General features: G+C 40.0%; 101 protein-coding genes, 2 pseudogenes and 1 other annotated feature. Of the genes and pseudogenes, 17 read left to right on the forward strand and 86 right to left on the reverse strand.

Annotated elements, in window-relative coordinates; all coding sequences use genetic code 11:
• Window positions 1-52: 52 nt before the first annotated feature.
• The 15 genes from RWN13_RS04800 to RWN13_RS04870 all read right to left on the reverse strand — a co-directional run bounded on the left by RWN13_RS04800 (window position 53) and on the right by RWN13_RS04870 (window position 13421).
• Window positions 53-283, reverse strand: a complete 231-nt coding sequence (locus RWN13_RS04800; RefSeq protein WP_314061017.1) for a hypothetical protein — start codon at window positions 281-283, stop codon at window positions 53-55.
• A gap of 528 nt (window positions 284-811) precedes the next feature.
• Entirely contained in the window at window positions 812-1552 is a 741-nt protein-coding gene (locus tag RWN13_RS04805) for a LytTR family DNA-binding domain-containing protein (protein ID WP_314061018.1), read from the reverse strand.
• Window positions 1553-1565: 13 nt separating this feature from the next.
• The gene (locus RWN13_RS04810; RefSeq protein ID WP_314061021.1) at window positions 1566-2810 is read right to left on the reverse strand and encodes a GHKL domain-containing protein; all 1245 of its coding nucleotides are present in this window, start codon (window positions 2808-2810) and stop codon (window positions 1566-1568) included.
• A 337-nt stretch (window positions 2811-3147) separates the two neighbouring features.
• Entirely contained in the window at window positions 3148-3948 is an 801-nt protein-coding gene (locus RWN13_RS04815) for an acetyl-CoA carboxylase carboxyl transferase subunit alpha (protein ID WP_314061023.1), read from the reverse strand.
• Complete coding sequence (accD, locus tag RWN13_RS04820) at window positions 3935-4819, reverse strand: acetyl-CoA carboxylase, carboxyltransferase subunit beta (protein WP_314061026.1); 885 nt, start codon at window positions 4817-4819, stop codon at window positions 3935-3937. The genes RWN13_RS04815 and accD overlap by 14 nt, the downstream gene beginning before the upstream one ends.
• Window positions 4820-5041: 222 nt before the next feature.
• Window positions 5042-6412, reverse strand: a complete 1371-nt coding sequence (locus tag RWN13_RS04825) for an acetyl-CoA carboxylase biotin carboxylase subunit (RefSeq protein ID WP_314061029.1) — start codon at window positions 6410-6412, stop codon at window positions 5042-5044.
• 3 nt (window positions 6413-6415) lie between these two features.
• Window positions 6416-6844 (reverse strand): 3-hydroxyacyl-ACP dehydratase FabZ, encoded by a 429-nt coding sequence (fabZ, locus tag RWN13_RS04830; RefSeq protein ID WP_314061032.1) that lies wholly within the window; start codon window positions 6842-6844, stop codon window positions 6416-6418.
• Window positions 6845-6964: 120 nt separating this feature from the next.
• The gene (gene accB / locus RWN13_RS04835) at window positions 6965-7414 is read right to left on the reverse strand and encodes an acetyl-CoA carboxylase biotin carboxyl carrier protein (RefSeq protein ID WP_314061033.1); all 450 of its coding nucleotides are present in this window, start codon (window positions 7412-7414) and stop codon (window positions 6965-6967) included.
• 3 nt (window positions 7415-7417) lie between these two features.
• Window positions 7418-8656 carry a beta-ketoacyl-ACP synthase II gene (gene fabF, locus RWN13_RS04840; protein WP_314061035.1) on the reverse strand — a complete coding sequence of 413 codons (1239 nt, stop codon included), beginning with the start codon at window positions 8654-8656 and terminating at the stop codon, window positions 7418-7420.
• Between the two features lie 30 nt (window positions 8657-8686).
• A complete protein-coding gene (gene fabG / locus RWN13_RS04845) occupies window positions 8687-9421 on the reverse strand; it encodes a 3-oxoacyl-[acyl-carrier-protein] reductase (RefSeq protein WP_314061037.1) in 735 nt (244 codons plus the stop codon).
• 29 nt (window positions 9422-9450) lie between these two features.
• Window positions 9451-10383 (reverse strand): ACP S-malonyltransferase, encoded by a 933-nt coding sequence (gene fabD / locus RWN13_RS04850; RefSeq protein WP_314061038.1) that lies wholly within the window; start codon window positions 10381-10383, stop codon window positions 9451-9453.
• 43 nt (window positions 10384-10426) lie between these two features.
• The gene (fabK, locus tag RWN13_RS04855) at window positions 10427-11392 is read right to left on the reverse strand and encodes an enoyl-[acyl-carrier-protein] reductase FabK (protein WP_314061041.1); all 966 of its coding nucleotides are present in this window, start codon (window positions 11390-11392) and stop codon (window positions 10427-10429) included.
• A gap of 292 nt (window positions 11393-11684) precedes the next feature.
• Window positions 11685-11918, reverse strand: coding sequence for an acyl carrier protein (locus tag RWN13_RS04860; protein WP_209528639.1), 234 nt, complete (start codon window positions 11916-11918; stop codon window positions 11685-11687).
• Between the two features lie 54 nt (window positions 11919-11972).
• Window positions 11973-12953, reverse strand: a complete 981-nt coding sequence (locus RWN13_RS04865; RefSeq protein ID WP_314061043.1) for a beta-ketoacyl-ACP synthase III — start codon at window positions 12951-12953, stop codon at window positions 11973-11975.
• A 27-nt stretch (window positions 12954-12980) separates the two neighbouring features.
• Window positions 12981-13421 carry a MarR family winged helix-turn-helix transcriptional regulator gene (locus RWN13_RS04870; protein ID WP_209528643.1) on the reverse strand — a complete coding sequence of 147 codons (441 nt, stop codon included), beginning with the start codon at window positions 13419-13421 and terminating at the stop codon, window positions 12981-12983.
• 276 nt (window positions 13422-13697) lie between these two features.
• Here RWN13_RS04870 and RWN13_RS04875 point away from each other — a divergent pair, with 276 nt between their 5' ends.
• The 5 genes from RWN13_RS04875 to RWN13_RS04895 all read left to right on the forward strand — a co-directional run bounded on the left by RWN13_RS04875 (window position 13698) and on the right by RWN13_RS04895 (window position 18753).
• On the forward strand, window positions 13698-14450 hold the full coding sequence (locus tag RWN13_RS04875; protein ID WP_314061046.1) for a DeoR/GlpR family DNA-binding transcription regulator: 753 nt from the start codon (window positions 13698-13700) through the stop codon (window positions 14448-14450).
• The gene (gene pfkB / locus RWN13_RS04880; protein ID WP_314061047.1) at window positions 14447-15361 is read left to right on the forward strand and encodes a 1-phosphofructokinase; all 915 of its coding nucleotides are present in this window, start codon (window positions 14447-14449) and stop codon (window positions 15359-15361) included. Before RWN13_RS04875 ends, pfkB begins: the two co-directional genes overlap by 4 nt.
• Window positions 15362-15374: 13 nt before the next feature.
• Window positions 15375-17276 carry a fructose-specific PTS transporter subunit EIIC gene (locus RWN13_RS04885; RefSeq protein WP_314061049.1) on the forward strand — a complete coding sequence of 634 codons (1902 nt, stop codon included), beginning with the start codon at window positions 15375-15377 and terminating at the stop codon, window positions 17274-17276.
• Window positions 17277-17392: 116 nt separating this feature from the next.
• A complete protein-coding gene (locus tag RWN13_RS04890) occupies window positions 17393-17728 on the forward strand; it encodes a PadR family transcriptional regulator (protein WP_314061050.1) in 336 nt (111 codons plus the stop codon).
• A gap of 2 nt (window positions 17729-17730) precedes the next feature.
• Window positions 17731-18753: a hypothetical protein gene (locus RWN13_RS04895; protein WP_314061052.1), complete on the forward strand. Its 1023-nt coding sequence runs from the start codon at window positions 17731-17733 to the stop codon at window positions 18751-18753.
• A gap of 36 nt (window positions 18754-18789) precedes the next feature.
• Here RWN13_RS04895 and RWN13_RS04900 read toward each other — a convergent pair whose 3' ends face one another.
• The 6 genes from RWN13_RS04900 to argC form a co-directional block, all read right to left on the reverse strand.
• Window positions 18790-19431: a restriction endonuclease gene (locus RWN13_RS04900; protein ID WP_314061053.1), complete on the reverse strand. Its 642-nt coding sequence runs from the start codon at window positions 19429-19431 to the stop codon at window positions 18790-18792.
• Window positions 19432-19532: 101 nt separating this feature from the next.
• A complete protein-coding gene (gene argF, locus RWN13_RS04905; protein ID WP_399553637.1) occupies window positions 19533-20465 on the reverse strand; it encodes an ornithine carbamoyltransferase in 933 nt (310 codons plus the stop codon).
• Between the two features lie 33 nt (window positions 20466-20498).
• The gene (locus tag RWN13_RS04910) at window positions 20499-21632 is read right to left on the reverse strand and encodes an acetylornithine transaminase (RefSeq protein WP_314061059.1); all 1134 of its coding nucleotides are present in this window, start codon (window positions 21630-21632) and stop codon (window positions 20499-20501) included.
• Entirely contained in the window at window positions 21629-22384 is a 756-nt protein-coding gene (gene argB / locus RWN13_RS04915) for an acetylglutamate kinase (RefSeq protein WP_314061061.1), read from the reverse strand. The genes RWN13_RS04910 and argB overlap by 4 nt, the downstream gene beginning before the upstream one ends.
• A 20-nt stretch (window positions 22385-22404) precedes the next feature.
• Complete coding sequence (gene argJ / locus RWN13_RS04920; protein WP_314061063.1) at window positions 22405-23601, reverse strand: bifunctional ornithine acetyltransferase/N-acetylglutamate synthase; 1197 nt, start codon at window positions 23599-23601, stop codon at window positions 22405-22407.
• 53 nt (window positions 23602-23654) lie between these two features.
• On the reverse strand, window positions 23655-24686 hold the full coding sequence (argC, locus tag RWN13_RS04925; protein WP_314061065.1) for an N-acetyl-gamma-glutamyl-phosphate reductase: 1032 nt from the start codon (window positions 24684-24686) through the stop codon (window positions 23655-23657).
• Between the two features lie 378 nt (window positions 24687-25064).
• Between argC and RWN13_RS04930 the strand changes: the two genes are divergently transcribed.
• Complete coding sequence (locus RWN13_RS04930) at window positions 25065-26174, forward strand: FAD-dependent oxidoreductase (protein WP_314061068.1); 1110 nt, start codon at window positions 25065-25067, stop codon at window positions 26172-26174.
• A gap of 99 nt (window positions 26175-26273) precedes the next feature.
• Here the strand turns inward: RWN13_RS04930 and RWN13_RS04935 are convergent, their stop codons facing one another.
• The gene (locus RWN13_RS04935) at window positions 26274-27665 is read right to left on the reverse strand and encodes a hypothetical protein (protein ID WP_314061070.1); all 1392 of its coding nucleotides are present in this window, start codon (window positions 27663-27665) and stop codon (window positions 26274-26276) included.
• A gap of 184 nt (window positions 27666-27849) precedes the next feature.
• Between RWN13_RS04935 and RWN13_RS04940 the strand changes: the two genes are divergently transcribed.
• Window positions 27850-28020 (forward strand): SPJ_0845 family protein, encoded by a 171-nt coding sequence (locus tag RWN13_RS04940; RefSeq protein WP_314061073.1) that lies wholly within the window; start codon window positions 27850-27852, stop codon window positions 28018-28020.
• 41 nt (window positions 28021-28061) lie between these two features.
• On the opposite strand, the gene RWN13_RS04945 is transcribed toward RWN13_RS04940, so the two are convergent.
• From RWN13_RS04945 to RWN13_RS04970, 6 genes are all read right to left on the reverse strand, one after another.
• The gene (locus RWN13_RS04945) at window positions 28062-28502 is read right to left on the reverse strand and encodes a threonine/serine exporter family protein (protein ID WP_314061074.1); all 441 of its coding nucleotides are present in this window, start codon (window positions 28500-28502) and stop codon (window positions 28062-28064) included.
• 53 nt (window positions 28503-28555) lie between these two features.
• The gene (locus RWN13_RS04950) at window positions 28556-29302 is read right to left on the reverse strand and encodes a threonine/serine exporter family protein (RefSeq protein WP_314061075.1); all 747 of its coding nucleotides are present in this window, start codon (window positions 29300-29302) and stop codon (window positions 28556-28558) included.
• A gap of 216 nt (window positions 29303-29518) precedes the next feature.
• Window positions 29519-30844, reverse strand: a complete 1326-nt coding sequence (locus RWN13_RS04955) for a 6-phospho-alpha-glucosidase (protein ID WP_314061077.1) — start codon at window positions 30842-30844, stop codon at window positions 29519-29521.
• Window positions 30845-30867: 23 nt separating this feature from the next.
• Window positions 30868-32448: a PTS transporter subunit EIIC gene (locus tag RWN13_RS04960; RefSeq protein ID WP_314061079.1), complete on the reverse strand. Its 1581-nt coding sequence runs from the start codon at window positions 32446-32448 to the stop codon at window positions 30868-30870.
• A gap of 91 nt (window positions 32449-32539) precedes the next feature.
• Window positions 32540-33319 carry a MurR/RpiR family transcriptional regulator gene (locus tag RWN13_RS04965; protein WP_314061081.1) on the reverse strand — a complete coding sequence of 260 codons (780 nt, stop codon included), beginning with the start codon at window positions 33317-33319 and terminating at the stop codon, window positions 32540-32542.
• Between the two features lie 23 nt (window positions 33320-33342).
• Entirely contained in the window at window positions 33343-34200 is an 858-nt protein-coding gene (locus RWN13_RS04970; protein ID WP_314061083.1) for a MurR/RpiR family transcriptional regulator, read from the reverse strand.
• A 170-nt stretch (window positions 34201-34370) separates the two neighbouring features.
• Here RWN13_RS04970 and gnd point away from each other — a divergent pair, with 170 nt between their 5' ends.
• The 3 genes from gnd to RWN13_RS04985 are packed head-to-tail and all read left to right on the forward strand — an operon-like array spanning window position 34371 to window position 37338.
• Entirely contained in the window at window positions 34371-35273 is a 903-nt protein-coding gene (gene gnd, locus RWN13_RS04975) for a phosphogluconate dehydrogenase (NAD(+)-dependent, decarboxylating) (RefSeq protein ID WP_314061085.1), read from the forward strand.
• A gap of 13 nt (window positions 35274-35286) precedes the next feature.
• Window positions 35287-36786 carry a gluconokinase gene (locus RWN13_RS04980; RefSeq protein ID WP_314061087.1) on the forward strand — a complete coding sequence of 500 codons (1500 nt, stop codon included), beginning with the start codon at window positions 35287-35289 and terminating at the stop codon, window positions 36784-36786.
• 18 nt (window positions 36787-36804) lie between these two features.
• Window positions 36805-37338, forward strand: coding sequence for a GNAT family N-acetyltransferase (locus RWN13_RS04985; protein ID WP_314061089.1), 534 nt, complete (start codon window positions 36805-36807; stop codon window positions 37336-37338).
• Window positions 37339-37385: 47 nt separating this feature from the next.
• On the opposite strand, the gene RWN13_RS04990 is transcribed toward RWN13_RS04985, so the two are convergent.
• Together RWN13_RS04990 and RWN13_RS04995 are read right to left on the reverse strand one after the other, a co-directional pair.
• Window positions 37386-39782 carry a hypothetical protein gene (locus RWN13_RS04990; RefSeq protein WP_314061091.1) on the reverse strand — a complete coding sequence of 799 codons (2397 nt, stop codon included), beginning with the start codon at window positions 39780-39782 and terminating at the stop codon, window positions 37386-37388.
• A 422-nt stretch (window positions 39783-40204) separates the two neighbouring features.
• Window positions 40205-42211, reverse strand: a complete 2007-nt coding sequence (locus RWN13_RS04995) for a beta-galactosidase (RefSeq protein ID WP_314061094.1) — start codon at window positions 42209-42211, stop codon at window positions 40205-40207.
• A gap of 136 nt (window positions 42212-42347) precedes the next feature.
• On the opposite strand from RWN13_RS04995, the gene RWN13_RS05000 reads away from it, so the two are divergent.
• On the forward strand, window positions 42348-43160 hold the full coding sequence (locus RWN13_RS05000; protein WP_314061096.1) for an AraC family transcriptional regulator: 813 nt from the start codon (window positions 42348-42350) through the stop codon (window positions 43158-43160).
• A 68-nt stretch (window positions 43161-43228) separates the two neighbouring features.
• Here the strand turns inward: RWN13_RS05000 and nifJ are convergent, their stop codons facing one another.
• The 24 genes and pseudogenes from nifJ to ssnA all read right to left on the reverse strand — a co-directional run bounded on the left by nifJ (window position 43229) and on the right by ssnA (window position 73410).
• Window positions 43229-46762: a pyruvate:ferredoxin (flavodoxin) oxidoreductase gene (nifJ, locus tag RWN13_RS05005; RefSeq protein WP_314061098.1), complete on the reverse strand. Its 3534-nt coding sequence runs from the start codon at window positions 46760-46762 to the stop codon at window positions 43229-43231.
• A gap of 122 nt (window positions 46763-46884) precedes the next feature.
• On the reverse strand, window positions 46885-48300 hold the full coding sequence (gltA, locus tag RWN13_RS05010; protein WP_314061100.1) for an NADPH-dependent glutamate synthase: 1416 nt from the start codon (window positions 48298-48300) through the stop codon (window positions 46885-46887).
• Window positions 48284-49129, reverse strand: a complete 846-nt coding sequence (locus RWN13_RS05015) for a sulfide/dihydroorotate dehydrogenase-like FAD/NAD-binding protein (RefSeq protein WP_314061102.1) — start codon at window positions 49127-49129, stop codon at window positions 48284-48286. Before RWN13_RS05015 ends, gltA begins: the two co-directional genes overlap by 17 nt.
• An 89-nt stretch (window positions 49130-49218) precedes the next feature.
• Entirely contained in the window at window positions 49219-49662 is a 444-nt protein-coding gene (locus tag RWN13_RS05020; RefSeq protein WP_314061104.1) for a flavodoxin, read from the reverse strand.
• Window positions 49663-50089: 427 nt separating this feature from the next.
• Complete coding sequence (gene yqeB, locus RWN13_RS05025) at window positions 50090-50911, reverse strand: selenium-dependent molybdenum cofactor biosynthesis protein YqeB (protein ID WP_314061105.1); 822 nt, start codon at window positions 50909-50911, stop codon at window positions 50090-50092.
• Window positions 50896-51624, reverse strand: a complete 729-nt coding sequence (gene yqeC, locus RWN13_RS05030) for a selenium cofactor biosynthesis protein YqeC (RefSeq protein ID WP_314061106.1) — start codon at window positions 51622-51624, stop codon at window positions 50896-50898. Before yqeC ends, yqeB begins: the two co-directional genes overlap by 16 nt.
• Before the next feature lie 37 nt (window positions 51625-51661).
• Window positions 51662-52249 carry a nucleotidyltransferase family protein gene (locus RWN13_RS05035; RefSeq protein ID WP_314061109.1) on the reverse strand — a complete coding sequence of 196 codons (588 nt, stop codon included), beginning with the start codon at window positions 52247-52249 and terminating at the stop codon, window positions 51662-51664.
• 13 nt (window positions 52250-52262) lie between these two features.
• Complete coding sequence (gene xdh / locus RWN13_RS05040) at window positions 52263-54839, reverse strand: selenium-dependent xanthine dehydrogenase (protein ID WP_314061111.1); 2577 nt, start codon at window positions 54837-54839, stop codon at window positions 52263-52265.
• Between the two features lie 245 nt (window positions 54840-55084).
• Window positions 55085-56188, reverse strand: a complete 1104-nt coding sequence (locus RWN13_RS05045) for an ABC transporter substrate-binding protein (protein ID WP_314061113.1) — start codon at window positions 56186-56188, stop codon at window positions 55085-55087.
• Window positions 56189-56192: 4 nt separating this feature from the next.
• On the reverse strand, window positions 56193-56921 hold the full coding sequence (locus RWN13_RS05050) for a Rossmann-like domain-containing protein (RefSeq protein WP_314061116.1): 729 nt from the start codon (window positions 56919-56921) through the stop codon (window positions 56193-56195).
• Window positions 56897-57700, reverse strand: a complete 804-nt coding sequence (locus RWN13_RS05055; protein WP_314061118.1) for an ABC transporter ATP-binding protein — start codon at window positions 57698-57700, stop codon at window positions 56897-56899. Before RWN13_RS05055 ends, RWN13_RS05050 begins: the two co-directional genes overlap by 25 nt.
• 14 nt (window positions 57701-57714) lie before the next feature.
• Window positions 57715-58686 (reverse strand): iron ABC transporter permease, encoded by a 972-nt coding sequence (locus RWN13_RS05060; RefSeq protein ID WP_314061120.1) that lies wholly within the window; start codon window positions 58684-58686, stop codon window positions 57715-57717.
• A gap of 86 nt (window positions 58687-58772) precedes the next feature.
• On the reverse strand, window positions 58773-59768 hold the full coding sequence (locus RWN13_RS05065; protein ID WP_314061123.1) for an XdhC family protein: 996 nt from the start codon (window positions 59766-59768) through the stop codon (window positions 58773-58775).
• A 1-nt stretch (window position 59769) separates the two neighbouring features.
• Window positions 59770-60132 carry a LysR family transcriptional regulator gene (locus tag RWN13_RS05070; protein WP_314061126.1) on the reverse strand — a complete coding sequence of 121 codons (363 nt, stop codon included), beginning with the start codon at window positions 60130-60132 and terminating at the stop codon, window positions 59770-59772.
• A 46-nt stretch (window positions 60133-60178) separates the two neighbouring features.
• Window positions 60179-60763: a nucleoside-triphosphatase gene (locus RWN13_RS05075; protein ID WP_314061128.1), complete on the reverse strand. Its 585-nt coding sequence runs from the start codon at window positions 60761-60763 to the stop codon at window positions 60179-60181.
• A 127-nt stretch (window positions 60764-60890) separates the two neighbouring features.
• Entirely contained in the window at window positions 60891-62204 is a 1314-nt protein-coding gene (locus RWN13_RS05080) for a nucleobase:cation symporter-2 family protein (RefSeq protein ID WP_314061130.1), read from the reverse strand.
• 76 nt (window positions 62205-62280) lie between these two features.
• Window positions 62281-62658 (reverse strand): annotated as a pseudogene (locus RWN13_RS05085) (Rid family detoxifying hydrolase).
• 52 nt (window positions 62659-62710) lie between these two features.
• Entirely contained in the window at window positions 62711-63661 is a 951-nt protein-coding gene (gene arcC, locus RWN13_RS05090) for a carbamate kinase (RefSeq protein WP_314061132.1), read from the reverse strand.
• A gap of 122 nt (window positions 63662-63783) precedes the next feature.
• Window positions 63784-64980 carry a knotted carbamoyltransferase YgeW gene (gene ygeW, locus RWN13_RS05095; protein WP_314061134.1) on the reverse strand — a complete coding sequence of 399 codons (1197 nt, stop codon included), beginning with the start codon at window positions 64978-64980 and terminating at the stop codon, window positions 63784-63786.
• A gap of 80 nt (window positions 64981-65060) precedes the next feature.
• Window positions 65061-66377: a YgeY family selenium metabolism-linked hydrolase gene (locus tag RWN13_RS05100; protein ID WP_314061136.1), complete on the reverse strand. Its 1317-nt coding sequence runs from the start codon at window positions 66375-66377 to the stop codon at window positions 65061-65063.
• A 4-nt stretch (window positions 66378-66381) separates the two neighbouring features.
• Entirely contained in the window at window positions 66382-67575 is a 1194-nt protein-coding gene (gene dpaL / locus RWN13_RS05105) for a diaminopropionate ammonia-lyase (protein ID WP_314061137.1), read from the reverse strand.
• Between the two features lie 62 nt (window positions 67576-67637).
• Window positions 67638-69020 (reverse strand): dihydropyrimidinase, encoded by a 1383-nt coding sequence (hydA, locus tag RWN13_RS05110; RefSeq protein WP_314061140.1) that lies wholly within the window; start codon window positions 69018-69020, stop codon window positions 67638-67640.
• Between the two features lie 34 nt (window positions 69021-69054).
• Window positions 69055-72039 carry a putative selenate reductase subunit YgfK gene (gene ygfK, locus RWN13_RS05115; protein ID WP_314061142.1) on the reverse strand — a complete coding sequence of 995 codons (2985 nt, stop codon included), beginning with the start codon at window positions 72037-72039 and terminating at the stop codon, window positions 69055-69057.
• 36 nt (window positions 72040-72075) lie between these two features.
• Window positions 72076-73410, reverse strand: a pseudogene (gene ssnA, locus RWN13_RS05120) (putative aminohydrolase SsnA).
• Window positions 73411-73738: 328 nt separating this feature from the next.
• On the opposite strand from ssnA, the gene RWN13_RS05125 reads away from it, so the two are divergent.
• Window positions 73739-74377 carry a helix-turn-helix transcriptional regulator gene (locus RWN13_RS05125; RefSeq protein ID WP_314061567.1) on the forward strand — a complete coding sequence of 213 codons (639 nt, stop codon included), beginning with the start codon at window positions 73739-73741 and terminating at the stop codon, window positions 74375-74377.
• 102 nt (window positions 74378-74479) lie between these two features.
• On the opposite strand, the gene RWN13_RS05130 is transcribed toward RWN13_RS05125, so the two are convergent.
• The 7 genes from RWN13_RS05130 to RWN13_RS05160 all read right to left on the reverse strand — a co-directional run bounded on the left by RWN13_RS05130 (window position 74480) and on the right by RWN13_RS05160 (window position 80841).
• The gene (locus RWN13_RS05130; protein WP_314061145.1) at window positions 74480-74737 is read right to left on the reverse strand and encodes a hypothetical protein; all 258 of its coding nucleotides are present in this window, start codon (window positions 74735-74737) and stop codon (window positions 74480-74482) included.
• Window positions 74731-75096, reverse strand: a complete 366-nt coding sequence (locus RWN13_RS05135) for a hypothetical protein (protein WP_314061147.1) — start codon at window positions 75094-75096, stop codon at window positions 74731-74733. The genes RWN13_RS05130 and RWN13_RS05135 overlap by 7 nt, the downstream gene beginning before the upstream one ends.
• A complete protein-coding gene (locus RWN13_RS05140; protein WP_314061150.1) occupies window positions 75093-76319 on the reverse strand; it encodes a hypothetical protein in 1227 nt (408 codons plus the stop codon). Before RWN13_RS05140 ends, RWN13_RS05135 begins: the two co-directional genes overlap by 4 nt.
• On the reverse strand, window positions 76319-76639 hold the full coding sequence (locus RWN13_RS05145; protein WP_314061152.1) for a DUF1310 family protein: 321 nt from the start codon (window positions 76637-76639) through the stop codon (window positions 76319-76321). Before RWN13_RS05145 ends, RWN13_RS05140 begins: the two co-directional genes overlap by 1 nt.
• Window positions 76640-77153: 514 nt before the next feature.
• Entirely contained in the window at window positions 77154-78500 is a 1347-nt protein-coding gene (locus tag RWN13_RS05150; RefSeq protein ID WP_314061153.1) for an NlpC/P60 family protein, read from the reverse strand.
• Between the two features lie 303 nt (window positions 78501-78803).
• On the reverse strand, window positions 78804-79907 hold the full coding sequence (locus tag RWN13_RS05155) for an NADH-dependent flavin oxidoreductase (RefSeq protein ID WP_399553638.1): 1104 nt from the start codon (window positions 79905-79907) through the stop codon (window positions 78804-78806).
• A 172-nt stretch (window positions 79908-80079) separates the two neighbouring features.
• Window positions 80080-80841 (reverse strand): tryptophan-rich sensory protein, encoded by a 762-nt coding sequence (locus RWN13_RS05160; RefSeq protein WP_314061157.1) that lies wholly within the window; start codon window positions 80839-80841, stop codon window positions 80080-80082.
• Window positions 80842-81002: 161 nt separating this feature from the next.
• On the opposite strand from RWN13_RS05160, the gene RWN13_RS05165 reads away from it, so the two are divergent.
• Complete coding sequence (locus tag RWN13_RS05165; protein WP_314061159.1) at window positions 81003-82094, forward strand: DNA alkylation repair protein; 1092 nt, start codon at window positions 81003-81005, stop codon at window positions 82092-82094.
• Window positions 82095-82214: 120 nt separating this feature from the next.
• Here RWN13_RS05165 and RWN13_RS05170 read toward each other — a convergent pair whose 3' ends face one another.
• Entirely contained in the window at window positions 82215-83996 is a 1782-nt protein-coding gene (locus RWN13_RS05170) for an ABC transporter ATP-binding protein (RefSeq protein WP_314061160.1), read from the reverse strand.
• Between the two features lie 35 nt (window positions 83997-84031).
• Window positions 84032-85759 carry an ABC transporter ATP-binding protein gene (locus RWN13_RS05175; RefSeq protein WP_314061162.1) on the reverse strand — a complete coding sequence of 576 codons (1728 nt, stop codon included), beginning with the start codon at window positions 85757-85759 and terminating at the stop codon, window positions 84032-84034.
• Between the two features lie 672 nt (window positions 85760-86431).
• On the opposite strand from RWN13_RS05175, the gene RWN13_RS05180 reads away from it, so the two are divergent.
• Entirely contained in the window at window positions 86432-87268 is an 837-nt protein-coding gene (locus tag RWN13_RS05180) for an AraC family transcriptional regulator (RefSeq protein ID WP_314061163.1), read from the forward strand.
• A gap of 673 nt (window positions 87269-87941) precedes the next feature.
• Window positions 87942-88985, forward strand: coding sequence for a glycosyltransferase family 4 protein (locus RWN13_RS05185; RefSeq protein ID WP_314061165.1), 1044 nt, complete (start codon window positions 87942-87944; stop codon window positions 88983-88985).
• A 21-nt stretch (window positions 88986-89006) separates the two neighbouring features.
• Here the strand turns inward: RWN13_RS05185 and RWN13_RS05190 are convergent, their stop codons facing one another.
• The 7 genes from RWN13_RS05190 to RWN13_RS05220 form a co-directional block, all read right to left on the reverse strand.
• The gene (locus tag RWN13_RS05190; RefSeq protein ID WP_314061167.1) at window positions 89007-89474 is read right to left on the reverse strand and encodes a GNAT family N-acetyltransferase; all 468 of its coding nucleotides are present in this window, start codon (window positions 89472-89474) and stop codon (window positions 89007-89009) included.
• A 347-nt stretch (window positions 89475-89821) separates the two neighbouring features.
• The gene (locus RWN13_RS05195) at window positions 89822-90643 is read right to left on the reverse strand and encodes a C39 family peptidase (protein ID WP_314061168.1); all 822 of its coding nucleotides are present in this window, start codon (window positions 90641-90643) and stop codon (window positions 89822-89824) included.
• A gap of 46 nt (window positions 90644-90689) precedes the next feature.
• Window positions 90690-91052, reverse strand: a complete 363-nt coding sequence (fliS, locus tag RWN13_RS05200) for a flagellar export chaperone FliS (RefSeq protein ID WP_314061171.1) — start codon at window positions 91050-91052, stop codon at window positions 90690-90692.
• A gap of 35 nt (window positions 91053-91087) precedes the next feature.
• The gene (locus RWN13_RS05205; protein WP_314061173.1) at window positions 91088-91414 is read right to left on the reverse strand and encodes a hypothetical protein; all 327 of its coding nucleotides are present in this window, start codon (window positions 91412-91414) and stop codon (window positions 91088-91090) included.
• A gap of 18 nt (window positions 91415-91432) precedes the next feature.
• Window positions 91433-92887, reverse strand: coding sequence for a flagellar filament capping protein FliD (fliD, locus tag RWN13_RS05210; protein ID WP_314061176.1), 1455 nt, complete (start codon window positions 92885-92887; stop codon window positions 91433-91435).
• A gap of 4 nt (window positions 92888-92891) precedes the next feature.
• Entirely contained in the window at window positions 92892-93275 is a 384-nt protein-coding gene (locus RWN13_RS05215) for a flagellar protein FlaG (protein WP_314061177.1), read from the reverse strand.
• Between the two features lie 62 nt (window positions 93276-93337).
• The gene (locus tag RWN13_RS05220) at window positions 93338-94477 is read right to left on the reverse strand and encodes a flagellin (RefSeq protein ID WP_314061178.1); all 1140 of its coding nucleotides are present in this window, start codon (window positions 94475-94477) and stop codon (window positions 93338-93340) included.
• A 190-nt stretch (window positions 94478-94667) separates the two neighbouring features.
• On the opposite strand from RWN13_RS05220, the gene RWN13_RS05225 reads away from it, so the two are divergent.
• Window positions 94668-95243, forward strand: coding sequence for a YrrS family protein (locus RWN13_RS05225; RefSeq protein ID WP_314061180.1), 576 nt, complete (start codon window positions 94668-94670; stop codon window positions 95241-95243).
• Between the two features lie 41 nt (window positions 95244-95284).
• On the opposite strand, the gene RWN13_RS05230 is transcribed toward RWN13_RS05225, so the two are convergent.
• The 4 genes from RWN13_RS05230 to tyrP all read right to left on the reverse strand — a co-directional run bounded on the left by RWN13_RS05230 (window position 95285) and on the right by tyrP (window position 100593).
• Window positions 95285-95623 carry a YerC/YecD family TrpR-related protein gene (locus RWN13_RS05230; protein ID WP_314061183.1) on the reverse strand — a complete coding sequence of 113 codons (339 nt, stop codon included), beginning with the start codon at window positions 95621-95623 and terminating at the stop codon, window positions 95285-95287.
• Window positions 95624-95777: 154 nt separating this feature from the next.
• Window positions 95778-97181: a Na+/H+ antiporter NhaC family protein gene (locus RWN13_RS05235; RefSeq protein ID WP_314061186.1), complete on the reverse strand. Its 1404-nt coding sequence runs from the start codon at window positions 97179-97181 to the stop codon at window positions 95778-95780.
• Between the two features lie 121 nt (window positions 97182-97302).
• Window positions 97303-99162, reverse strand: coding sequence for a tyrosine decarboxylase (gene tdc / locus RWN13_RS05240; RefSeq protein ID WP_314061188.1), 1860 nt, complete (start codon window positions 99160-99162; stop codon window positions 97303-97305).
• 27 nt (window positions 99163-99189) lie between these two features.
• On the reverse strand, window positions 99190-100593 hold the full coding sequence (gene tyrP, locus RWN13_RS05245; RefSeq protein ID WP_314061191.1) for a tyrosine-tyramine antiporter: 1404 nt from the start codon (window positions 100591-100593) through the stop codon (window positions 99190-99192).
• Window positions 100594-101278: 685 nt separating this feature from the next.
• Window positions 101279-101484, forward strand: a binding site (T-box leader).
• A 58-nt stretch (window positions 101485-101542) separates the two neighbouring features.
• On the opposite strand from tyrP, the gene tyrS reads away from it, so the two are divergent.
• Entirely contained in the window at window positions 101543-102802 is a 1260-nt protein-coding gene (gene tyrS, locus RWN13_RS05250) for a tyrosine--tRNA ligase (RefSeq protein ID WP_314061192.1), read from the forward strand.
• A 1397-nt stretch (window positions 102803-104199) separates the two neighbouring features.
• On the opposite strand, the gene RWN13_RS05255 is transcribed toward tyrS, so the two are convergent.
• The 12 genes from RWN13_RS05255 to RWN13_RS05310 all read right to left on the reverse strand — a co-directional run bounded on the left by RWN13_RS05255 (window position 104200) and on the right by RWN13_RS05310 (window position 115337).
• Complete coding sequence (locus RWN13_RS05255) at window positions 104200-105159, reverse strand: flagellin (RefSeq protein WP_314061195.1); 960 nt, start codon at window positions 105157-105159, stop codon at window positions 104200-104202.
• Between the two features lie 2 nt (window positions 105160-105161).
• Window positions 105162-106676: a flagellar hook-associated protein FlgK gene (gene flgK / locus RWN13_RS05260; RefSeq protein WP_314061197.1), complete on the reverse strand. Its 1515-nt coding sequence runs from the start codon at window positions 106674-106676 to the stop codon at window positions 105162-105164.
• A gap of 65 nt (window positions 106677-106741) precedes the next feature.
• Entirely contained in the window at window positions 106742-107104 is a 363-nt protein-coding gene (locus RWN13_RS05265; protein WP_314061199.1) for a flagellar protein FlgN, read from the reverse strand.
• A gap of 4 nt (window positions 107105-107108) precedes the next feature.
• Window positions 107109-107381 carry a flagellar biosynthesis anti-sigma factor FlgM gene (gene flgM / locus RWN13_RS05270; RefSeq protein WP_314061202.1) on the reverse strand — a complete coding sequence of 91 codons (273 nt, stop codon included), beginning with the start codon at window positions 107379-107381 and terminating at the stop codon, window positions 107109-107111.
• A 710-nt stretch (window positions 107382-108091) separates the two neighbouring features.
• Window positions 108092-109135, reverse strand: coding sequence for a flagellar motor switch phosphatase FliY (fliY, locus tag RWN13_RS05275; protein ID WP_314061204.1), 1044 nt, complete (start codon window positions 109133-109135; stop codon window positions 108092-108094).
• Window positions 109135-110133 (reverse strand): flagellar motor switch protein FliM, encoded by a 999-nt coding sequence (gene fliM / locus RWN13_RS05280; RefSeq protein ID WP_314061206.1) that lies wholly within the window; start codon window positions 110131-110133, stop codon window positions 109135-109137. Before fliM ends, fliY begins: the two co-directional genes overlap by 1 nt.
• Complete coding sequence (locus RWN13_RS05285) at window positions 110130-110540, reverse strand: chemotaxis protein CheW (RefSeq protein WP_314061208.1); 411 nt, start codon at window positions 110538-110540, stop codon at window positions 110130-110132. Before RWN13_RS05285 ends, fliM begins: the two co-directional genes overlap by 4 nt.
• A gap of 38 nt (window positions 110541-110578) precedes the next feature.
• Window positions 110579-110941 (reverse strand): response regulator, encoded by a 363-nt coding sequence (locus RWN13_RS05290; RefSeq protein ID WP_314061211.1) that lies wholly within the window; start codon window positions 110939-110941, stop codon window positions 110579-110581.
• An 11-nt stretch (window positions 110942-110952) separates the two neighbouring features.
• Entirely contained in the window at window positions 110953-111549 is a 597-nt protein-coding gene (locus RWN13_RS05295; protein ID WP_314061213.1) for a chemotaxis protein CheC, read from the reverse strand.
• Window positions 111542-113539, reverse strand: a complete 1998-nt coding sequence (locus RWN13_RS05300; RefSeq protein WP_314061216.1) for a chemotaxis protein CheA — start codon at window positions 113537-113539, stop codon at window positions 111542-111544. Before RWN13_RS05300 ends, RWN13_RS05295 begins: the two co-directional genes overlap by 8 nt.
• Window positions 113540-113559: 20 nt before the next feature.
• Window positions 113560-114330, reverse strand: a complete 771-nt coding sequence (locus RWN13_RS05305) for a protein-glutamate O-methyltransferase CheR (protein WP_314061218.1) — start codon at window positions 114328-114330, stop codon at window positions 113560-113562.
• Window positions 114321-115337 carry a chemotaxis response regulator protein-glutamate methylesterase gene (locus RWN13_RS05310; protein ID WP_314061221.1) on the reverse strand — a complete coding sequence of 339 codons (1017 nt, stop codon included), beginning with the start codon at window positions 115335-115337 and terminating at the stop codon, window positions 114321-114323. Before RWN13_RS05310 ends, RWN13_RS05305 begins: the two co-directional genes overlap by 10 nt.
• Between the last annotated feature and the right edge of the window lie 6 nt (window positions 115338-115343).

The following is a 115343-nucleotide window of genomic DNA, read 5'->3' on the forward strand; positions in this document are numbered from 1 at the left end:
GTTTTGGTGGCTCAAGCTATCCGAATTGATGGCTCAAATCAACCCGAAATAATCAAGTATTACTGAATGATCGTACCCATAGATTGAAACCAGATGTATTCTTAATATAATGATACGAATCATCTTCTTTATTTTCTAAGTATTTATCCGCAGCTTGACTAAATTCAAAACCAATTTTTTTTGATGGTAAAGGCTTATCGACATGATTATTAGCATACACAGGTGAACCCACAACACTCGACAGCCCCAGTATCAACAATAAAGCAACTAACTTTTTCTTCATACTAAATCTCTCCTTTTATGTTGTTATTTAAGTAAAAAACAGTTCTCACACCTTTCAATGACATATTTATCCTCTTACTAGTATCATGTGCGCATCATCATCTAGTAACAGAGATAGTTCCAATTATTGGTAATAACCTATGTACACTTTATCCGATATTTTTTCATAACTAACTAATTTCTTGTTGCGAAAATTCTCTGGTGGTACCTTGTCAAATGTGAATGCATAAAGTCTTCTGTCATAATTTACTTGATTTACTTCACTTACTTCACTTACTTCACTTACTTCACTTATTAAATCATGATTTTTCTCAGTTCGATATGTCAAGCATGCTTCAAAGTTCAATCCAACGAGACAAAGTAAAGCAACTATTGTTCTCATAAATAACCACAACCTTATTTTGATAAACTAAGTATACTCTAAGATGGAGCAATCTAGTTAAATCCTTCTTATTTCCTAAAAGAAGCCTCTTTTCCTTCAAAAAAATTAGAAGTGCTAACAAATAAGATATCTTATTTGTTAGCACTTCTATAGATTTTTTAATTGCCTCATTCCTCGATATGAGGCAAAACAGTAATCACCATTCGAAAAATATATTCTTCTTTCCCTTTTATCTACGTAAGCAATATTATTGTGGTTCACTAAATACGACTGATGAACCTTTACAAACAGAGAAGTGCTCTCATTTACTTTAGACATTATCTCCTTAATAGTACCATAAAATTCAAATTGCCTATTTGATAAATGGACAACTAATTTATGTGGTGCCGTGGCAGTCTCAAAATAATTAATATCACTCAAATTTAATGTCTTTATTTGATGACCAATAGTAATGTTAATATAACTGTCTCTTTTCTTCCCTTGTTTTCCATGTCGTATGTTAGCTATTCTCATGCAATCATGTATTCGTTCGCCTATCTCTTCTGGCGTGTCTTTCAAAATAAAATCCAAAGCTTCAACCTTATAACTAAATGTTGTTAGCACTAATTCACTATGGGTAGTCACAAATACAATGCTCCCCAATGGATCAATTAATCTTATTTTCGCCGCTAACTGAATACCATTTAAGTCACTATTAAAATGGATATCTAAAAAGTACAAGCCAGTAAGGTGAGGGACCTGAAGAACATGCTCTAACACCTCTTCTGGTCTATCAGTTACAAGCTCCAAACTCATATCATAGTCCTCAATCATCAAGAAGCGTTCAACAAAATTTTTAATAAAATCTTGTTCTTTGAGATTATCTTCACAAATAAAGATAGATAACATTGGTTTCTCCTTCCTAAGAAATGATTATTTGTTGAATAAATGTTAAATTTTCAATTCTTGTTTCTAGAAATAAATTATCATATTTCGCTACTAGCTCTGCCAAATTAGTTAGACCTTGTCCTCTTCCATTCCCCTTTGTACTGACTCCGTTCTTAGTCAGTTCATGAATACTTACTACTTCCTTTTCACATGTATTTTCAAAAATAAAAAAGAGATCCTGATTAATATAAAATATTGCTACACGGATAATGCCATTTCCTTGGATTTCCGTCGCTTCAATTGCATTATCCATAATAATCCCAATAATTCGAACTAGTCCCACCGTTTCCAAATTTATCTCACTAACTTTTTCAACCGCCTCAAACGTAACATCGATTCCCTTCTCCTGAGCATAAATCAGCTTATTAGCTAGAATACTTTTAATTGCGATGACTTCTATTTTATTTAGATCACTAATTTTTTGAATTTGATTATTTAATAAGATCGACTCTCTTTTTATACTCAATTGAAAGTATTCTTTTAATCCAACCATATCGTCTTCCATTATAAATATTTCTAAGCTCGTCAAAATATTCTGATAATCGTGCCTAAATTTTCTTACTTCTGTGTTGTACTTCTCCATTTCAAAGATATAGGTTTGTAAATGTGCTGCTTCCTGACTTTCTTCCCTTTTTATTTCTTTTTCACTCATTAATTTTGTATATATTAAAAGAATAGCTATAAATATCAATATAATTATAATGAAAATAACTGATATAACCAAACTTAATGTGACGTTAGTTGGAAAATAAAAAGAGTGAGCTTGATTCAAATAATACATTCCCCATAAAATAATATAAATTACGGTAAAAATATATTTTGTTGTTTTCTTATAAATATACTTTCTTGATATTTTTTTAGCTAAAAATGAAAATGGAATTGTTATAAGGAGGGAAACTAGGATAAAGAATATATAATTAGACTCCCACTGAAGCAATTGAACTATTTCAGCAGCTATTTTATCAAAAATCATGCTAAGAAATAGTGACAATGAACTAATATATATGGCCATTTCATACTTCGCGTTATTAAAATGACTAATTAAGGTTAATCCAATTAAAGTTAACAACAAGGCCCCTAAAAACGAATAAAAATCGATGGCACCGCAAAATAATACCAGTAATAGTAGTAATAAATAACTTGTCTTACGCATTTTTTGTTCCAAAATAACATAAATAATTGCCACATGTAACGTATTAATATACATTAACCAGACCATCGTTGGCTCCTCCCTACTACTTCCTATTTCATTCTTTTTGATTATCTTATCATAGACAATCCACTAAATATATGCTGATTGGCATAATAATTTATCGAATAACACATTATAATCGGGTTTAACAATGTAAATCTAAACATTTATTTGTTACATATTTAACAATTATTTTAATTTCATAGATTAACCCTTTTCAGTTACTAATATAATTATTCCTTTATAAAATTATGTTAGTCAATAATTTTATAAAAATTTCTCAAAACCCTTCAATTTATGAGAAAAAAAACACATCTGATATTTGTCAGATAAACTGACTTATATCAAACGTGTTTAACAATTCTTAATATTTTCTAAATCGTTGGTACCGTTTCTCCAATAATTCCGCTAATGGCAAAGCTTGAAGCTCACGTATTTTCTTGATAAGAGATTTTTCCAAGTCACGATTAATCACGGTTTGATCTAGTAATTGACCGTCCTTTGTTTCTGGAATAATCCGTTCACAGATAGCCAACTCCTTTAAGTCATAAGCAGTGATCTTCATGATTTCGGCAGCTTCTGACGCACGACTGCTGTCTTTCCATAAAATTGACGCGAAACCTTCAGGTGATAAAATAGAATAAATGCTGTGTTCTAACATCCAGACTTCATCGGCAACACCCAAAGCAATGGCGCCACCACTACCACCTTCGCCTGTGAAGACAGAGATAATCGGTACTTTTAAATCACTCATCTCCATTAAGTTGCGGGCAATGGCTTCACCTTCACCACGTTCTTCTGCCTCCGGACCACAAAAGGCACCTGGCGTATTGACAAAGGTAATGACTGGTCGCTTAAATTTCTCCGCTTGTTTCATCAGGCGAAGTGCTTTTCGATAACCTTCCGGATTGGGAGAACCAAAATTACGGTCGATGTTTTCCTTTAAATCTCGGCCTTTTTGAATCCCAATAATAGTAACAGCCAGACCGTCAAGATAAGCAATTCCACCAATGACAGCTTGATCATCTGCAAAATACCGATCGCCATGAAACTCAATAAACTGATCAAAAACCGTCTCCATATACTCCAATGGCGTATAGCGTTTCGGATTTCGGGCAAGTGCTAGAATCTCATTAGCTGATCGCCTTGAATTAGTTTCCGACATTTGCATCACCGCCTTTAGGTTGATGGATATCTAACAAGAACGAGAGTGTTGTAGCCAATTCCTCTCGGGGCACTATTTTATCAATAAAGCCGTGAGCCAATAAAAATTCTGCTTTTTGAAATTCATCTGGTAATTTTTGTTTAATGGTTTGTTCAATCACTCGCCGACCAGCGAAACCGATTTGTGCTTGTGGTTCCGCTAAAATAATATCGCCTTCCATGGCGAAACTAGCGGTAACGCCTCCTGTCGTGGGATCGGTTAAAACAGCGATATACAGGAGTCCAGCATTGCTATGGCGTTTAACTGCTGCAGATATTTTAGCCATTTGCATCAAGGACATAATCCCCTCCTGCATGCGCGCTCCTCCAGAAGCTGTTAGCATGATGACTGGTAAGCCTCGCTCAGTGGCTTTTTCAAAAGCTCGAGTGACTTTTTCCCCCACAACAGTTCCCATACTCCCCATAATAAATTGACTGTCCATTATTCCAATCACCACATCGTGGCCACCCATTTGTCCGAAACCAGTTTTTACCGCTTCATGCAAATCAGTTTTTGCTTGAGTGGTTTTAATCTTATCCAGATAGTTAGGAAAATCAATTGGATCTTTGGTTTCAACATCCGTGTCCCATTCCACAAAAGTTCCCTCATCAACTAAGGCATCGATTCTTTCTTTAGAACCAATCCGAAAACCATATCCACAGTTAGGACAAACTTTATTAATGCCTAAATTTTTAGCATAGATGGATTTTTTACAACTTGGACATTTCTGCCACATATCGTCTGGAACAACGGGCTTTTTAATGTCCGCCTCTTTAACCGTTTCCCGATTAGGGTTGATGCGAATGTATTTTTTCTTTTTAAATAAGCCCATACGAACCTCCTGATTGAAAAGCTTTTGGCTGAGGCTGTTTAATAAAGATAACGACAGATCAACACGAAAAAGTGTCCCGTTCTTTTACCTTCATCACATTCCCAACAGGATGTATCCTGACCTTCTTACCTCAATCGGCACATCCATGTCTATCAGCACTAAAATTTTAATGAAAAGCTCCCTAAGTTTTTGACAACTTAAACAAGCTTTTCCTTTTATACGTTATTTCTCAAGGGTTGGTAACCATTCTGGTAAAAACGTTTCTTGTAAAAAACTTGTGTCATATTCGCCAACCACTACACGCGGATGAGAAATCAAGTCAATTTGAAAATCCTGATTGGTTACAACGCCGTCTGTGACAAGCTCTGCCAACGCACGTTGCATTTTAACGAGAGCTTCCACTCGATTTTCACCATGAACAATGATTTTAGCAATCATTGAATCGTAAAAAGGTGGAATGGTATAGCCGTTGTACATAGCGCTGTCTACTCTTAAGCCCATCCCCCCTGCCGGTAACAGCAAGTTGGTAATCGTGCCAGGTGATGGCGCGAAATTAAAAGCGGGATTCTCGGCATTAATTCGACATTCAATCGCATGTCCTGTCATCTTAACGTCCTCTTGCTTGATTTCCAAGGGTTGACCTGCCGCAATTTTTAGCTGTGCTTTGACGATATCAATGCCCGTGACCATTTCTGTCACCGGATGTTCTACTTGAATCCGCGTGTTCATTTCCATAAAATAAAAATCACCACTTAAATCCATTAAAAATTCAATCGTTCCAGCATTTTCATAATTAACGGCTTTAGCGGCTTTGATCCCCGCTTCACCAATCGCTTGACGCTTGTCAGCCGATAAAGCCACTGAAGGTGATTCTTCCATGACTTTTTGATTATTACGCTGTAGCGAGCAATCACGCTCCCCTAAATGTATTACATGGCCAAAACTATCACCAAGGATTTGCACTTCGATGTGACGAGCTGGGTAAACAATTTTTTCAATGTACATTTGACCATCGCCAAAAGCAGCTAACGCCTCTTGTTGAGCGGCTTTAAACTGACTCGGCAACGCTTTGGCATCGGTAATCTTACGAATCCCTTTGCCGCCACCGCCAGCTGATGCTTTTAGCATGATGGGAAAGCCAATTTTTTCAGCAATCACTATGGCTTCATCAACCGTACTGACTTCACCATCACTGCCAGGAATCACTGGGACACCAGCTTCAATCATCAAGGCTCGGGCATTAACTTTGTTGCCCATTTCATCAATGGTTTTAGCTTGAGGCCCGATAAACTTAATCTGACACTCCTCACACATGGTGGCAAAGGTGCTGTTTTCAGCTAGAAAACCAAAGCCAGGATGAATGGCTTCGGCTCCCGTCACGATGGCGGCACTTAAAATTTGTTGCATGTTTAAATAAGAGTCTGTCGCTTTAGCAGGCCCGATACAAATGGCTTCATCAGCTAGTTCCGCATGCAAGGCGTTGCGGTCTGCTTCCGAATAGACAGCCACTGTTCGAATCCCTAATTCACGACAGGCGCGGATAATCCGCACGGCGATTTCGCCTCGATTGGCGATTAAGACTTTCGTAAACATAGGCTACGCTCCGATGATAAATGTCATCAAAGCCTCGCAGACTTTTTTATCTTCAACATAAGCGACAGCTTTACCCACGCCAATATTGCCTTTTTGTTTGATAATATCCATTTCCATGCGCAAAACATCGCCAGGTACTACTTTTTGGCGGAACTTCACTTTGTCGATGCCGCCTAAGTAACCTGTTTTACCTTCAAAATCAGGGCTCTTCAACAATGGAATCGAACCTGTTTGAGCAAGTGCTTCTAAAATTAAAACCCCTGGCATAACTGGTTCCCCTGGGAAATGACCTGGGAAAAAGTGTTCATTGTACGTCACGTTTTTAATGGCAACAACGCGTTTTCCTGGTTCTAATTCGATGACTTTGTCTACCATCATGATTGGGTAACGGTTTGGGATAATTTCCATAATTTCTTGTACATTAAGTTGCATTGATATTCCTCCTAATTTTAAAAGCGTGGGACTTATTTTTCTTACTTAATAGGAAAGTCCTTAACTTTCTCTATACCGTAGTTTGGATCCAGCGGAACACCTCGTTCAGCTTTTCTTAGTCTAGACAATGCGGAATAAAGCTTGGCCGTATTCCACCACGTCTTCGTTTTGAATTAATATGTCAGTGACTGTTCCAGCTACGTCGCTGTTGATTTCATTCATAATTTTCATAGCTTCCACGATACACAGGGTATCGCCAACCGCCACCGTGTCACCAACTTGTTTAAACGCGGGCTCTCCAGGTGCGCCACTTAAATAAGCGACGCCAACTAGAGGTGAATCAACTGTTTGACCAGCTTCAACTGCCACTTCTGCTGGTTGAACAGGTGCTGGAATAGCTTCAGCTGTTTCCACTGCAGGGGGTTGAGCGACTGGCACAGGAAGGGGTTGAGTAACCCGTTGCTCATTTTTACTTAAATATAAGTGGAAATCCCCATTATTTAAATCAAATTCACGAATGGTACTATCATCAAATTGAGCTAATAATTCTTTTAGTTCAGCAAACTCCATTGATTATTGCCCCTCCCATTTCTTGAAGGCACAAACGGCATTATGTCCGCCAAAACCAAGTGAGTTACTTAAGGCATATTTAACTTCGTGATCACGACCAACTTGTGGCACATAATCTAAATCACAGCCTTCTTCAGGTGTTACTAGACCGACAGTTGGCGGTACAAAGTTATCTCTTAAAGCCCCTAAGCAGACCATCGCTTCAATTGCACCAGCAGCCCCTAATAAATGGCCCGTCATGCTCTTAGAACTTGAAATCGGCACATTGTAAGCCGCTTCCCCTAACGCATATTTAATCGCCGTTGTTTCCGCGCCATCATTTGGCGGAGTACTTGTCCCATGGGCGTTGATATAATCAACATCAGCCGGTGTAATTCCCGCTTCTTCCATGGCCATTTCCATACAAATACCGGCGCCTGAGCCATCAGGGTTAGGACTAGTAATATGGTACGAGTCACTATTAGAACCGTATCCAACTACTTCACCGTAAATTTTAGCACCGCGTGCCAAGGCATGTTCCAGCTCTTCCAGCATTAAGACGCCGCCACCTTCACCCATCACAAAACCACTGCGGTCTTTATCAAAGGGAATTGACGCTTTAGTTGGATCTGTAGCTGGTGATAAAGCAGTTAAAGCCGCAAAACCAGCAATACCGATTTCACAGACCGTTGCTTCAGCCCCACCAGCTAAAATCACATCAGAATAGCCGTGTTTGATGTTACGGAAGGCTTCACCAATAGCATTTGTTCCTGAAGCACAGGCTGTAACGATTGAGGTACAAATCCCTTTAGCGCCAACTTTAATCGAAATATTCCCAGCAGCCATATTGCCAATTGCCATTGGGACGAAAAATGGTGCTACCCGTTTTGGCCCTTTATCATGCATTTTAATGACTTGATCTTGAATAGTATTCATGCCGCCAATTCCTGAACTGACAATCACACCAAAACGATTGCGATTGATAGTCTCTATATCCAGCTGACTATCTTCCATTGCTTGAACCGCTGCTGCAACGCCATAAACAGAATATAAATCCATCCGCTTCGTCGCTTTTTTATCCATATAAAGAGTCGGATCAAAATCTTTTACTTCAGCAGCAACGGTAATTCCCGTTTCACTTGCATCAAATCTGGTAATTGGCGCAATGCCGCTTTTTCCAGCTTTGATACTTTGCCAGAAGTCTTCAGCTGTGTTCCCAACAGGTGTAACAGCTCCTAAACCAGTAATAACTACTCGATTCATCTTAATTTCCTCCGTTCAAATTCTTGTTTTTTACCCGTTCATTACCATGCCGCCATCAACATTGAGGACTTGGCCAGTTATATAGCGATTCGTTGCTAGAAAAACAGCGGCCTCAGCTACATCTTCAACGGAACCAAAGCGTTTCAAAGGAATCTGACCTTTGGCTGCCTCTTTAACCTTGTCACTTAAAACATCGGTCATTTCTGTATCGATATACCCTGGAGCAATGGCATTACATGTAATGCCGCGGGAAGCAAGTTCTCGGGCCACCGATTTAGTTAAACCAATAACCCCTGCTTTACTTGCTGCATAGTTAGCTTGTCCGGCATTACCTGTTAAACCAACAACGCTTGACAAGTTAATGATTGTGCCACTTTTTTGTTTCAACATGATGCTAGAGACCGTTTGAATAGTATTAAAACTACCAGTTAAATTAACATTTAAAACATTGCTAAAATCGTCCTGACTCATTCGCATCAATAATTTATCGTTGGTGATGCCGGCATTATTAATTAGAACATCGACACTCCCAAAGACTTCTTTTGCTTCAGTAATTAGTTTTTGTGCCTCTTCATAATATTGAACATCTGCTGCCACAAAATGGGCTTTAACCCCAAATCCTTCGATTTCAGCAACTAATGCCTGATCAGGTTCTTTCCGCCCATTTAAAACGATATTTGCCCCTGCAGCAGCAAACCGTAAAGCGATGGCGCGGCCAATACCGCGTGAACTTCCTGTTACAACAACTGTTTTATCTTTAAGCAAGGTCTTACCTCCTATTTAAACTGTCTCTCTTAGTCAGCACTTAAAATTGCGGCGACTTTTTCTAAGGTTTTTACATTTTCAACATTTTGAACGGTCACCGTTTTATCAATCTTTTTAATAAAACCAGTCAACGCTTTGCCAGGTCCTACTTCAATAAAGGTATCAACCCCTTCAGCAATCAAGGTTTCCACACAATCCTGCCAATAAACAGGTGACATAACTTGTTTGACTAAGGTTGGGATAATGGCTTCTTCTGAACCGATGACTTGTCCAGTAACATTGGTTACCACGGGAATTCTCATCGGATTAACTCTGACTTTTTTTAGTTCTTCCGCCAATTTCTTAGCTGCTGGTTCTAAAAGTTTCGTATGAAACGGGCCGCTGACATTTAAACGAATGACGCGTCTAGCGCCCATCTCTGTTAATAATTCCTCGGCATAAGCCACTGCGTCAACTTCGCCAGCAATGGCGATTTGCGTGGGCATATTGTAATTAGCCGCAACGACCAAGCCTTTGCTGCTGGCTTTTTCACAGGCTACTTCAACTTCTTGACGGCTTAAGCCCATCACTGCTGACATAGCACCAACACCTTCGGGAACCGCTTCTGTCATAAATTTCCCACGTTTTTTTACCAAGGTCACAGCTTCTTTGAAACTCAAGGCACCACTCTCAACTAAGGCACTGTATTCGCCTAAGCTAAGCCCCGCCACCATATCGGGTTTATAGCCCAGTTCTTTCAGAACGGCTGATAATGCCACACTCATAGTTAAAATAGCCGGCTGTGTATATTCCGTCTCATTTAATGCCGTGTCTTCATTAAAGCATAATGCTGCCATATCGAAGCCTAATACCTCACTGGCTTCATCAAAGACTTGGCGATAGGTCGGATAGTTATCGTATAATTCCTGGCCCATGCCCACATACTGAGCACCTTGACCACTATAGACAAACGCTACTTTCATCGGTTGCCCTCCTGTTTTATCCGTTAGACTAACATAAGTTGTTTTATTTAGCCCAACGTTGTTGATTTTTATTAATAACGTCATGGCACTCACTAACTAATTCTTCAATGATTTCCTGACAGGTTTGATCTTTTTTAGTGACGAGTCCGGCAATTTGCCCTGACATCATCGAGCTATTTTTAACATCACCATCGACGACAGCTCGTTTCAATGCACCGCGTCCTAATTCTTCCAAACGCTCCCAGTTAGGTGTTTCCTGGCCAGCTTCATAGCGTTCTACTTTTTCATACTCACGAGTTAATTTATTGCGTAACCCACGAACTGGATGCCCTGTTGCTAAACCAGTAATCGTCGTATCAATATCTTTGGCTTTTAGGACGGCTCCTTTAAAGTTCTCATGAATGGTTGACTCTTGAGAAACGAGGAAGCGCGTGCCTAACTGAACGGCTTCAACACCTAGCATTAATGCAGCCGCCATACCTCTGCCGTCACCGATTCCTCCAGCCGCAATCACGGGTATGCTGACCGCATCTACCACTTGGGGAACTAAGGCCATGGTCGTCGACTTGCCAATATGACCGCCGCCTTCCATTCCTTCCACCACAATGGCGTCAGCCCCATCGTTTTCCATGCGGCGAGCCAGAGCGACTGACGCCACAACGGGAATCACAATAATGCCTGCTTCTTTAAATTTTTTCATGTATTTTCCAGGAGAACCTGCGCCTGTGGTAATCACTTTGACACCCTCTTGGCAAACTAAGTCAACAATGTCTTCTACATGAGGAGACATCAACATAATATTGACACCAAAGGGACGATCCGTCTGACTTTTAGCGCGGTCAATTTGTTCTTTGACCACTTCTTTCGGCGCATGTCCTGAAGCAATAATGCCTAAACCACCTGCATTGGAAACAGCGCTGGCTAAGTTTGCCTCAGCGACCCAAGCCATCGCACCTTGAAAAATTGGATATTCGATGCCAAGCATCTCACATATTTTTGATTGATTCATTGGTTTCTCCTAAATGGAAAAGCTTTAAGCCTTGGCTAAAGCTAAACACAGAATACGATATGCCACAACTCCATATCTAGAAAAAAGTAGCCGTCAAAGCACAGGCTTTTTGAGCTACTTTTTTATTGTTATCGTCTTTACTCTTTGGCGAGCATAATGCTAGCCCTTCACACCTATTTATGGGTTTGGTCTGGCTGGGGCTCGGCAATTTCTGCAAAGTCGCTTCATCGACACTTCCGATGTCGCTTATTCGCCTGAGATTGCTCGCCCCAAAACGCCTGCCCTCACACCTTTATTTCTCAGCTAGTTGTTTTTCTACGAAGTCAACTAGGTCTTTAACTGTGTTAAGGCCTTCGTCTGTTTCGATTTTTACGTCGAATTCGTCTTCGATATCGTTGATGATTTGGAATAAGTCCAAGCTGTCTGCTTCTAGTTCTTCACGGAAGTTCGTTGTTAATTGCACTTCTTCTTCTTCTTTACCTAATTGATCTACGATGATTTCTTGAATTTTCTCAAATGCTGCCATGTTTATATTCCTCCAATAAGTTACTATTTTTTTATTTTTATTATCAACGATTTTTTACAGAGATAACAGGATACTGCCCCATGTTAATCCGCCGCCAAAACCGGTTAATACTACTTTTTTACGACTGCCTAGGGCAATCGTGCCGTTCTCAATTGAATCGTGCAATAACAAAGCAACAGATGCTGCTGAGGTATTGCCGTAATACTGGATGTTGCTTAAGAATTTGTCACGGGGGATTTTCGTCCGTTTGGCTATGGCGTCAATGATTTTAATGTTTGCCTGATGTGGCAGGAAAAAATCAATGTCGGCTAAGTCAAGGTCATGACGAGCCACCGTGTCCGTGATATTTTTTGACACATTTCGCAAGGAAAAGTCAAATATTTTACGACCATCCATTGTGAGGAAACGTTGGACCTGATGTTCTTCAGTGAAGAACTGACTGTCATTGGCCATCTCGCCACCAGTTAGGGACATCCCTCGTTCGCCGTCTGCCTGTAAGTATTCCCCAATGTATTGAGGCTCATCACTGGCTTCTAGTAATACGCCGGCTGCGCCATCTCCGAAGAGAACAGCTGTCCGTCGGTCCGACCAATCAAGCATTTTTGACATGGCTTCTCCGCCAATCACCAATCCTTTTTGATAGGTCCCACTTTTAATAAATTTTTCTGCGGTTGCCAAGGCATAAACAAACCCCGAGCAAGCAGCACTTACATCAAAACACAAGGCATTCGTTGCCCCTATTTTCGCTTGAACCAAGCAAGCCGTTGAAGGCGTTGAATAGTCAGGCGTCATCGTTGCCACAATAATAAAATCAAGGTCTGTGGCAGAATAATTGCTTTTTTTCAGTAACTCAAGTGCCACATTGCCACATAGATCTGAGGTGTTCTCAGTTGTGACGACGTAACGTTGTTTAATGCCTGTGCGTGAATAAATCCACTCATCGCTAGTTTCCATAAATTCAACCAAGTCATCGTTAGTGACGACTCTATCTGGCAGATACTTAGCAGTCTGCGTAATCCGAGCGTTATGTTTCATTTAGACCCTCGCTTCTTTATTCAACAATTAGTACTGTTGTTTTAAAAATCCATGTAAATTTCTCAAACCTCTGATTAACGCTTTTTTCTCATCTTCGTTCATATCACCTAAGGCTGCCTCAACCATCTTCTTATGAAACAATTGATGAACCCGATAAAAAAGTCGGCCACGGTTAGTCAATTTCAACCTGACTACTCGGCGATCTGCATCACTGCGGACACGTTCAACATACCCTTTTTTTTCAAGGTTGTTAATCGCCACCGTCAATGTCCCTACCGTTACCGATAATGATTTTGCTACTTCACTTGATGTTCGTTCTTTGTGTAAGCCAATTGCTTCAATCGTGTGCATCTCTTTAATTGAAATATCGTCAAATTGACTTTTTCTAAGTTCGGACTCTTCGATCGTTAGAATATCATTAAAGACAGTTACAAGATAAGCATTAACTTTTTCTAAATTGGAATCCATGGATATCTCCTCAATCGAAATTAGTTTGATTATCAAATCATTTGATGTTCAAAGTATATTACGTACACTGAAAAATTGCAACTTTTTTTTATGAAAAAAGTGTGAACTTTCTAAGACCTTCTTTTTTCTTCTATATATAAACGGCATAATTGGCCTCCCTTATTTCCTAATTATTTTCTCATCATATTTCTTTTGAATGTTTTTTAATGATTATGACCGTTTTTAGTTGTTTTTATAAAAGAATGATGGTATTATCATGGTGAGGAGCTGATGATAATGCTTACAGAAGAACGGCGAAAGCTAATAATGGATTTGTTAAACAGCCATGAAATCGTAAAATCTCAAGAACTAATGAAACTGTCAGACTCATCCGAGTCCACCATCAGACGCGATTTACAGGAGATGGAAGCCGATGGTTTACTGAAGCGAATTCACGGTGGTGCCCAGCGAATTGTCAAACTTGACTATGAACCTGACATGTTGGAAAAATCGTCAAAAAACATTCACGAAAAACAATTAATCGCTGAATACGCCGCCACCTTTATTCATGATGGTGATTTCGTTTATTTAGATGCAGGCACATCCACTTACGAAATGATTCCCTTTTTAGAGCATAAGAACATTAACGTGATTACCAATTCAGTGTACCATGCCACTGCTCTAACGGATTTAAAAATTCCCACGATGATTATCGGCGGCAACATTAAATTGACGACGAAAGCCGTCGTTAGCGCGTTCAGTTTAAAGCAACTTGCCTTATTCCGCTTTGACAAAGCCTTTATGGGGATTAATGGCATTCATCCTAAACACGGTTTTACCACACCTGACTCTGAGGAAGCTACTATGAAAGCTGTAGCTCTTGGACAAGCTGAACAAGTCTACATCTTAGCTGATGATTCTAAGTTTAACAAAGTATCATTTTCAAAAGTAGCGGCATTAAATGAGGCGACCCTCATCACCAATCATTTGACCAAAGAAGTTCGTCAGCAATTTGATTCACTTACTACTATAAAGGAGGTCATTCAATGATTTACACCGTTACACTTAACCCATCCATTGATTATATTGTTCAATTGGAGACGCTTGAATTAGGAAAACTAAACCGAATTGCAAAAGATTACAAATTTCCTGGAGGCAAAGGTATTAACGTCTCGCGAATTTTACAACGGCTTGGTAAAAAAAATGCGGCTCTCGGATTTTTAGGCGGCTTTACTGGTGACTTCATTCGCAGCTCCCTTGAACAGGAGGGAATCTTAACGGATTTCACGACCATTTCCGATGACACACGGATCAACATCAAATTAAAAGCTCAGGAAGAAACTGAGGTCAATGGCCAGGGGCCTGCCTTAACACTTACTGAAATCGCTGACTTAAAAAATCGCTTAGCTGCTGTTAGCTCCCAAGATATCGTTATTTTATCTGGCAGCATTCCCCCTTCTTTACCAAGTGATTTTTACTCACAATTGATTGAATTAATCACCGCTAAGGGAGCTCGTTTTGTGATTGACACGACGGGATCAAGTTTGCTTGAAACCTTAGAGGCTCAGCCCCTGCTAGTGAAACCCAATCATCACGAGCTGGCGGAACTATTTTCCACCTCTTTTTCTTCCATAGAAGATATCTTGCCATATGGCCAACTGCTTTTGGAAAAGGGGGCCCAACATGCGATTGTCTCACTTGGTGGTGACGGTGCCTTGTTGTTCTCAGGTGAGGCTGTTTATCAGGCCGAACCTTTAAAAGGGACTTTGATTAATTCTGTTGGGGCTGGCGACTCAATGATTGCCGGATTTGTTAGTCAGCTTTCAGCGACACCGAATCTTGAATTAGCTTTTCGCTACGGCGTTGCTTGTGGCAGTGCGACTGCTTTCTCCACCGATTTAGCCACAGATGCTGCTATAACTGATTTACTGGACCAAATAAGCATCAAACAACTCAAATAGGAGGAACACCATCATGAATATTAACGATTTATTATTAAAAAAAGTCATGATTTTAGACTTACAAGCCACTGATAAAGAATCAGCCATTACGGAAATGGTGGACAAATTATTTGCTGAAGGACGAATTTCCGATAAGGAGGTCTTTAAAGCTGGTATTTTGGCTCGCGAAGCCCAAACAACGACTGGGTTAGGCGATGGCATTGCCATGCCTCATGCAAAAAATGAAGCGGTCAAAGAAGCAACTGTTTTATTTGCTAAAAGTAAAGCTGGTTTGGATTATCAATCATTAGACGGCCAGCCTACCCATCTCTTCTTTATGATTGCCGCTCCTGAAGGCGCCAATGACACTCATTTACAAGCTTTAGCTGCTCTCTCTCGATTACTGATTAAGCCAGAATTTGTGGCTCAGTTAAAAGAAGCCAATACTCCTGATGAGGTTCAACAGTTAGTGGAAAGTGCCGAAAAAGAAAGAGAAGCAGCCGAAATGGCGGAAACACAAACGGTGGCACCTGCTAACCAACCGCTGATTGTAGCCGTAACAGCCTGTCCAACTGGAATTGCTCATACTTACATGGCGGAAGATGCCTTGAAGGCTAAAGCGGCGGAAATGGGCGTTAGAATTCGTGTGGAGACGAATGGCTCTGATGGAGTCAAACATCGCTTAACCCCTAGTGAAATTGCCGAGGCTAAAGGTGTTATCGTAGCGGCTGATAAAAATGTTGAAATGGCCCGCTTCAATGGTAAACCTCTCCTTAATCGCCCAGTTAGTGACGGCATTAAGAAAACCGAGGAGTTAATCAATTTAGTCTTAACTGATCAGGCGCCTACCTTCCGCACAAACAAAGAAGAGGACACAGAAGAAACCAGTAGCGGTTCAATTGGGGCACAAATTTACAAACACTTGATGAATGGTGTCAGTAATATGCTGCCTTTTGTAATTGGTGGTGGGATAGTGATCGCCTTAGCCTTTATGATTGATCAGGCCATGGGTGTTCCCCAAGATAAACTGGAATTACTAGGAAGTTATCATCAATTTCCTGCTTACTTAAAAACAATCGGTGGTGCGGCTTTTGGTTTCATGTTACCGATCTTAGCTGGGTACATCGCCTCTAGTATTGCTGATCGCCCTGGTTTAGTGGCTGGTTTCGTTGCTGGTGCTTTGGCGGCTTCAGGCGGTGCTGGCTTCCTTGGCGCTTTACTTGGTGGTTTCTTGGCTGGTTATGTGATGATTTTCTTGAAGAAACTATTTGCTAACTTACCTAAATCGTTAGCGGGGATTCGCACGATTTTATTTTACCCATTCTTAGGAGTGCTGATTACGGGGCTCTTAATGCTGGTAGTGAATATTCCGATGGAAGCTATTAACACTGGTTTGAATAATTTCTTAAACAACTTGTCAGGCGTCAACGCCGCATTGTTAGGGGCGCTTTTGGGTGGCATGATGGCCGTTGACTTAGGTGGTCCGATTAATAAAGCTGCTTATGTCTTTGGTACTGGTACGTTAGCGGCAACTGTCGCAACGGGTGGTAGCACTGTGATGGCTGCTGTCATGGCTGGTGGGATGGTCCCTCCTCTTGCGATTTTTATTGCCACATTATTATTCAAAACAAAATTTTCGAAAAAAGATCAAGAAGCTGGCTTAACTAACCTAGTCATGGGTGCTTCTTTCATTACCGAAGGGGCAATTCCTTTTGCAGCAGCTGACCCTCTTAGAACACTGCCTGGCTTTATCGTCGGCTCAGCTCTGGCTGGTGGTCTCGTCAGTAGTTTAGCCATTAAAGTCATGGCGCCTCATGGTGGGATCTTCGTTATTTTATTAGTTAATAAACCACTCTTGTATATTACCTTCATTATACTTGGCTCATTTGTTAGTGCCTTTATCTTAGGTGCCATGCGTAAACCGGTTACTCAATAAGCTGACTTTAACAACGACTGCGGTCGTTGTTTTTTTTGTTAATATTAATAATTACATTATTATAAAATTGACTATATTGTGTGTCATACAGTATAATGAAAGAAAGAGGTGATCCTATGTCAGAAAAAGATATCATCCAAAGTTATCTGACTGAATTAAGACGAGGTAGTCTTGTCTTAGCTGTCCTCGGTTGCTTAAGCAAGCCTTTCTACGGTTACGGTTTACTCCAGGAACTACAAGATAAAGATATCCCAATCGAAGCTAATACTCTCTATCCTCTGTTAAGGCGCCTAGAGAAACAGGGACTGTTAACCAGTGACTGGGATACGACCGAAAGCCGACCGAGAAAATATTATTTGATTAATGATACTGGCAAACAAGTAACAGAGGCACTGCGAAACGAATGGCTAGTCATGCAAAGAAGTATCTCGACGATATTTGAGGAGGATTAAAAATGAATGATTGGATTGCACGTTATGTTCAAGCTGTCATTGCCCGTTTACCAGAAAACGAACGGACAGATGTTAAACAGGAATTAACCAGTAATATTTACGATATGTTGCCAGACGACCCCAGTGAAGAAGAAATTAAGTCTGTTTTATTGAAAATGGGACCTCCTGCTGCCTTAGCTGAAGAATACCGGCAAGAGCCTAAGTACTTAATCTCTCCTAGAGTCTATAACGACTATATTCAAGTTCTCAAGTACTTAGTTCCGACTGTTGGTGGGATTGTTGCCATTATTGGCGGCGTTATCGGCGGAATCGAAGGAGCCAACAGCGACGTTGCGACAATGACCCAGAAAATAATTCAGCAAGGTCTTTCCTTGGGCCTATCTGCTGCCTTCCAAGCAACCTTGTGGACGACCATCGGCTTTGTGATTGCTGAGAGGCAACATGCTTTTAGTCCTAAAACAAATGAAATGAAATGGCAGCTTGAGGATTTACCACAGCTGAGCCCCGGAAGAAAAATTCCTGTCTCAGACTCAATCGCTGAGATGGCTATGACATTATTCTTTTCAGTGATGGTTCTTCTTGTAGCCTTTAATCAACTTCCCTTCGTTATTATCAGAGGAAAGAACGGCCTTGATGACCTCCCTCTCTTCGGCCAAAGCTTTATTTGGAAACTGGTGCCTGTCCTTGTATTAGGTATGCTAATGTCTGTCTTGGTCAATTCAATTAAACTAAAGGATCGTCGCTGGACCAAACGAGTCCTTCAATGGACCCTTTTTGAAAACGTCATTTCTTCCCTTTTATGGATTATCTTATTGATTCAACCTGACTTTTTTAGTCAAACCTTTATCAATTTCCTCCAAAAGCAAGAGTGGGCTAAATTGAATGTCCTCCATTCCATTTCTGGAGAAACCTCGGGAATCATCGTGACGCTTTGTCTGATTATTGGCGCAATCGCCCTAGCTGAATGCGGAAATGCCCTGTATCAGTATTATAGAAAAGAAAATCTCCCTAATACTCTTAAATAAAAAAGCAATCAAACACAAGAGTGTTTGATTGCTTTTTTATTTTCGGTAAAACATGATCAGTTTAGATAAGGTATCACGATTCCATAGCTTGACGTTTGTTTCTGCTGCAAATTCAATGGCTTCATCAGAAAAATAATCATTGGTGATGGCCACTAATTGACTAGACTCAAAGTCACGACTGTTGGCAATTAACTCATGAACCACTGCAACTGGCACAGTTTGATCGCTTCTTTGGCAACGAAATAGATAAGTGTCTTGATTTTTGACACCAACAATTGACCCATCCTTGGTCAACTGGACTTGATCATAACCATTCTCTCTTAAAAAATCCGTCATGTGACTGATGAATTCACGATCGCTTAATTGATCCCATCGCTCTAAATCTGGTGAGCTCACCCGTTGTTTTTGAATCGTAACAGGCTCTTCTACCTCGACTGGGCTTTCTGCAACTGGCTCTTTTTGAGTTTTCTCTTTGGGCCGATACCCTTTAAACACCCGACTTTTCATTATTTCCTTTAAATCCCCTGGTAAAAAAGCATAGGCAACGCCAAAACTAATGAGCACCGCTAACACCATGACCAAAATCGATGAGTCTTCTTCTGAAAAAGCCCCGAAAACACCGACAACAACAAAAAATATGGCTAAACCAATTCGACTATTTCTGACTAATTTTCCCACAACAATCCCCCATAATCACTAAATTTAAATAAATCCTACTATTTTAAATTGTAGCTCAATTCGGAACAATTGTCTAGGAAGTGTTGCATCTTGTCCACTGTCTATTGCATCACTTGAAACATCAACGCTTTTTGAGCGTGAAGACGGTTTTCAGCTTCTTGATACACAACGGAATGGCTACCGTCAATGATCGCCCCCGTGACTTCCTCTCCACGATGTGCTGGCAAACAATGTAAAAATTTGAAATTCTCTTGGGCTGCTGACACTAACTGATCATTGACTTGGTATGCCTCACCAAAAGCCGCTAATCGCTTGTTATTTTCCTCTTCCCAGCCCATACTGGTCCAGACATCGGTGTAGACAAAATCAGCCTGTTTAACTGCTATTTTCGGATCAATCAGACTTTCAATTTTAGCCCCACTTTTCTGAGCTAATTGTTGCGCAATTGTAACGTACTCGGCTTTCGGCTGAAAGCCAACTGGGCTAGCGACTGACACATCCATGCCAACAATTGCCCCACCGATCATCAGAGAATGAGCCATATTATTGCCATCTCCAATATAGGCTAACTTGATTCCTTCAAATTTACCGTGATGCTCATAAATAGTCATTAAATCAGCTAAGACCTGACAGGGGTGGTGATCGTCTGTCAGACCGTTAATCACTGGAATGCTAGCTTCAGCGGCTAACTCCTTTACTTTGCTGTCCTCAAAGGTCCGAATCATGATGCCATCTACGTAACCAGACATGACATTGGCCGTGTCTTTAATCGGTTCACCGCGACCAATTTGCGAGTCCGCCGCATTCATGACAATGGCATGTCCACCTAATTGAACGATTCCGGCTTCAAAGGACATTCGCGTTCGCGTTGAGGCTTTTTCAAATATCATGGCTAGAATTTTCCCTGAGAGGCTCTCCTGATACTTTTTAGGGTTCTTCTTCATATCAATGGCTAATGCCACTAACTCAATAATCTGACTTTTGGTCAGCTCTTCTAAGGTTAAAATACTTTTTCCTACTAAGCTATTTCCCATCATTTTCACCGTCTTTTCTTAGTTAAGCCCCTCTTAAAGGAGACTTTCTTTTAAAATGGCAACACCTGTTTTTAATTGTTCCACAGTCAAGGTCAAGGGTGGCAATAGACGAACCACATTGTGTCCAGCTGTTAAGACGACCACCCCAGCTTGAGCCATGGCTTCCACCACTTCACTTGGCGGAATCGTCACTTCAATCCCAATCATCAATCCGATCCCACGGATATCGACCACTTTCTCTAATGGTAATAATTCTTCTTCCAACAACGCTTTTAAAACATGACCTTTCCGTTTAACATCTGCTAAAAAATCAGGAGCAGCTAATGCCGTTAATACTGCGGAAGCTGCTGACATTGCCACTAAATTTCCGCCAAATGTCGAACCGTGAGTTCCTGGTCCAAAAGCCCCTGCAAGTTCTTTAGTTGCTAGCATAGCCCCAACGGGTAAGCCATTTCCCAAGCCTTTTGCCAAGGTAATAATATCTGGAGTTATCCCATATTGTTCTGACAAATAGAGAGTACCTGTGCGGCCTATCCCTGTTTGCACCTCATCAATCGCCAGCAGGATTCCTCTTTCCTGACAACTTTTTTGAACCGCAGTCACCCATTCTTGTTTTGCCGGTAAAACGCCACCTTCTCCTTGGATTAATTCCATCAGCACACCCCCGACCTCGTCATCAAGGGCCGCTTCAAAAGTGGCTAGATCATTGTAAGGTAGATAGACAAAACCAGGCACAATTGCGCCAAAATCCCCGTGAATTTTCGCTTGTCCCGTTGCAGACATGCTGCCAAATGTCCGACCATGAAAAGAGTCAATAAAGGTGATAATTTTAGCTTTGCCGCTGGCTTTACGAATTAATTTTAAAGCAGCCTCATTGGCTTCGGTTCCACTATTACAAAAGAAGGCCTGATAGTTTTTTTCACCGATTAACTGTTCAGCCACTTGCTCTTGTAGACTGTTTTGATAAAGGTTTGGTGTATGCCAGAGTTTTTCTAATTGTTTGGCTACTGCCTCTTTAACAGTCGGATGATCATACCCTAGATTAGCGACGCCAATCCCACTGGAAAAATCCAAATACTGTTGGCCTTCGCCATCGACTAAATACCCGCCACTGCCACTGACAAATTCTCGATTTGCCCGCTGATAATTTGGTAATAAATAACTCATGAGACCAACACCTCCCTATGATGAATAACCGTTCCTGCCTGATTGATTTGATTGGTAATGTGAACTTGCTTGACACCTGCCATAACAGCAGCTACAGCGCTGTTCAATTTTGGCAGCATGCCTCCTTTGATAACCCCAGTTGCTTTGAGATCAGCCACCTCTGCTAATTTAACAGTTTCCAATAAGCCTGCTGGTGTTTTGATACCTGGCACATCCGTTAATAAGTACAACTGGTCGGCTTGAAGTGATTGGGCCACGGCACAGGCCGTTTGGTCGGCGTTGACGTTTAACCACTGACTGTCGTTTGTAATGCCTAAAGGGGCAATCACTGGAATTTGCTGATTGTTTAATAATTGACTTAAAAAGTCGGTATTGACTGAAACAACCTCGCCTACGTAACCTAAGGCTTTTTCCTGTAGTAAATTAGCGGTCAACAGGCGGTCATCCATGGCATTTAAGCCCACTGCGGCAAAACCAGCTTCCTGAAAGATACTGGTAATCGTTGGTTGTACCTGACCAATTAAGACCATTTTGACGATGTCTAAGGTTTCTTTTGTCGTCACACGCATGCCGTTGTGGAAAGTGCTGTTGACGTCCAAACGCTCCAGCATCGAATTGATATAATGCCCGCCACCATGAACAATCACCACCCGTTTGCCAGCTAGTTGCCACGCTCTAATTTTATCAAAAAAAGCCGGCTTTAAATTATCACTGGCAACTCCGCCTAATTTCACTACAATTATTTCTGTCATTAACCTTCTCCTACTTTCTCTTACGTATGATAACAGGCGTTAATTTCTACGTATTTGTACGTTAGGTCACAGCCCCATGCAATGCCTTGAGCCTCACCTTGTTTCAAATCCACAACGATTAAAATTGACTCTTTTTTCAAAACCTCTTGAACCTTAGCCGCCTCATATAACTGAGGTTCGCCGTTTTTTAAGACTTGCTCGCTTCCTAAAAAAATGTCAACATTGCCTGCATCTAATTGAGGGCCAGCATAACCAGCCGCACAGATGATTCTCCCCCAATTTGGGTCTTCACCAAACATCGCTGATTTAACTAGCGAGGAGCCCACGATTTTTTTGGCAATTAATCTGGCGGCCTCTTTTGTTTCACCATGAAGAACTTGCACTTCAATTAACTTAGTGGCCCCCTCTCCGTCTTTAGCCACTTTTTTCGCCAGCGTTTCTGCTACAAAATGGAACATTTCTTTAAATAAATAGTAGTCCTCTGTCCGAGCCGTAATCTCTTGATTGCCGGCACAGCCATTGGCCATCACTAAAACCATATCATTCGTTGAAGTGTCTCCGTCAACAGTGATTTGATTGTAGGTATTGTCGACTGTTTCCTTAAGTAACTCTGACAACAAACTGGCGTCAATTTGGGCATCGGTTGTCATAAAGGATAACATAGTCGCCATATTGGGATGAATCATGCCTGATCCTTTTGCCACACCTGCCATGGTCACTAACTGTCCGCCTATTTCAGCAGTCACTACCACCTCTTTCGTACCAGTGTCAGTCGTAAGAATCGCTTCATGAAAAGACCCTGGTCGTTGATTTTCTTGACTCAACTGGGCAATCCCTTGTTTAATCTCAGGCATCGATAATTGCTTGCCTATGACACCTGTGGATGCCACAGCCACTTGATTGCCCTCAACGCCTAATTTATCTGCAACTAAGCTCTGTGTTTCATACGCAGCTGCCAAACCTTGTTTGCCGGTACAAGCATTGGCAATTCCTGAATTAACAATAACCGCCTGTAACTCCGAATTAGCTAATAAGGCTTCTTTTGTGATTAAAATCGGTGCGGCTTTTACATGATTTAGAGTATAGACAGCGGCTGATTGAGCGGGGACTATTGACACAATCCAACCTAAATCCTTTTTTTCTTTGCGAATCCCACAATGTAGCCCGTCTGCATAGTAGCCTTTCGGGCTGGCGATTGTTCCATTAATAATGTTCATCCTATCGTCTCCTTCGTCTGTTTCAGGACAGTCCGTTCTTTTTGTCGATGGTTCTAAGGAAATACCGGGCTATTCAGTAACCCCATTTCCTCAGGAAAGCCCCACATGATATTTAAATTTTGAATGGCTTGGCCAGCTGCCCCTTTGACCAGATTATCCAAGGTACACACGATGGTAATTAAACGGGTTCCTGGGTTATAAGCCAGTCCAATATCGCAATAATTGGAACCTTGAACTTGCTTCAAATCTGGATACATTCCAATCGGCTGAATACGAACAAATGGTTTTTCTTGGTAATATGTTTCAAAAAGATCGAATAACTCTGTTTCGCTTACTTCTTTTTTTGCTTTGGCGTAAATCGTCAACAAGATTCCTCGAGTTACTGGAATTAGTGAGGTCGTGAATTGGATTGCCTCAATCTCAGAATTCCATTGTTGTAGTTGTTGTAAAATTTCTGGTGTATGTTGGTGTTGATTCATTTTATAGACTGTCATATTTTCCATAACTGAAACAGCGTGACTGCTAGGCGAAGGGACTTTACCAGCTCCCGAAAGGCCAGATTTACCATCAATAATTAGAGAATCTTCCTGAACTAGCCCTTCTTTAACCAAGGGGGCTAATGACAACAGTGCCCCAGTTGCATAACAACCTGGGTTGGCAATTAATTTGACTTGAGGTTGTTGTCGTTCCTCTGCCAAGCCATATTCAGCTTGGTGAATGCTTTCCAGTGGGGCGGACGCTTTACCATACCACTTCTCATAAGCTCCTTCGGTTTTCAGGCGAAAATCCCCTGATAAATCGATTAAGGGAAAGTTCGCTTCGATAAAGGGTTGTCCTAGGGTAGCTGAGACCCCCGAGGGTGTTCCTAAAAAAACTAAATCAGTTTCATTCATGATCACCTCTGAATCAATTTCCTTTATCATTAATTCACAACTGTTTTTTAAGTGCGGGTATATATCTGAAATTTTATGATTAATCATAGATTGGCTGTGGAGAGACTGAATCTCCACTTCAGGGTGTTGACTTAGTAAACGGATCAGCTCCAACCCGCTATAGCCTGTCACACCAATTATTGCGACTTTCATTCGGCACCTCCAACGATGTATTAAAATGATTATAAAGTTAATTATTATGCATGTCAAGCGAATAAATTGAATACTTTTAACTTATAAGGCGATTTTAATGTATAATTATTAATAAATATATCCAATAACTCTCTTCTGGCGCCATGCTTTTAACTACTGACTGACGTAGGCGTGATCTTCCGACAAATTCATTCACGTCCGAGCCCCCCCTCTATCAACCCTTCTTTTCGTAAAAAATAACAAATTAGGTTATAATAGCAATTGAGATAACGGTTCTTTTTCGTGACTTAACCTTATTTAACAATTACTCCCTATTTTTTGTTAAATAAATTCCCATCAGAGTTAACAGATGTAACAGCAACAGGAAGGAGCTCCTTGATGAAAATTGCAGTAATCGGCGGTGGTATTGTTGGCGCCACTACCAGTTTTTATCTGGCACAAGCCGGTGATGAAGTCACCCTTTTTGATTACAAAATTGGTCAGGCCACAAGTGCAGCAGCAGGTATTATTTCACCTTGGCTATCGCAACGACGCAATCAAGACTGGTATCAATTGGCTCGGGCGGGTGCCAAATTTTATCCCGCATTAATGAAGGATTTAGCGGTACCTTCAGAATCTAGTATTTACCAACAAGTTGGTACCATCCTATTTAAAAATAATGAGAAATTATTAAACAAACTTTATGAAATTGCTCTTAAGCGCCGGGAAGAAGCGCCAGAAATTGGTGATATCAGCATTTTAACCCCCACTGAACTCCAAGCTAAAATCCCAATTCTGACTCCGGAAATGAACGGTTTATTTGTCTCTGGTGGTGCTCGAGTTGACGGCCGACAGCTAATTAATCAATTAGTGACTTCCTTTAGAGCATTGGGAGGCCAGTATTGCGAAACTCAAGTCAGTGATTTACGACCGCTACAATCCGGTTGGTTGGTCAAAGCTAATGACCTCACAGAAGAATACGATAAAGTGGTGCTTGGAACTGGCGCTTGGTTGCCTAATTTGATTCATCCTTTGGGATATAACGTAGACGTTCGTGGTCAAAAAGGCCAGTTAGTCGAAGTCAGAATAGATTCCGACACCTCCAATTGGCCCGTTGTGATGCCTCAAGGTGAAAGTGATATTATCCCTTTCAGCAATGGCCAGATTCTGATTGGTGCGACTCACGAAAATGAGCAATTTTATGACTTAACCGTCGATGATCAAGTTGTTTCGGATATGGTGAACAGTATTAAAGAATTAGCGCCTGACTTAATAAAAGCCGAACAGGTTGAAGTTCGGGTTGGTACTCGAGCGTACACCTCTGATTTTCTGCCTTTTTTTGGTGAAGTAGCTGACTTGCCTGGGCTTTTCGTAGCAAGTGGCCTAGGTTCCTCTGGTTTAACCACCGGTCCCGTCATTGGTCATACGCTGGCCTCATGGCTCCATGGAAACGAAACAGAACTTAAAGCTAGCAGATACTCACCTGCTAATTACATACGCAAAACGTAAAAATTCCCCTTAGCCTAGTTGGTTAAGGGGAGTTTTTTTATTATAGACAGTTAGCCTATCTTTCGATGATTCTTACCACCCATTGCTTAAAGTAATGGGTTAGTTCAATCGACCCAGACGTTCTTTAAACCAGCTCCGCGCTGATTCAAGAGGTTGGCTCTTTATCACCTCTTCTGGGGACTCCAATTGTTTCACGTCAACAAATTCCACATGTAAATCCACATCAGCGGTTTCAATTTGTAAAAGGTGCTTTTTAGCATTACGTTTTTTCACATTGATGTGATGAGTATCCAAATACTGAACGAGGTTATCAATTGACAGGGAGGTTATAGCCTCTTCCGGCATATAGAAACGCAAGACGGCCCGATAATTTTTAGTTTCTTCATCACTGACAGCAGCTTTAATGTATTGCTTAATATAGAACTCAAAGGCATGAATCCCCTCATCCAGCATATAACTTGGATTTAATATCCAATAAGCTAGCATGATTTTTTTCGTCGCATCCCGCCAAGGAAAATAGGCCCGATTGTTTAAGGTGCCAAAACGTCGTCCCTCCAGATAGTGATGGTTATCATAGTTAAAGACCCTTGTCGTAAAATGGCGCGCCGTACTTTTCGTTGTTGGCTGCAAAGACTCGTTTTGATATTGAATCATTTGGGTATTGGCCCCAATTTTTATAAATTCGGTACAGGGTTCACGTAAAACCCCGACACCATTGCTCCACTCCAATTGGTCAAAGCCCAGTTGATCACGGTAAGCAAATTGGAACTTTAAATTACTTGGATGCTCCCAGGCCAGAGGATCTTCATACAAAGTCACTTGAATCACGTCATGACTGGTCACGACTGCTTCAACTTGCTGAACGTCCAAAAACGCTTGCTTCGGAATCACATAATAATAATCCGGTGCGTACCACATTTTCCAACATGCCGTAAAACAAAGTCCTTTAAAATAGCTGTCATAACCAGGCAATTGACTGCAGTCTACAATGATCTTCTGTTGATCGTCATACATCTTAGGTAAATCATCTGGGCTACTAATCTCTTCCTCTAAGCGATCTGACATTGATTGGGTATTATGCGCTAAAAATTCGTCAATACTGCGAATATAAGCATAAAGGCCATTTTTTTCCATGCGGGTGTTAATATAATCATCAATCACAGGTTTAAAATTTTGATAAAGTTCCTCATTAATCAGTAATCGTTCCCGAACGTGGCCTTGATAAATATGTATGGAAAATTCACCTTCAGTGGCTTTAAGTGAAAATAAGGTATCCCCTTGCTGATTTATTTCCAAAGCATTAATTCGTTCTTTTATCAGTCCTCGATCAAAGTCTAATAGCTCCGTATCGTCATCAATATAGTATTTTTGTGGCCTTACTAAAATTTGACAAAGTGTTAACCAGTCACTAACAGTCTCGCGAATTGCGTCATTACTAGCAAAGGAGCGTAATTGGGTAACAATATATAATTGTTGTGGTTCATTGCTCACGGTCAACACCTCCTACATTAATTATAACTGATAACCTTAAGATAGTATATTTTTCACGTTCTTTTCTGCTAAGTTTTTGTTTGTAACCTTTAGTAACCTGAATTTCACATGACTTTTCATTCAAAAAGGCATATACTACTATTTATAAGGACATTATCTACTAATACTTAAATGGAGGTACAACATGGCACTTGAACATAAAAAGAATGACAAACTGGAAAAATTATTTGAAGAATTCACCTTTGACCCTTATCAAGAAGAGCAAGCAGCTCGTGATAAACAAGTTCAAGAAGAGGCTGAAAAGTTCTTAAAAAAAGAACAAGAACAATTAGCTAAAAAGAATAAAGAAAAATAAAAGAATGATCAGCCCTTATTTCGAGGAGCTGATCATTCTTTTTAGCGAACTATTTTATTGCGTAGATTTCTGCGAGCTAAATCGAATACAATCAAGCCGCCAGCAATCGCACCGGCAATTGCCACGACTCTGATACCATAGCCGACTGCTTTACTATACTCACCAATAATCAAATGGTAGGTCATTTGATAGGAAGTGCCTCCTGGCACCAGCGCAACAATTCCTGGAATGTTATACAAGGTTGCTGGTGTGTGGCGGTGACGAGCAAAATAATAACTAAGGGTGGCAATGGATAAGGCGCCTAAAAAAGTCGAGACGGTAACACTTAAGCCCATAAAACCCCCTAACCAATAAATCACCCAGCCTCCAGTCCCGCTTAAGCCACTGTATAATAACGCATCTTTTGGTACTCGCATAATAATAGCAAAACCAACTGATGTAATAAAACTCAACACGACTTGCTCGATAATTGTTAGTAACATGACTCTTCCTCCTCATTGACATACGTTAGCATCTTTATCTTAGGGAAAACCACTTAACTCATGACGTTAAAAGCCACTGCAATACCGGCCCCAATCATCATGGCAATAATCAATGCCTCTACCCCTCGGGAAATCCCTGACAGCATGTGCCCTTCTTGTAAATCACGAACGGTATTAGTAATCGCTACACCTGGTACTAAGGGCATAATACTGCCAATAATCATACTATCAATCGATGAACCAAGTTTAAACTGAATCATCCAAAAAGCCAGGACGCCAATAGCAAAAGAGGCCAAAAATTCATCAACATATTTTAATTTCAAATAAGTCGCACTCAGCATGTAAACGGAATACCCTCCGGCACCGACTAACAACGTAGCTAAAAAATCCCGCCACTGTCCACCGAGTAAAATCATTAATGCCGCACTTAAAATCGCCGCACAAACGATTTTTACCGCTGTCTTCTTTGGCGGTTCTTCCTTCAAAACAATTTTAAGAGACGCGTATAATTCCTGAAGATTAATTTGCTTCGATGAAAACTGCCAGGACAAATCATTTACTTTTGATACTTTTCCCAAATTAGTCGTTCGTTCACTAATTCGTTTCATTTGTATACTCTTTGTGCTCTCCAATCCCATTAAAACAATGGTTTGAGTCACAAAACTGATGCCTTCCTCTTGATGGTAGTTATCGGCAATTCTATTCATTGTATCTTCCACTCGGTACATCTCCGCGCCGTTTTCAACCATAATTTTACCCGCCAGTACGCAGGTTTCCAACAATAAATCCTTTTCACCCATGAGATGCCCTCCTTCTTGACAGATAATCCAAGCTAAACTGGATTAAACTCAAACATAATCAATCAGCTTCAACTGTTCCCTTACGTTTGCGACGTCGTTTGTTCTGACCCTACCTATCATAACAAGCAATGAGGAGAAAAGACAACTGTTTTATCAAAGAGTTTCGCGCAAAAAAGAAGTTGGTTAATCGCCAACTTCTTTTTATTCATGATTAAACTAATTTAATTCCGGCCAAAATTCGCGATTAACTTCAATCAGCTCATCCAGTAATTCTTTTGCTACCTTTGCACTTGGAACTGTTTTAGATAAGGTTAAGGCCTGCCACATCTTTTGGTATGAACCTTCCACCCATGCTTCAACAATTAATTTTTCAACGGCTACCTGTTGTTCCATCATCCCTCGGTGAAAAGTCGGAATAGAACCTTGACACAATGGCTCTGGACCATCAGAACCAACGATACAAGGGACCTCAACCATGGCATCGTCCCGGAAATTGGCAATGGCACCATTGTTCTCAACGATTAACAACATTCTTTCACCTGTGTTAAAAGCAATCGCTCGAGCCAAGTCAACGATAAACAATGCGTGATTATCAATATGAAAATCGCCATCTTTAAACGTACCTGTCGCAACAATTTTCCGTGCAGCATCAAAGACTTGTTTTTCACGACCGGCCATCACTTCATTGGCTCGTGTATAGTCAGGATTTGATTGTTCCACCACATAATCAGGATACAAATAATACTTCAAATAAGTATTAGGCAAGTATTCAGGTGCTACTGCCAATAGGTCTTTTGCTTTTTTGTGAGTTGCCTGCCAAGATTGATCCATGTGTTGTGTGTCCACTTCAATTTGAGTCAAATAGCCATTTTCGGCAACATAATCTCTAATTTCTGGTAAATACTCGTAACCCTCTCGATCTTTAACGCTGGTCCACCAGCCAAAGTGGTTTAACCCAAAATATTTAACTGTCAGCTCTTTAGGTTGCTTTTGAATGATTTGCGACATCCGACGCAAGGTTCCAACAGGCATGTCACACATGTTAATGACTTTCGCTTGGGGGCGTAAAACGCGGCAAGCTTCCGCCACAATAGCTGCTGGGTTGGAATAGTTTAACATCCAGGCATCTGGTGAATAGTTTTCCATATAATCAATTAATTCCATCATATCTCCTATACTACGCATGCCGTAAGCAATGCCCCCAGGGCCACAAGTCTCTTGTCCTAAAACACCGTGTTTCAACGGAATTTTTTCGTCTAGCTCCCGCATACGGTATTTCCCTGTTCGAATATGAGCCATACAAAAATCGATATTTTCAAATGCTTCTTGTGGATCTGTTGTATAAGAAAAGGCTATATCTGGCGCTTTTTCCTTTAAGACGAGTGCCAGTGCTTCTGCCAAAACGGCTTGCCGTTCAGCATCATTGTCGTATAATTTTAAAGTGTCTATTGGAAACTTATCTAAATTGTCTAAGAGCATCATCACAATTCCCGGTGTATAGGTGCTGCCGCCTCCTGCAATAACGATTGATTGTTTTTTCATTCTTAACGCCTTCTTTCTGATGATTATTGTGTGGTTCCCATGGCTGCGTCGACGATTTTACGGACTTTCGTCACTTGCAGACCATATACCACTTGAACATTTTCGTTTTTAATGATGACACCACTGGCACCTGTCTCATTCTTCAAACTAGTTTCATCCACTAACTCTGTATTTTCAACGGTCAGACGCAATCGGGTATAACAATTGTCAACGGTTTTGATATTTTCTTCTCCACCTAATGCCGAAATAATTTGGGCGCCAAGCAACTGATCTTCATCCACTGGAGAACCTGCTGCAACCTTATTCTGATAGTCCTTTTTACTGTGAAGTTTCACCTCGTTATTGTCTTCACGCCCAACGGTTTTAAAATTAAATTTAGTAATCAAGAATCTAAAAATCACGTAATAAACAACAAAGAATACGAGCCCCACTAAAATGTACATTGGCCATTTTGTTTTGCCAATTCCCAAGGGTAAGTTATATAACAAGAAATCAATAAAACCATTAGGACCAATCGCTCTGACACTTAGGACGTTTAGGACAACCATACTCAACCCACTTAAAACTGAGTGAACTATAAATAAGAGTGGTGCAACAAACATAAAGGAAAACTCAATTGGCTCTGTCACACCGGCGATAAAGGAGGTCACTGCGGCTGGAATCAAGATGGCTTTCACTTTTGTTTTGTTTTCCGGTTTAGCCGTTTGATACATCGCCAAGCAGGCACCAATCAAACCAAACATCTTAGAAATACCACGGGCATCCCAAATAACACTTTGAGAGAGGACTTTGACAGCTGGATCAGCAATTTCAGCGTAATAAATGTTGCGAGCGCCTTCGAATACTTGACCACCAACATCGGCCACTCCTCCTAATGAAGTATATAAAAAGGGAGTGTAGATCAAGTGATGCAAGCCAGTTGGAATTAATAAACGTTCCAACATACCGTAAATAAAAATTCCAAAGTTACCGCTTTGATTAATGACAGTTCCTAAGCTTGTGATGCCTCCCTGAACAATCGGCCAAAGATAAGTTAAACCAACAGCCAATAAAACCACGGCTGGAATCAGCACAATGAACACAAAGCGAGATCCACCATAAATTTGAAAAGCGTTACCAAACTCGGTTTCACAAAACTTATTATGGACATAGGCGGTCAAGATCCCTAAAATAATTCCCAAGAAAACCCCCATATCCAAAATTTGCACCCCTAAGACCATGGTTTGACCTGTGCCACTTAAACTATCAGCCTCCACCAAAATCTCACGCAGGCCCATAAACTTGTTCATGGCATTAATAAAAACTAAAAATCCAAGAACTGCCGTAAAACCAGCCTCTGCTTTTTTCGTATTGGCTAACCCAACAGCCAAGCCAACACAGAATATAAGTCCTAAATTACTTAAAATAGCTACCAGAGAACCTGATAAAATAGTGCCAAACCCTTTCGTTACCGGATTGTCTAAAAAGGGCAATTTTTCCATTAGCAATGGATTGGTAAACAAATTGCCAACTGCTATCAAAATTCCGGCAATCGGTAAAATTAATACTGGAATGAACATTGCCTTGGAAAATCGCTGCAAGCCATTCATGATTCGCTCTTTCATATTCGTCCCTCCAACTGTTGATGGTCTTATCTTACAATGATTCCTCTTCTAATGTAACCCCATTCAAAAAAGAAGAAACAGGTTACTCGATTCAGTAACTTGTTTCTTCTTTTAATTGGTCACCGATAATTTGATTGTACTCCCAAACAATGACTTCCATTGCCAGTAACACATGGGAGAAAAAACTATTGGCACTCGCGTTGTAGTCATCGTATTTGTTTAAGTCCTTGATTTTAATCGTTGGCTTGCCATAAGAACTTAAAGTATTCTCAATTTCATTGGTAAAGGCAATCACAGGAATGTCATTTTCCACTGCGGTTCGCACCTTTTCGATGACCTTGAGGGTTTCCCCAGATTTAGAAATAGTAATAAACACGCCGATATCGTCTAAATTATTCTCGAATACACCAACTGAATCATTTCCCGTTGAAAACATAACACGTTTTCCCAATACTAATAATCTTTTATGCAAATAATCAGCTATAATCCCTGAAAAACCATTGGCATAAACAAAAACAAATTGCTTATCTACATCGATTAAAGCTTGGGCTACCGCTTCAAAAACAGCATTTGAATTTAACTCAAATAAACTATTATAGGAAAATAAATCCGCATAGGAACCGGCCTGTTTGTGGCTTTTATCTTGAAGCAAAGGCATCAACTTGTAATTCATGTCCACAAACCCATTAAAGCCCAGTTTCTTCGCTAGACGCATAATAGTCGATGTAGACGTTAAGGTATTTGTCGCAACTTGGCGAATCCCCATCGTTAAAATATCGTCATGGTGACTGACAATATATGCTAAGACGTCCTCTTCCAGTGAACTTAATTTTTTATTTGCCGCTAACTTTTGAACAATTGTATTTCCCATAATCCTCCTCCATCTATCTAGAGCTACTCTTCCTTCGTGGACGCAATCACTTCGCGAATTAAATCTAAACTTTGCTCAGATGCGACTCGGTTGTCATACATCACATTGACAAATAGGGCATCCATAATACTCAATTGAGTGATCCGTGTGGCAAGAGCTTCTGGGCGAAATGCCACTTCCTTAGAGGTCGATAATAAACACAAGTCCGCCAGTTCGGCTAAAGGTGACAATAAAAAACTGGTTATTGCGATTAACTTCGCACCACTCTTTTTAACCTGACCAGCAATTTGCAGAATATCATGGCTTTGGCCTGAGTGAGAAATCAAAACGGCGCAATCGTCTTCAGTCATTCTCGCGGCGCGCATTAATTGGATGTGACTGTCTGTTTCACAGGACACATTTAAAGGAGAACGCAGAAATTTATGATAGGCATCCATGGCAATAACATTGGAGCCGCCCACACCAAAAAAAATAATTTGCTGACTGTGTGTTAATAAGGTGATTGCTGCCTCTAAAATAACATCATCTAGTAATTCTACGGTATCACTTAAGGCTTGCCGATTTGCTTCAAAAACCTTTTTAGCCATCCCTTTAGCTGAATCAGCTTCTGTAATACCTTCATATATTTCGTGTTCCAATGGATTTTCTTGTTTCTTAAAGGTAGCTAAATCTATTTTAAATTCCTTATAACCTCTATAGCCCAACCGCTGACAAAAACGAAAAACCGTTGATTCTGCCATTCCTAATTGGCGTGATAAGTCCCCGATGGATTGATGAATAATCCGTTCTGGATAATGGAGAATATAATCAGCGATTTGCTGCTCTTTGCGGCTGATGTCCCGATAAATTGATTTGATTTTTAACTCAATTGGATTTTGCATCTCGTAACTCCTCAAGCTTCATTTATTAAATTATAGCATGAAATAAGAAATTCCTCCTAATTATCATGAAGAACATCTACGGAAAAATTTAAATCTTTTTGAACTTGAATAAAATAAAATTTTATTCTATAATGATTATAATAAAATATAAATACTTGGAGAGTGACAACATGAAATTAGGAATTATTGGATTAGGTAAAATGGGATTAAATTTGGCGGTAAATTGTCAACGCCAAGGTCACGAGATTATTGGAACTGATATTAGCTCAAGCTGTTTAAAAGCGGCCGAAGTCGAAGAGATAAAAACTGTCACAACAATTGATCAGTTAGTAGCGTCCCTTCCCGACCGTAAAATAATCTGGGTGATGGTTCCTAATGGCGACCCTTTAACGGCGGTTTTAGATCAGCTAGACCAACTACTTAAGGTTGACGACATCGTCATTGACGGAGGTAATTCTAACTTTAAAGAATCTCAAGTTCGAAGCGCTCACTTTTCGTCAAAGGGCATCCACTTCTTTGATATCGGAACAAGCGGTGGCACGAGCGGCGCTAATCAAGGGGCTTGCTTAATGATTGGTGGCAACCAAGAGGTCTTTAAGGAAATCGAGCCATTAATTAATGACATTTCCATTGATGATGGTTACTTATATACTGGAGAAACTGGTAGTGGTCATTTCTTAAAAATGGTTCATAACGGGATCGAATATGGCATGATGCAAGCTATTGCTGAAGGGTTCGACGTATTAGAGGGTGGACCTTTTGACTACAATCTAGAGGAAGTGGCTCGAGTCTGGAATCACGGCTCGGTGGTTCGTTCTTGGTTGATGGAGCTGGCAGAAGACGCTTTTAAAGAAGACCCTAAACTGACGGCAATCAAAGGCGTTATGAATTCCTCAGGCGAAGCCAAGTGGACTCTAGAAACTGCACTAGATTATCAAATTCCAACACCAGTTATTGCATTATCCCTCATAATGCGTTATCGTTCTTTATATGACGACACATTTACCGGTAAAGTTGTGGCTGCACTGCGCAACGGCTTTGGTGGCCATGCTGTCGAAAAACATAACGACTAACTTGGAGGTAGGAATGACTTCATTAATTATTAGCATTGATATCGGTACGACTAGCACAAAATCAACTGTTTTCACAACAACAGGACAGGCCTTAAGTTCCTTTTATCAAGGCTACCCTATGACAAAAAAAGCAGATGGCACAGCGACTCAAGATCCTGAAACAATCTTTCAAGCCGTTTTGACAACGTTAAAAGAGGCTCTGGACTTTAATAATAGCCGACAGCATGCTATTGCGGTTACTTTCTCCAGTGCCATGCACAGCTTAATTGGCTTAGATAAAAATAATCAGTTACTGACTCCCGTCATTACCTGGGCGGATTCTCGTTCAAATACTTATGCCGAATCCCTAAAAATGAGTCCTCAAGGTTTAGCCTTTTACAAAAAAACTGGGACACCTCTGCACCCGATGACACCTTTAAGTAAAATCATGTGGCTAAAGCAGGAACAAACTGAGCTATATCAACAGATTTCCCTTTTCACAAGTATTAAGGAGTATGTCTTTTATCGTTTATTCGACGAGCATTTAGTTGATTATTCCATTGCATCCGGAACTGGTTTATTTAATATTCATACCTTAAAGTGGGATCAAGAGATTTTGGCGTTTCTTGAGTTAACTGAGGACCGTTTACCACAAGCAGTTCCTCCTACGACTCAACTGTCTCAAGTGAATAAAAGATACCAAGAAAGCCTTGATTTACCTGATATTCCCTTTATTTTAGGCGCAAGTGATGGTGCCTTAGCTAATTTAGGGACGAATTGCATCTCACCTGAAAAAGCTAATCTATCCATTGGCACCAGTGCTGCTCTCCGTTATACGGTGAGAGCGCCTCTTTTACACGCGGCTGGTGAGACCTTTTGTTATTTATTGGATGAAGGTTACTGGGTCATTGGCGGTGCTGCCAATAACGGTGGCATGGTTATTGACTGGGCTCGGCAATTAGCTGAAACTGATATGAGCTATGAGACTTTTATGGCCAAAGTCGAATTGATCCCTGCCGGTTCTGATAATTTGTTTTTTCACCCCTATCTAAGTGGTGAACGTGCCCCTATTTGGAGTGGAGATATTCGAGGCTCTTTTACTGGCTTAGCTCTTAGCCACACTCACGCTCATTTAATGCGAGCTGTTTTAGAAGGTATTTGTTTTAATATTGCCGATATTTTTCAAGCGTTAAATTCACTGACAGCTTCACCTGAAAAAGTCTGTGCCTCAGGTGGGTTTTCTCATTCATCTACGTGGAAACAATTGATGGCTGATGTACTTGGGCAGCCCATCACCTTTCCTCAAACCCACGAAAGTTCTGGTTTAGGAGCTATGATTTTAGCTTTAAAGAGTTTAAACTTAATTTCTGATTACGAAGAAAGCAGTCTTTTAGCTATTTTCCAACAAGATAGTAGTGAAGACATCGTCATCCCTATTGAGGCTAATAAGCAAGTTTACAGTAAACAATTATGGAAGTTCCAACAGTTGAAAGAACTAACAAAACAACAAACAATCATATTAACCACTCAGTAACGGAAAGGAAGGATCCCCTTGAACACAAAGATTGTTGAAACAGAACGCCTCTTACTAGTTCCTATTGATGAAACACATAGCCCAACCCTTCATCGCTTTTGGTCCGATGAAGCCGTCACCCGCTACATGAACATTGAGCCTTTTGAAACGGTCGAACAAACAACAGAGATGATTGCCTTTTTAGTCAAGAGAATGGCTGAAGGTAGTGCCTCACGCTACAGTATTTTATTAAAAGATTCCCAAGTTGTTATTGGAACCTGTGGCTTAAACTACCTTGATTACGAAAATAGCCGTACCGAAGTGGCTTATGATCTAGGGTCAGCCTATTGGGGGAAAGGCTACGGCTTTGAATTAATGACCGCCTTTGTTGAATGGGTCTTTCAATCTCAGGATTTCCACCGGGTGGAAGCTAAAATTGATCCGGATAATCTACCTTCTATTAAATTGATTGAAAGACTAGGCTTTCAAAAAGAAGGACTTTTACGAGATTATGAAAAAATAGGGCAGAATTACTGCGATGTGCTGATGTACTCAAAACTAACACCTAACTAAAAAACCAAGAGAATGCCATTTGACTGGCAATTCTCTTGGTTTTTTTGTTACAATGATACACTATCAGGCCTAGGCAGTGACTGCTTTTTATCCGCCTGTTCTGCTAAGTGTTTTAATTCTGCTGCTGAGTAATCGTCATACGAAATTTCAATCACTTCATCAACACGTCCATAAGGATCTAAAAGTAACACTAAGGAAAGCTCATCTTGACTGTCGTTCACCAACAAGGCCGGCTGTCCGTCAAGAGTCTCACTCACTTGATAGGTGCCCTTTTCAAAGTCCAACCCATCAACGATACTATTATCCCACTCAAGGCGATTGTAAGCCTCGTCTGTGATATAGTCCATGATATAATAAAACTCTTCTTCACGTGCATCTACGGGCAATAGGAAATAACCTACAACGACATTCTCTACTATGTCCTTCCCTGTGAACCTAATTTTATCAACAAGTTCACCAAAAGTTTTTGACTCGACTTCTTGCCAACCTTTGCCGACCACAGCCGTTACAAGTTCCCAATTGGTCAATTCGACGATGAGATAAGGTTCCTCATCTTGTGTTATCAAATAATGAGCCCTATTATCGTCAATTTCTTTGTAAACAATCTCATAAGTATAGCTGGCATCTGGATCACTATCAGCCAAGTGTTCCTCAAAAATACCTGTTAAATCAGAACTCACCCAAGTTTCAATATAGGTTTCTCTTTGAGTTTCAATGTCATCACGGTGGTCAGTCGCCTCAACGAAGTAAGTTAAAAAAGCGTAACCTGGATCTTCCGGATCCATCCATTCTTCGTCAGATTCTGACTCTTCATCGTAGTAATCTGTATCATCCGAATACTCATAGTCATCGTTATTGGAAAAAACATTTCCTAATAAAGATAAGCCAATTACACCGATGACCACAACCCGCAAAATCATTCGCCAATCTGCTTTATGCTTTGTACCCTGTCCCACATAAGCTGATGTAGCTCTACCCTTAAAGCCTGCTGAATTTTTCAGCCCCTTAACTAACCCTTGATAATCATTTGTCAGATTATTAAAATGTTTGGTCGCCTTTATCTGATCATTGGTTCGATAAAAGACTAAGCCAACAAGCAATTCACGCAAATTATCTTCCAAATAATTATTTTGAGGGTCTTCAATAAACAGACTGCCTTCTAAAGAAATGTTCTTCTCTTTTAAACTGTTAAAAATAATACGCAAAAACTTGGCTGTTTGATTGTCTACCTTATTCAATGGTATATTAGGCGGCAACAAATGATTAGCAATAGCGGGGGGCTCGTTGCTATGTACTAGCTTTTCGATTCCTCGTTTAATTTGATAGATTGCTGCCAAGTTTTCAACATCCTGATCCACAATTTGATACTCTGCTTGCCAGTCTTCTTCACTGTAGAAATACGCCAACAAACCATCAATCTCAAACGTTCTGCTATGCCAATCCTCTTGCCTAATCACACAATATAAATGCAAGCGGCGGTCAAAATAATCTGCCGCTTCTTCCTCTGGCAAATACAAGGCTTGTTCAAATGAAAAATCGGGTAAGTCGTCGATAGCCAGAAACCAGCTGAACTGACTGGTTAGCTCATAAGTGACTAAATCAAGTTCTTCATAGAGATACCATAAAATGGCTTTTGGCAAATAAACTAATTGATCGTTTAATAATGGTAAAAAATTTTCCCGTAACTCCACAAACTCGTCCTTGGACCACTGACGTCGATAGCGAAAACACGTTTCCCATTCTTTAAGAATAATCTTCCGTGGCCAATCTGCCAGCAATTCACGAATATCAGCTAATGTGCGACTTGGAACTGCTGCTTTTTCAGTGACTTTTCCTAATGCTTGAGTTATTTCAGCACTCTTCTCTTTGACATCCTTTGGTTTCATCTTAGGAGCGTTTGGCTCTTTAGATTTCGGTTGAGTTGCTCGCTGTTTTAGTGTTGCTTGTCGCCCTTGATTGCGTTTCCTAATTTCATTTACTTCACTGCCACTTCTTTGACCATTATCGATAGGGTTAACCGGGGTCATTTCAGGGCTTGTGTTTTTCACTTTTTTTATTGTTTCTTTCAGAACAACGACTGGTTTGGCTTCAGCAGGTTTCTCATTAATCGCCTCTGCAGGTTGTTCTATCTGGAAATCAGCTGTGTCCGCTGTGTTTACTAACTCTTGATTGATAGTAAGTTCTTGCTTTTTTTCTTCCAATAATCGTTCTGACTGGTCTCCATAACCCGATCGATAATCGGCGGTTGGCCGTTGATTATGTTGATCTTCAATAAAAAGAATCGCTGCTTTTTCGGCCTCTGCTAATTTATCATAATCAGCTTGAGAGACTTCTTCTTTTGTTTCTTTGTTCTTTAACCGACGCACCTCATTGACATACGCTTTTTTTATTTCAGCAACCTTTGTTGTTGATTCTATACCGAGTGTTTCCCAAAACCATTCCATCTTCCTCACCTCATCTTTTACACCTTATGTCCCATACATCCATTATACAGTGTTTTATCGATTTAAACTCGTTATTTATAAAAAAGTCCGAATCCAATTCGCAATTTACTGGTACAATCATAAATGATACACAAAACGTCTCTGATTGTCATTAAAGCTTGTAGCAGTTACATCCTTTGTCACCGCAATTCCCAAAGCTTTCCAAAACCATGTCAGACTCATATCTGCCTTTTCGCTTTATGTACTGACGTACTCTATTATATCGCCCTCGAATTTAATAAGGAATGTTTTTTGAATTTACGTACAAACGTTACCTTCGAATGCTCAATCTGTTAACTCACTTAAAAAGTAGCTACGATTTTCATCGTAGCTACTTCTTGGAAGTAAAGCTGATATATTTTCATTTCCCTCCGCTAAGCTTTTTAAATCAATATGATCACATCAAAACTTGCCAAACGGGTTTCCTTTGTCATCTCTTTACCGGATAATATGTCGATTTTCCCAACAAAATCAAGTGGTAATTCCTGTGCCTCTCCTTGGAAATTTATAATAAAGGTGTAAACCTGTCCTGCTTTTTCACGAGTGGTTATTTCCAAGGAACTATCGCCTGTTACTAAGGCTTCAATCTGACTAGTAGCGATGACTTGGTCCACGATATGGGCAATTCCCGCTGGTTCAAGTTGGCTTCCAACATACCATGTCTTTCCTTGGCCAAAGTTATTTTTCGTCACAACTGGTGAGCCTGCATAAAAATCTGATTGATAGGAAGCCAATGCTTCTGCACCTTCCAGATGAATAATGTCGCAAAGCAACTGACATTTATAGCTAGTATCATCAACAAACAAGCTGTGATTGTATTGTTCCGGGGCTAATGCGTCTATTTCTTCTACCCAAATCCCTAACAGGTTACGTAAAGGTCCAGGATAGCCACCAAGGTAGACATTATCTGATTCGTTCACAATTCCGCTCATAAAAGTCGTTAGGAATTGTCCCCCCTCTTTGACAAAGGTTGCTAAACGCTCAGCCAGGCCTTCTTTCACCATGTATAAAACAGGCCCCACTACAACATCATATTGACTAAAATCACTATCTACAGAAATCATGTCGACTTGAATCTGTTTATCGTAAAAGGCTTGATAGTACTGATGAATCTGATCCACATAAGCTAAATCTTTATTAGGACCGCTAGTATACTCCAATGCCCAATAATTATCCCAATCAAAGATAATTCCGACACGACTCTTAGTTCGTGAATCCAACAACTTGTTCCCTAACTTTTCCAGTTCGTGACCAAGCTCTGCCACTTCCTTAAATACGCGGGTATTCTCATGACCAGCATGAGAAATGACCGCTCCATGGAACTTTTCACAGGCCCCAACAGATCTTTTTAGTTGGAAAAACTGAACAGTATCTGAGCCATGAGCCACTGCCTGAAAACTCTGTGCCCGCATTTTACCCGGTCGTTTCAACGAGTTATAAGGTTGCCAGTTCTGCTGGCTTGGTGTTTGCTCCATTAACATAAAAGGTTGACCCTCTTTTAAGCCACGCATCAAATCATGGCACATAGCGGAATAACTTGGAGGGGTATCATAACTTGGGTAATTATCCCAGGAGACAATATCCATCTCTTTAGCCCATTTGAAATAATCCAAATTTTTATAGGTGCCCATTAAATTGGTCGTAATCAACGTGTTCTGATCAAACTCCCGGATCCCATCTCGTTCCATTTTATAATTTTCCAATAGACTATCAGAGTTAAACCGACGGTAATCCAAAGAGATTCCAGCAAAAGCGGTATCCTCATAGCCAATCCCTTCGCTCAATGCATTCGGCAACACAATCTCATCCCATTCGTAAACACGATGACCCCAAAAATCCATATTCCAAGCTTTGTTTAGGGCTTCAATTGTGCCATATTTTGTCCGTAACCAGACACGAAAAGCTTTTTCGCAATTATCACAGAAACACTCACCGCCGTATTCATTATTGACGTGCCAACAAGTGATATTTGGATTATCACCATAACGTTCAGCCAGTTTACTTGCTATTTTTCTGGCAAACTTTTGGTATACTAAACTGTTCGGACACGCATTGTGACGCTGACCAAATTTGTGCTGGCGCCCTTCGTAGTCTGTGCGGCCAACTTCCGGGTACTTCTTAAACATCCAGGCAGGCAATGCCGCAGTGGCTGTAGCCAAAATGATGTCATAGTGGTCCTTTGTTAACATGTCAATTATTTTATCTAATTCACTAAAGTCATAAACTTCTTCTGAGGGCTGGATTTTTGCCCATGAAAAGATGTTGACGCTTGCCGAATTAATGGCAGCTTGTTTAAAAATTCGCATATCCTCCGACCAAGTCTCCACGGGCCATTGATTGGGATTATAGTCGCCACCATATAGCATTCTTTGAAACTTACGTTGTGTCATAGATTTTACCTCCCTAAATTTGTTATACTCTTATTATAAAACCTTTTGAATGCTTTTGTATAACTGACTTCTACACTTTATGCAAGAATCCGAAACTATAAAAAGCTTACAACAAACTGAAAGGAGTTTTTACACGATGGCAATACTTTTTAATATTATGGACACCGCTCTTCCTTTAGCTATTGAAACCATTGGCCATGATTGGGAACAGGAACCAGTGGAACGCTTATCTGGTTATCACTATTATCATTGGCTACAAACCAGTCAGGGCTGTGGCAAAGTCGTTATTCAAGGTCAGGAATTTTCTTTAACTCCTGGCATGGGCATCTTAATTTTCCCCTTTATCACCCATCATTATTATCAAACATCAGCGGAGCCTTGGCGTACCAATTTTATTACTCTAGGAGGGACAATTGCCTCCTCCATCCCGACAATTTTAACCGTCGATCACTTTTGCTTGGCCAGTGATTCTCAAAATTTTTCTTTTGCTGACTGGAATGCACAATTATATGAAGAATTGACCCACTCTCAGCCCCTTTCACCTTTGGATTATTCCATTGAGGCTTATCGCTTTTTAGCTAAAATTAAAGAACATCACAATCAAGAACACGTGGTAACTGACGAGCGCTACTTAAAATTCGTTCAGCCTGTCATTCAATGGATGGATGAACACTACATGTTGGATTGTTCGACTCAGGAAATGGCTCAGCTGGTTTTTATTAGTCCCCAATATCTGTCTCGTTTGTTTCAACGCTTTGTTAAATTATCACCTTATGATTACTTGACAGCCCTTCGCATAAAAAAAGCCAAGGAACGATTGCTAACATTGCCTACTGAAAAAATAAAAGACGTGGCCAGTCAAGTTGGCTTTAACGATGCCAGCCACTTTATTGCCACCTTTAAAAAGGCCACTGATTACACACCAGTGACCTTTCGTAAACTCTATTAAAACAGCGAAAGTTATGATAGTTTCAAACCGTTTTCCTACAGGACTGCGATAGTTTAAGTTAATCGATTTTATTTACCTGATAAACTCTGATACTCAGCCGCCCGTAATTTGGCATCTATGACGGTTTTGGCTAATAACTCCTCTGCCAAACCCGATTCTTTATGTAGATTATGCAGAGCAGAAAAACGAGCTTGTTTTGCAAGGAATCCTGGTAATTTATCAAAATCCGTTTTGCGATAATCTATTACCATTGGCTCTTTACCTTTTTCTTCCAACAATGGGTTGTAGCGGTACAAAGTCCAGTAGCCAGATTCTACGGCTTCTTTTGCTTCATTTAAACTTTGCCTCATGCCACCTTTTAACCCATGATTAATACACGGCGTATAGCCAATGATCAAGGATGGACCAGGGTATTTCTCAGCCTCATCGATTGCTTTTAAGGTTTGCATGGAATTAGCGCCTAAAGCGATTTGTGCCACGTAGACATTATCGTATGTCATGGCAATTAGTCCTAGATCTTTTTTGGAAGTTCGTTTACCCCCTGCCGAAAATTTAGCTATGGCAGCCGCTGGCGTGGCCTTAGAGGTTTGCCCGCCAGTATTGGAATAAACTTCATTATCCATGACAAAGATATTGACATCTTCTCCACTAGCTAAGACATGATCGATCCCACCGAAGCCAATATCGTAAGCCCAGCCATCGCCACCAAAAATCCATTGACTTGGTTTTACTAATAAATCCCGTTGCTTGTATAGCTCTTCAAGCACCTTGCTCCCTGACATTTCCTCGGCTAAAGCTGCGGTCAGTTTCATGGCACGTTGCTGCGACCCTTCGCCTTGATCCATGTGAGCCAACCAGTCTTTCATTAACAATTGTAATTCTTCCGATCCTGCATTGGCTATTAGGCCACGCTCGACTTGACTAGCAAGATGCTGCCGCTTAGTCTTATTGGCTAAGTGCATGCCGAAGCCATATTCGGCATTATCTTCAAAGAGTGAATTACTCCAAGCAGGACCTTGTCCACAACTGTTGGTCGTGTATGGTGTTGCTGGAGATGACGCTCCCCAAATTGAGGAACAACCCGTAGCGTTCGCAATCATCATGCGGTCGCCATATAACTGTGTTAACAACTTAATATAAGGAGTTTCACCACAACCTTCGCAGGCTCCCGAGAATTCCATAAGTGGCTGCTCAAACTGTGATCCTTTAACCGATAACTTTTTAACTGGATTGGCTTTTTGTTTCAAGGTCATCGCAAATGCCCAATTCATTGCTTGTTCTTTTTGTTCTTCGTAAGGCTTCAAAATCAAGGCTTTTTCACGAGCCGGACAGGCTTCCACACAGAGTCCGCAACCAGTACAATCTTCCAAAGACACTTGAATGCGATACATCATCCCATCCGCTCCACGCAGTTCTCGACTGGTAAACCCAGCTGGTGCTTCCACCAATTCCTCTTTATCTACTAAGAATGGACGAATTGCTGCGTGAGGGCAGACAAAGGCACACTCGTTACACATGGTACAGGCGTCCATCTGCCATTCGGGTACTTCCAAGGCAATGCCTCGTTTTTCATAGGCGGCTGAGCCCATTGGCATAGTACCGTCGGTCATACCGTTATCAATTAAATCTTTCACTGTTAATGAATTACCTTCTTGACGATTAATCGGTTCAAGTATATTGCGAATATAACTTGGTTTCGTCATATCAACTGGTTCTTCTGCTATTTCCAAGTCGACCCATTCCGATAGAACTTGAATTTTTTTCAAAGCGCTGAAGGTTTCATCAATTGCCTGATAGTTGCGTTCCACAATTTCAGCTGATTTTTTTCCGTAAGCATTGTTCACTTCTGCTTTCAGTAATGGTAAATAAGCATCACGACTCATAATGCCTGTCAGTTCAAAGAACGCTGTTGACATGACCATATTAATTCGTCGACCTAGGCCGACTTTCCGAGCAATTTCACCACCATTTACCACATAAAAATTAATGCGATGTTCTGCCATGTATTTTTTCAGTCGTCCAGGCAATAACTGGTGAATTTTCTCTTCATCCCAAATGGTATTGAGTAGGAAGGTTCCACCATCTTTCAATCCATTTAATAGATCATATTTGTGGATATAGGATGCATTGTGGCAGCCAATAAAATCAGCTTGTTCAATTAAATAGGTGGAGGTCACTGGTTCTTCACCAAATCGTAAGTGAGAGACTGTTAAACCACCTGATTTTTTGGAGTCATAACTAAAGTAAGCTTGGGCATACAAGTCAGTATTGTCGCCAATAATTTTGATGGCTTGCTTGTTAGCACCAACCGTCCCATCAGAACCAAATCCCCAGAACTTTGCTTGATAGGTCTTAGCTGGTGTTAAATCCAAGGCGGCTCCCGCAGGTATGGATAAGTAAGTCATATCATCGGTAATGCCGATTGTAAAGCGTTGTTTCATTTCCGCTACTGGCAATAACAGGTGATCGTAAACGGCTTTAATCTGATTCGGTGTTACATCTTTTGATCCTAGCCCATAGCGACCACCAATGACGACAGGCCGATTTTCATGGGCATATAAGACACTTTGAATTTCTAGTAGCAATGGCTCGCCATCGGCTCCTGGCTCTTTGGTCCGATCCAGGACAGCGATAGTCTCAACCGTACTTGGCAAGTTAGCTAAGATGTTCTCCGTTGGAAATGGGCGGTACAAGTGAATATTTAGATGACCCACTTTACGTCCCTGATTATTTAAATACGCAACGGTTTGTTGAATCACTGGCGAAACAGAGCCCATGGAAATAATCACTTCTGTGGCTTCAGGGTCCCCATAATAGTTGGTTAGGTCATAATTGGTCCCCCGTACGGCATTAATTTTATCCATGTAATGCTTCACTATATCTGGTACTTTTTCGTAGTGGGAGTTGACAGTTTCCCGTTGTTGAAAATGAATATCCGGATTTTGAGCTGTTCCCGAGACAGTCGGTCGATTAGGATTCATGCCTCGTTGACGAAAAGCTTCCACAGCTTCCTCATTCAACATCTCCCGTAAATCATCGTAATCCAACACTTCAATTTTTTGTAGTTCATGACTGGTTCTAAAGCCGTCAAAAAAGCTGGTAAATGGCAAACTAGCTTCCAATGTGGCCAAATGAGCTACTGCTGACAGGTCCATTACTTCTTGAACACTGCTTTCAGCTAACATACAGAAACCGGTTTGACGAGTGGCCATCACATCGCCATGATCACCAAAGATATTTAAGGCATTAGTTGTGACAGCTCGACTGGCAACGTGAAAAACTGTTGGCAATAGTTCCCCAGCAATCTTATACATATTGGGAATCATCAGTAACAGACCTTGAGAGGCCGTATAAGTCGACGTTAACGCCCCAGATTTTAGCGAACCATGGACTGCGCCAGCAGCACCGGCTTCAGATTGCATTTCAATCACTTCTAATTTTTCACCAAATAAATTTTTCTTGCCACCTACTGCCCATTCATCGACTACTTCCGCCATGGTCGAGCTAGGTGTGATCGGATAGATTGCGGCAACTTCCGTAAACCCGTAAGAAATATAAGCGGCAGCGGTGTTGCCGTCCATTGTTTTGGTTGTTTTCTTCATATTGTTAAGGAGATATGTGACCACATACAGCCAGGAAATGGTACGAGATAAGTTGATGCTTTCGCATCATTCATCCAATACAATTCGATCCCCTTATTTTCACATCCTTTACTTTAATTAAGTTAAGATACTGGCGAAAACTGCTTCTTTTCTTTTATATAATCAGCCATGGACTTAGCAGCAACTTTCCCTGCTCCCATAGCTAAAATAACGGTAGCGGCACCTGTGACAATATCGCCACCAGCGAAGACGCCTGGCACACTGGTCGCCCCTGTTTCTAAATCAGCTTTTACGTATCCCCACTTGTTTAAGGTCAGTTCCGGGAAAGTTGATAATAAGACTTGATTGGATCCCTGACCAATAGCTTCAATGACCGTGTCAGCTTCAATCACAAACTCACTATCAGGTATCACAACTGGTCGCCGACGACCAGAGTCATCTGGTTCACCAAGAGCCATTTTGACGCATTTAACCCCCCATAGTTCGCCATTGCCATTACTGAGATATTCAATCGGATTAGTCAACCAACTGTACTGGATATCCTCTTCAACTGAATGATGGTATTCTTCAATCCGAGCAGGTAATTCCTCTAGTGATCGGCGGTAAACAACTGAGACTTCATCTGCCCCTAATCTTTTAGCAGAGCGAGCCGCGTCCATCGCAACATTCCCACCACCGATTACCACGACTTTTTTAGACTGTTTCGTCGGTGTGTCATAGCGAGGAAACTCATAGCCGTGCATTAAATTAATCCGCGTTAAATATTCACTGGAGGAGTAGACACCGTTTAATGAGGTTCCCGGGATTCCCATGAAATTAGGGGCTCCTGCTCCAACAGATAAATAACACGCGTCATAATCTGACATAATCTCATCCATGGAGATGGTCTTACCGATTACCGCATTTGTTTCAATTGTAACGCCTAATTTTTCAATGGAGGCGATTTCCTTTTGAACAATTCGTTTAGGTAAGCGAAATTCGGGAATACCATAAGTCAATACGCCACCTGGGGCATGGAGAGCTTCATAAACCGTAACCTTAAATCCTTCTTTTGCCAGATCTCCTGCCACAGTTAATCCCGATGGTCCTGAACCAATAACAGCCACGTTGCCGATGGTCGGCTCAATTCGCTCCGCCACTGCTTGTTCATTTTCTAAGGCCCAATCAGCAACTAACCGTTCTAATTTACCAATTGCCACTGGTTCAAAATTTTTAGCCAAACCTAGTTTACAAACAGATTCACACTGCTTTTCCTGAGGGCAAACCCGACCACAGATGGCTGGTAAATTGGTATACTTACTTAAGACTTCTGAAGCCTCTGCCATATTTCCATCGCGAATAGCTAAAATAAATCCAGGAATATCAATCATCACTGGACATAGTTCAATACAAGGCGCGTTTTTACACTGCAAACAACGAGCTGCTTCCAACTGTCCTTCTTCTAAGTTATAGCCTAAACAGACTTCCTCAAAATTAGTTTTACGAATACTTGGTTCTTGCTCTCTAATTGCTGTTTGCTCTCTACTTCGTCTCGCCATGTGCCATACGCTCCTCTTGATACATTGTTAAAGAATCCGTCTCTTCCTGTTGATACTGCCCCATTCGTTGAATAAATTCAGCCCAGTTTACCTCAGTTCCCAAAAATTCGGGCCCATCTACACAGGCAAACTTAATTGAATCCGCTACCGTTACTCGGCATCCGCCACACATTCCTGTGCCGTCAATCATAATGGGATTTAATGACACATACACGGGAACCTGATGATCACAGGCAACGATTGTACAAAACTTCATCATCATACTTGGTCCAATCGCCCAGGCATGGTCAATCGTTTCACGGGCAAAGACCTCTTCCATAGCATTCGTGACTAGGCCCTTTTGTCCCAAGGTGCCATCGTCGGTCATGATAATTAACTCATCAGATACTGCTTGGCACTCCTTCTGTAAAATAACCAATTCAGCGGTTTTCGCCCCTAAAATAGTGATCACCCGATTGCCTGCTTCTTTTAGCCCTTTGACAATTGGATACAAGGCTGCTATGCCAACGCCACCACCCACTAATAAAACGGTCCCATACTCCTTTATATCCGTTGGCATGCCTAAGGGTCCAGAGACATCTGCAATGGTATCACCTGCTTTTAGTGCCGCCAGTTTGGCCGTTGATTTCCCGATAACCTGAAAAATGAGTTGAATCGTTCCCTCTTCTTTGTTGGTATCAACGATGGTCAAAGGAATCCGCTCACTAAATTCATCAGCACGAACAATTAAAAACTGTCCAGGTTGCCCTTTATCAGCAATTCGTGGCGCTTCGATCCAAATATCAAATTCATTTTCAGATAACGGTTGATATTTAGTTATTTTATTCACAATCGTCCCTCCTACTATCCAACTGCTTTTAATTAACAGATAGACCTCACATTTTTGCTTGACTAATCAACTACTTTAAGGCAGCTAAATTACACTTTACTCATTAATTCACTAACAAATTTTTTCAACACTATCACATCATCATCTTCTGCATTATTTTCAATTCGAACTGTTTCTGTCCCTTTAGCTGCCCCTGTTTTCTCAAATTGTTCAACAAAATCATCGGCTGATTTACAATAAAATTCACCATAATCCAGATCACCTGAACCAACGACACCGTAGATTTTACCAGCTAAGTCCTTTTCAGGTAACTCATCAAAGAAATCTTCAAATTCAAATGGTAAATCACCATCTCCGTATGTGTAAGTTGCGATAATACAAAGGTCAGCATCATCGAAAAAATCCACATCTGTATCAGATACTTCTTCTCTTTCCACTGTTGCCCCAGCTTCTGTCAAGGCCTCCTCTATAATTTCTGAAATTTCCTCCGTGTTACCTGTCATACTCGCGTATACGATTTTTGCTAATGTCATTCCATCATCCGTCCTTCCATCGCTTTATATTTTTTATGCTTAATTCTGATTAAAAACTAAGCCTTAAACACTTATCAAATTTGTAACTAGATGTCTTTATTAAGAAATCTGTACAGCCCTCTAACACATGCCTAATCACTGTGAAAGCCGTTTCAACACTACCTCTATACTATAACATAATCCACAAAAAACACAATATTTTTCAGGTGAAAAGAATTTTTTTTAGCTTCCATAATAAGTTGTCATGTGATCTTTCGAGCATGTTTTTTTACGACACTGTCCTCTTTAAATCCATATCTCACTAATTCTTCCTAACATTAAATAATAGTTAGCTATCATTTTACCCCTATGGTAGCATACAAATCAAGCTTTTTTGTCAATTTGTACAACTTTTTCTCTTATTAATTTTTAATGATTGAGACGCCACTTAGAATAACTCTTTTTCGTTGCCAATTAATAAAACCGCCTCAAGAACAGCTCCCCCAAGGGCTCTGGCTTTATCAGAAATCGTGTAACAATCAACCTGATCTACTGGACGAGGGTCAACATCTGCACATTTTAACCCTTTCATAATCTGCTGCTTATTGCTAATTAAGCCTCTCAAGGTTCCTTTTAAAGGTGAATAAATCGGTTTTCCATCAATGTAAAAGAGCAGCTGCCCTTTTGCTACTTGCTCTCCAAGAGTTGCCACATGTTGAACCACTCCCTCACAAGGGGCATGAACCACTCGCTCCCCACTTTTTCCGCCCAATTGACCAGGTATGCCCGTATTAGGCAGTGCCGTTCCCTTTCTTATTAACTGGCCTAAATAATGCCCACGCATGGTTTCGACTACTACGTCAACCTCTTCTGGTGCGGTAAATCCCGGTCCTAAAGCGATGACGATCGGCGCCATCTCTCGATAAGTGCCTAAATTACGTTTGGCAATAATAGCGTCTACGACTACATCGGGCTTTAGTCTCTTAATAGATAACGCCTCCTGATCAACCAACACCGGAATAGCTCCGGACTGCCAAACTTTTGAACATTCCTCAATTGAATTAACCTTAACTGCTGTTAAATCTTCCACCTGACACCTTCCCTGCCTAACTGCCTCACTTAATGCTACAGTTCGTCTAATCGTCAAAGGGACAGCCACTTCCAAAATTAAGACCTTAAATCCCCCATGCCATAATTTTTGAACGATGCCAGTGGCCAAATCACCGCCACTGCGAACAATGATCAGACTCTCACTTATACCCTTTGCCATATAATTTCTCCTAACCGCTCCTTAAGGCTACAGGCAATCACCCTTTCAATCGTCGCCAAGATTTCTGGTGATAAGCCCTGTACAACGGCCTTAGCTTGCTCTAATTCTGCTGGATTCTCAACTTGATTAATCAATAAGCAACGGCGACCTCTTGCCTTGTTCCAAATTCCCCTCTTGTGATTAACAAGTGCTGCCAGAGTCAACTCATCGATATTATCACCGTCCACCAAACCCGTTAAGTCAGTAAATTCGGCCAATCGATGAACCGTTTTCCCAGAGATAACTTTCCCAATAACTTTAATCGGTATCACCCCAATCGTCAAACTGGTTTCCGGCAAAACCACTGGTTCAAAATCTGCCCACCCTTTCAAAGGGCGCTGTTTGGAACCATCTGCCTCCAAAAGCACTTTATCGTAGTAAGACACATTCTGACTTAGAACCTCTAAAGGGGGAGCTATCAATTTGCCAAATGAGCTGATTTTTCCGATTAAACTTATTCCTAAGCCCTCCTTGCCCGATGGATAGTCATCTAAAAAGAGGCGATCATATAACTGATTGCTGGGAAGACTTATTTTAGTAGTTGTTCCCACCAAGACTCTTTGACAGCGGAAGGCCTCCCCTAAGTACCACATTAAACTGGTTTTACCGCCACTTCCGATAATCGAAACACATTCTTTTTCTTTAATCCCAAATAATGGTTCTAAATTTTCCACAACAACACTCCCTTATAAAAGCATAGCGCGCCAAGACTTAGCTTGACACGCTGCTCTTACTCATGTATTTAATTAAGGCCAAATAATCTTCCTGGCAGTCAATATCTTTGAGCAATTCCCCGGGAACGGTGACCTTCACCCAAGCTTCGGGATGTCCATCTCTCACAGAACGACCACCAAAGGGCCCCTTTACTTCAAGAAGTTCCTGCCTAAACTTACGACCAAAATAGACTGGACTACCTAATTTACCAGCCGATTCAGGAATAACAATATTAGTCTCACTGGCTTTCTCTAGAATTGCCTTCAGAACATCCCCCCTCAATAGCGGTTGGTCAATTGGCAAAAAGAGATAGCCCATACCGACTGCTTGATTAGTCCCCAAAGAGACGCTGTGACTTTGACCTTTTTCCGGTTGATTATTAATGACTACCTTCACTCTATTAGGGACGACTATTTTCATGACATCCACCGAACTAATAACTAAAATCAGTTCGGTCTCCGTCATCTTTAAAGCCAAACTTAAGACCCCCTCAATAAACGTTTGGCCATTATAAGTTAAAAATAATTTATTTTGCATCATTCGACGAGATTGTCCTGCCGCCATGATAATCAAACTAACTGTCATAAGCTGCTTACCTCTACTTTTTTTTCTTTTGATAATAAGTATTTTCCATTGGCAATGTAGGTCTTAACTGTTTATCCAAGGCATAGTAAGCACCGGAAATAGCTGGAGCTGTTGGAATGGTTGCTAGTTCACCGACACCTTTAATCCCGTAGGCAAGTCCTTCATGGATATTTTCCGCCTTAACTAATAGTATCTCTATCGGCGGAATATCAACTGCCCGCAACAAGCCTAGAGTGGCATACTTAGCCTTAACATAGCCACCTTCCATAGCAAATTTTTCCGTTAAGGCATAACCCATGCCCATCACAATACCACCTTCAATTTGCCCTTCTGCCGCTTTAGGATTAACCACTTGTCCCATGTCATAAGCTGCCACAATTCGCTCAATCTTCCCTGCCTCATCTAGTATAACTACCTCAGCCGCATAGCCATAACCAGCATGACTCACTGGGTTCCGTTTGTCGCTGTTCATCGGGTCGGTCTTAGCAGAATATTCACCATAAAATTCCTCGCCTTCCAATGCTTCTAGGGTCCGTCCCATATCCAACTCATAACGTAACTGCATCGCTGCTCTACGAATGGCCTCTCCAGTAAACAAGGATTGCCTAGATGCCGTCGTTGTCCCCGAATTTGGTGTCCGTTTCGTATCAGGAGCTTCTGCAACAATTAGCTCTGGTGGTAGATTAAGCGTTTCACAAGTAATTTGAGTGCTTACAGTAGCCATACCTTGACCGATACAAGCAGCACTAGTTCTGACATGCACTTTTCCTGATTCAACTGAAACGAGACAACGTCCCACATCAGGTAACCCAACACCGATTCCACTATTTTTAAAGAAGCAAGATATTCCAGCAATTTTGGCCGTATTATAAGATTCTTTGACTGCATCCAAGCATTTCTTCAAGGCAGCATTACTAGAAACTATTTGCCCATTTGGCAACGAATCGCCAGGTTCCACTGCATTTTTATAGCGAATTTCCCAATCTGAAATTCCGACTTTTTCCGCTAACAGATTTAAATTGTTCTCGATGGCAAAAGCTGACTGACAGACACCAAACCCGCGGAATGCTCCTGATGGCGGATTATTAGTGTGAACTGCATAGCCAGCAATATCGATGTCCTGATACTTATAGGCTCCAGCAGCATGGGTGCATGCTCGTTGCAAAACGGGGCCTCCCAGTGAGGCATAGGCACCTGTATCGGAATAAATCACAGCTTTCATCGCTGTTAAATTCCCCGCAGCATCACAGCCAGTGGTAAAGTCCATTTCCATTCCATGACGTTTTGGGTGAACCATTAAACTTTCCTGACGACTCAATAACACTTTAACCGGCCGTTGAACAATCCAAGCCGCTAGGGCTGCATGATGTTGCACACTCATGTCTTCTTTGCCTCCAAAACCACCACCGACTAACTTGCCTTGGACATGGATCTGATTTTTTTCAACCCCTAACATCCGAGCAACTTCTCGTTGTTCGTCGTAAATACTTTGACCAGCCGTGTACAATAATAATCCGTCGTGACCTTCAGGCATCGCAATGGCACATTCTGGCTCCATGAAGGCGTGCTCATTAATTGGGACTGAATAATGCTCTGTCACAACAAAAGCCGAATCTGCTAATTTTTTATCAGCTTCTCCCCTAACTAAGTGTTCACTTGCTAGAATATTACCTTTTTCATGGATCTTAGGCGCCCCTTCGGCTAAGGCTGCTTCAATCGTTATTATAGGGCTCAACTCTTCATAGGTCACCTTTACGAGGGCCTTGATTGCGCCCAAAGTTCTCTTATTCTTGGAGACAACTACGGCAACGGAATCTCCCACATAACGAGTGATGTCATTCACATGTATTAAGACATCCCAATCAGAAATAAATTCCAAATGTCCGATCTTATTATTACCAGGAACCTGGTCAGCCGTAATCACGGCCAAACAATCCTCATGAGCTAGAGCAGCTGTTTTATCGATGGATATGACTTTCGCTCGTGGATAAGGGCTACGAACTGCCGACCCATGAACCATACCTTTCACTACAATATCATCCACATACTGACCTGTGCCCATCGTTTTTTCGATTGCATCTACGCGGTGGAAATCCACACCTAATTTTGCAGAGGATATGGCCTCAGGTATCGGCGCTTCTTCTCTAAACAACTGCGCAGCTAATTTGATTGCCTCAATAATCTTGATGTACCCTGTGCAACGACAAATATTTCCTCGAATCGCTTTACGGATCTCGGCATCGCTGGGATCAGGCTTCTTATTGATTAAACCCTGGGCCGCCAAGACCATGCCAGGGATACAGAACCCACATTGAACTGCTCCCGTTTCAGCAAAGGCAAAGGCATAAACTTCCTGCTGTCGCTGATCTAATCCTTCAATCGTCAAGACTTCTTTCCCATTGACTTTTTGTAAATTAAAAAGACAGGCGTTGGAAACCCTTCCATTAACAAGTACAGAACAAGCCCCACAAGACCCTGAAGCACAACCGTCTTTCGTACCAACCAAACCTAAATCTTCACGCAAAAAATCCATTAACGACTTATTCTCTTCCGATGTTTCCACTCTTCCATTTACGGTAATTGAATACATGTTACACACTCCTATCTATTTTACCGACGTTTTTTCTCCTTTCATTATAGCACAAACCATCACAATCTTAAAAATATTTTTTAGTTAATATTTTTTTTTTTAAGATACCGAATTTTTTTTCCTTCTATTGATATGAATTAGGAGTACTACCGTTAATTAATACAGGATGGGATGATAGGCCCACCCTGTATGCCATCACCCTTTTTTATGAGTCAGAATTGATTGTCCCTTAATTAGGATTAGTCTTATGAGGCATTGTTTAATATCTCTTTCAGTTGCTCCGGTCTGACTTTTGTATGATAGAATACATCATAAAATTCAGCCGTTGCTTCGCCGATGTCAAGTTGATACTGATCAGGGTAAAGCAAGTTACCTAACCACTGAATCCCCATCAAGCGATTGACCGAAGGAGGAAATCCCATAAAATTATAAGGCGCCGTTGGTATTTTATACACCCGCTTTTCTTTAACGGCTGCTAAATCTGCCCAAGTTGGTTCACTTAAGATTAACTGATAAACATCTGGACTTTCGGCAATGATAAAATCAGGCTGCCACTGCATAATTTGTTCCATGCTCACCGTTTCCCCTGAACCAGATGAAGCTGCCTCAACACCCGTCGCTGCATTTTTGGCACCGACAGTTTCAATTACCTGGGCATGAAACGACCCTTCCGCATTTGTATCTAAGCCCGCAGTTCCTGATGCCAAATACACCCGTTTCCGTTTCTCCTCGGGAATGGCTTGTTTGACAGCTGTTGCCTGATCAATGATCGTTTTGCTGTAATCTGCTAAACGATCTATTGCCGCTTTGTCATCGATTAACTGCCCTAGTGTTTCATAAGCCTTGGCCATTCCTTCTAAATTGGCTTCGATAAAGATGACCGGAATATCCAATTGAGACTGCAAGTTGTCCATGTCCTCCTTAACCGTTTTTTTCGGCTCACCAATATCAATTACCACATCTGGGTTCGCTGCACTTAAGGCCTCCATATTTAAACTCGCATTCTTACCATAAAACTGACCAAAATCTGGTAATTCCCAATATTTCTGATCCACGTAATCTTTAGCTTCCTCTGAAAAAGGACTCGACAAGCCAACTAATAAATCGGGACAACTTGTATATAACACGATTTGACTTAGTGACCCCGATGGTGCTATTCTGTTTATCTTTGTGGGAATGGTCACTTCGCGACCAGCTGAATCAACAAATTGACGCGTACTGTTTTCCTTACTGATCCGACTGGAATCCGCTGTCGTTGGTTGACTGCCGTTTTTTTGACCACAGCCAACAAACAGTATGCCGCCTGTTATTATTAAGATAAGGCTCATCCATCCTTTAATCTTTTTCATTTTCTCATTCCTTCTTTCGCAATGTAATAGGCTTCCCTTTTTTACTAAGAGACAATTGGCTTTTATCTAAAGGAGCTATTTCCTTTAATAAGTCCAATTCATAGAGGCTTCCAGCAATTTGATCAATACCGTACTCAAACAACAGTGGACTCATTGGACTTGAAGGACCAACGAGTATCGTTTGGCCGCCTTCAGTCAATGTCAATAAGCGGGGTAATGTCTTGTTAACTATAGTGGAACCCGTAATAAATACGACATCCATCTCAGGTAGTAAATACTCACTGGCAACTGCTGGATAATCACCAACTAAGGGGTTAATCTCAAACACATGTAATTGATGAGTTAAATCAGGATATCGTTTTAAACAGTGGAAATGGCCAATCGTCGCTATTTTCAACTCAGATGGTAGCTCATACAATTGTTTGAAAACATCTCTTTCTCCTGTTACTTGAAACTGCTCCATCTTTTGCTCTTGATTAAGATAACAATTTATGGCAGCCATTCCAACTCCGGCTAACTGAAAATTCCAAGATTTGACTAGCTGGGCAACCTCTGCCAAAGGTTGCCCAACAAAAACCTGTAAATCAGGCGTTAGCTCCTTACTTGGATAATGCATGGCCATCCCTAAATGATGGCCGTCAGAAATTAATATGCGGTGTCGAGTTTTGATAATTTTTTCCACTCGTAACCCATCAGGAATCAGCTCAATTAGCTGGTCGTATAAGCACCACATTGCCTTACCTCCTCACTTCTGCCAGGCATGCAAACCTTACGCTCATCGACCAGTGAGTATACCTCAATCGGAGCCTGGTACAAGTCGCTTAAGCTGCCACTAGTCAAAATAATTTCAGGCTGACCTTGTGCCACTATTTCGCCTCCTTGTAAAAGCAGAACTTGATCGCCATATTGCAATGCATGATTTGGATCATGTGTGGCTTGAATAATTAGATAACCAGCATCTGTTAAACGGCGAATCATCTTTAAGACCATCAGCTGATTACTGTAATCTAAATTGGCACATGGTTCATCCATAATAAATATCCGACTTCCTTGGGCAACCGATCGAGCTATTATAACGAGTTGTTGCTCGCCGCCACTAAGTTGACAAAATCGGCGATTTCCCAGATGAGATATCCCAAGTAAGTCCAGTGCCTCCTCAACAATTTGATCGTCTCTTTTACCTGGCTGATGGTACGATTGCAGTTTAGCTGTTCTGCCCATTAAAACCATCTCAAAAGCAGTAAACTGCGTCGCACTTTTTTGCGTCTGGGGAATGTAGGACAGACTCCCAGCTATTTCCTTGCGGGACATGCTAGACAGGCAGCGGTTTCCTATATAAATAGTGCCTTTCGAAGGTGGGTAAATGCCAAGTAAATTTTTAAACAAGGTGCTTTTACCAGCACCATTTTTTCCTAATAAACAGACAGATTGACCGTGCTTCAATTCAAAAGTAATATCCTTAAGGATGTGGTTATTGCCATAAAAAAAATCAAGATGGTTAACGCGTAACATATGAAACTCCTTTCTCAGATGAGCTGTTGACGACTATTTTTAGCAATTAGCAAAATAAAGATAGGGGCACCAATAAACGAGGTTAAAATTCCAATTGGAATTTCACTGGTAGTTAATAAGCGGGCAACATTGTCGACTACCATTAAAAAAGTTCCCCCAATTAAGGCGGTTGCGGGAATGCCCAATCGATGATCACTTCCCAATAAAAGGCGGGAAAAATGGGGAACAACTAATCCCACCCAGCCAATCAGGCCGCTGACTGAAACAGCGGTAGCCGTAATTAAAGTAGCCGAAGCAATTAAGATCAATCGCATCGCCCTCACATTGACCCCTAAACTTTGGGCTACCTCATCTCCCAAAGAAATCACATTTAAGCGCCAACGGAGTAACACAATTGGCAAAAGACCAATGATGATCAAAGGCCCCGCAAATACTAAGTTTTGCATTTTTATAGCCGATAGACTTCCCATTAGCCAATAAGTAATAGCCGGTAAAGTATTAGTGGGGTCCCCCACTAGTTTCAAGTAAGACACAGCCGATGAAAAAAGCGACCCAATCATCATACCAACTAACACCAAATTAAGAATCGAATCAGCCTTCAACAAGCGACTGATACTTAGTACCAGTACAACAGCCAATAATCCGAAAACAAAGGATGAGGTGATAACTGTTTGATAGCTGAAAGAGAAAAACAATGCTAAACCAGCACCAAAAGCAGATCCCTGAGAAGCGCCTAAAATATCTTGGGAGACCATGGGATTTTGGAATAAGGCTTGATAAGTCGCCCCAGCTACAGATACACCTGCTCCAATCAGGGCCGCCATGATAATTCGGGGGAACCTTATTTTGAAAAGAATCGTGTCAATCTGAGCATCCCAAGTATGTTCTAAGGGGTACACTTGATTAATGACTGCTTTAAAAAAATCAGAGATTGAAATCGGGTATTTCCCTAAAATGAATGACACTAAGAGAACAATCAAAAACACGATCACTAGTCCTATTAACAACCATCTTTTTTGGTGGTCTTTTTGTTTTCCATAAATGTCAATCAACTCCTTTCTGGAGGGCTTTATTATTTAGCTCGCTCCATAATTAATTGACCTGCAATACTAATTGCCAGTTCGGCAGGCGTTTCGGCCATAATCGGAAGTCCAATTGGCATGGTAATCCGCTGTATTTGTTTTTTAGTAAAACCTGCTCCTTGTAACTTTTCAATCTGAACAGCAATTTTCCGCTGACTGCCCATAACACCAATATAACGAGCTGGAGTAGCTAATAATTGTTCTTGTAATAAATAATCAAATAAATGGCCTCGAGTCATTACTAGCCCATAATCATCTGAGGTAATCGCAATGCTTGTATTAATGTTTGCAAAATCTGCCAATACTAATTCATGAGCTTCAGGAAACAAGGTGGACGATAGAAAATCCTGACGATCTTCAACGACAACGCAATGGAAGTTTAATTTTGCCAATACAGGTACAACTGCTTGAGACACATGACCTCCACCAAAAATAAAGACCTTGTCTCTTTCCACTAACGACCCCATATAAAAATCACGCCCTGCAACGCTTATCTTTTCTTTCCCCTCTTCAATCCAGCTAACTGGAATATCATTAAAGGCTTCTCCCAACCAGCTCTCGCTATAAACACTCAAGCCAGTTTTCTGAGGGTTGATTTCAGCCACTAACCAAGCTGGTCTTTTTGCTGAAATCAACTCTAACACGCTATAACAAAGGGCCAACATTTCTTCGGTAGCTGGAATAAATTGAAATAATACCTGAGCGTTACCACCACAGATCATCCCTAAATCAGCAACATCGTTTGGCGCTAAAATAAATTGTTCTAGCTGACCTCGCTTTCCCTTTAGACTATCTCTGGCGATTTGCAAGCAACGAAATTCAATAGCTCCACCGCCAATCGTGCCTATACTTGCCTCCGATTCTGTCAGCAACATGCGTGCACCAGTTCTCCGTGGAGTTGAGCCAGAGCTGGCAATAACCGATATTAAGACAGCACTTTCCTGCTTTCTAATGGTTTTCTCTAACAACTCAAACAAATCTTTCATTCTATTCCTCCCCTTCTTCTAAGTAATCAGCAAAAATATCGTTAAAATGCTTATCTGCCTCGCAATACATCTTTTTTTGAAAGGCTAAAAACTTGGCCATAAAATCTTTTCCCGAATCAGTTACTGTCGTTCCTCCACCGTTACTTCCGCCCACATTTTTTTCTACCATTTTAAATCCTAGCTCTTTTTCTGCTTGATTTAAAATTCGCCAGGCTTTATTATAGGACATTCCCATTCGCTTGGCCGCCCCATTAATTGACTCAGTAGTCACTATTCCTTCTAATAAACGAAGAACACCTGGTCCAAATATCACTTTTTCTTGTTTGAGTTTTAAACTAAGAGAATAGTTTAATTGTTGCCTCATTTTTACAACTCCTTTCGTCAACGCTATCTAAAAAAAGATAACGCATCTAAAAAAAAATGTCTGATAATGGCTCAGCTAAATAGTCAGCCACCTGCTTTCCAGCAGTTCCTAGCTGATCAATGACGATACGCGACCCACCCATCAATTCTTCAAGTTCAACTCGCTGCTTTTCTACTTGTAATTGTTGGTGAATGGCCAATTGCCGATAATTATCGGTTGATTTATAGACTCCTACGATTTTTTTTGAACTCTTTAAAAGAGTAAGCAAGGGTTGGTAAAAGCTAGCAACCTGCAATTCCAAACCACCGATTTCATCTAACAAAATAACCTCATAAGACTGATTCAAAGCCTGCTCTAATAACTGCCTCCCAAAGTTTTCAAAGACCTCTAAATCAGGAACCATCTGCCCATCAATCTGTCGTAAAAAGCAAGCCTCTCCTGACCACTTGTAACTGGAAGTTTCAATCAATATTGACTCAGCTGAGCATAACTGAAACCCCGTTACCTCATGACAACTTGATAACAAACGCTGCACATAAAAACCGCCCACCTGATAATTTCCAGCTATCAGCTGCTGTCGCAATAGAGTGGATTTGCCAATCCTTTTTGGCCCCTCTAAAAATAAGCCCATCTCATCTCCTACTTTCCTCTAATGTGAGACATCCCCAAGCCCTTATTGGAATGGCATTAATACTGCTAAGAGCTTGAGGGTGTCCTATGTTAAACTTCCAACCTGTTTAGAAGCTAAACAACTTTCATTACATTTTTTTCTCTTTTCGGTGATTTAAAATTAAATTTAATAAAACGGCGACTAATGTCGTTAATATCACTTCTGAATTGCCAAAAATAGTCGTGACCCAGTCTGGTAAGCCACTTAAACTTCCGGTTGACAAAGCGGTCCCAACACCAAAGGCCAATGAGAGCCCCACGACACCGGTGTTGGTTGGTGATAGATTCTGAGAACAAATCATCCGAATACCCGTCATGGAAATCGTGGCAAAAACTGAAATCGTGGCACCGCCGATGACTGCATAAGGTATAGTAGTTAAAACGGCCGCAATCTTTGGCACAAAGCCTGCTACTAAAAGCAGTATAGAAGCAAAAACCATGACATATTTATTTATAACCTTAGTAACTGATACTAAGCCGACGTTTTGACCAAAGGTGGCTACAGGTACTGAACCAAAAACACTGCCGAGAAAATTCGTGACACCACTACCGATAATCCCACCTGAAAGTTCCTTATCCGTGGGCTCTCGATCCATGGCACCCACAGTCGTTGCTGTGAACTGCCCGATTGCCTGTACTGAATCAACAATAAACATGACAACTAAGGTAAGAATTGGCACAATCTGAAAATCCATACCAAAGTGCAACGGCGAAATAATTTGAAACACTGAAGCATCTTTAATCGGTTGAAACTCAACCATCTTCAAGATTAATGATAAAACATAGCCAACAATCATCCCATTTAAAATTGAAGATAGTTTCAAAAATCCTGTTGAAAAGTAGTTAAAGAAAAACACACAGCCAAAGGTGATTAAGGCTACCACCCAATTTTGAACCGAACCAAAGTCTTTATTTCCAACACCACCAGCCATATACTTAATGGCGACTGGAAAAAGCGATAAACCAATACTTAAAATTACCGTTCCCGTTACAAGTGGAGGAAATAAAACACGAATCCGTTTAATCAATAAACCGACCACAATGACCAAGAGACTTCCGACTAACTGAGAACCAAATATTGCCGCAATACCAAAGTCAGCACCTATCGCCATTAAAATCGGAACGTAGGCAAAACTGGCTCCCATCATAACAGGCAAACGTGAACCAATTTTCCCGAAAAGTTGAAATAATTGAATCAACGTTGCGATTGCTGAAAAGATTAACGACGTTTGAATCATTAAAGTTGTATCACTGGGACTTAAATTACACACTTTTGAAATCATAATTCCTGGTGTCACGATCCCTACTACCGCTGCGACAACATGCTGCAACCCCATAGGAACAATTTGGGACAACTGAGGTTTGGCATCATATTGAAACAAGGCCTCTTCTTTTTTGCTCATTTTTTTACTCCTTATCCGAATTTAAAACAACTAGTCAGGTTGATTAGTTGTCACTTGCATCAGATTGTCAGGTGCCCTACTGTTTAACAGCAACTGCCTCAACTTCAACTAACCCTTCTTTCGGCAAAGCGGCCACTTGTACACAAGAACGAGCTGGCGGTGCAGCTTAAAAAAAACTGGCATAGATATTGTTAACAGTGGTAAGATCAGCCATATCCGTCACAAAGATAGTTGTCTTGACAATATCGCTATAAGTAAGTCCAGCTGTCTTCAATATTTCTCCTAAATTAATTAAGGCTTGCTGCGCCTGCTCAGCAACTGTTTCACGCATCTCACCAATAGGATTCAGCCCTAATTGTCCTGAAACATACAAAGTGTTGTTGGCTAAAACCGAATGTGAGTATGGCCCAACTGCTGCTGGAGCCTGCTCAACATTAATAATGGTATTCGTCATGGTCTGATGCTCCTTTAGTTTATTTTTCTAAAAATTTACTGGTAATCTACCTTTAAGCGTTACTGTACTGTCGCACAATTGTACCAGTCTTGCCAACGATTCCATCATGCGCTTTTTCCAAAAGAGTAATCAAGGTTTGGCGACCAGGTTTAGATTTTGCAAAGGCGATAGCAGCCTCAACTTTTGGTAGCATTGACCCTGGTGCAAAATGCCCAGCGGCAGCCAATTCCTCCATTTCTGAGACGCTAACTTGGCTTAAAGCTTGTTGATTTGGTTGGCCATAATTAATGCAAACTTGTTCCACTGCTGTCAAAATTATCAGTAAATCAGCATCAACGGCTTCGGCTAAGACTTCGCTGCAGAAATCTTTATCAATCACTGCTGCTACACCTTTTAAATGATTGCCTTCTTTGACAATTGGTATTCCGCCACCACCACAGGCGATCACCGTTTGACCACTATTCACTAAAATCTGAATTGTCTCAACTTCCACGATTTCTTGAGGTTTTGGTGAGGCAACAACTTGACGATACCCTCGGCCAGCATCTTCCATAATTTGAATTCCTTTGTCCGCTGCCAATTGCTCAGCCTCGACTTTTTCCATAAATCGTCCAATTGGTTTTGTTGGATTTGCAAAAGCTGGATCGGCCTGATCTACAACAACTTGGGTGATGACCGTAGCTACCGGTTGAACTAAACCCCGGTTCAATAATTCCTCACGCAAGGCATTTTGCAAATCATAGCCAACATAACTTTGGCTCATCGCCACACAAACTGACAGCGGAACTATTGGGCAATTTTCTGAGTCTAACAGACTTAAGCCTTCCATAGCTAGTTGAATCATGCCTACTTGGGGGCCATTTCCATGGGATAATATGACTTCATAGCCTGCTTCGATTAAATCAGCAATCGCTTTCGATGTCTCTTTAACCGCCTTCATTTGTTCTAACAAATTATTACCTAAGGCGTTTCCACCTAAGGCAACAACAACACGTTTAACCATTATTGGACCTCCTTTCAATATTAGGTCATATAAAATTCGTTAATTATGGCGCAACTTCATGTCCAACATTTTGGTTTTCCTGTCACCAAATTTTTCCACTGCAGTTGGCGCCATGAAAGTGGTTATTTTTCTATTTCTCGAGGGAACTTTTCTGTTGCTAATTGTGTTAAGACCACTTGCGGTTTTTTAACCTTACTTAAGAAAATCATGGCAGCAATAATATAAGGTTTATAACTAGCTTCTTTATAAAGTTCTGTCCGATATCGTTCAAAAACTGTTGCTTCAACTTCGCCTTCTTCACAACTGACCCCTGTGATATCAGCTGGCAGACAATGCATATAGAGAGCTTTTCCCTCTTTTGTTGTCTTCATTAAGTCTTCTGTGCACTCCCAGTCTTTGTGATCCTGATTTTGTTTTAGAAGCTCTTTTTCCAAGCTATCGATTCCAGCCTGATCACCATTGCCGTATAATTCTGTTCGTTTTTCCATGGCTGCAAATGGTGCCCAACTCTTTGGATAGACAATGTCAGCATCTTCAAAAGCCTCTGCCATTGAATTAGTTTTAGTGAAGCATCCGCCTGATTCCGCTGCATTTTTACGCGCTACTTCTTCAACCTCAGGCATGACTTCATACCCTTCCGGATGGGCTAAAACCACATCCATTCCTAGTCGAGTCATTAGACCAATAATTCCTTGGGGAACAGACAATGGTTTTCCATACGAAGGTGAATAGGCCCAAGTCATAGCAATTTTTTTACCTTTCAAGTTTTCCAAACCACCAAATTCGTGAATTAGATGCATGGCATCTGCCATAGCTTGAGTCGGGTGATCAATGTCACACTGTAAGTTGACTAAAGTTGGTCGTTGTTCTAAAACCCCTTCTTTCTGCCCATCTTGCACCGCTTCTGACACTTCACGCATGTAAGTATTTCCCTTACCGATATACATGTCATCGCGAATCCCGATCACGTCTGCCATAAAGGAAATCATGTTAGCAGTTTCACGAACGGTTTCACCATGAGAAATCTGACTCTTACCTTCATCCAAGTCCTGAATCTCCAATCCTAATAGGTTACAAGCAGCGGCAAAACTAAAACGGGTCCGAGTTGAATTATCCCGGAATAAGGAAATGCCTAAGCCACTATCAAAAATTTTCGTGGAAACATTATTTTCACGAAGATGACGCAGGGTATCTGCTATCGTGAAAACCGCTTCTAATTCGTCTGGGCTTTTTTCCCAAGTTAATAAAAAATCATCGTTGTACATCCTGTCAAAATCCAGTGAGTTCAATTTATCAATATATGGTCTTAAATCTGTCATTTGTTAAGCTCCTAAAAGTTATTTTTTCGGTTTCTTACATGTCACTCATGTTGATTGCTGTCCTTAGGTTTTTAATCCCCTTAATTAGCCCTGAGATAGATACTAGGCAAGGCCGCGTAAACAGCTGCGCACCGGACTAGGTCTTCTTTCCATGTCCGTTCATTCGGAGCATGAGCCTGTGACTCTGCTCCTGGTCCAAAACCAATACATGGAATGCCATTCCGCCCCATAATGGAAACGCCATTCGTTGAGAATGTCCATTTATCAAGTAGCGGTCGAACTTTACGCATTTCAACGGTAGTCTTAGATCCCATTCGTTCTTTTCCATATAAACCATGGTGAACTTCCATCAGGGCTTTCGACACCGCATGCTCTTCTGGTATGACCCACGTAGGGAAATAACATTCGATTGGATAAACACAACTAGTATAAGAAGGACGATCGTATTGATATAAGGACACAACGACATCTTCTCCATACTTCTTAACTGCTGGTAATTGACGAATCTCCTCCAAGCAGCTTTCCCAAGTTTCTCCGGCAGTCATACGGCGGTCCAAGGAAACACGACAACCATCTGCCACTGCACAACGACTAGGAGAAGTATGGAAAATCTGTGAAGCCGTAACCGTCCCGCGACCAAGGAAACAAGCTTCCTGCCATTCCGGGTTATATGCTTCTTCCAGCATACGGGCTAGCCCACGAATTTCAGTACTTTCTTTCCAATCATTATTGTTAAGAGCACGAACATCTTGTAAAATATCCGCCATCTTATAAATGGCGTTATCCCCACGTTCTGGGGCTGACCCATGACAAGAAACACCTTTCACGTCAACACAGATCTCCATACGACCCCTTTGCCCCCGATAGATACCACCATCCGTCGGTTCAGTGGACACAACAAATTCTGGTCGAATACCGTCTTCTTTAATGATATACTCCCAACATAAGCCATCACAATCTTCCTCTTGAACGGTCACCGTCACAAGAGTTGTGTACTCATCACTTAACAAACCAAGATCCTTCATGATTTTGGCACCATAAATGGCTGAAACAATCCCGCCTTCTTGATCGGACGTGCCGCGACCACCGATTTCTTCATCGGTCTCATATCCTTCATAAGGATCGAATTCCCAGTTTTTAGTTTCACCGATTCCCACGGTGTCAATATGGCCATCAAAGGCAATTATCTTTTTGCCTGTTCCCATATAACCTAACAAATTCCCTTGTGGATCCACTTCAATCTTATCAAATCCAAGCTTCTCCATCTCTACTTGGGCACGGGCCATTTTATTACCTTCTTCTGCGCTTTCACCTGGAATCTTGACCAAGTCACGTAAAAATTGAGTCATATCCTTTTCATAGTTAACTGCTGCTTCATTGATTGCCTTAAAATCCATTCTGCTACCTCCACATAATTTTTTTATAGTTGTCAGGATCCGTATCGCCTTCAGTTGAAAACATCAATACTTTAGACTGCTGATCAAGTTTTAACGCTGCCTTTAACGTTTGATACTGAGGATCTTCCATGGCCGTTGAAATAACGCCCATAGCTACTGCTCCAGATTCACCAGAGATCACTTGAGGGTCTCCTTTAATCGGAGCACCTAAGATCCGCATCCCTTTTTCAGATACCCAATCAGGACAAGAAACAAATACCGATGTGTGATTTGCTAAAATATCAAAAGAAATGGTATTTGGCTCACCGCAGGCTAATCCCGCCATAATGGTCTGTAAATCCCCTTCAACAAAACACATCTCGCCATCTTTAGCCATAGCTGACTGATACAAACAATCTGCGGCCTCTGCCTCAACCACTACCATGATTGGTGGATTTTCCTGGTATAAATTAGCAAAGTATCCAACCACTGCTCCTGCTAAGCTCCCCACGCCAGCTTGGACAAAGACATGGGTTGGCCGCTCACACTCAGCAGCGACTAATTCCTTGGAAGCTTCAAGGGCCATGGTGCCATAGCCTTGCATAATCCAAATTGGAATTTTTTCATACCCATCCCAAGCCGTATCTTGTACCATTACACCATTTGCCGTAGATTCTGCCATTTCATTGGCCATTCGCACACATTCGTCGTAGTTGACTTCTTCAATGGTTACTTGTGCCCCTTCTTTTTGAATATTCGCTAAACGAGTTTGAGTCGTGCCTTTAGGCATTAAGACAACTGCTTTCTGCCTAAGCTTATTAGCTGCCCAAGCAACTCCACGACCGTGATTCCCGTCCGTTGCCGTAAAGAATGTCGCTTGGCCAAATTCGTTTCTCAGTGCTTCCGATGTTAAAACATCATAGTTCAGCTCAGAAATGTCCTTTCCTATTTTTTCTGCAATGTAATTGGCCATGGCAAATGAACCACCTAAAACCTTAAAAGCATTTAGCCCAAAGCGATAGGATTCATCTTTAACAAAAACGGAATCCACCCCTAAATGTGTGGCTAAATGATCTAATTTTGCTAAAGGAGTCTCACTGTATTGAGGAAAGCTTTGATGAAATTCTAAAGCCTTTTCAATATTGTCTGTTGCCATTAAAGACAGATGCTGATCTGCTGTTTTAGACATTTGATTATCAATCCACTTAATTTTATCCAACTGGTATCCCTCCATCTTTTATTTGTTCTCATCAGTGTGTGCTAATGCTGTTTATCTTTCCATTAACAAGTCCAATCACTTGATCCTCTCGAAATAAAACGACCTTTTTTTGACTGGATAACCTGGCCATCCTCTGCAACTAACTGGCCACGCAAATATACTTGGTGAGGCTTTCCAACTGTCTGAAAGCCTTCAAAGGGAGTGTAATCCACTGCCTGTTCTAGGGTTTTAACAGAAATGACACCTTCCCCTTGGGGATTCCAGACAACGACATCTGCATGACTCCCCACTTGCAAGATACCTTTTTGAGGGAACATTCCGTATTGACGGGCAATTTTTTCTGACAACAAATCCACCATTTTCTCCAGACTAATCCGGCCAGTTGCGACCCCATAGGAATAAATCAACGTTGGTCGCGTCTCAACCCCGGGCAAGCCATTAGGAATCTGACTAAAGTCAGTCATTCCCAACTCCTTTTGTCCCTTAAAATTAAAACTACAGTGATCGGTGGAGATTGTATCCACTTGGTCAGTGATAATGTTTTGCCATAGGTATTCCTGATCGCTTTTTTTCCGCAAAGGAGGTGAGCACACGTATTTTGCTCCTTCAAAACCTGGGCTATCATACAAGCTGTCGTCCAATACTAAATAATGAGGACAGGTTTCCACAAAAACCTTTTGCCCTCTCCCTCTGGCTCGTATAACAGCTTCCAAAGACCGTTGAGCACTCAAATGAACAATGTTAACAGGTAAGTCTGCCTGCTCTGCCATCATCAAATAACGTTCTACTGCTTCGGCTTCAACGGCAGGTGGCCGAGATAATGGATGATAGTGAGGGCTTAAATGTCCTTCAGCTCGCGTTTTTTTGATTAATTCATTGACCATATCACCATTCTCACAGTGAATTCCCAGCATGCCACGACGCTTGCGAATTGCTAACATTGCCTCGAAGATATCAGCATCTGATGCTCGTAAATTATCGTAGGCCATGTACATCTTAAAGGAAGTAATCCCCTCTTCGATCATGCTATCCATTTCAGCTTCAACCTCAGTATTCCACTCAATTAAGGTCATGTGATAACTGTAGTCACAAGAGGTTTTATCTTGAGCTAGTCGATTCCATTCTGCCAAACAGTCCTTAAGAGTGCCACCTGGCTCAGGTGTCGCAAAATCAATAATGGATGTAGTTCCACCGACAATCGCACCTCGACTGCTGGTTGTAAAATTATCGGCTGTACCTGTGACGCCGTTATTTAATTCAAAGTGGGTATGAGCATCAATAAATCCTGGCAATATATAATGACCTCTAACATCAACCACCTGATCATCACACTCGGGCCTCAACTCAAAACCAATTTCCTGAATCAGTTCGTCGGCCATCCGCAAATCCAGCTGACGCCGACCACTAGCTGAAACAATCGTGCCACCTTTTAATATAATCGCCATTATCTAACCTCCTATTCCCGTTAAGCTGCCTTTGCTAAACAGATAATGCAAAGGTATAGTCCGCCAAAATCGTTTCGATTAAGGACACAATTTCGTGTGGTAAATCCAACTCTTGGCGTAAATCAATATCCTTGACGGTCCCCATCAAACGGACACGCAATTTCTGAGGATTACCTAAGAGAACAAAACCTGAATTGCTGCTGCCTTCAAAATCTGCTACCGTATTATAGACAGTGAATTTGTCTTTATAAGGTGCGCTGTTATAAGGACAGAACGTTGCACAGTTACCACATTCATTACACATCCGATCGATGTGAATAATTTGCGATGTACCTTTGACCATGACCCTCATATTGGCGCGATTCGGACAGACGTCCACACAAGCCTCACAAACTGTCGAACAGTCCAAACAGTTCCCTTGATTTAGATCGCAATTCGGCACTAAGTTCCCTCGTTTTTCTCGAACGGCTTCTGGATCAGGGTTAATATTATCTGGGACGTAATGAGAATTATGGACCTGACAAATCTGATTGGTAACTGTGGTTGCATCCGCAATCGCTTCAACAATCGTGGCCGGCCCCCGATAAGCATCGCCAATCACGTAAACATTTTCCAAATTAGTCTTTAGACTTGCGGGATCAGCTTCAACATATCCCCATTGATTTGTCTCAATGCCAATACTCTCATAAAAGTCACTATCCACTTTTTCACCCACAGCCGCAATTACCGTATCTGCCATGACGGAAGTGAACTCACCAGTCCCCATAGGTTTACGACGACCAGACGCATCTCGATCACCTAAACTCATTTTTTCACAAATCAATCGGCGGTTGTCCACTGTAATCGGGGCTAGTAACTCGCAAAAGGCCACCCCATCTTCCAATGCCAAATAGAGTTCTTCTTCATCAGCAGGCATATTGCGTTTGTCGCGACGGTAAACCACCGATACTTTTTCCACCTCAGGTAACCGAGTCGCTGCTCGAGCACAATCCATGGCAGTATTACCACCGCCAATCACCACAATCTCTTTACCATATGGATTAACCGATGGATTTTTACGATTTTCTTTTAAAAATTCCAAGGCATTTAAACTTGATCCTGACTCCAATGACAGGACACCTGACTTCCACGCCCCAATCGCATAAATAATCTGCTCATATCCTTGAGCACGCAAATCGGCTAAATCAGGTGCCACCTGACCGGTTTTAAATTCGGCACCCATAAATCGAGCTAATTGGACGTCACGTTCTACAGATTTCATTGAAATTCGAAACTCAGGTACGATTTGGCTGCAAACACCGCCAATCGTCTCCCCTTTTTCAAAAACAGTCACCGGCATCCCTTCACGAGCCAATAGGAAGCCTGCGGAAATCCCTGCCGGTCCACCGCCAATAACCGCCGTTTTGGTCACCCCTTTTTTAATGATTGGTTTGGTTAAAGAAGCTAAGTATTGATCGTAAGCCTGTTCTGCGGCTTCGAGCTTAGCCTGGCGGATATTAACCGCACCTTCATAAAACTGACGGCTACACTTTGTCATACAAGGATGGGCACAAATTGTACCTGTAATAAATGGCAAAGGATTTTTATCAACAATGACTTGTAAGGCTTCAAAATACTTTCTTTCACTTACTAATCGCAAGTAGGCCGGAATATCTTGTGAAATCGGGCAGCCCCCTTGACAAGGAGCTGTATAACAATCAATTAACGGAACTTTCTCTTTCAATTTAGGATTGGACGCTAATTTGATTGACTTTCGATAACGGGGATGGGTTTTAGCGGTTGCCACGACTTTCTCTAATTTACCTAGATCAACATGAACCTCGTTAGGATAAGTACAGTCTGACAACAGATTGGCCACTTGTTGTATCCGCTGATAACCGCCTGGTTTTAGTAAGGTGGTCGCCATTGTAATCGGCCAGATTCCTGCTTCAAAAATGGCTTGGCTATTAAAAATATCCGCTCCCCCTGAATAAGAAATTTGCAAAGTACCATTAAAAGCCTCAGATAACTGTTGTGCCACAGAAATACTCAATGGGAATAAAGAACGCCCAGACATATACATCTCTTCACCAGGCAGCTCCTCTTTAGCAATCTTTACTGGAAAAGTATTGGTTATTTTCACGCCAAAATTCAAGCTATGCTGATCTGCAAGCTGTTGCAGACGTTCAATCATTGGGACAGCTTCATCAAACTGCAAATCTTCTACAAAGTGATGCTCATCAAAAACCATATAATCAAAACCTAACTCATCCAGAGTTTTTCGAGCATAGTCATACCCAAGTAGTGTCGGATTGCATTTGATAAAGGTATTTAAGCCCTTATTTAATAAATAGGTAGCAATTCGCTCAATTTCGTCTGGTGGACAGCCATGTAAAGTTGACAAGGTGATCGAGCGACATACTTTTGGACTGATACTATCAATAAACGCCTGATCAATTACTTTAAAATGATCCAGATAAGCATACGCTGCTTGGCGGCATTCTTGCCAAATAGCCGTCTCACTGGCATCTTGCATTTCATTAATGTAATGATCGATTTTTTTCGATTGAATCCCAGCTAAATCATAACCAACACTCATATTAAAGATAAAGCCATCCTTTGCCCCTAACCCCAGCTCTTGACTGAGAATATTTAAGACGAACCAACCTTTGACATACTCGTCTAAGGCTTGAGGCACACGTAATTCTGTAGACCACTCTACATTGTAGCCCTCATCAGCCGCTTCAATGCAAGGCTTTGAAACAGGTAAATCTTCTCCATCTAACTCTTGAACCGTCTTAACTTCAAAAAAGCGAGAACCGGTTAAATATGATGCAATAATATTTTGTGCTAGCTGAGTGTGTGGCCCAGCTGCCGGACCACACGGGTTTTCCATTTTTTCTCCAAAAAGAGGAATCGTTTTTTGAGGGTCCCCTCGATAAAATTTACGAATACCAAAGATTGTTCCTTCTTGTTTGTACTCTGTCACTATCCAATTCAATAAACCGTCAATTGAGATCGGATGCATAATATCACTCATTGTCTTCACCTCTTGATTTTTGATAGTAAGCTATTGCTAATAGTTAATTCGTTGCCATAAATCAGCTGCCTGTTTTTGTCCATCTGCCCAAATCTTCGCCTCATCAATCCCTACTAATTCACGGTTACGCATGCGGATGTCACCATTAATAACCGTATCCGTCACGCATCGACCTGTCATACCAAATAAAATATGAGAATTGATATTGTCAGCTGTCAAAGGTGTCGGTGCTTCATAATCCAGGACAATCACATCTGCTGCTGCGCCTGGGGTTAAGATGCCCAAAGGTTTTTCAAAATAGCGGTTTGCCATCTTAGGATTATTGTGAAAGAGCATTTCTGGCGCCTCACGCCATGCTGCATTAGGATCACCTAAATGATGCTTATGAATGATGTTCGCCACTTTATAGGTCTCTGTCATATCCTGAGTATACCCATCAGTACCTAGTCCCATCATGATTTGATAATCATTGAACATATGCATAGCTGGTGGACAGCCAACCGCATTTCCCATATTGGACTCTGGATTAGTCACAACCATTGTATTGGTTTCCTTAATTAGTTCCATCTCACGAGGGCCAATAAAAATACAATGTCCGGCCATAGTTTTCTCCCCTAAAATCCCAAAGTCAAACAATCGATTAACAACTGGCTTGCCATATTTTTCCAAGGAATCATGAACATCAGCCATCCCTTCAGCAATGTGAATATGATAGCCAACATCAGATGGAGTGTTAATGACACATTGTTCCAACGAGCTATCGGATAAAGTAAAGGAGGCGTGTAGTCCCATCATTGCTTTCTGCATGTCATCGTTCCGCTGACGCGTAGCAGCGATAAAATCTGCATTTTAGTTAACGGCCGCTCTCATTTGTTCCTGACCATGACGATCCGATACCTCATAACACAAGCAAGTTCGAACACCTAATTCATCAGCTGCTTTAGACAATTGACTCAGGCTGCCTATCACCTCACCGTAACTAGCATGGTGATCAAAGACCGTCGTGACACCATTTTTAATACAATCAACATAGGCTGTTTTAGCGCTGTGATAACTATCTACTAGATTTAAGGTTCCATCAATGCGCCACCATTGATCGCGTAAAATATCCATAAAATTTTGAGGGTGATAGCCCTTGATACTCAAACCACGGGCAAACGTACTGTAAATATGATTGTGCATATTAATAAAACCAGGCATAATCACTTTTCCCTTAACATCGATAAACTCGTCATCAGGGTACTTTTCTCTCAATTTCTCAGTGCTTCCGACTTCTTCTATTCGGTCCTCAACAATGGCCACACAGCCATTTTCAAGATAGGGTTGAGCCTCATCTCGTGTTACTACTCTTCCATTCCCAATCAGTCGCATTTTTCATCCTCCTATTAATATATTTCCATCAATCGAAATCGCTTACAGTTTATTGTTAAATAGATCACATAACTTAACTTTTACAGTCTCTTTTTATGATAAGGCTTACATCTCAATCTAAAAAAATATCTCTTTTCTATAGAGATTGCTTTTCTTCTCACAATGATTATATCACTTGACCTAAAAAAAAACAAGGGAACCTAAAAAATATTTTTTAGCATCTATTTCTATTATTCTTGTGTAATTGAAAGGTTCGTGATATTATGGCAACGGAGAGGCTACAAGCCATATCTTAGTTAGGGGCCGTAATAGTGAAAGGGGTAAAATGATGCTTTCTGATGATAAAATAACGTTCTTAACCCAAATTGCCAAGGCGTTAGCTGGTCAATTTGGCTCAAACTGCGAGATAGTATTACATCAAATTAGTGGTGAAAATGTGGAAAATACAATTGTTTCGATTGAAAATGGTCATGTTTCATCACGAAAAATTGGCGATGGTCCTTCACAAGTTGTTTTAGAGGCAATCAAAAAAGATCCCGTCGAGTTAGAGGATCACGTGAATTATTTAACTCGAACTCATGATGGAAAAATTTTAAAATCCAGCACTATCTACTTTAAAAATGATGATGGAACCTTGGATTGTATCTTTGCGATCAACTATGATATTACGTCATTAATCGCAGCTGAAACAACCATCGCATCTTTCATTTCAATCAAAGATACAACGGAGGAAGCTGAGCCAGGTTATATTCCGCAAAATATCAACGAACTCTTAACAGACTTGATTGATGAATCTGTCAAGCTTGTTGGCAAACCAGTCGCTCTGATGACCAAAGAAGACAAGATTCGTTGTGTCCAATTCTTAAATGATAAAGGCGCTTTTCTAGTCACAAAGTCTGGAGATAAAATTGCCAATTTTTTCAATATATCCAAGTATACCCTCTATAATTATATCGATGCGAAATAAAGGGTGAACCTATCTGAATTCCGTTCAAAAAGAGGCGATTGCAACATTCATAAGAATAGTGCAATCGCCTCTTTTGTTTGCCATAAATTACTGCGATAGCCATTAAAATTTCCCCATGGATTGGCTATTTTCCGACAATTTTTGTTGAGCTTCAGCAACCCATAGGCCTTTCAGCGAGTTATCCAAATCACTTAACAATCGCTCCGTACTTTTCTGGGTATTCCCAGCAATGACACTTGAACTATTTTTAGTCCGTTGTTTGATCGTTTCTGTTTGTATTAAGGCAGAACTAGCGACTATTGAGCGAATAATCCTTTGTTCTACCTCCTTTTTTGTCTCGGCTAATTGCTCTACTAACATGATGCCTCATTTCCGATACCCCAGATTTCTTCTTCGTATCTCAATTGATTTTTTTGATGATCTTGTTTGATCACTTCCATTCTATAATCTAATTTCTGTTGCTCCTTTTGACAAATTGAAACCACCTCTTCTTTCGCCACTTCAATCAGATGGAATACCTGATGCAAATCGTTAGTGTCTTCAAAATAATCTCTAAGGTAGACATTTGCCCTCTCCCCCAACTCATCTAAGGAATGGATGAACTGAGATTTATGTTGAAACAACTCCTCTTCATTCTCTGAAATGAGCCGCCTCTCTTGCAGATAAGCTTCTTCTTCCAAGCTATATCTTTGTTCAACCTTTTTTAGTGCCTGATTCATCGTCTTAACTCCTTGCCTAATTCTTGATCAAAGTCCTCAAACCCCTTAATAATACTCTTTATATGAACGATAAGTCCCTCATATTTAGATTGAATCTGTATCGCTTTGGCAATCATCATTTCAAAATAGAGAATGGGAATATCAACCATACTTGTTTGGGTCGCACCACCTTCTGCTAAAGCTGTTAGCACCTCAGCCTCAGTTAAGTTTGTAGCGACTAAATGAGACAGATGTTTAGTCCTTTGCCAATGCTCTTCAACTTCAAGAATGGCCCCTTGATATTGCTTTATAATTTCAGAAAAACCAATTTCGACTAGGTTAGTGGCACCTTCAAGTACAATTAAAGCTTCGTGGCTATTTAAAAAAATTTCCTGAGGTGAAGTTAACCCCACGCCTCTTCCTTGCAACTTTGCAGCAGCTATTGACAACTGCTCTAAACGATCGACAATTCGTAACTCAGTTTGAACCAGCTTCACTTCTAAATGGGTTTCAGTGGGCACAATAATATTACCTTCTTTATCGAATTGATATCCCCCCCACATATGCTGAGCTGAGCCAACATTCTTGGAATCAATCCGAATCACAATCCCAACGGCCTTGTCAGTCCCATAGCCAATCGCGATTAAATCATGCTCATCAATATAATTATAAATCCGTTTCCTAAGGCGATCCGCATTTATTTGCTGTCTCTCATTTAAAAAAGCATACACATTCTGACCTTCGTACAAGTAGGCCGAGCGTATTCGCTCCGGATAAAGGCTATCTGAAACGGCATATTGACCGTTCATTGATCCGTGAGAATGACCATAGATGTCAAATTTAGCATGACTATAGCGCTCCATTGCTTGCTTTAACGTTTCAGAAGCTGATTCCAGTTGGGACAATGTACCGTTTTTATTTTCACTTTGTTGTTTATCCAGTGACTGCTGATTGTTAAACCAGTCCGTCGTCCAATCAGTTCCTCCAAAAGGCTCCGTAGACCCACGATATAAAACAATGACTTCCGTTATTCTGTCAAGATCCTTATGATTCATAGACAGTTTCTCTGTCGTAAGGATATACGTGTGTTCGCCGGTTTTATCATTGTGAATCACTTCTGCCACATAACCTATTTTAATTTTATCATTATCAATCGTTACAATACTTCCAACTTCATGCTCAGCATATTGTTGTTTCGCTATTTCCACTCGCTGTTTATCTGACAAATCAGTCATTTTATACATCACCCTCCATTATCACTGATCAATTCATCAAGTCTAGAGGAGTAACCACCACCGCCACCTGAAAGTTCGCCGGTTAAATCGTTCATTTCCAACGTATTTTTAACATAAAGCTCCGACTTACCATTGATGTAAATAGTTACCATAACCCCTCCCATAGGGTTATGCCTTATGCCGTCATAATCAATTTCATATGTCTGTATTATACCATTTTCTTTAAAGGCTTTCGAATCAATATTTTGTAAACTTTCTTTCAATATTACTTGAGCTTTTTCACTCTTAACAATTTTTTCTAGTTCCAATTTTAAATGCTGTTTCTCCATGGCATTCTTCACTTCCCATTATTATGACAGTTAAAATTAATACTACTTATATCACTGGCGATTCTATTAACGCCTTTAAGTTTCTCGAAATATTATTAAGAATCAACTTCTAAGAATCATTTGTTAATTCACTAAAATTGTTTTTACAATTAAACTACATATAATAATTTGCGTTGATATTTTTGTCACATTTATTTTCACCAATGATTTTTTATTTTTGGAGCGATCCGCTAAAAATGAGAATATTACCAAAATCAACATTTAATCGGTAGGTAAATAAGCGACTTCTCTTTTGTATAGAAAGAACGTTTTTTTTACTAGTCTTCTTTTATTGTTAACAGTTTGAAATCAACCAAGTTGTATTCCAATCATCTAAAGTATAACAAAAAATCAAAAAAACTGTAGTTTAAAAGAATAAATATGTGATTTAGCATATTAGAAATTAATCTTTTATTACAAATAATTTTAGATAAAAAAAACGAACCCATTTAAGGATTCGCTTTAATGAATTAGATTACATTCTTACTGCAAAATCTGGTGCGAAGTAAGCTGATGAACCATAAGTTACATTTTGACCAGGCGCTGGTGCGTGGATGTAATTCCCGCCACCAGTTGAGATTGCAACGTGGTAAGTTCCACCTCTGCTACCCCAGAACAATAGATCTCCTGCTACTGCCTGAGACACTGAAATTTGTGTTCCAGCACTTTCTTGAGGAACAGTCCAACCACCAATTTCGCGACCTGCTGCTACACGGTAAACATAAGAGGTAAAACCAGAACAGTCAAATGTATCTGGGCCTTTAGCTCCCCACACATAAGGTTTTCCAATGTGTTTAGCTGCCTCTGCTAAAATAGCTGCTCCTGTACCGCTTGACGCTGGTGGCGCTACTGGAGTTGGTGTTGGCGCTGGTACAGACGGTTCTGGTGTTGGAGTCGGCGTTGGTACAGACGGCTCTGGTGTTGGAGTCGGTGTTGGTAAAGATGGCTCCGGTGTTGGTGTTACTGGAGCAGTTCCTTCGCCAGCTCCCTCTTCCGTACTCGGTGTTTCTTGTACCGGTGTTACTGGTGTTTCTTGTACTTCAGTATTTGTTGTTGGTTGTACAGCTGCTTGTTGCTCAGCCAATTTTGCGGCTGCCGCTTGTTCTTCAGCAAGTTTTGCTAGGCGAGCTTGTTCAGCGCGTGCTGCTTCAGCTGCTGCTTTTTCTTGTAGGAAACCAGCTTTTTTGTCTTCTTCAGTTGTGCGTGCTGCAGCAATTTCACTGACTAAGGCTTGTTGTTGGTACTCTTGATCAATTAATTGACCTTTTTGGCCTTCTAATTCCGCAGCTGTTTCATTCAGTTCTTTAACTTTTGATTCAGTCTCAACTTTTTTTGTTTCAACTGCATTTTTATCTTTTTCTTGTTGTTTCATTAAATCATTACTAGCATTCACAAGTTTCGTTGCATTCATGACGCGAGTCACTGCTGACGAAATAGAATCAGCTGATAGGATGGCATCAATATAATTGTTTGCTTTGCTATCAACTTGGACTGAACGTGCTTGCTCTTTAATAGAAGCGTCACGCTTTTTAATCTTAACGTTTAAGTTCTCAATTTCAGTACCTAGTTTAGTAATCGATTCATTTAATTTAGCTTGCTGTGCTTGTAGCTCAGCTGCTTGTGCTTTAATACCTTCTATATTTGCTCTAACAGTTTCCAATTGTACAGACGCTGCTGCTTCTTGGCCGTTTAACTCACTAATTTTATTTTCAGATTGTTGAATTTTGGTATCGAACTCATCTGCCAATGCGGCTGCCGGCAAAGCGACTGATCCTAACAAAATTGTGCTTACCATTAATGCTGATATGATGCTTTTTTTCACTGGTCATTCCCCCGACTCTAATTTTTAATAGTTTTAGTTCTTCTCTAAGTCACTGAATGAATTGTATCATACTAACATGTCAAAGAGATAATAAGCATATTACAAAAACAATTCATCCTTGTCTTAGTTTTTATTCCCTCGTCGAAAGAGTGACATAACAGCTTCCAACCTATTTTAACGAAAGATAGCTTACCTGTAATATTGTAACATATATCAATTCATCTGCCCACTTTGACACAATCTTTATTACAAAAAGGAATCGATTTTCTGCTTATGATGACTGATAACTGCCGCCTTTTATCTCTAACTCAGCCTATCTGCCATCATCCCTTGTAAAAATCCCCAGACACCATTTTCAATTATCAATTCTTCTCGATCGAACTGAGATAAGGTTCTTCTAACAGAGGATTCCTTTCCGCTAATGGTCTTGCTTGCCCAATGAGGATCTATTAATATCGCTCTTCCAACAGCCACAAGGTCTGCATTGGCTAAAACAGCTTCAGCATCCTCTTTTGTCCGCACATCACCAACTCCTATTAAGGGTAAACGACCTTTAATTACCTGATGGACATAATGAAGCATGGAGTGGTCCTTATATGACTCACTGACAGAAAGTCGCTTAAAATCATTCAGTGAAATATGCAAATAGTCAAGTGGTTTGGCCGCTAACTGCTCGACTAAATACAAAGTATCTTCAAAGCGAATTCCTGGTGTTTCATACTCTTCAGGTGAAAAACGATAACCTACGATAAAATTAGTTAAACCAGACTGGTCTACAACTTCTGTAACCCCATCAACTAACTCGTTAATAAAATTAAACCGTTTCTCCAAGGTACCACCCCATTCATCTTCTCTTCTATTAGAATGAGGTGAAAAAAATTGTTGAATTAGATAAGTATTAGCCCCATGTAATTCTACGCCATCAAAACCTGCTTTTATTGCTCGTTTAGTGGCTTCTTTGAATGACGCAATCAATTCTTGAATTTCCTCTTCCAGTAAAGCTCGGGGGATTTCTGCTCCGGGACGTTCAGCAGGAATCCCACTGGCTGAGACAGGTGCTTCTCCTCGCAAGACTTTTGAATCAGTCATTCGTCCACCATGAAATAATTGTAAAATGGCTTTTGTTCCATTTTTCTTAATGCTAGCAGAAAGCTTGCTGAGCCCCGGAATAAACAAATCATCGTAAACGCCTAATTCACCTTCCCAACCTTTGCCACCAGGATGAACATTTGCTGCCGCCGTAATTACGGCCCCTACTTCTCCAGAGCGCAAAGCATAATAGGCCAACTCATCTTTCGTTACAACTCCATCATAAAAGCTCATTTTTGTTGTCATTGGAGCCATTACCAGTCGATTTTTAAGGGTGAGTCCTCTTCTAAATAATAGTTTCTCATTGATTGTCATAATTCTTACTCCTTTTTGTTCATTTGCCACGTATCTTAGTAGTTTAGCATGATTCACAACTACTTACTATTTATAAGTTTTGAACCTAAAAAAAACGAAGTAACTCTACTAATTCGCCTTTCCAAGAATATTAATGATTATCTTAATAGATTGGTAACAAATAACTTTTCTCTCACTATTTATTTGCACGATCCGGATTGACTTCTTGTGGTCCTTTGAAAGTTAAATAGAGTTTAATCAATGTCATTACTAAAATCAACGCACCTAGTACCCCTGCCAACAGTCCGATTTTTTCTTGATGAATGCTCGTAAGGCGTTGATAGATACCGCTATAGGCCCAAACAAAAACTAGTGGGTAAAGTAACTCATTCCAACGCCACAAAAAGCCGCCACTAATCAGGATGCCACAGACAAGGAAAATCACGCTGGTTACTTCCTGTGTTTTTTGAGACACCTCTAATACTGCCACCATATCATAGCTAATATTAGCCAACCAAGCGATAGTTATCCATCCGAGATAGACAGAAATAAAACGATTCAACCATGAAAAACTCATGCCGATTATCTCAGCTTGATAAAATAATCCCAACACAATTAATAATCCAGTCATTAATATTAAGGAAAGATTCAACCATTGATAATGCCAAGCCAATAACCACAGACTGTTTAAAAGACTGCTTAAACAAAAATAAATAACACTTGGTAATTCCGGCACCCTTTTTTTACTAAAAAATGAAAACACCCATACTATAGCTCCTAGATAAATAACACTCCAAATACTAAAGACGTAGCCTGCTGGTGTGAAGAGCACTGTATATAAATCTGATAGGTCTTTAGGCGTCATTCCATTTAACGGAAGCGCTACTGAAGCCACATTCACCCCGACCATCAAAAATAAACTTACTATTAAAAGTAACAGTTTTACCGATTTAGTCATGACATTTATCCCCCCATCATTAGTTCGTTAATACAAGGATAACACTTTTAACTAATTATTTATAACGATAACTCTACCACTATAAAAATAAGTAGTTTTTCTCCCTTTACAAAAAGAACGTATATTCGTATAATTAAAAAAAAGATGAAAGTTGTGATTATGTGGCAGATAGCCTAAAAGATATTTATACCGAAGAATTTTTAACTAATTTCAGTCAGTCCATTATTGAGCAAGAAGTTTCATTTGATTCCGAACGATTTATTAAAGAACTAATGGATCAGGAGTGGCCAAACTTAAGTGTCCGCAGCAGAATGAAAAAGATAGCCCTACTTTTAGGACAACACTTGCCTGGAACTTATGACCAACAACTGCCTATTTTATTGTCACTTCATCAAAAACATCAAGGGTTTGCTTATCTCTTTTTCCCTGACTTTATTAGCATATATGGTTTAGCTCCTAATCACTTTGACTTGTCATTAGACTATCTAAAAGAATTGACAGCTTATTCTTCTTCAGAGTTTGCCATCAGAGAATTTATTACATTGGAGCCTGAAAGGGTTCTTAAGCTCCTTCTGGAATGGAGCACAGACGACAATGAGCATGTCAGACGTTTAGCATCAGAAGGCTGTCGGCCACTACTTCCTTGGGGAGGTCACTTGGACTATTTAATTCCTCGGCCGGATTTAGTACTGCCAATTTTGAATAATCTGAAAGCCGATTCTTCCTTATATGTCAAAAAAAGTGTAGCCAATCATCTCAATGATATTTCCAAATCCCACCCGAAATTAGTGGTGAATACTTGTCGAGGCTGGCTTGGTAAGAGTGACCACACCGACTGGATCATCAAAAAAGCTTGTCGAACTTTGATAAAAAAAGCGGATCCTGATGCCCTAGCCTTATTTGGTTATGAATCGCCTGGATCAACATTTGATGTTAGCTCAGCCTCTATTTCAATGGCAGAGAGTCTGATTGCCATAGGGGAGAAAAGTCAGTTTAGTTATGATATCGCCACGACCATCCATGGACAAAAACCCCTTCGTTTAGAATACGGCATTGACTATGTCAAAGCCAATGGCAAAACAACGATGAAAAAATTTTATCTGGCAGAGTCTGCAACAAAAAATAATTTCCACGGAGAAAAAACCATTGATTTTAAAAATTTAACCACTCGAATTCATTATCCTGGCGAGCACTCTTTAGCCTTGTTTTTGAATGGTCAAATGATTGCTCAAACACATTTTATTCTTGAATAGATAACACAGAGCCTTAAAACATCCGTACTGTGAATTGTGGTGCATTTATTTCTTGGTTGGTTTAAGTTCCCCAATACGTTAAAAGTGCACTTTCCTAGGCCAAAGGAAAGTGCACTTGTTTTAATCAACTTTTAATAAGTCATACTGTGATTGATACAGATGATGATACAAACCACGTTCAGCCATAAGTTGATCGTGATTCCCTGACTCTACAACCTGACCACGGTCGATATAAAAAATGCGGTTGCTGTTTTTAATAGTGGATAGTCGATGAGCGATAATAAAAGAGGTCCGCCCCTTTAATAATTCCTGCAACCCTACTTGAAGTAATTCTTCCGTTTTCGTGTCAATACTTGAGGTTGCCTCATCCAAAATTAATATTTTAGGATCGGCTAGCAAAGCTCGTGCAAATGAGATCAACTGACGCTGACCGGCGGAAAGAGTGCTGCCTCGCTCCTCAACGACTGTCTGATATCCTTCTTTTAATTCGCTAATAAAATCATGAGCTCGCACCACTTTCGCAGCAACAATAATCTCTTCTTCTGTGGCATCTAATTTTCCATATCGAATGTTTTCGATAATTGTACCAGAAAAAACAAAGGTATCTTGTAACATGACGCCCATTTGAGACCGCAGTGATTCCAAGGTAACATCGCGAACGTCAATACTGTCCACTTTAACACTGCCTTCATTCACATCATAAAAACGGCTTAACAAGTTGATCACCGTTGTTTTACCCGCTCCTGTGGGGCCTACAAGGGCGATACTTTCTCCTTGATTAACGGAAAAATTAATACCGTCTAAAATATTACGACCTTCTTCATAACGAAAGACCACGTGATCAAAAACAACTTGACCTTTAATTGGCGGCATTTGAATAGCCCCTGATTTGTCTTTAATATCAGGTTCAACATCCATGGTTTCAAAAATCCGTTCCAAATAAGCCGTAGCAGTAATTAGTGAATTATAGAAATTCCCAATATTAATAACAGGGTTCCAAAAATTATTAATATAACCGATAAATGCGATAAGAGTACCTGTTGTAACATTGACACCAATGCCTTGAATGCCCACGAAATAAATTAAACAAGTGGTAATAACCGAGATGTTTTGAACTCCCGGCCAGAGTAAAAATTGAATTTTAACGGCCTTCATATAGGAAACTCGGTAATCATTGCTAATATCGAGAAAAGTTTGATAACTCTCTTCCTCACGGGCAAAGGATTGTGTGACCTTAATGCCTGAAATACTTTCATGAATATAAGCATTCATATTCGATTGTTTATTACTTAAATCTTGGTAGGCTTTTCGTTGTGCTTTTTTTATTATCAGTACCAAAGCAAACAAAATTGGTAGTAACACTAAACTATAAAGTGTTAATTTAAAATCAATCAACATCATAACGACTAGTGTAATGACTACACTAAAGATATCAGAGATCAAGTTGATTAAGCCATTGCTTAAGAGGTCACTTAAGGTATTGATGTAGTTAACCACTCTGATTAATATTTTTCCATGAGGTCGATTGTCAAAATAAGAAAACGGTAATTTTTGCAGATGCTCAAAGATTGCTGATCGCATGTCTTTAAGAACATCCTGCCCCACTTCCGTAATCGAGTGAATCCGATAACGCATGCTATAACCAATAACGATTAATGAGAGCAGGAAAATGACGCCCATAACGGCCAGCATCTTAAGGTCTTTATTCGGAATAACGTCATCAATCGCCAGTTTGGTAAAATAAGGGCCTAGCATACCTGCCATATTCGCAATTATGATAACCAGTAAGGTTTTCAGTAGTGGCTTTTTGTAAGGCAATATATAGGTGCCCATGCGTTTATAATAACTCCAGTTAAATTCCTGGGATAGTTCTTCATCTTGATCAAAGGTATTTCTAGCCAATAGACTTCCTCCTTTATATTTGATGGTTTGGCTGTTTATTCATCTCCCAATTGTTTTTGATAGATGGAATAGTATTCGCCCTGTTTTGCGACTAACTCTTGATGGGTTCCCTGTTCAACCACGATTCCTTTGTCCAGGACCAGTATTAAATCAGCTTCTCTGACTGATGAAATACGGTGAGCAATGATAAAGGTTGTTTTTTCTCGTGTTATTTTTCCCAATTCATTTTGAATTTTCGATTCTGTTTCCATATCAACAGCAGAAGTAGTATCATCTAAAATTAAAATTGAAGGATCTTTCGCAAGTGCTCTGGCTAACGAAATCCGCTGTTTTTGTCCCCCAGACAGGCCAACACCCCGTTCACCAACAATCGTGTCGTATCCTTGAGGCATACCTTCAATAAAGGCATTAGCATCTGCAATTTCTGCCACTTGTCGAATATAACCTTGATCCACGTAGGGATTGCCAAAAGCAATATTATCTTCGATGGTATTAGAAAAGAGGAAAACATCTTGCATCACCGTGGCGATATGTTCACGCAAATTGCGGATTGGCCACTTACGTGCATCGATGCCATCAATTAGCACTTGCCCCGCAGTCGGGTCATAAAAACGTGAAATTAAATTAACGAGAGTCGTTTTGCCTGAACCCGTTTCCCCCAGGATACCAATGGTTTGTCCCGGCTCCGCTTGAAAGCTGACATCAGATAAAATCAAGCTGTCAGGATCATCTGAAAAATGAAAACTGACCTCTTTGAATTCAACATATCCTTTCATCACCTGTTCTTCTTCCCCGCGTTTAACCACAATGCTCGAACGTGTGCTTAACATCTCCCGAATTTTAATACAGGAAGCGGAAAATCGTTGGGTGTCATTAATCAACCAACCGCTCATGCGCATTGGCATATTGAGCATCCATAGGAAGCCATTAAAGGCTACTAGTTCACCAATGGTCATCCGTCCTTGGATGACAAATAATCCCCCAAGTACTAAAGCAATTAATCCTAATCCACCTGCAAAACCGTCTAACCAAGGTAAATAGGTCATTGAAACAACCGCTGACTCCATGTTTCGCTTCTTGTAATCTTCATTTCGATCATTGAATTTTTCGATTTCAAAGGGTTCACGAGAGAATGCCTTGACCACTCGATTTCCACTAATGTTTTCTTCCACCATGGAATTCAAGCGAGAAAAACTTTCGCGAATTTCAAAAAATACGGGATGAGCTTCTTTTGACATTCGCTGAGTCAGGATAAAAATCATTGGTGTCACTGCTACTAGCCACAACATCAGTTGCCAGTTGATCATGCCCATAACCACAACAGCAGATACAAACCAAAAGACACACTCGACAATATTGTATATAACCCAACAAACAAAATGACGAATCGCTTCGGTGTCACCAGTCATCCGAGCCATAATATCACCCACACGTGTGTGATTAAAGAAATCAAAATCCAATTCAGTCAATTTGGAAAATAAATTCTCACGTATCCCAAAAATCACGTTTTGACCAATTCGTTCAAAAGTAATTTGATAGAGATAGCGCAAAATGGTCCGCAGTACTGTCACACCAATCATGATTAGTAATATTGGTACCAGCTTGTTATGCAAACCTTTTGTTAAAACATCATCAACAATCATGCCACTTAATAATGGATTAATGATAATTAATAATGAACTGGCAATTAATAGAATAATACCCCAGATAACTTTATTAAAATCTTGTTTCATATACTTCCAAATCCATTGAAAATTATTCATTTTAGGAACCTCCTTAATTAAAATACATTAAATCAGTAAAGATTGCCTGTGAACTTTGTGGCACTTACAATCACGCAGCCAATCCCTCTGTTTACTTGTATTAGAGTAAGCCATTACAAATTAGAATAGAATGTAGTATTTTGTTTATAATGATGGAGAATATTAATTTTCAATGTCATTTTTTCCATGATGTTTTTTTGAACCAGCGGCAACGCTAAACAAACATTAAGAAAAGCCTTTAAATAGCCTTTTCTCCGCTGTTTTAACGTATACCATCTATCATTCCTTTTTTTTGGGCAATTAGCTGATTTATTTCGGCAATTTCTTTTTATCAAAAATGGAATCAACAAATCATTAGGTGATCCTTCAAATGGTTGCGGCCTTTTACAGCTAAATAAACTCTGTCTAAAAGTGTGTTTTGACTATGGGAAATTCTAAAAAAAATCAATCGTACTTTTTTTACCCCCTTACTTTTTAGCCGCTCGTCGTTTGTCATTTTCATCTCCTTAGGCTCTAATACGGTAAAAAGAAGCCAAATATTACCATAAGACTGATACAATCCCAAATCACTACTAAACTAATGAAATATTCCTTTATAACAAGTACTTTTTAAATGAAAAATGTTGTACAATAAATAAGAAGAAAACCATAAAGTTTGTAAGGAGTTAGCCTATGCTACAGATAGATAGTAAGACCTTTAATCCGGAGATATTATATGTCTTTGATTGTTGGGGGAAAGAACCAGAAATTGGTAAAAAGCATGCTCATGGCTTCGCAGAAATCTCAGTTGTCCTTGAGGGCGAAGCCCGTTATACCATAGAAGACCAGACATTTACAGCTCAAGCGGGGACAGTTATGTTATTTAATCCTGGGGTGTATCACCAAGACACACAACTCGAAAATACCCAAAGTCACCAACTCCACATTGGGATTAAAAATATTGTACTTGAGGGCTATAAACGAGACTACTTCCCTTTTACCTCTTCACTTATTCACTTAGGAGACCGCCATCCCGAATTTATTAATCGTTGTTGGCGTCTAATTGAAGAAAAATGTAAGCGAGACATTGGCTATGACTTGATGATTAAAACCCTAGTCATGGAAATTATTGTTTTAATTTTAAGAAGTGAAAGCAGTAAACATATCGAAACCTCCTCTTTAAATGTTAAGGAGACTGATAAGGAGAAACAAGCAATAGTAAACAATATTATTTACTATTTGGAAAATCACCATAGTGAAGAAATCAGTCTGGACACCCTTTCAGATACCATGTACATCAGCTCAACTTATATTTCTAAAGTATTCAAAGAAGAAACGGGAGATTCACCTATTAACTATCTTATTAAACTTCGACTTAACCGTGCCAAACAGCTTTTAGAGACACAAAATATTACGGTTAAAGAAGCCGCAGAAACGGTTGGTTATCAAGATGCTTATCACTTTAGTAAGCTGTTTAAAAAACATTACGGTAAGTCACCATCTGAGTTGATTAGGAAAGCATCAAAATAGGTAAAAGCTGAGCCTTTGGTTTAGCTTTTTTCACTTCAGAAACTTTTTCTTCAGTAATTACCCTTCTAAAAAAACAATTATCTTAAAGACAATGACTCAGCCTTAAGTCTACTACCTTTTGTGCTTACCTTATGTTATACTTTATTATCAAGTAACATACTATTCAACATGATTATTCAAACCAATTTTGAATCTGTTTAATTGAAATGAGGGATAGTTATTCTCATTCCTGTAGCCATATTATTTTTATGGTATTTTGGCCTGCCTTCTAGCTGTTATATCAGCCATCATAAAACAATCGTCCTCACAATCCGACGACTTTTTTAGACAGGCCAAGTGACATGTTATTTTCCGGAAATTATGGTGACTGGGATATTGAAAATAATCCTTACCTCTTTACAAAAACAACTAAAAAAAGTGTAAAAACAAAGATTGTTAGTGTTTTTTTTGCAGTTGCTCCGTTTAGAGGACACTTATTTATTCTACTAGCTACTTCGACAGATAAAGTGAGGAAATCTCTGAGTGATTGAGAAAGTCATGAGCTGTCTAAGACTGACTCTGGCGCGCACAACTCTCTAAAAGGACCTGCACAAGCAATTAAACCAAACATATTCTCAGTTACTCGATAGGATGTTAACGACGAAACTGAAGAACGATATTAAGGAAGTGACTTATGTTACGCATTACCATGTTTTCAACAGCTGACAAAATTAAAGGACAAGGTGTGGGCAGCGCATATGGTGAACTACTTTCTCTCTTAGATAGTTATTTCCCAAACGAATTTAGCGTCAAAACAAATGATTATTCTCCCTCAGATATTTCCCATTACCATACGATTAATTTGCTATTCTTTTTCTCTACGTTCTTCAAAAAAAGTCGAGGCGTGAAAGTTGGTTATGTCCATTTTTTACCTGAAACATTAAAAGGTAGTATTCGGCTTTTTTTACCCTTTCAAAAGATTTTCAATGCATATGTAATTCGGTTTTATCGTCGAATGGATCAACTAATTGTTGTGAACCCTAGCTTCATCGAAAAATTGACAGAGTTAGGTTGCGACCAAGACCGTATCACTTATATTCCGAATGTGGTCTCAGATGAGTTATTTTTCGAGAAAACAGATGTCACAAAAGCTGCCCTAAAACAGCAATTAGGATTTGAGAATGAAGGTTTTACTGTATTAGGTGTTGGTCAGGTTCAAGAACGTAAAGGAATTGATGATTTTGTTCGCTTAGCAGAAAAAAATCCTGAGATTCAATTCGTCTGGGTAGGCGGTTTTTCTTTTGGTAAATTAACAGATGGCTACGAGAAATATAAAAACCTGATGACAAGCGGACCTAAAAACTTAACCTTCACTGATATCATCCCCCGCTCTCAATTGGTTGATTATTACAATATGGCAGACTTGTTTTTGCTTCCTTCCTATAGTGAATTATTTCCAATGAGCATCTTAGAAGCATTTAATTGCGCAACTCCCGTTTTATTAAGAGATTTGGAGTTGTACGAAGCTGTTATTGACGGCTACTTTCTAAAAGGTAAAGGCCTTAATGAGATGGATCAAGTCATCAAAGAAGTCAGCCAACATCCTGAAATACTAGAAAACTATCAAGAAAAATCAAGACAAGCTGCCGCCGTCTATTCCGAAGAGGCCGTCAGTAAATTATGGTATCGATATTATTCCGACCTCGTTACCGTCGAAAAGCGCCAAACCCAAGTATAATCTTGTGTTTGACGCTTTTTTCTATAAATCACGTAAATACCACACATCCATAGCGTGTTCTGAGCCAGGCAAAGGTTGATCCAGCTTATGAAACTGATACTTCTGATAAAGGATGTTTGCAACCTCTAATTTGCTAGTAGTTTCTAAATAAATGTGTTGATAATGATCTTTAGCTGCTAATAAAATCTGATCCATTAACAATTTAGATAATCCTTTTCCTTGAGCTTGTTCCGCCACATATAACTTCTGTAATTCGCAGATGTTTCCATCACCCTTAAATGGTCCATAACCCCCACAAGCCAGAATGTTGCCGTCTTCCTCAACTACCCAATAAGCTGCCGATTCAGCCGCATAATAAGACGTTAAATCAGCTAATTGCGGATCAAAATAAGCCGTTCCTGGGATGTCCAAACCAAAACTTTCCAATGATGTTTGAATCAAGGTTTTGACCGCGCAGTTATCTTTACTTTCAATTGTTCTTAATTTCATTTCTTTCCCCCTGACCTCATTTAATATTAAATACTATACCATTATTAACAAGCAATCAACAGCAATTTAATTAATAAAAAATCAAGTCGGGACATAAAGTCGTTTTGTTTTCTCGTTGGTCAACTCGTCACAGATAAACACATGCTCCGAGTACTACGTATGCTTCAATACCTTAATTCTCTACGATGACCCTTATTTCTTAGCGAATAAATTCGTAAGAAATAAGGGCAGTAATTAAAAATAGGCACATCGAAGAGAGCAGACTTTTGGAGCACGTCTATCTCACAATATTCGTAAATGTATCGGAGGTCCTGAACTATTGTCCTGGCATCGTCATCTAATATTTTTTAAGAAAGACTTTTTCGTTCAAAATAAATCCCCTGTTTTCCCATACTTTCATACAGTTGTTCAAATTTTTGACGCTCGACAGTCACTCGCTTGCCATAGGCATCATTTAAGTATATCGCTTCTTTGTCATACCCAGTTAAAATCGCGGCGTGGTGCTTAAAAGTCACTTCTACAGTCCCTTGTGCTGTTTGCCACGTTTGAAAATCTGATGCCAATGGAATTTGATAATCAATTGTAACAACCACCCAGACTGGATTTCCTGCTCTTACTTGTGCCAATAAGGTGTCCAATTCATGACCTGTGGCGTCAATCACCTGATAACGTGGTGCCACGTTTTCTCGGGCTAATTGTGCAATAGGTCCATGATTGACCCCTGTCCCTAGATTTTTTCCTGTGGCATCTCCAACAAAACCGATGTTTGGATTCCCCATTAAACCAAATTCATCGGTATACGGTACTTTTTCAATGGCATCTTGCAATCGGTTTTTATCGCCATCAAAACCATAATAAGCCAACAGCATGCCTAAAGCCGTCACTTCACATCCCCATTTTAAAGCTGGCTCTGACAATTGATTATAAAGTGGCACGTCTAGTTGATAATTGGCTATTTCTTCAATCTGCTCTATCTCTGAGTTAACCCCACGAAGTAAATCAGTCCTCGGGAACGTTGGCTGTTGATCCTTCGTGGCTGCATCTGCGGTCTCTGTTTTAGCACCCCGGTTGTATGCTAAAAAGAAGTACCAAATAGACACTGCAAGGATGACGATGATGCTACCAATAATCAAGTAGCGTTTACATGGTTGATAAAAAGTCTGCTTCACGAATGTCCTCCTCTTCCCTCGTTCCTTCTGAACTTACTTCGCTACTCTATATAGATGCCCATGTCTCTTTTAATTCCTCTAACATGCCTCGCACTAACTGAATAGTCCCACCGTTTTTTTCAAGGTTCCCTTCAACTAAACGGCCAAACATAAAATCATACATATCGTTAAGCTGTTGCGGGATGTCTCCTTCAACTTCCGAGTTAATCGATTGTTTTAATTCTAGAATAATGTCCTCTGCTTTCATGATGTGGGTATTAACACCATTAAAGTCATTTTTTTCTAGTAAAAGCTCAGCAATCTTTAAATTTTTAATCGCGCCTTCATACAATAATTCAATCAGTCGCTTAGGTGACGCCGTTAAAATTTGATTATTTTTATAAATATCGTTACCATTTCTAATTGCCATCTGCCAACCCTCCAAAAGTTGAGATCTTGTCTCGATTAAAAGTCCTTGTCTACAAATACCGATTCGGTATGCTGAAGTAGATAACCGCCAATCATCTTATTCGTTTTAGTCGTTTGATTAAGCTCCTTTAGCACCACTTCTCGTTCATCCTTAATAGCTCGTTGGATTCTCTTTGTATGCTGAAATAGAGCTTCCAGCCTAGCCAGTTCAATCTGAGGAATTAGCTCTAATTGCTGATAACGATGCATAAGGTGCTGATTGTTCTGAATGATGACTATTCCATTTTCAATTGTTTGATCCCATGTTAACACATTTTCTAACATCTTTTGGACTAAACTTTCGACTTGTCCGGTCTCATTCATCTCATCACCTCTTCTTTCTTATCGGGCACTAAACGAATCCATCTGACTTTGTAAATAAGCCATTTGAGATTCAGCTTGCATCATCACTTGGTCCAAACGACTAAAGGTTTTCACATAATAATCCCGCTTCTTATCAATTCGTTCAGTAAATAGTTCAATTCGCGAATCGAGATCTTTTAAATTTTGAGACAATGTTTCAGTTCGTGTAGTAAAGACACTTTTTTGACCTTTTTCATCACTTAAATACGTGTTAATTAGGTCTTTTAATTTTTTGGTGTAACCAATTTCTACTTTTTCAGTCGACTGAACGTTGTTACCGTCTTTATCAATACTTTCAACTTCCTGTGGTACTTTGTTAAAAAAAAAGTTTTTTATGGCTTCAGGGTCTTTTTTTAGTGCTTCCCTAAATTTAGTTTCATCAAACTTAACAGTTGACGTCTTATCCTTACTATCAATACCAATTTCCGAAGGCTTTATAATAGCAGTTGTACCATTTTCACCTGGCGCCCCCGTCATTAGCATCCTTAAACTAGACTGAAGGCGAATCAATGAGCTATCTCCAGCTAAGGTACCTGTCTTATTATCTTTTTTACTTGGGTCACCGACGGCTAATTTCTCTGCTACAAAATCCATCACGGCATTGTATTGATCAACTAATTCCTTAACAGCTCCAACTAATTTATCATCATCATTTTTCATTCCAATGGTTACTAGTTCTTTAGTCTCGGCCTTTAAAGTAATCGTGACATTTTCAACAACGTCACTGATGGTATTAGTAGAACGCGTAACTTTCATGCCATCTATAGTAAATTCAGCATTTTGCCCTTTTGTGTATGTTCCTTCAGAAGCCGAAAACCCTAAGTCATCTGCCAAATCCCCACCGATGAGAATATTTTTTTCACCAGTTTCAACGCTAGCTACCACTAAACGATTATTAACAATGGAAGCCTTCACACCCGACTCTTTTGTCGTGGCATTGATTTTATTCGTAATTTCTTTGAGGCTGTCCCCATCACTAATGTCAATCCTTGAGACTTTCCCTTCATGGTTAGTTAACTCGAGCTTACCAGTCTTATCTAACTTTTCGTAAATGGTTTTTCCTGCTAAACCCGGAATTTCACCAGACACTCCCTTGGAAGCAGTTGCTAGTTTCTCTACGGTCAATTGGTAATCTTGAATATCCGCCCCATCTGTTGCTGTCATGGTGACCTTGTCACTATTAGAACTGGTAATGACCCTCGTATTGAAGGTGGCATTTTTTTGTAAGTTTTCTATTTTCGTAAAGAGCGTATTCAAACGTAATTTAACGTCTTTCCACGCGTTTTGCTGGTCGGTAATTTGCGTTTTACGATTGGTTAATTTTAATAAAGGAACGGATTCCGCTTCAATTAATTTATCAATATCTTGAGAGGTAATGCCTGAATAGGTTCCTAAAGTTGAACTAATTCCTGTTGAACTTGTGACTCCTGCCATCTCATCACCCCTTTTTATCTACTAGTATGCCAGCCATTTCCCAAAGGTTAGCAATGGCGTCTAAAAATTTTTGTGGTGGAATTTCTCTGACCACTTCTTCCGTGTCAATATCAACTAACTTGACCACTGTTCGTCCAGTTGCTTCATGGACAGAATATGAAAATTTGGTATTTTTACCAACTAAAAAACGATTAGCATCATCAATCGCTTTACTAATCTGCCTTTTGCTGTAATTTGAAAGTGTTCCAGCTTCGTATTCTTCTCCGTTGGCATCCGTCAATTTAGTGACACGGTTAACAACTAAACCAGTCAACTGATCTCGCTCCGTGTCTGTTGCATTTTTAATTGGTTTAACGTGACTTGTTTGATTGATTGGTCCAACATCCAACACAAACACCCCTATCTTCTAAAGAAAAGCCGACAAATTTCTCAGTCGGCTTTCATCAAATATTATTGTAATAGAGATAAAACACTTTGTGGCATAGAGTTAGCTTGAGCTAACATTGAAGTCGCTGCTTGAGCTAAGATGTTATTTTTAGTAAATGACATCATTTCTTCAGCCATGTCAACGTCTCTAATACGTGAATTAGCTTCTGTTAGATTTTCTTGAGTTGTGTTTAAATTGTTGATTGTGTGAGTCAGGCGGTTTTGAATTGCACCTAAGTCAGAACGAGTGCTTGAAACAGATGCTTTTGCATCGTCTAACAAGTCAATCGCTGCATCAGCGTCTTTAGCGTCAGCTAAGCTTAATTTGTTTAAACCTAATGATTCAGCATCCATTTTACCAATGCTTACGCTGATTTTTTGACCTGAGTTTGCCCCAACGTGGAAGTCTAAGCTCTTAGTTTTGTCACCAGCTGTTTTCGTTACATCTGATGTTGTTGCAGCGACAACACCAGCAGCTTTATCTGCAAATAGTGCTTCAGCTTCGGCAGATAATTTAACATTCCCGATTACTTTATCGTCAGCATCTTTAATTTCATATGTCCCATCAGTCCCTTTTGTTAAGGTATCAGCACCAAGTTTAACTGTACCATCAGCACCTGCAGCTTTTTCAATCACAAGAGCACTCTTGCCATCAGCTAAACCTTTAGTATCTGTAATAGTTACAGATTGGATTGTTGCTTTATCAGCTGTAACGATTGTTGTAGCCACTTTATCTGCAGCATCAAATGAGCCATCTAATAATGTTTTTTTGTTAAAGTTAGTTGTTGTAGAAATACGGTCAACTTCATCTTTCAGTGCCATAAATTCTTTGTTGATTTCTTTACGGTCATCATTACCTAATGTACCACTTGCTCCTTGTGTTGCTAAGTCGCGCATGCGGTTTAAGATTTCATGAGTTTCGTTTAGAGCACCTTCAGCTGTTTGGATTAAAGAGACGCCATCTTGAGCGTTACGTGTTGCTTGTTTCAATCCACTGATCTGTCCTTTCATTTTTTCTGAAATTGCTAATCCTGCTGCGTCATCTCCGGCACGGTTGATACGTAAACCTGAAGATAATTTTGCTAATGAATTGCTTTTTGAAGCATTTGCTGACGTTAAACGTGAATATGTGTTTAAAGCAGATACGTTAGTATTAATTCTCATTGTCTTTCCTCCTGAAATAATGTCTTTTTATTTTTCGAGGTCACCCTCTGCTATATATATCGGTTCTTCTCAAACTAGTTTAATCGCAAATATGTGTTTTTTTATAATTTTTATTTTTATGCCTCTAATTGGTTTTGTCCTTTTTATATGCTAAAATTAAATCACAAATAAAAGCAAGGATGTTATTTAAATGCATAATAAACAAAAAGAAATTAAAAATAAGTGGTATCAGCGGAAGTATGTTAAAGTTATTGCAATGACTTTCGTGGTGATTTTGCTGTATCAATTTTTAACGTCTAAAAAGAAAGAAGTTGAAAATAAACTGCCAATTGGCGGACCAAATGTTGAAATTAAGCAGCCCTATTTGACTAATAAAACTCCTGTCCCAACAACTAATTCCTCCCTAACAGCTGATTCTACTATTGAGGAGGTCTCTTTTACCGATTCTAATGTCGTCAAAGCCTACCGCAATACGAGCTGGAAAGTCATACCAACCAGCCAGGCAGAGCCACATGTGATGACCTTTAATGAAGGCTCAAAAGATCGACTGGAGGTACGGCAAGCCATTAGTCAAGCCACCGAAATCTCCGAGCAAGAGTTAGAAGAATGGTGGATTGGCGCCAATGGTGATGATCAAGTTGTAGCGACTGTCTCTCATATCGATTCTACTAACCCCTATCGCGTCACCTTGCAATGGCGAACAAATAAAGGTTGGCAAACAACCTTGCTTGAAGAGTTAAAAACTTTGCCCACCCATTTTCAGTAAGTAAAAAAAGGCCAAGCACTCAAAGTGTTTGACCTTTTTTGTTAGTTATCCGTATTATTTTCATCAAGCATCGGGTTTTTGACTTCTTTTTCTTCTGCCAAACGTTCCATCATCACTTCATAGGTATGGTTCCCCTCTTCGAGAGACCGTTTGACCCTTGAAATAATAGCTGTGCTGGCTTGTGTCTCAGCTTCAATTTTCTGGTATGTTTTATGTGCCAATAGAGATTCAGCCACACGAAAGCGTTGTAATATCGTTTTCATCTCTTTTAATGTCATTAAATCATCGAAATAAGCATAACATTCATCCAGATTATCTAATTCTAAGATGGTTCGAAAAAAGTCATCTGAGTGTTCATCTCTGATTTGCTCAATTCTCATCGTCTTCACTTCCTCTTTTGTCTGATAAGTTTAACCATTCATGACACTTGCTTAGTTATCGATTATAAACATCCGTTATAGATAATAAACATCTCTAATTGATTTTTAGAATAACATGAATAGACAAAAAAATCTACACTTTTCAAGAAAATTTTCAAACTTTTCTCATTCTATCATAAATCTCTAATTTCGTATATGCTAAACGGTAATTCGCAGCCACTCCCAAACCTATCGTCATGAGGGGTAACATATAACAAAAAATAGCAAATGGCCAATAAGTACTCGTTGAAATGCCTAATGTTCCTGTGATAAAGACTCCACTGACACTCCATGGTATTAACGGATTAAGGCTAGCACCAGCATCTGACAGGGTTCGGGAGAGGTATGTTCTAGGAACACCTAACCGATCAAAAGATTTTTGATAAGCTTTTCCTGGTAAAATAATCGATAAGTATTGTTCACCAATCATTATATTAACGCCAATGCAACTAAGAGCGGTCAGTAACACCAATTTACCTGGCCGATTCATCCAACTTTGGATGGTTTCCAACAATATCTCAATTATTTGCAAACGTACCAGCAATCCGCCAAAGGCTAAAGCTAGAATAATCAAGGAAACTGACCACATCATGCTTTGAATACCTCCACGAGTCAATAGGTCATCTACTTGCTGGTTGCCAGTTGTCGCCACGTATCCCTCCTGTAACCAAGTGCCTATTTGACTAATTCCTGTCCTTGGATAATAAAGAAAACGAATGCTCAATGACAGTATAATATTTGCTAACAATGTGGGGATAGCTGGGATTTTTTTCCAAGCACAGATAAATAACAAAAGAATTGGTAAAAGTGCCACAGGTGTCACTGCAAAATTATTGATTAAACATGCAACAATATTCGTCATTTCATGAGTACCACCAACTACTGTCTTTCCTCTTCCCAAAATAAAGAAAAATAAGATAGAGATCAGCGCTGTCGGAAAAACGGTTTTTACCATTTGCTTGATATGCTTAAATAAGTCAACACCCGCAATAGCTGCTGCAAGGTTGGCAGTGTCAGATAACGGAGAAAGCGAGTTGCCAAAAAAAGCACCAGAAATAATGGCACCAGCTATCCAAGCGGACTCAAATCCCAGCAGTTGACCCATGCCGTAAAAGGCAATGCCAACCGTTGAAATCGTGGTAAACGAGCTGCCAACAGCAGCGCCAACAAGTCCGCAAATCAAAAATATTAACGGTAAAAAATACGTAGGTGAAAGAAATGAAAAGCCGTAAACCATCAATGTAGGAATGGTTCCTGAGGCTATCCAAGTGCTAATGAGAGCACCGATTAAAAGAAAAATGAGGATTGGAATAAGGCCTGGAGTGATACCTGAAATAAATGAATGATGCATATCGTCCCATGACATACCTTTAAAAACTGCAAAAGCTATTAACATGATTAACGCAATGAGCAAAGCCACATGAACTGCTAAATGATATCTAATAATACTTGTTCCTATAATGGTTAACAAAATAATCAATATAGATAATGCTTGTTTGACTGATACATTTCGTTCCATAATAATCCCCCTCTTATACTTAATTGACAATAACCGTATAGCAGTCTAATCTACCAAATGATAGACTGTAAAGATCTTAAGTGCGTAGCAATAACCACACACTTAAGTCACTGTTCATTTTTTATTCAGCATAGATTGCTTCAAGCTTTTCTTGCATGGCTTGAGTCATTTTTTCAGCGTAACAAGCGAATGTTTTTTTATCATAGGCATATGGAGACATCGCTGACGCACGTAATATCGTAACTTTACGTTCTTTTTCCCAGTCTTCTCGAGAAAATCCTAAACTCTTAACAAAAGGATAGGGACTATGACCATAATCAGGAATGGCAAAATCAGTATGAGATGTAATAAACTCATTGTGATAAGTGCCACCTTTTCCATATGAGGCATATTGGTAGAATTCTTCGTTTAAGGCATTCATCTTAGCCAAATCAGTATTGCCTTTTTCATTAAAGACGTAATCAACCATGTTAAAATCAGGTCGAGTTAAGGCATGTATTTCAATCCTTTTGTCACCTACCTTAAATTCTCTGCCTTCAATAAAGTCGTAGAAATGGAATGCTCCTTCGATACTGGCTCCCATCAACTTACCAAATCCAGTTACATTTAAAGGTAAAATTTTATGTGCAGTCCAAACGGCAGCGGCTGTTGCACCTGCTTTGGAACCTTCTAAAATATAAGCGCCAAGTAAGGCAGGAATGTCCGCACCTTTTTTAAAAACATAGGTTGCAAAGTAAGAAATAACATCACGCATCCGAACATCTTTGATCACAACCCCACCTGCTGAATAGGGAATGTATCCCATTTTATGAGGGTCAATCGTCACAGACTCACATTCAGAAATGGCTTTAAATGAGGCGTGGATTTCAGGTGTTAACCAGTTATTATCACCTTGGAATATTTGATTTTTTTGATAAACATCCTCGATTTGATCGAATTCAATAAACTCATCGTTCTCATCTAAAAAAATGGAACGGGCGTAACCACCGTAAGCAGCGTCCACATGTATATAGAAGTAAATACCTTCTTTCATTAATTTTTCTCTTAAAGCGATAATTTGGTCAACTCGATCAATTTGCCCTTCTTCTGTTGAACCGACAACGGCAACTACACCTAAGGTTGGAATTCCTTGACTAGCCAATTCTCGAATAGTTTGCTCAAGATGATCAATGTCCATTCGGTACTCGCAATTAACATCACACGCAATCACTTGGTCTAAACCAATCCCGATAATATCAGCAGCTTTCAGCCATGAATAATGTTTCGTTTGCGGCACAATCCATTTCCCTAATTTTTCTAAATTTTTACCGCTGCGAGCGGAATGGTCTTTGATATCATCCATATATTCCTGATAATCAGCCAATGTATCCAATATATCAGCTGTTGACATGTTTAACAGTTCCCACTCACTTTTATCAGTCAAAGCACCCGGCACGACATCACGGATTGCAAATGGCAATGATTTGAAGTTACGAGCATACCAAAGGCCTTCCAGATTAGCGATTGAGCCATCAGCTGCTAAATGCCCCCAACCATTTTTGTAACTCATTAATGTGGCTAATTCTAACCCGACTTCTTCTTCCATTTTAGAAGTAGCAGGTGAAGATTCATACGCCACATTATTGCCGTTCCAAAGCATCGCAGATGTATAAGCAATAATCGCTGGCATTAGGGTTTCCGCGTTCATATGACCCCAGAAGCGCCCCGCTGAATGCCATGGTAATGAATCAGTCCGCAGTTTTGAGCTCAGTACATTAAAAACCTGATTCATATTGTCGACAGTCGCTTGATAACTTTCTGAGCGACGATCTTGCGGTGTAATCACAGGTAAATCCTGTGGCATATAATTTTGACGCCAACCTACATGCTCATCAATCATACGGTTCAAAATATCTTTGAAGACATCAACGTTCTCCCCTTTATCTCCTAAAAATAAGGCTTTTAAATTGGTTTCTTCTGGATTTATAATTTGATTTGTCATTTTAATCTCTTCTTTCTCTTAATTGTGCTATTTTTTCCAACTAGTTTTTTTAAACCTATTAATTAATAGGGCAATCCCCACCATGATAACCGTGGCAGACACTTGATAAATCACATAACCTACATGTTGATTTTGCCCGACTGAAGTAGGTGGAATTAAACTGACCAGGATTGTGACAATCACACTGATCATGGCGATAACTGATACACCCCACATCATGCCATTACCTTTTGAACCTAAACGGAAAGGTCTGATCGCTTCTGGCATGGTGTAACGTAGGCGTATAGCAGAAATCGAAATCAATAGATAAACTATGCAGTACAAAATGGTGGTGGTAATCGTAATGACTAAAAAGGCTTCGCTCACGTCAGGAATAACCACATATAAAAAGGATACTAATGAAATAACGACGGCCTGAATCAATACAATGTTTATTGGAATACCTCGTTTGTTTCTCTTTTGGAAAAATGGTGGCAAATTACCTTCATCCGCTACTTTAATCATGGATTTGCTTGGGCCTAATACCCAAGCGCTAAGTTGAACTAAAACACCAATAAGAATCATCAGTGAAATGATATTGTTAAAGAGGGCTGGAACACCTAGATTCTTAGTCATAATCACGAAAGGTTGAGTAATATTAGCTAAGTTCATTTGCCCCATTGGTACAGCGTTCGCCACGCTTAAACCGGCAATTAAATTAAAGACAACCAGTACTAGCACCGAAACAATAACTGCGATTGGGTAATTGCGTTTTGGATTGTCGATGTTGTTTGCGTGAACAGATGATATTTCTACCCCCGCAAAGATAAATATAATACCTGTTAGAGTTGGTAAGCTTCCCAAATCACTTAAATCAGGAAGTAATTTATCTGCTGAGAAATTAGCCAGGTACCCTGTCGTCGTAATACCATTTTTCACAAAATAGCATACACCTAATACAACTAAGGCTAAAAAGGGGATGTAAACACCAATAATTGCACCCCAGTCTCCAGCAATTTTAACCATATCAAATTTCAAATTAAGTAACGTGATAGCCCAATAAGAGATTAAGATACAGGCAAAGATAAACAGACTGTTATCCCCTAGTTCTGGACGATCAATGACATAACCGATTAGCACACCGACTGTCGATGCCACCATCACCATGCCAAAAAACATTTGTACCCACAATAACCAAGAGGTTACAAATCCCCACTTTTCTCCCAATGCATTGCGAACCCAAACCTGTGGCCCCCCTTCCTGAGGCCATGTAGTTGACAATTCAGCGGACATTAACGCAATCGGCAAAGCAAACATACAAGCTGCAATTAACATATAAACAATTTGTGTCCAACCTGTTGATGCCAAGGTAGGGACACTCCTAACGGTGCCGAAAAAGGCCATCGTGATTCCTATTAAGCCAAATAAAGAAAGCGTCTTGCTTTTCTCCATTTTAAATTCCTCCTCTGTCTATTAGCGTTATTTTTCACGAATAACACTCTCATAAAAAAACGAATAAATATTCACGTTATTCAAAACATATTTCCTATCCTCCTGTTGATTTCCATTGCTTCAGGCCTGAAGTAAACGACGACATGAAAATCATTGAAGTCATCTGAACAACCGTAGTATAATCCCGAAAAAATGCTTTGTCAAAGCCATTAACATGACTTTCATTAGAAAATGATGAGCATTTTCATGGTTCGATTTAACTCTTTTTCGCCACGATACGTCAGCGCGTTAAAGCATCAAATTATAGAAATATTTGAATTTTTATAACAACAAATAATTATCTAATCGTTATTTAAATGTCCTTAACCAGTATTACTTCCCTATTGCTTGTGAAATCATTATCTTTGTTTCAAAATAAATTATGAAAAATTTTTTTCAATCTAATTGGTCCCTCATTTTGTCTTCCTCAAAAAAACTAAATAAATAACATATTTTGCTTATAATGACTTACATTTTTTCTCATTAAATTTTTAGTGTTTTTTTCTATTATCCCAGTTCAAAGGTGTTTTTATCGATTATTTTTATTATCATATGGCTTTTTTTGATTTTTTCTGATTTAACTTAAATCGAAGTTAAACTAAAAGGTGTTGACAAATAAATTTTCCTGTCTTATACTAGCTTTAAATTACAAACGTTGACTGAGCGAAGTAGCAAATTGTCCCTGTTTTTAGAGAGCTAGTGTTTGGTGAAAACTAGTACAAACAATTTATGTGAATTACACTCATGAGTTTCCTTGCTTAACCGCAAGCGTACCATCTTCGTTACAGATGTTAGAGTGGCATATCATGAATATGCAATTTGGGTGGTAACACGGATAATTTCGTCCCGACAATTTGACTATGGTCAAATTGTCGGGACTTTTTTATATAATTTAGAAGGAGTGTTGAAGATGAATATTATCGATGAATTAACATGGCGTGATGCGATTAACCAACAGACAGATGCAGAAGGACTTCGTGAGTATGTGGAACACAACAGCATTTCCTTATACTGCGGTGTCGATCCAACTGGCGACAGCATGCACATCGGTCACTTAATTCCCTTTATGATGATGAAACGATTCCAAGCTTTTGGGCATCATCCTCACATCTTAATAGGTGGCGCAACCGGAACCATTGGTGACCCAAGTGGTCGTACCTCTGAACGTCAATTACAAACGATGGAACAGGTCCAAGGAAACGTAGATGCCTTAACAGCGCAAATGAAGCAACTGTTCGACTTTGAAGACAATGATGACTTAACAATGGTCAATAACTACGAATGGACAAAAAATCTGACCTTATTAGATTTTTTAAGAGATTACGGAAAGAACTTTAACATCAATACGATGCTGGCAAAGGATATCGTCTCCAGCCGTTTGGACACAGGTATTTCATTTACTGAGTTCACCTACCAAATCCTACAATCAATGGACTACTTACACCTTTTCCGACACCATAATGTGCGCCTACAAATTGGTGGTGCCGATCAATGGGGAAATATTACAGCAGGCTTAGATTTAATTCGTAAAAAAGAAGGTGCTGAAGCAAAAGCTTTTGGTTTAACCATTCCTTTAATGCTAAAAGCTGATGGTACTAAATTTGGTAAAACTGCCGGTGGTGCTATCTGGTTGAACCCTGAAAAAACTTCCCCATTTGAATTTTACCAATTCTGGTTAAATCAAGATGACCGAGATGTAATTAAATACTTGAAATTCTTTACGTTCTTAAGCCAAGCTGAAATTGAAGCCCTAGCTGAAAAAGTGGCAACTGAACCTCATAAACGGGAGGCCCAAAAAACTTTAGCCAGTGAAATGACCAAATTCGTTCACGGCCAACAGGCATTAGATGAAGCATTGAAAATCACAGCTGCTCTTTTCTCAGGTGATATTGCCAGCCTGAATGCTCATGAAATCGAGGCTGGTTTTCAAAACATGCCAAATTGTACTTGGACAGAAGACACTCAACCTATTGTTGACTTCTTGGTCGACCTTGGCATCGAGCCTTCTAAGCGTCAGGCTCGCGAAGATTTAACCAATGGGGCTATCTCATTAAATGGTGAAAAAGTCTTAACTACCGACTTCCAAATCACCCGTGAGACTTCTTTTGAAGGCAAATTCATCATTATCCGCAAAGGAAAGAAAAATTATACCTTAGTTCGCATCATTTAGACAACTAAAATTCAAATTGCCACCAATTGATTCAACTTAATTGGTGGTTTTAACGTTTAATAATTCACTTGCTATTGAGATGACCTCGACATCAACAGATTGCTGGTTACGTCAGATGTCTTGTTAGGGAAGGTTACTAAGGACCATCTGATAAACTTCCCAATTTTACTCCTAACTTTCCAGAAAATAAAAAGTACTTCCCCTTAAAATCAGCATTCATTGTCAATCATAAACCAAAAAAGTGGAAGATTAGGCTCGTTTCAGGAAAGTTAGGTCTTCAATATCTGGTAAATTAAAGGCATCATTTTCATTAGATGAATACTCATTATAAACCTTCCTATCATAAAAGAGATAGAGCCTTTTTCATAACGAAATAGATTTATTGGTTTCCCTCTTTTTTAAGTTTTACAGGATTCGTTGAAACAACCTTTCATTTTTTATTTTCAATTGTCACATGCTTATTACGAAGGACTTTATCGCTATTTCAGCATAACAGATTGCTCCTTTAAAGTGTCAAGTGTAGCCTGACATCACTGTTTTTTAATTGGTTTTAATATAACTCCACAACAACTCCAAACGGCTCTAACAGATAGATGTTACGAAAAGCTATCCACCGTATTTATTATACGCAAACGTCAGTAGCTAGATCACGTCTCCCTCATCTATTTTATCCATCAACCTCACCACTGATAGCAGAATACCTTCTTGTTCTCCACATTAATTACACTTGAATTGACAGCGTCCTAATTGGGAAACGAGTCTTTTCATAATCCCTTGGTTCCTTTTTCTTGCTTATCCCCGTAGTCTTTTTTCTCAATTTTCACTACCCTTTCTCGCATGTATCTCGTCGCTTAATACTTTTACTTTACTTGATAATCACTTTCCCGAATTTTTGGGGGCCGTTCCCATGAACGGCTTCAATAATCTTTCTTGATACATAGGCCATTCTTCTGATTCACCTAGCGAACAAGAGAGGTAAAAACCGACCTTTACTAGTATACAGAAGTAATTTCACATAATAGCATCCGCCACAAAAGGAATCATTTACACCTATTTTGTCACTTCTTTCATCACCAGTATACGTAAGCTTGCATCAGAACTAAGTTTTCACAATTAGTTTTGCCTCCCAATTGTTGGTGAAAAAATACTCTTCACCATTTTTCCTTTTTTTATGTCTTCATTATTGATTAGGAAGTTTAATCATCTATTTTTTCATGTTTTCAGACGGAGTACAGACATTTCTATATAGCAAAAAACACTTAAAGACGTCAATTTATGACAGGCTTTAAATGCTTTTAATACCAACAAACTAAATAAATAAAACGAACCTAGCATCCCTCTGTTAAGCTAAAACGTTTATTTCACGACAACACCGTTATCGATACAACTCTGCCTCATTACATATAATCAAGAATACTTATTTGCATTATCTTCGTCCCCATTGATAGAGAAGCTTGATAAGCAAGCATTTGATTAGAATACTCCATATATTTTTGAATCACGTCAACGTCTTGCTTTTCCGACAACACTTCTTTTAAATTGATGTTTTCACTTTCGTTTCGCTCTTTCGCTGCTTCAAAACGATTGGTTACCGTTCCGATGCGTGATCGAACATTAACAAAATTTTCCGTATGAACATCAATTTTAGCTAACAATTTACCTGACAAGGCCTCTTTATCATCACTGTTAATGGCTGTCATGATATCTTTGAAAAACGTGCTGAGATTTTCAGGATTAGCCTCAGTGCCTTCCTCGTTCATAAATAAACGGCCATCACTAATTAAATCAACTGAAACACCTGTGGCGATTTCTCGGCTTAAATTGCCGTCTTTCACTATTACACTACCGTCAGCCGCTATTTGATCTTTGGTTCCATGGTACTTTATTTCAGTAATATTGCCATCTTTGTCTTTAAGGATTTCATAGGGTGGCGTTTTAGTATTCTTTCCACCAAAAATGTAACGACCATCAAAGTTAGTGTTTAGCGAATCAACAATCCCTTCTATTTCGGAAATGATTTCATTTTTATTCGCCATCATTTCTTCTTTCCCTTGAGTCCCCGTTGCACTTGACTCAATTAACTGGCGTATTCTATGCATGGAATCTGTGGCACTAGCTAAAGCTGAATCCTGGGTTTTCCCCCAGGCCATTGAATCACCAATCGTTGAATTATAATTCTTATTTTGGGCAATGGAATCATTGATATTGATAATCTTAGCAAACATAAGAGGATTATCTGAAGACTTACTGTATTCTGTCAATGAATTTAATTGGTTTTGATACTTTTGCAACCGATTTTGATTGATTGTCATATTACGGTTAAATTCCCGGTACGTTGTGTAATTGGAAACTCTCATCTCTACACCCCAGTTCGATTAATTAATGTATCAAGCATTTCTGAAATGACCGAAATCACTCTAGAATTAGCCTGGAAAGCTCGTTGAAAACGCATAACATCAGAAACTTCTTCATTGATGTTAACACCTGATATGGAGTCACGTCGTTGTTCCAGTTGACTTAATAAATAATCTTGTGATGCCACAGTGTTATCCGCTTGCTGCTTGGAGATACCATTTTTCGTGACAATATCGACGAAAGCGCCTAAAAAGGTTAAACCACCTTCTTCACTTTTAATGGTCATCGTCTCTTGATCGTATTTTCCTGCTAAATCAACTGGGTACTTTAACCGCACATCCTTCAGTTTAGCCATGGCTGTTGCTCGCGAACCATCACCAACTTCATGGTTGGTTAAATCCTGACCCGTATTAATCTTACTTGGATCTTTTTTGATGTCCTGATTGACCTTAATATTTAAGGCATAATTCTCATCTGGTCCTAATTCAAAGAAATTAATCCCTTTGCCGTTATCGGAATGAACCATATTAACCGATTTTACTAATCCCAAGGCAAAATTGTTAAGTTCAGACATCCGTTGCTTTAATTCGCCGACTGCTTCCTGTAAGCCTTTAGCAGAACCAGAGGTCATTTCCACCTCTTTATAAGTCGTTCCATTATCAGAAATCAGGATTTGACCTACTTCCAGAGGTTGGTCGACAACCTCCCGAGGTTTTAATGAGTCACCACCATTCGAAACTAACGCTTTACCATCAGCATCTTTCCCAACGACCACACTAATTGTTTTCAAGCTGTTGTGAGTCAGGACCTCTTCCCCGCCTATTTTGACAGAAACGCGACCATATTGATCAAAGGATGTCTCTAGCTTGGTAAAATCAGATAAACTTTCTAAAACGGCATCCCGTTGATCCAACAGATCATTGGGCGTACTGCCATCATTGGATACTTTATATATCTGACGATTAAGAGTGTCCAACTGTTGCAACTTGCCATTAAAATCTAAGGTACTTTTTTCTAGGTTAGACAACGAATTTTTAGACAAATCATCCATTTGTTTTGCCATATGATTAATCGTATCAGTTAAAATGTTTCCGTTTTCCAAGACGATTGTTTTGGCATTATCCAGTTCCGGATTGGTTCCCAACTTGGACCAAGCATCAAAATAAGTGGCCAAATTAGACGATAACCCCTTACTAAAAGGAGTCTCATTAAAAATCGTTTCCAGTTGTCCCAAAACATCGGCTTTTTGGGAATAATAATTATATGCTGAATTTTCTGTGCGAATATTGCCTATAACAAAATCATCGACTACGCGAATAATTGAGTTAATTTTGACGCCAGTTCCTACTTGACCAATGCCTGTAACGTTATAAGGTCTATCTGCCTGCATGTTGACACGCTGGCGAGAGTACCCCGGAGTATTGGCATTGGCAATGTTATGTCCTGTAGTTTCTAATGCTTTTTGTTGGGCGTTTAAGCCCTTATTGGCTGTCCCTAATGTCCCAAATAATCCTACCAAAATCTTTCACCTCTTAACGTTTTATCAGCTTCGTTCACCTTACAACTTCTATTATTAACTTGCACCTAAAAAGACTGATTAATTAGACTGACATCCTCTTGCCCACTTAAATTTCCATAGCGGGAATAGGTAGCATTAGTTTTCTTTAAGCCTTGAGTCACAGCTGAAAGAAAGGTATCGTGATAACTTAAAGCCTGCTCCGTCAGTAACAAATTATCTTCTTGTAAATCGCGGATGTTTAAAACTAACACTCTCACGTCTGAATTTTCTGTCGGTTCAAAAGCAGCCAGAAGTTCCACAAATGCTTCCTTCTCTTTGACTATTCGACTAACTTGCTGATCATCGTTTTTGATCAACGCTTTTTTTTCCTTCTTTAACAAGCTGATAAATTTTCTTAATAGTTGTTGTAATTGTCTATCTTGCTCCACTGGCTTACTTCCTTTGTTGTTTTAACGTATCAAATAACTTATTGCTTAATTCTTCAGTCGACACTTTATATGACCCTTGATTAATGGCCTGTTTAATTTCTGCCACACGTTCATTCTTCGTTTCGCCTAACTCTTTAGACCGGATGTGTTGACTTGTTGCTGAGATATCAAATTTAACTGAATCAGCTTTTTGACTAGTCACTTCCTTGACATCATGATGATGGCTGACAGATTGATGATGGTCTAGATATGGGTTATATTCATTACCTATTTTCATGATAACTCGCTCCCTCTTGGTTAATTTTGGCTTAGCACTCTCAACCAATCCTTCTTCTTATATAATAATTATCGGCTGTATTTTCTCATTTTTAAGGGCTAAGTTAGACTTTTCAAAAGAAATTGGTAGGTGCCATTCATCAAAGCTTACCATAGTGGATTAACACAAACAAAATAGCTCATCGTGTACGGAGAATGCTAGGCTCGTTATACTCATTTAATCTATTTTGATTGACCGACTCATCTCAAAAAATCAGTCAATTGGAGTAATTTAGAAAAAAATTGGGCAAAATAAAAACGATATACATCCCGTATCGTAATTCGGAAATATATAGTCGTTTAATAATCGAAATAACTCCATGTAAACTGTAGCACAACTGCCTTCATTATCAGCTATATAGTCCCTATTAAATAATCACTACACTTTGTTCGATCTCATCAATCGCTTTGCGCTCTTCGATGTCCGCTGTTCGAGCATTTTAATGCGTAAAGACAAGGGTCATCGCAGTGAAGCGTCAAGCCTTGAGGTTAAACTTTCAGCTGAGAAAAGCTGAAAGCATCACTCTTGAGGTCTGATTATGGGAATTATCCAATGGAACTCTATGTTTGATTATTTAACAAGATGTGTATAGTTGCGAAACAGTCGGATATGATTATACAAGACATGGATTGAAGCTGAAACAAGCTGTTCCATAACACTTAGTCAACTCATTAATGTAAGTTTGTTAATCGCTGTTTTTGAGATAAAATATTTGTAATTCGTACACCAAAATTTTCATTGATGACAACCACTTCACCGTGAGCAATCAGTTTACCATTGACATAAACTTCTAGTGGTTCATCTGTTAATTTATCTAGCTCCACCACTGACCCAACGCCTAATGACAATATTTCTTTAATAGATTTACGGCTATTTCCCAGTACGACACTAAAGTCCAAAGGAACATCCATAATTAAATCCAAATTATCAATAGTCGACTCGATTTTTTTATTTTCCAAGGGCTGAAATTCCGGTGTTTGAATCGCTACTTTCTTCTCAGGCTTAGATGGCGTTTCAACTGCAGTTGGCTCAGATTGGTGGCGATTTTCCAACACCTCCCCAGTATCAGCCAGCATCATATCTGAAATCTCTTGAACCATCTGTTGGGTATAAATCTGCATAATTTCACTTTCAATAACGCCTTCAACTGACAAATCAAAAGAAATTTTGCAAACAGTTGTCTCGGCATCTAGCCCTTTATAAGCCACTTGCTTCTGATCGTTCCACAAATTGACATCTGGCGGTAAAATATCAACTTTTTTACCAATCATGGTTGCCATAGAAGTAGACGCTGAGCCAATCATTTGGTTCATGGCTTCACCAACTGCACTTAATTCTAGCTCTGTAAATTCAGTATTGGTTGTCGTACCATCACCACCAATCATCAAATCAGCAATGATAATAGCGTCTTCCACATTCAAGAGCAATAGGTTACTGCCTTCTAAACTCTCTTTAAATTCCACCACGGTGGATACCTTAGGAGTCACCAGTTCATCTAAAATTTGCTGAAATTTGACATAAGTCACCCGCGGAGTAGTGATTAGTACTCGTCGATTTAATATCGACGATAAGGTTGTAGCCGCTTGCGACATTGAAATATTGCCGACTTCACCGATAATATCAGTAATCGTCTGATCAAATAACTCTTCCACAACCTCTTCTTGATCTGTATTCATTAATGCATCAATTTCTGCTTGGGTTAAACTGCCACTCATTATTCCCCATCTCCTTCCGAAAACTCTAATATCTCAACTGCTAAATGCTCATCTTGCTGGCCAGGTTTAACCATCCCAAACAAATTTTTTTCAATATACATTTCTAAGGGCTCAGATATTTTTTGATCTAAGCTAATCATATCCCCTACTTCAAGTTGCGAAAAATCAGAGAGAGTCATGGTAGTTTTTCCAAGTAATGTTTCCATTGCTAAATCAACAGTTTCGATATTTTTACGTAAATGCTGGTTGTCTACTTGATTAAACCCTTTAGCATCGTCAAACCAATTTCTAAAACTCAATTTATCAACGATACCTTCAAAAAAGACGTAAGGCACGCATAAGTTAATGAAGGTATTCTTTTTAAAAATCGTCACTGTAAATGTCACTAATACTACCGGTTCATTAGGTGACATATTTTGCAATAATTGTGGATTTGTATCTAAACTATCCAATTTACTTTCAATTTCAGTAATATCCTGCCATGCATGTTCAAAAGCATTGACAAAGGTTTTTAAAATTTCTTCCAAGATTGACATCTCTATGTCAGTAAAACTTTTCTTGCTGCCTTCTTCCCCTAAACTGACTTGAGCTTCCGTTCCACCACATAGCAACTCGACAATTAACATACACAGCTGGGGATTGATTTCGACCATTTGAATGCCACTTAAGGGAGTTGAATGAAAAAGTCCCAACAGTGTAAACTTGGGAATCGAATGAACAAATTCGTCGTAACTGATTTGCTCTATCGAGGCTAACTTCAAACTGACATTAGTTCGAATTTGGGTGCTCAATTGGTTGCCCGCATACTTTGAGAAATCCTCAAAAATCATAAAAAGAGTATTAACGTACTCCTTTGATAATTTTGTTGGTCGTCTAAAATCATAGGCTTTGGCTTGTGGCACTTCTTTTTCTTCCATTAATAGTTCGTCGTCAATTTCCCCATTGCTCATGGCATTCAACAGTGTATCAATTTCTTGTTGGGTTAAGACTTGTTTCAAATTGATCCCTCATTTTCAGAGAATATGGTCATGATGTTGATAATGTTTGCCAGCTTGTCATCAATTGGTACTAGGCCGTCAATGTTGGCATCACGGCCCTGTTCCAAGACTTGGATATCATCCTCGTCAATGGTATAAACACCGACAATTCCCTCAACTAAAATCCCAAGTTTCTCATCCTTATTCGTAATGATAATGATATTATGATGTGTGTCACTGTCCGGTTCATTTAAAAATTTTGAAAAATTGACTAAAGTGACAATCGTGCCGCGTAGATTAATCAAACCTTCTACCCAATCAGGTGATTTGGGCACGTTAAAATATTCCGTATTTTTAATGATCTCACCGACATTTTCTGTACGAATGCCATAATATTTTTCTTGTTTTGTAAAGACAATCAGTTGCATAGGCTCCTCCTAATTCAGGGGCTCGCCCCTTATTCTCTCTATAGACTGACTTTATCCAAGGCTTTAATGACCCGATCGCTGTCAAACGGTTTGACGATAAAATCAACTGCACCTGCCCGAATAGCGTCCATGACCATCGCCTGTTGCCCCATGGCACTACACATCAACACTTTTGCATTTGCATCGAAGGCTTTAATTTGCTTTAAAGCTTCCACGCCATCCATCTCTGGCATGGTGATATCCATTGTTACTAGATCAGGATTAGCACCTTTGTACTTCTCAATAGCTTCCAAACCATTGGCGGCTTCATCAACAACCTCATATCCATTTTTTTCTAAAATATCACGTAATTTCATTCTCATAAATACTGCATCATCAACTATTAATACTTTTTTTCCCATTTTTTTCTCTCCTACACACCAATAGATTTGAATAATTTCTCCAAGACGCCCTCTTTGGGAATAAAATATAAAGAAGCTTCCATTTTATCGCCTAAGTAGAAAAATTCATTTTTTATTATCATCACTTGTTCATCGTATTGATCAAATGCCATATACAGACTACTGATGACCGCACCAAACATATCAATGGTTAACAACGGCACGGAAGACACTAAATTAACATCCAACACTTTACTCGTGGCATTCAAAAAAGAATTAACGATGATATTCACCAGTTCTTTTGTTGCCGATTCTTTTAGCAAGTCTGTTTTTTCCACTGATTCCGGCATCATCATATCCGTAATCGCTTCTGTAGAATCGCTGGATAATGCGAATAAAAAGACACCACCCGCATCGCCATAGATTTGACTCATAACAGCATACACAATTTGGTCTTCTGCCATTATCTTAGCGTAAAGTTCTTGATAATCCATGATTTCAATCACCGGCACTAACATGTTAACAGGCTTTTCAATTAATTGGGAAATACTGGTAGCCGCATGGCCACCTCCAATATTTATCAACTCTTTTAAGACATCCAGTTGCATCTCAGTAAACCCCTTATCCATAGACACCACCCACTTCTTGGCAAAGAGCATTTATATCTAAAATTAGGGTAATGTCACCGTTCCCTTGAATCGTTGCACCTAAATATTTGTTAATTTCTTTTAGTTCACGACCCAGTTTTTTTATGACAATTTCTTGTTGACCGATCAGTTCATCAACCAACAAAGCATAATACTGCTTACCCAATAAGACCATAATCAGATGAGGCCATTGATTGTCTTCTTTAGAAGGAATCGCCAAGGCTTGATTAACTCGAATAACTGGTGTTGCTTCTCCTCTATAAAGATAGATTTCCTGATGATGAACTTGCACAATTTCTTCAGGTGCTATTTCAATGACTTTTTCGATTACCCCTAAAGGCAAGGCAAAGGTTTCTGACCCTACTTTAACTACCAACGATTGAATAATCGACAAGGTTAAAGGCAAATTAATGGTAAAAGTAGTTCCTTTATCCACTTCACTAGTCAGCTCTATGGTCCCTCCAAGACTGGAAATTTTAGAATGGACCACATCCATTCCAACCCCACGCCCCGATACATTAGTCACTTCTTTAGCTGTAGAAAAACCCGGATGAAAAATTAAATTTAATAGTTCTTTTTCACTTAATCCAGCCGTACTCACCCCTTTGCGTTCGGCACTTTCAGAAATCAACTCAGGGTTTAAGCCTTTGCCATCATCAGAGACGGTCATCACCACGCGATTCCCTTGTTGATAGGCTGTCAATTTAATCATGCCTACAGATGGTTTTCCTAGTTCGCGGCGGCGATCAGCTGTTTCGATTCCGTGATCTGCCGAGTTACGAATTAAATGTATTAATGGTTCACTTAATTCAGAGACGACCGTTCGATCCAGTTCAGTGTCCTCTCCTTCAATTTGAATATCGATTTCTTTATTCAAATCTCGGGCTAAATCTCTCACAACACGAGGAAATCGATTCATCACCACACTGACTTGCTGCATTCTAATTTTTAGAACGAGATCCTGTAGTTCTGAAGTAATCCGTGCCACCTGTTCAAGAGGTTCTTTAATTTCAGTCCCGTTGGTTTGGGCACTCAAATTTTCCAAACGCGTACGGTACACAACTAATTCAGAGACCAAATTCATAAAGGAATCTAGTTTACTTAATTCAACACGAATCGATTGGTTACCATGATCATTTTTAACGACTTTTTTGGCCTCAGTTGTCTTTGTCTCTTCGACTGCTACTTCAACTACCCTTGATTCCATCCCTAATTGTTCAATCTCATCTAAACTAATACTAGTGACAATCACTGCTTCGATTTCGCTGTTACTTAAAATCATTGATTCCACTTTATCAGTGAGTTCCTGACTGATATAAAGCATCATAAAAATTTGGTCGAATTCGCCATTTTCCAGTAGTTCTGCAGTTGGTTCTGTATGTATAACTTCGCCATGGTGTTCCAATTTATCCATAATTAGGAAAACCCGCGGCCCTTTCAACGTACATTCAGCTTCCAATTTCACAGCAATGCCATAGGCAAAATAGCCACGGGCAATAGCCTCTGCAGCAATTTCACGATCTGAATCAGACAGGTGCTCAAATTGCAACCTAAAGTCTTTCTTTGAACGAACACTGACCTCTACCAATTCTCCACCCTCTGCGGCTGTTAAACGTTGGATCAGTTCAGCAATCATCTGTTCATCTATGGAGACGTCTTCTCTTAAAGCTTCCACAATTTCCGCTAATTTATCCAAACAATCAAAAATCAGGCTAATCGTGTCAGCATTAATAGCCAGTGTCCCATTTTTAAATAGCTGGAACAAATTTTCCATCCTGTGAGTCAGCTTCGCCATGGTGTCATAACCCATTGTAGCCGCCATTCCCTTTAATGTATGGGCTGAACGAAAAATGCTGTCCAACAGCTCACTACTTGGGTTGTTTTCTAAATCAAGAACGCTAGCGTTCAAATTTTCTAAATGTTCATCTGTTTCCTCAAAAAAGAGGTCGCGGTATTTACTGTTATCATCCAATTAACTCACCTCATCTCTTTTTATTGTTTTTGGTAAATAAATGTGGATATTTTTTTAAAGCCAATCGCTTCTGGATTATTAATTGTCTCCGTCGCACCAGTAAAGAATAGACCCCCAGGTACTAAAGCATCATGAAATTTACGATACAACTCATCTCTCGCATCATTTTTAAAATAAATAGTCACATTACGGCAAACAATCGCGTGAAACTCCTTTTCAAAAGGACTCTGAAGTAAATCGTGTTTCTTAAAACGAACTCTTTCTTTGATTTGAGGGGTTAAATGATGAAGCCCTTCCTCTTCTTTAAAATAGGCAAGGCGATCCGCTGCTGTGACATTTTTTAATTCACTTTCTTTATAAACCCCAGCTTTGGCTTTCCCTAAAATTGGCTCATCAATGTCCGTCGCTAAAATCCCTTCTTTGAGTTTCAACTGATGCTTATGGGCTAATATAGCAATGCTGTATGGCTCAGCTCCAACAGAGCAGGCGGCACTCCAAATTTTCAAGCGACCAAACTGCGATGCTTGCTGAACCAATTCTTTTTCAAATGTCTTAAATAAATCAGGATTACGGAAAAATTCCGTGACATTAATGGTTATATAGTCCAAGAACTCACTTTTAGTCTCTGGTTGAGTACTAATCAACTTGGTGTAATCTGCCAACGTTTCGGCCCCTGCATTGCGCATGACACTGAGTATTCGTCGCTGTAACTGCTTTTCTTTATAGGCATGCAAGTCAATTCCCAAATTAACTAGTACCCACTGATAAAATTCAGCAAAGTTTACGTCCATTGTTTCACCTTTATCATCCAATTTAGTCGTTCCCCAATTTCATTTAAGCTTGCTACTTCGTTTACGACGTTTGCCTCAATTGCCCGCCTTGGCATGCCAAAAACCACTGAGCTAGCTTGATCCTGAGCGATGGTATAACCGCCCGTTTCTTTAATATCAGCCATTCCATCGGTACCATCATTGCCCATCCCTGTCAGAATAATCCCAACTAATTCCTGACGATAGATCTGAGCTGCGGACTCAAACAAATAATCAACAGCCGGTCGAACACCGTGGATCTTCTCTTCCCTTGACAACCTAATTTGATTACCTATTAGTCTTAGGTGGAAATCTCCTGGTGCTAAATAAACCGTCCCTCCGGTAATAATCATCCCATCTGCCGCCTCCACTACTTTAACCGCTGCCTCTTGATCTAATCGTTTAGCAAACGACTGCGTAAAACCAGCTGGCATATGTTGAACAACAAAAATCGGAATTTTAAGCTCGGCTGGAATCTGCCGGATCAAATTCATTAAGGCACGAGGCCCACCAGTAGAAGCACCAATGACAATCCCTTTAATCCGATTAGGAAATTGACGAGTAGTTTTAACTTGATTTTTTTGGGATACAGGCGTCGAAACACTTTCAGCAATTGAATTTAGCTTGCGACCTAATTCATCAGCAAAATCAGTTTCAATCTTAACGAGGTTTTGCGGCTTCTCAATGAAGTCCATAGCACCAAGTTCCAAAGCTTCGATGGTAATATCTTCACCTGCATGAGAGCTCAACATAATGACAGGTATTCCAAATTCTTTTTTTATTAACTTGAGTGTATCCAAGCCATTTAGTCCGGGCATTTCAATATCCAATGTAATGACATCTGGTTTGTATTTAGGAATCACCCGTAGCGCATCATCACCACTGCGGGCGATGCCACAAACCTCAATACCATTAAGAAATTTAATTTGGTCGGCGATAATCTTCCGCATAAAAGCTGAATCATCCACTACTAAAACATTAATGGTCATGGCTAT

The sequence above is a fragment of the uncultured Vagococcus sp. genome (assembly GCF_963518325.1).
GTDB lineage: Bacteria > Bacillota > Bacilli > Lactobacillales > Vagococcaceae > Vagococcus_D.

Coding starts and splice junctions, on each gene's coding strand:
- RWN13_RS04800 (WP_314061017.1), bottom strand. CDS start 283: ATGAAGAAAAAGTTAGTTGCTTTATTGTTGATACTGGGGCTGTCGAGT.
- RWN13_RS04805 (WP_314061018.1), bottom strand. CDS start 1,552: ATGTTATCTATCTTTATTTGTGAAGATAATCTCAAAGAACAAGATTTT.
- RWN13_RS04810 (WP_314061021.1), bottom strand. CDS start 2,810: ATGGTCTGGTTAATGTATATTAATACGTTACATGTGGCAATTATTTAT.
- RWN13_RS04815 (WP_314061023.1), bottom strand. CDS start 3,948: ATGTCGGAAACTAATTCAAGGCGATCAGCTAATGAGATTCTAGCACTT.
- accD (WP_314061026.1), bottom strand. CDS start 4,819: ATGGGCTTATTTAAAAAGAAAAAATACATTCGCATCAACCCTAATCGG.
- RWN13_RS04825 (WP_314061029.1), bottom strand. CDS start 6,412: ATGTTTACGAAAGTCTTAATCGCCAATCGAGGCGAAATCGCCGTGCGG.
- fabZ (WP_314061032.1), bottom strand. CDS start 6,844: ATGCAACTTAATGTACAAGAAATTATGGAAATTATCCCAAACCGTTAC.
- accB (WP_314061033.1), bottom strand. CDS start 7,414: ATGGAGTTTGCTGAACTAAAAGAATTATTAGCTCAATTTGATGATAGT.
- fabF (WP_314061035.1), bottom strand. CDS start 8,656: ATGAATCGAGTAGTTATTACTGGTTTAGGAGCTGTTACACCTGTTGGG.
- fabD (WP_314061038.1), bottom strand. CDS start 10,383: ATGAAAGTAGCGTTTGTCTATAGTGGTCAAGGTGCTCAGTATGTGGGC.
- fabK (WP_314061041.1), bottom strand. CDS start 11,392: ATGAATCAATCAAAAATATGTGAGATGCTTGGCATCGAATATCCAATT.
- RWN13_RS04860 (WP_209528639.1), bottom strand. CDS start 11,918: ATGGCAGCATTTGAGAAAATTCAAGAAATCATCGTAGATCAATTAGGT.
- RWN13_RS04865 (WP_314061043.1), bottom strand. CDS start 12,953: ATGAAACATAACGCTCGGATTACGCAGACTGCTAAGTATCTGCCAGAT.
- RWN13_RS04870 (WP_209528643.1), bottom strand. CDS start 13,421: ATGGATTCCAATTTAGAAAAAGTTAATGCTTATCTTGTAACTGTCTTT.
- RWN13_RS04875 (WP_314061046.1), top strand. CDS start 13,698: ATGCTTACAGAAGAACGGCGAAAGCTAATAATGGATTTGTTAAACAGC.
- pfkB (WP_314061047.1), top strand. CDS start 14,447: ATGATTTACACCGTTACACTTAACCCATCCATTGATTATATTGTTCAA.
- RWN13_RS04885 (WP_314061049.1), top strand. CDS start 15,375: ATGAATATTAACGATTTATTATTAAAAAAAGTCATGATTTTAGACTTA.
- RWN13_RS04890 (WP_314061050.1), top strand. CDS start 17,393: ATGTCAGAAAAAGATATCATCCAAAGTTATCTGACTGAATTAAGACGA.
- RWN13_RS04895 (WP_314061052.1), top strand. CDS start 17,731: ATGAATGATTGGATTGCACGTTATGTTCAAGCTGTCATTGCCCGTTTA.
- argF (WP_399553637.1), bottom strand. CDS start 20,465: ATGGGAAATAGCTTAGTAGGAAAAAGTATTTTAACCTTAGAAGAGCTG.
- RWN13_RS04910 (WP_314061059.1), bottom strand. CDS start 21,632: ATGAGTTATTTATTACCAAATTATCAGCGGGCAAATCGAGAATTTGTC.
- argB (WP_314061061.1), bottom strand. CDS start 22,384: ATGACAGAAATAATTGTAGTGAAATTAGGCGGAGTTGCCAGTGATAAT.
- argJ (WP_314061063.1), bottom strand. CDS start 23,601: ATGAACATTATTAATGGAACAATCGCCAGCCCGAAAGGCTACTATGCA.
- argC (WP_314061065.1), bottom strand. CDS start 24,686: ATGAAAGTCGCAATAATTGGTGTGACAGGCTATAGCGGGTTGGAGCTG.
- RWN13_RS04930 (WP_314061068.1), top strand. CDS start 25,065: ATGAAAATTGCAGTAATCGGCGGTGGTATTGTTGGCGCCACTACCAGT.
- RWN13_RS04940 (WP_314061073.1), top strand. CDS start 27,850: ATGGCACTTGAACATAAAAAGAATGACAAACTGGAAAAATTATTTGAA.
- RWN13_RS04945 (WP_314061074.1), bottom strand. CDS start 28,502: ATGTTACTAACAATTATCGAGCAAGTCGTGTTGAGTTTTATTACATCA.
- RWN13_RS04950 (WP_314061075.1), bottom strand. CDS start 29,302: ATGGGTGAAAAGGATTTATTGTTGGAAACCTGCGTACTGGCGGGTAAA.
- RWN13_RS04955 (WP_314061077.1), bottom strand. CDS start 30,844: ATGAAAAAACAATCAATCGTTATTGCAGGAGGCGGCAGCACCTATACA.
- RWN13_RS04960 (WP_314061079.1), bottom strand. CDS start 32,448: ATGAAAGAGCGAATCATGAATGGCTTGCAGCGATTTTCCAAGGCAATG.
- RWN13_RS04965 (WP_314061081.1), bottom strand. CDS start 33,319: ATGGGAAATACAATTGTTCAAAAGTTAGCGGCAAATAAAAAATTAAGT.
- RWN13_RS04970 (WP_314061083.1), bottom strand. CDS start 34,200: ATGCAAAATCCAATTGAGTTAAAAATCAAATCAATTTATCGGGACATC.
- gnd (WP_314061085.1), top strand. CDS start 34,371: ATGAAATTAGGAATTATTGGATTAGGTAAAATGGGATTAAATTTGGCG.
- RWN13_RS04980 (WP_314061087.1), top strand. CDS start 35,287: ATGACTTCATTAATTATTAGCATTGATATCGGTACGACTAGCACAAAA.
- RWN13_RS04990 (WP_314061091.1), bottom strand. CDS start 39,782: ATGGAATGGTTTTGGGAAACACTCGGTATAGAATCAACAACAAAGGTT.
- RWN13_RS04995 (WP_314061094.1), bottom strand. CDS start 42,211: ATGACACAACGTAAGTTTCAAAGAATGCTATATGGTGGCGACTATAAT.
- RWN13_RS05000 (WP_314061096.1), top strand. CDS start 42,348: ATGGCAATACTTTTTAATATTATGGACACCGCTCTTCCTTTAGCTATT.
- nifJ (WP_314061098.1), bottom strand. CDS start 46,762: ATGAAGAAAACAACCAAAACAATGGACGGCAACACCGCTGCCGCTTAT.
- gltA (WP_314061100.1), bottom strand. CDS start 48,300: ATGGCGAGACGAAGTAGAGAGCAAACAGCAATTAGAGAGCAAGAACCA.
- RWN13_RS05020 (WP_314061104.1), bottom strand. CDS start 49,662: ATGACATTAGCAAAAATCGTATACGCGAGTATGACAGGTAACACGGAG.
- yqeB (WP_314061105.1), bottom strand. CDS start 50,911: ATGGCAAAGGGTATAAGTGAGAGTCTGATCATTGTTCGCAGTGGCGGT.
- RWN13_RS05035 (WP_314061109.1), bottom strand. CDS start 52,249: ATGACAGTTAGTTTGATTATCATGGCGGCAGGACAATCTCGTCGAATG.
- xdh (WP_314061111.1), bottom strand. CDS start 54,839: ATGTATTCAATTACCGTAAATGGAAGAGTGGAAACATCGGAAGAGAAT.
- RWN13_RS05045 (WP_314061113.1), bottom strand. CDS start 56,188: ATGAAAAAGATTAAAGGATGGATGAGCCTTATCTTAATAATAACAGGC.
- RWN13_RS05050 (WP_314061116.1), bottom strand. CDS start 56,921: ATGTGGTGCTTATACGACCAGCTAATTGAGCTGATTCCTGATGGGTTA.
- RWN13_RS05055 (WP_314061118.1), bottom strand. CDS start 57,700: ATGTTACGCGTTAACCATCTTGATTTTTTTTATGGCAATAACCACATC.
- RWN13_RS05065 (WP_314061123.1), bottom strand. CDS start 59,768: ATGAAAGATTTGTTTGAGTTGTTAGAGAAAACCATTAGAAAGCAGGAA.
- RWN13_RS05070 (WP_314061126.1), bottom strand. CDS start 60,132: ATGAGGCAACAATTAAACTATTCTCTTAGTTTAAAACTCAAACAAGAA.
- RWN13_RS05075 (WP_314061128.1), bottom strand. CDS start 60,763: ATGGGCTTATTTTTAGAGGGGCCAAAAAGGATTGGCAAATCCACTCTA.
- RWN13_RS05080 (WP_314061130.1), bottom strand. CDS start 62,204: ATGAGCAAAAAAGAAGAGGCCTTGTTTCAATATGATGCCAAACCTCAG.
- arcC (WP_314061132.1), bottom strand. CDS start 63,661: ATGGTTAAACGTGTTGTTGTTGCCTTAGGTGGAAACGCCTTAGGTAAT.
- ygeW (WP_314061134.1), bottom strand. CDS start 64,980: ATGACAGATTTAAGACCATATATTGATAAATTGAACTCACTGGATTTT.
- RWN13_RS05100 (WP_314061136.1), bottom strand. CDS start 66,377: ATGGATTTTAAGGCAATCAATGAAGCAGCAGTTAACTATGAAAAGGAT.
- hydA (WP_314061140.1), bottom strand. CDS start 69,020: ATGGCGATTATATTAAAAGGTGGCACGATTGTTTCAGCTAGTGGTCGG.
- ygfK (WP_314061142.1), bottom strand. CDS start 72,039: ATGAGTGATATTATGCATCCGATCTCAATTGACGGTTTATTGAATTGG.
- RWN13_RS05125 (WP_314061567.1), top strand. CDS start 73,739: ATGCTTTCTGATGATAAAATAACGTTCTTAACCCAAATTGCCAAGGCG.
- RWN13_RS05130 (WP_314061145.1), bottom strand. CDS start 74,737: ATGTTAGTAGAGCAATTAGCCGAGACAAAAAAGGAGGTAGAACAAAGG.
- RWN13_RS05135 (WP_314061147.1), bottom strand. CDS start 75,096: ATGAATCAGGCACTAAAAAAGGTTGAACAAAGATATAGCTTGGAAGAA.
- RWN13_RS05140 (WP_314061150.1), bottom strand. CDS start 76,319: ATGTATAAAATGACTGATTTGTCAGATAAACAGCGAGTGGAAATAGCG.
- RWN13_RS05145 (WP_314061152.1), bottom strand. CDS start 76,639: ATGGAGAAACAGCATTTAAAATTGGAACTAGAAAAAATTGTTAAGAGT.
- RWN13_RS05160 (WP_314061157.1), bottom strand. CDS start 80,841: ATGACTAAATCGGTAAAACTGTTACTTTTAATAGTAAGTTTATTTTTG.
- RWN13_RS05175 (WP_314061162.1), bottom strand. CDS start 85,759: ATGAATAATTTTCAATGGATTTGGAAGTATATGAAACAAGATTTTAAT.
- RWN13_RS05180 (WP_314061163.1), top strand. CDS start 86,432: ATGCTACAGATAGATAGTAAGACCTTTAATCCGGAGATATTATATGTC.
- RWN13_RS05185 (WP_314061165.1), top strand. CDS start 87,942: ATGTTACGCATTACCATGTTTTCAACAGCTGACAAAATTAAAGGACAA.
- RWN13_RS05190 (WP_314061167.1), bottom strand. CDS start 89,474: ATGAAATTAAGAACAATTGAAAGTAAAGATAACTGCGCGGTCAAAACC.
- fliS (WP_314061171.1), bottom strand. CDS start 91,052: ATGGCAATTAGAAATGGTAACGATATTTATAAAAATAATCAAATTTTA.
- RWN13_RS05205 (WP_314061173.1), bottom strand. CDS start 91,414: ATGAATGAGACCGGACAAGTCGAAAGTTTAGTCCAAAAGATGTTAGAA.
- fliD (WP_314061176.1), bottom strand. CDS start 92,887: ATGGCAGGAGTCACAAGTTCAACAGGAATTAGTTCAACTTTAGGAACC.
- RWN13_RS05220 (WP_314061178.1), bottom strand. CDS start 94,477: ATGAGAATTAATACTAACGTATCTGCTTTAAACACATATTCACGTTTA.
- RWN13_RS05225 (WP_314061180.1), top strand. CDS start 94,668: ATGCATAATAAACAAAAAGAAATTAAAAATAAGTGGTATCAGCGGAAG.
- RWN13_RS05230 (WP_314061183.1), bottom strand. CDS start 95,623: ATGAGAATTGAGCAAATCAGAGATGAACACTCAGATGACTTTTTTCGA.
- RWN13_RS05235 (WP_314061186.1), bottom strand. CDS start 97,181: ATGGAACGAAATGTATCAGTCAAACAAGCATTATCTATATTGATTATT.
- tdc (WP_314061188.1), bottom strand. CDS start 99,162: ATGACAAATCAAATTATAAATCCAGAAGAAACCAATTTAAAAGCCTTA.
- tyrP (WP_314061191.1), bottom strand. CDS start 100,593: ATGGAGAAAAGCAAGACGCTTTCTTTATTTGGCTTAATAGGAATCACG.
- tyrS (WP_314061192.1), top strand. CDS start 101,543: ATGAATATTATCGATGAATTAACATGGCGTGATGCGATTAACCAACAG.
- RWN13_RS05255 (WP_314061195.1), bottom strand. CDS start 105,159: ATGAGAGTTTCCAATTACACAACGTACCGGGAATTTAACCGTAATATG.
- flgM (WP_314061202.1), bottom strand. CDS start 107,381: ATGAAAATAGGTAATGAATATAACCCATATCTAGACCATCATCAATCT.
- fliY (WP_314061204.1), bottom strand. CDS start 109,135: ATGAGTGGCAGTTTAACCCAAGCAGAAATTGATGCATTAATGAATACA.
- RWN13_RS05285 (WP_314061208.1), bottom strand. CDS start 110,540: ATGCAACTGATTGTCTTTACAAAACAAGAAAAATATTATGGCATTCGT.
- RWN13_RS05290 (WP_314061211.1), bottom strand. CDS start 110,941: ATGGGAAAAAAAGTATTAATAGTTGATGATGCAGTATTTATGAGAATG.
- RWN13_RS05295 (WP_314061213.1), bottom strand. CDS start 111,549: ATGGATAAGGGGTTTACTGAGATGCAACTGGATGTCTTAAAAGAGTTG.
- RWN13_RS05305 (WP_314061218.1), bottom strand. CDS start 114,330: ATGGACGTAAACTTTGCTGAATTTTATCAGTGGGTACTAGTTAATTTG.
- RWN13_RS05310 (WP_314061221.1), bottom strand. CDS start 115,337: ATGACCATTAATGTTTTAGTAGTGGATGATTCAGCTTTTATGCGGAAG.